General features: G+C 34.2%; 109 protein-coding genes, 2 tRNA genes, 2 pseudogenes and 1 other annotated feature (1 of these 114 cut by a window edge). Of the genes and pseudogenes, 83 read left to right on the top strand and 30 right to left on the bottom strand.

Annotated features, from left to right (window positions below; genetic code table 11):
- Window positions 1-456, bottom strand: the 5' portion of a protein-coding gene (gene def, locus HFD15_RS10675; protein WP_003130816.1) for a peptide deformylase. The gene continues 180 nt to the left of window position 1, outside the view; only the first 456 of its 636 coding nucleotides appear in the window; its start codon is at window positions 454-456; its stop codon lies off the left edge, out of view.
- Between the two features lie 147 nt (window positions 457-603).
- Here def and HFD15_RS10670 point away from each other — a divergent pair, with 147 nt between their 5' ends.
- The 4 genes from HFD15_RS10670 to HFD15_RS10655 all read left to right on the top strand — a co-directional run bounded on the left by HFD15_RS10670 (window position 604) and on the right by HFD15_RS10655 (window position 5,292).
- Window positions 604-1,065 carry an RNA pyrophosphohydrolase gene (locus HFD15_RS10670; protein ID WP_308858979.1) on the top strand — a complete coding sequence of 154 codons (462 nt, stop codon included), beginning with the start codon at window positions 604-606 and terminating at the stop codon, window positions 1,063-1,065.
- A gap of 10 nt (window positions 1,066-1,075) precedes the next feature.
- A complete protein-coding gene (gene uvrB, locus HFD15_RS10665; protein ID WP_023189444.1) occupies window positions 1,076-3,154 on the top strand; it encodes an excinuclease ABC subunit UvrB in 2,079 nt (692 codons plus the stop codon).
- Window positions 3,155-3,349: 195 nt separating this feature from the next.
- Entirely contained in the window at window positions 3,350-4,159 is an 810-nt protein-coding gene (locus HFD15_RS10660; protein ID WP_010905441.1) for an ABC transporter substrate-binding protein, read from the top strand.
- Window positions 4,160-4,173: 14 nt separating this feature from the next.
- Window positions 4,174-5,292, top strand: coding sequence for a M20 family metallopeptidase (locus HFD15_RS10655; RefSeq protein WP_167593610.1), 1,119 nt, complete (start codon window positions 4,174-4,176; stop codon window positions 5,290-5,292).
- A gap of 67 nt (window positions 5,293-5,359) precedes the next feature.
- Here HFD15_RS10655 and fabZ read toward each other — a convergent pair whose 3' ends face one another.
- Complete coding sequence (fabZ, locus tag HFD15_RS10650) at window positions 5,360-5,815, bottom strand: 3-hydroxyacyl-ACP dehydratase FabZ (protein ID WP_003130498.1); 456 nt, start codon at window positions 5,813-5,815, stop codon at window positions 5,360-5,362.
- Between the two features lie 275 nt (window positions 5,816-6,090).
- On the opposite strand from fabZ, the gene fabI reads away from it, so the two are divergent.
- Window positions 6,091-6,843 (top strand): enoyl-ACP reductase FabI, encoded by a 753-nt coding sequence (gene fabI, locus HFD15_RS10645; protein ID WP_012897290.1) that lies wholly within the window; start codon window positions 6,091-6,093, stop codon window positions 6,841-6,843.
- Between the two features lie 371 nt (window positions 6,844-7,214).
- Here fabI and yidC read toward each other — a convergent pair whose 3' ends face one another.
- The 6 genes from yidC to HFD15_RS10615 all read right to left on the bottom strand — a co-directional run bounded on the left by yidC (window position 7,215) and on the right by HFD15_RS10615 (window position 11,369).
- Entirely contained in the window at window positions 7,215-8,177 is a 963-nt protein-coding gene (gene yidC / locus HFD15_RS10640) for a membrane protein insertase YidC (protein ID WP_003130506.1), read from the bottom strand.
- A gap of 174 nt (window positions 8,178-8,351) precedes the next feature.
- Entirely contained in the window at window positions 8,352-9,110 is a 759-nt protein-coding gene (locus tag HFD15_RS10635; RefSeq protein WP_003130508.1) for an HAD-IIB family hydrolase, read from the bottom strand.
- A 96-nt stretch (window positions 9,111-9,206) separates the two neighbouring features.
- Complete coding sequence (locus HFD15_RS10630; protein WP_003130510.1) at window positions 9,207-9,797, bottom strand: ECF transporter S component; 591 nt, start codon at window positions 9,795-9,797, stop codon at window positions 9,207-9,209.
- A gap of 16 nt (window positions 9,798-9,813) precedes the next feature.
- Complete coding sequence (gene coaC, locus HFD15_RS10625) at window positions 9,814-10,350, bottom strand: phosphopantothenoylcysteine decarboxylase (protein WP_167593611.1); 537 nt, start codon at window positions 10,348-10,350, stop codon at window positions 9,814-9,816.
- Complete coding sequence (locus HFD15_RS10620; RefSeq protein ID WP_039114717.1) at window positions 10,343-11,038, bottom strand: phosphopantothenate--cysteine ligase; 696 nt, start codon at window positions 11,036-11,038, stop codon at window positions 10,343-10,345. Before HFD15_RS10620 ends, coaC begins: the two co-directional genes overlap by 8 nt.
- Before the next feature lie 145 nt (window positions 11,039-11,183).
- Window positions 11,184-11,369, bottom strand: a complete 186-nt coding sequence (locus HFD15_RS10615) for a 2-hydroxymuconate tautomerase (protein WP_003130513.1) — start codon at window positions 11,367-11,369, stop codon at window positions 11,184-11,186.
- 197 nt (window positions 11,370-11,566) lie between these two features.
- Between HFD15_RS10615 and HFD15_RS10610 the strand changes: the two genes are divergently transcribed.
- The 11 genes from HFD15_RS10610 (at window position 11,567) to HFD15_RS10560 (ending at window position 21,505) form a co-directional block, all read left to right on the top strand.
- Window positions 11,567-13,894, top strand: a complete 2,328-nt coding sequence (locus tag HFD15_RS10610; protein WP_167593612.1) for a cation-translocating P-type ATPase — start codon at window positions 11,567-11,569, stop codon at window positions 13,892-13,894.
- Window positions 13,895-13,906: 12 nt separating this feature from the next.
- The gene (locus HFD15_RS10605; protein ID WP_012897295.1) at window positions 13,907-14,350 is read left to right on the top strand and encodes a GNAT family N-acetyltransferase; all 444 of its coding nucleotides are present in this window, start codon (window positions 13,907-13,909) and stop codon (window positions 14,348-14,350) included.
- A 106-nt stretch (window positions 14,351-14,456) separates the two neighbouring features.
- Complete coding sequence (locus HFD15_RS10600) at window positions 14,457-15,482, top strand: YdcF family protein (RefSeq protein WP_058208340.1); 1,026 nt, start codon at window positions 14,457-14,459, stop codon at window positions 15,480-15,482.
- A 149-nt stretch (window positions 15,483-15,631) separates the two neighbouring features.
- Complete coding sequence (locus HFD15_RS10595) at window positions 15,632-16,225, top strand: lipoprotein BA_5634 family protein (protein ID WP_010905446.1); 594 nt, start codon at window positions 15,632-15,634, stop codon at window positions 16,223-16,225.
- 197 nt (window positions 16,226-16,422) lie between these two features.
- Window positions 16,423-16,905, top strand: a complete 483-nt coding sequence (locus tag HFD15_RS10590; RefSeq protein ID WP_167593613.1) for a TspO/MBR family protein — start codon at window positions 16,423-16,425, stop codon at window positions 16,903-16,905.
- A gap of 118 nt (window positions 16,906-17,023) precedes the next feature.
- Window positions 17,024-17,425: a DUF2177 family protein gene (locus tag HFD15_RS10585; protein ID WP_003130519.1), complete on the top strand. Its 402-nt coding sequence runs from the start codon at window positions 17,024-17,026 to the stop codon at window positions 17,423-17,425.
- A 3-nt stretch (window positions 17,426-17,428) separates the two neighbouring features.
- Window positions 17,429-19,225 carry a DAK2 domain-containing protein gene (locus HFD15_RS10580; protein ID WP_058208338.1) on the top strand — a complete coding sequence of 599 codons (1,797 nt, stop codon included), beginning with the start codon at window positions 17,429-17,431 and terminating at the stop codon, window positions 19,223-19,225.
- Window positions 19,222-19,995, top strand: a complete 774-nt coding sequence (locus HFD15_RS10575; RefSeq protein WP_058208337.1) for a DUF1295 domain-containing protein — start codon at window positions 19,222-19,224, stop codon at window positions 19,993-19,995. Before HFD15_RS10580 ends, HFD15_RS10575 begins: the two co-directional genes overlap by 4 nt.
- A 146-nt stretch (window positions 19,996-20,141) precedes the next feature.
- A complete protein-coding gene (locus tag HFD15_RS10570; protein ID WP_010905449.1) occupies window positions 20,142-20,504 on the top strand; it encodes a YxeA family protein in 363 nt (120 codons plus the stop codon).
- A gap of 119 nt (window positions 20,505-20,623) precedes the next feature.
- Window positions 20,624-20,992, top strand: coding sequence for a glyoxalase/bleomycin resistance/dioxygenase family protein (locus HFD15_RS10565; protein ID WP_021723158.1), 369 nt, complete (start codon window positions 20,624-20,626; stop codon window positions 20,990-20,992).
- A gap of 228 nt (window positions 20,993-21,220) precedes the next feature.
- Window positions 21,221-21,505 (top strand): putative quinol monooxygenase, encoded by a 285-nt coding sequence (locus HFD15_RS10560; protein ID WP_003130528.1) that lies wholly within the window; start codon window positions 21,221-21,223, stop codon window positions 21,503-21,505.
- Between the two features lie 550 nt (window positions 21,506-22,055).
- Here HFD15_RS10560 and HFD15_RS10555 read toward each other — a convergent pair.
- Complete coding sequence (locus tag HFD15_RS10555) at window positions 22,056-22,976, bottom strand: Rgg/GadR/MutR family transcriptional regulator (protein WP_058208336.1); 921 nt, start codon at window positions 22,974-22,976, stop codon at window positions 22,056-22,058.
- Window positions 22,977-23,342: 366 nt separating this feature from the next.
- Between HFD15_RS10555 and lysS the strand changes: the two genes are divergently transcribed.
- Entirely contained in the window at window positions 23,343-24,839 is a 1,497-nt protein-coding gene (gene lysS / locus HFD15_RS10550; protein ID WP_023189521.1) for a lysine--tRNA ligase, read from the top strand.
- A 474-nt stretch (window positions 24,840-25,313) separates the two neighbouring features.
- On the opposite strand, the gene HFD15_RS10545 is transcribed toward lysS, so the two are convergent.
- From HFD15_RS10545 to HFD15_RS10530, 4 genes are all read right to left on the bottom strand, one after another.
- Window positions 25,314-26,012, bottom strand: coding sequence for a TIGR00266 family protein (locus HFD15_RS10545; protein ID WP_025017231.1), 699 nt, complete (start codon window positions 26,010-26,012; stop codon window positions 25,314-25,316).
- A gap of 156 nt (window positions 26,013-26,168) precedes the next feature.
- Entirely contained in the window at window positions 26,169-26,549 is a 381-nt protein-coding gene (locus HFD15_RS10540) for a hypothetical protein (RefSeq protein ID WP_012897301.1), read from the bottom strand.
- Window positions 26,509-27,975, bottom strand: a complete 1,467-nt coding sequence (locus HFD15_RS10535) for a Y-family DNA polymerase (protein WP_058208586.1) — start codon at window positions 27,973-27,975, stop codon at window positions 26,509-26,511. The genes HFD15_RS10540 and HFD15_RS10535 overlap by 41 nt, the downstream gene beginning before the upstream one ends.
- Window positions 27,976-28,435: 460 nt before the next feature.
- Window positions 28,436-28,969 (bottom strand): GNAT family N-acetyltransferase, encoded by a 534-nt coding sequence (locus HFD15_RS10530; protein ID WP_058208585.1) that lies wholly within the window; start codon window positions 28,967-28,969, stop codon window positions 28,436-28,438.
- A gap of 300 nt (window positions 28,970-29,269) precedes the next feature.
- On the opposite strand from HFD15_RS10530, the gene HFD15_RS10525 reads away from it, so the two are divergent.
- Window positions 29,270-29,779 carry a hypothetical protein gene (locus HFD15_RS10525; RefSeq protein ID WP_167593614.1) on the top strand — a complete coding sequence of 170 codons (510 nt, stop codon included), beginning with the start codon at window positions 29,270-29,272 and terminating at the stop codon, window positions 29,777-29,779.
- Between the two features lie 52 nt (window positions 29,780-29,831).
- Here HFD15_RS10525 and HFD15_RS10520 read toward each other — a convergent pair whose 3' ends face one another.
- On the bottom strand, window positions 29,832-30,263 hold the full coding sequence (locus HFD15_RS10520; RefSeq protein WP_058203189.1) for a MarR family winged helix-turn-helix transcriptional regulator: 432 nt from the start codon (window positions 30,261-30,263) through the stop codon (window positions 29,832-29,834).
- A 100-nt stretch (window positions 30,264-30,363) separates the two neighbouring features.
- On the opposite strand from HFD15_RS10520, the gene HFD15_RS10515 reads away from it, so the two are divergent.
- The 14 genes from HFD15_RS10515 (at window position 30,364) to serB (ending at window position 42,473) form a co-directional block, all read left to right on the top strand.
- Window positions 30,364-30,777 (top strand): Ohr family peroxiredoxin, encoded by a 414-nt coding sequence (locus HFD15_RS10515; protein ID WP_012897305.1) that lies wholly within the window; start codon window positions 30,364-30,366, stop codon window positions 30,775-30,777.
- Window positions 30,778-31,304: 527 nt separating this feature from the next.
- Entirely contained in the window at window positions 31,305-31,874 is a 570-nt protein-coding gene (locus HFD15_RS10510; RefSeq protein ID WP_012897306.1) for a thymidine kinase, read from the top strand.
- 55 nt (window positions 31,875-31,929) lie between these two features.
- Entirely contained in the window at window positions 31,930-32,373 is a 444-nt protein-coding gene (locus HFD15_RS10505; RefSeq protein ID WP_025016869.1) for a hypothetical protein, read from the top strand.
- Between the two features lie 17 nt (window positions 32,374-32,390).
- Window positions 32,391-33,464: a peptide chain release factor 1 gene (gene prfA / locus HFD15_RS10500; RefSeq protein ID WP_003129495.1), complete on the top strand. Its 1,074-nt coding sequence runs from the start codon at window positions 32,391-32,393 to the stop codon at window positions 33,462-33,464.
- Window positions 33,464-33,991, top strand: a complete 528-nt coding sequence (locus HFD15_RS10495) for a hypothetical protein (protein ID WP_021723146.1) — start codon at window positions 33,464-33,466, stop codon at window positions 33,989-33,991. Before prfA ends, HFD15_RS10495 begins: the two co-directional genes overlap by 1 nt.
- Before the next feature lie 62 nt (window positions 33,992-34,053).
- The gene (gene nfsA, locus HFD15_RS10490) at window positions 34,054-34,809 is read left to right on the top strand and encodes an oxygen-insensitive NADPH nitroreductase (protein WP_081042674.1); all 756 of its coding nucleotides are present in this window, start codon (window positions 34,054-34,056) and stop codon (window positions 34,807-34,809) included.
- A gap of 105 nt (window positions 34,810-34,914) precedes the next feature.
- A complete protein-coding gene (gene prmC, locus HFD15_RS10485) occupies window positions 34,915-35,727 on the top strand; it encodes a peptide chain release factor N(5)-glutamine methyltransferase (RefSeq protein WP_167593623.1) in 813 nt (270 codons plus the stop codon).
- Between the two features lie 33 nt (window positions 35,728-35,760).
- Window positions 35,761-36,225, top strand: a complete 465-nt coding sequence (locus tag HFD15_RS10480) for a GNAT family N-acetyltransferase (protein ID WP_012897311.1) — start codon at window positions 35,761-35,763, stop codon at window positions 36,223-36,225.
- Window positions 36,226-36,557: 332 nt separating this feature from the next.
- A complete protein-coding gene (locus tag HFD15_RS14375) occupies window positions 36,558-37,142 on the top strand; it encodes an L-threonylcarbamoyladenylate synthase (RefSeq protein WP_026138870.1) in 585 nt (194 codons plus the stop codon).
- A 229-nt stretch (window positions 37,143-37,371) separates the two neighbouring features.
- Window positions 37,372-38,619, top strand: coding sequence for a serine hydroxymethyltransferase (gene glyA, locus HFD15_RS10470; RefSeq protein ID WP_021723141.1), 1,248 nt, complete (start codon window positions 37,372-37,374; stop codon window positions 38,617-38,619).
- Window positions 38,620-38,779: 160 nt separating this feature from the next.
- Complete coding sequence (locus HFD15_RS10465; protein WP_023163835.1) at window positions 38,780-39,382, top strand: lysozyme family protein; 603 nt, start codon at window positions 38,780-38,782, stop codon at window positions 39,380-39,382.
- Window positions 39,383-39,508: 126 nt separating this feature from the next.
- The gene (gene serC, locus HFD15_RS10460; RefSeq protein ID WP_058208583.1) at window positions 39,509-40,606 is read left to right on the top strand and encodes a 3-phosphoserine/phosphohydroxythreonine transaminase; all 1,098 of its coding nucleotides are present in this window, start codon (window positions 39,509-39,511) and stop codon (window positions 40,604-40,606) included.
- The gene (locus HFD15_RS10455; protein ID WP_039114743.1) at window positions 40,603-41,799 is read left to right on the top strand and encodes a phosphoglycerate dehydrogenase; all 1,197 of its coding nucleotides are present in this window, start codon (window positions 40,603-40,605) and stop codon (window positions 41,797-41,799) included. The genes serC and HFD15_RS10455 overlap by 4 nt, the downstream gene beginning before the upstream one ends.
- A gap of 23 nt (window positions 41,800-41,822) precedes the next feature.
- Entirely contained in the window at window positions 41,823-42,473 is a 651-nt protein-coding gene (gene serB / locus HFD15_RS10450) for a phosphoserine phosphatase SerB (protein WP_058208582.1), read from the top strand.
- Between the two features lie 118 nt (window positions 42,474-42,591).
- Here the strand turns inward: serB and HFD15_RS10445 are convergent, their stop codons facing one another.
- Entirely contained in the window at window positions 42,592-42,885 is a 294-nt protein-coding gene (locus HFD15_RS10445; protein WP_003129511.1) for an acylphosphatase, read from the bottom strand.
- A gap of 322 nt (window positions 42,886-43,207) precedes the next feature.
- Between HFD15_RS10445 and HFD15_RS10440 the strand changes: the two genes are divergently transcribed.
- Together HFD15_RS10440 and HFD15_RS10435 are read left to right on the top strand one after the other, a co-directional pair.
- The gene (locus HFD15_RS10440; RefSeq protein WP_058208581.1) at window positions 43,208-43,966 is read left to right on the top strand and encodes an RNA methyltransferase; all 759 of its coding nucleotides are present in this window, start codon (window positions 43,208-43,210) and stop codon (window positions 43,964-43,966) included.
- A gap of 92 nt (window positions 43,967-44,058) precedes the next feature.
- Window positions 44,059-44,397: pseudogene (locus HFD15_RS10435) on the top strand (inorganic diphosphatase).
- On the opposite strand, the gene HFD15_RS14370 reads toward HFD15_RS10435, so the two are convergent.
- The 3 genes from HFD15_RS14370 to HFD15_RS10425 all read right to left on the bottom strand — a co-directional run bounded on the left by HFD15_RS14370 (window position 44,390) and on the right by HFD15_RS10425 (window position 46,680).
- Complete coding sequence (locus HFD15_RS14370; RefSeq protein WP_167593608.1) at window positions 44,390-44,527, bottom strand: hypothetical protein; 138 nt, start codon at window positions 44,525-44,527, stop codon at window positions 44,390-44,392. The pseudogene HFD15_RS10435 and the gene HFD15_RS14370 sit on opposite strands and share 8 nt — an antisense overlap.
- Window positions 44,528-44,582: 55 nt before the next feature.
- Window positions 44,583-45,026, bottom strand: coding sequence for a flavodoxin (locus HFD15_RS10430; protein WP_167593615.1), 444 nt, complete (start codon window positions 45,024-45,026; stop codon window positions 44,583-44,585).
- Between the two features lie 148 nt (window positions 45,027-45,174).
- Window positions 45,175-46,680, bottom strand: coding sequence for an MDR family MFS transporter (locus HFD15_RS10425; protein ID WP_058208580.1), 1,506 nt, complete (start codon window positions 46,678-46,680; stop codon window positions 45,175-45,177).
- Window positions 46,681-46,893: 213 nt separating this feature from the next.
- On the opposite strand from HFD15_RS10425, the gene HFD15_RS10420 reads away from it, so the two are divergent.
- The 3 genes from HFD15_RS10420 to HFD15_RS10410 all read left to right on the top strand — a co-directional run bounded on the left by HFD15_RS10420 (window position 46,894) and on the right by HFD15_RS10410 (window position 49,583).
- Window positions 46,894-47,520, top strand: coding sequence for a TetR/AcrR family transcriptional regulator (locus HFD15_RS10420; protein ID WP_058208579.1), 627 nt, complete (start codon window positions 46,894-46,896; stop codon window positions 47,518-47,520).
- A gap of 283 nt (window positions 47,521-47,803) precedes the next feature.
- The gene (locus tag HFD15_RS10415; protein ID WP_003129519.1) at window positions 47,804-48,658 is read left to right on the top strand and encodes a methionyl aminopeptidase; all 855 of its coding nucleotides are present in this window, start codon (window positions 47,804-47,806) and stop codon (window positions 48,656-48,658) included.
- Between the two features lie 31 nt (window positions 48,659-48,689).
- Window positions 48,690-49,583: a YihY/virulence factor BrkB family protein gene (locus tag HFD15_RS10410; protein WP_010905463.1), complete on the top strand. Its 894-nt coding sequence runs from the start codon at window positions 48,690-48,692 to the stop codon at window positions 49,581-49,583.
- A 94-nt stretch (window positions 49,584-49,677) separates the two neighbouring features.
- On the opposite strand, the gene HFD15_RS10405 is transcribed toward HFD15_RS10410, so the two are convergent.
- The gene (locus HFD15_RS10405) at window positions 49,678-50,124 is read right to left on the bottom strand and encodes a GtrA family protein (RefSeq protein WP_003129522.1); all 447 of its coding nucleotides are present in this window, start codon (window positions 50,122-50,124) and stop codon (window positions 49,678-49,680) included.
- 137 nt (window positions 50,125-50,261) lie between these two features.
- On the opposite strand from HFD15_RS10405, the gene HFD15_RS14365 reads away from it, so the two are divergent.
- From HFD15_RS14365 to HFD15_RS10355, 11 genes are all read left to right on the top strand, one after another.
- Complete coding sequence (locus tag HFD15_RS14365; RefSeq protein WP_235586262.1) at window positions 50,262-50,654, top strand: hypothetical protein; 393 nt, start codon at window positions 50,262-50,264, stop codon at window positions 50,652-50,654.
- 87 nt (window positions 50,655-50,741) lie between these two features.
- Window positions 50,742-50,993, top strand: coding sequence for a hypothetical protein (locus HFD15_RS14360; protein ID WP_235586261.1), 252 nt, complete (start codon window positions 50,742-50,744; stop codon window positions 50,991-50,993).
- A gap of 31 nt (window positions 50,994-51,024) precedes the next feature.
- Entirely contained in the window at window positions 51,025-51,300 is a 276-nt protein-coding gene (locus HFD15_RS10395) for a DUF1294 domain-containing protein (RefSeq protein ID WP_058208577.1), read from the top strand.
- A 105-nt stretch (window positions 51,301-51,405) separates the two neighbouring features.
- Window positions 51,406-51,582 (top strand): DUF3272 family protein, encoded by a 177-nt coding sequence (locus tag HFD15_RS10390; RefSeq protein ID WP_023189594.1) that lies wholly within the window; start codon window positions 51,406-51,408, stop codon window positions 51,580-51,582.
- Between the two features lie 103 nt (window positions 51,583-51,685).
- Window positions 51,686-52,615: an HPr(Ser) kinase/phosphatase gene (gene hprK / locus HFD15_RS10385; RefSeq protein WP_167593616.1), complete on the top strand. Its 930-nt coding sequence runs from the start codon at window positions 51,686-51,688 to the stop codon at window positions 52,613-52,615.
- 63 nt (window positions 52,616-52,678) lie between these two features.
- On the top strand, window positions 52,679-53,464 hold the full coding sequence (lgt, locus tag HFD15_RS10380) for a prolipoprotein diacylglyceryl transferase (protein ID WP_167593617.1): 786 nt from the start codon (window positions 52,679-52,681) through the stop codon (window positions 53,462-53,464).
- Between the two features lie 166 nt (window positions 53,465-53,630).
- Window positions 53,631-54,050 carry a DUF948 domain-containing protein gene (locus HFD15_RS10375; protein ID WP_003129531.1) on the top strand — a complete coding sequence of 140 codons (420 nt, stop codon included), beginning with the start codon at window positions 53,631-53,633 and terminating at the stop codon, window positions 54,048-54,050.
- A gap of 29 nt (window positions 54,051-54,079) precedes the next feature.
- Window positions 54,080-54,643, top strand: coding sequence for a YtxH domain-containing protein (locus HFD15_RS10370; RefSeq protein WP_015425946.1), 564 nt, complete (start codon window positions 54,080-54,082; stop codon window positions 54,641-54,643).
- A 132-nt stretch (window positions 54,644-54,775) separates the two neighbouring features.
- Window positions 54,776-56,194 (top strand): NADP-dependent phosphogluconate dehydrogenase, encoded by a 1,419-nt coding sequence (gene gndA, locus HFD15_RS10365; RefSeq protein WP_058208576.1) that lies wholly within the window; start codon window positions 54,776-54,778, stop codon window positions 56,192-56,194.
- A 180-nt stretch (window positions 56,195-56,374) separates the two neighbouring features.
- Window positions 56,375-58,387 carry a potassium transporter Kup gene (locus HFD15_RS10360; RefSeq protein WP_010905466.1) on the top strand — a complete coding sequence of 671 codons (2,013 nt, stop codon included), beginning with the start codon at window positions 56,375-56,377 and terminating at the stop codon, window positions 58,385-58,387.
- Between the two features lie 224 nt (window positions 58,388-58,611).
- The gene (locus tag HFD15_RS10355; protein WP_003129537.1) at window positions 58,612-60,627 is read left to right on the top strand and encodes a potassium transporter Kup; all 2,016 of its coding nucleotides are present in this window, start codon (window positions 58,612-58,614) and stop codon (window positions 60,625-60,627) included.
- Between the two features lie 65 nt (window positions 60,628-60,692).
- Here the strand turns inward: HFD15_RS10355 and HFD15_RS10350 are convergent, their stop codons facing one another.
- The gene (locus HFD15_RS10350) at window positions 60,693-60,863 is read right to left on the bottom strand and encodes a DUF3042 family protein (protein ID WP_011675764.1); all 171 of its coding nucleotides are present in this window, start codon (window positions 60,861-60,863) and stop codon (window positions 60,693-60,695) included.
- A 195-nt stretch (window positions 60,864-61,058) separates the two neighbouring features.
- On the opposite strand from HFD15_RS10350, the gene HFD15_RS10345 reads away from it, so the two are divergent.
- The 18 genes from HFD15_RS10345 to eno all read left to right on the top strand — a co-directional run bounded on the left by HFD15_RS10345 (window position 61,059) and on the right by eno (window position 78,555).
- Window positions 61,059-61,724, top strand: a complete 666-nt coding sequence (locus HFD15_RS10345) for a YitT family protein (protein ID WP_003129540.1) — start codon at window positions 61,059-61,061, stop codon at window positions 61,722-61,724.
- A gap of 138 nt (window positions 61,725-61,862) precedes the next feature.
- On the top strand, window positions 61,863-62,747 hold the full coding sequence (miaA, locus tag HFD15_RS10340) for a tRNA (adenosine(37)-N6)-dimethylallyltransferase MiaA (protein ID WP_025016860.1): 885 nt from the start codon (window positions 61,863-61,865) through the stop codon (window positions 62,745-62,747).
- An 82-nt stretch (window positions 62,748-62,829) separates the two neighbouring features.
- Window positions 62,830-63,498 carry a hypothetical protein gene (locus tag HFD15_RS10335; RefSeq protein WP_023189600.1) on the top strand — a complete coding sequence of 223 codons (669 nt, stop codon included), beginning with the start codon at window positions 62,830-62,832 and terminating at the stop codon, window positions 63,496-63,498.
- A gap of 169 nt (window positions 63,499-63,667) precedes the next feature.
- Window positions 63,668-64,564 carry an SPFH domain-containing protein gene (locus HFD15_RS10330; protein ID WP_003129543.1) on the top strand — a complete coding sequence of 299 codons (897 nt, stop codon included), beginning with the start codon at window positions 63,668-63,670 and terminating at the stop codon, window positions 64,562-64,564.
- Window positions 64,565-64,662: 98 nt separating this feature from the next.
- A tRNA-Arg gene (locus HFD15_RS10325) sits at window positions 64,663-64,734 on the top strand.
- A gap of 204 nt (window positions 64,735-64,938) precedes the next feature.
- On the top strand, window positions 64,939-65,199 hold the full coding sequence (locus tag HFD15_RS10320) for a SemiSWEET family transporter (protein WP_023189601.1): 261 nt from the start codon (window positions 64,939-64,941) through the stop codon (window positions 65,197-65,199).
- 156 nt (window positions 65,200-65,355) lie between these two features.
- Window positions 65,356-65,428: transfer RNA gene (locus HFD15_RS10315), tRNA-Lys, on the top strand.
- A 127-nt stretch (window positions 65,429-65,555) separates the two neighbouring features.
- Window positions 65,556-66,479: a ribonuclease Z gene (rnz, locus tag HFD15_RS10310; RefSeq protein ID WP_003129545.1), complete on the top strand. Its 924-nt coding sequence runs from the start codon at window positions 65,556-65,558 to the stop codon at window positions 66,477-66,479.
- Window positions 66,472-67,173 carry an SDR family oxidoreductase gene (locus tag HFD15_RS10305; RefSeq protein WP_015425952.1) on the top strand — a complete coding sequence of 234 codons (702 nt, stop codon included), beginning with the start codon at window positions 66,472-66,474 and terminating at the stop codon, window positions 67,171-67,173. Before rnz ends, HFD15_RS10305 begins: the two co-directional genes overlap by 8 nt.
- Before the next feature lie 165 nt (window positions 67,174-67,338).
- A complete protein-coding gene (gene recJ / locus HFD15_RS10300) occupies window positions 67,339-69,567 on the top strand; it encodes a single-stranded-DNA-specific exonuclease RecJ (protein ID WP_058208573.1) in 2,229 nt (742 codons plus the stop codon).
- Window positions 69,568-69,689: 122 nt separating this feature from the next.
- Window positions 69,690-70,202: an adenine phosphoribosyltransferase gene (locus tag HFD15_RS10295; protein WP_012897343.1), complete on the top strand. Its 513-nt coding sequence runs from the start codon at window positions 69,690-69,692 to the stop codon at window positions 70,200-70,202.
- 216 nt (window positions 70,203-70,418) lie between these two features.
- Complete coding sequence (gene rpoE / locus HFD15_RS10290) at window positions 70,419-70,982, top strand: DNA-directed RNA polymerase subunit delta (RefSeq protein ID WP_012897344.1); 564 nt, start codon at window positions 70,419-70,421, stop codon at window positions 70,980-70,982.
- A 135-nt stretch (window positions 70,983-71,117) separates the two neighbouring features.
- Window positions 71,118-72,770 carry an endolytic transglycosylase MltG gene (gene mltG / locus HFD15_RS10285; RefSeq protein WP_058208572.1) on the top strand — a complete coding sequence of 551 codons (1,653 nt, stop codon included), beginning with the start codon at window positions 71,118-71,120 and terminating at the stop codon, window positions 72,768-72,770.
- A gap of 59 nt (window positions 72,771-72,829) precedes the next feature.
- A complete protein-coding gene (gene greA / locus HFD15_RS10280) occupies window positions 72,830-73,303 on the top strand; it encodes a transcription elongation factor GreA (protein ID WP_033899645.1) in 474 nt (157 codons plus the stop codon).
- 176 nt (window positions 73,304-73,479) lie between these two features.
- Window positions 73,480-73,935, top strand: coding sequence for a CtsR family transcriptional regulator (locus HFD15_RS10275; RefSeq protein ID WP_010905471.1), 456 nt, complete (start codon window positions 73,480-73,482; stop codon window positions 73,933-73,935).
- Window positions 73,925-76,375 (top strand): ATP-dependent Clp protease ATP-binding subunit, encoded by a 2,451-nt coding sequence (locus tag HFD15_RS10270; protein WP_167593618.1) that lies wholly within the window; start codon window positions 73,925-73,927, stop codon window positions 76,373-76,375. The genes HFD15_RS10275 and HFD15_RS10270 overlap by 11 nt, the downstream gene beginning before the upstream one ends.
- A gap of 133 nt (window positions 76,376-76,508) precedes the next feature.
- Window positions 76,509-77,066, top strand: a complete 558-nt coding sequence (hpf, locus tag HFD15_RS10265) for a ribosome hibernation-promoting factor, HPF/YfiA family (protein ID WP_003129564.1) — start codon at window positions 76,509-76,511, stop codon at window positions 77,064-77,066.
- 187 nt (window positions 77,067-77,253) lie between these two features.
- Complete coding sequence (gene eno / locus HFD15_RS10260) at window positions 77,254-78,555, top strand: surface-displayed alpha-enolase (protein WP_010905473.1); 1,302 nt, start codon at window positions 77,254-77,256, stop codon at window positions 78,553-78,555.
- Between the two features lie 114 nt (window positions 78,556-78,669).
- On the opposite strand, the gene HFD15_RS10255 is transcribed toward eno, so the two are convergent.
- From HFD15_RS10255 to HFD15_RS10240, 4 genes are all read right to left on the bottom strand, one after another.
- Window positions 78,670-79,341 carry an ABC transporter ATP-binding protein gene (locus HFD15_RS10255; protein WP_017864216.1) on the bottom strand — a complete coding sequence of 224 codons (672 nt, stop codon included), beginning with the start codon at window positions 79,339-79,341 and terminating at the stop codon, window positions 78,670-78,672.
- Between the two features lie 2 nt (window positions 79,342-79,343).
- Entirely contained in the window at window positions 79,344-80,417 is a 1,074-nt protein-coding gene (locus HFD15_RS10250) for an ABC transporter permease (RefSeq protein ID WP_003129569.1), read from the bottom strand.
- Between the two features lie 11 nt (window positions 80,418-80,428).
- Complete coding sequence (locus HFD15_RS10245) at window positions 80,429-80,998, bottom strand: TetR/AcrR family transcriptional regulator (RefSeq protein WP_012897348.1); 570 nt, start codon at window positions 80,996-80,998, stop codon at window positions 80,429-80,431.
- 185 nt (window positions 80,999-81,183) lie between these two features.
- Window positions 81,184-82,707: a class I adenylate-forming enzyme family protein gene (locus HFD15_RS10240; protein ID WP_023188928.1), complete on the bottom strand. Its 1,524-nt coding sequence runs from the start codon at window positions 82,705-82,707 to the stop codon at window positions 81,184-81,186.
- A 191-nt stretch (window positions 82,708-82,898) separates the two neighbouring features.
- Here HFD15_RS10240 and HFD15_RS10235 point away from each other — a divergent pair, with 191 nt between their 5' ends.
- From HFD15_RS10235 to icd, 10 genes are all read left to right on the top strand, one after another.
- Window positions 82,899-83,816 carry a magnesium transporter CorA family protein gene (locus HFD15_RS10235; protein ID WP_003129577.1) on the top strand — a complete coding sequence of 306 codons (918 nt, stop codon included), beginning with the start codon at window positions 82,899-82,901 and terminating at the stop codon, window positions 83,814-83,816.
- 260 nt (window positions 83,817-84,076) lie between these two features.
- Window positions 84,077-86,440 carry a formate C-acetyltransferase gene (gene pflB / locus HFD15_RS10230; RefSeq protein WP_039114795.1) on the top strand — a complete coding sequence of 788 codons (2,364 nt, stop codon included), beginning with the start codon at window positions 84,077-84,079 and terminating at the stop codon, window positions 86,438-86,440.
- A 131-nt stretch (window positions 86,441-86,571) separates the two neighbouring features.
- Complete coding sequence (gene coaE / locus HFD15_RS10225) at window positions 86,572-87,231, top strand: dephospho-CoA kinase (RefSeq protein ID WP_058208569.1); 660 nt, start codon at window positions 86,572-86,574, stop codon at window positions 87,229-87,231.
- A 2-nt stretch (window positions 87,232-87,233) separates the two neighbouring features.
- Window positions 87,234-88,451 carry a multidrug efflux MFS transporter gene (locus HFD15_RS10220; RefSeq protein WP_012897350.1) on the top strand — a complete coding sequence of 406 codons (1,218 nt, stop codon included), beginning with the start codon at window positions 87,234-87,236 and terminating at the stop codon, window positions 88,449-88,451.
- Window positions 88,448-88,594: a 50S ribosomal protein L33 gene (rpmG, locus tag HFD15_RS10215; protein WP_003129585.1), complete on the top strand. Its 147-nt coding sequence runs from the start codon at window positions 88,448-88,450 to the stop codon at window positions 88,592-88,594. Before HFD15_RS10220 ends, rpmG begins: the two co-directional genes overlap by 4 nt.
- Before the next feature lie 340 nt (window positions 88,595-88,934).
- Window positions 88,935-90,197, top strand: a complete 1,263-nt coding sequence (locus HFD15_RS10210; RefSeq protein ID WP_012897351.1) for an FtsW/RodA/SpoVE family cell cycle protein — start codon at window positions 88,935-88,937, stop codon at window positions 90,195-90,197.
- A 105-nt stretch (window positions 90,198-90,302) separates the two neighbouring features.
- Window positions 90,303-93,716: a pyruvate carboxylase gene (locus tag HFD15_RS10205; protein WP_058208568.1), complete on the top strand. Its 3,414-nt coding sequence runs from the start codon at window positions 90,303-90,305 to the stop codon at window positions 93,714-93,716.
- A 123-nt stretch (window positions 93,717-93,839) separates the two neighbouring features.
- Window positions 93,840-95,165, top strand: coding sequence for a citrate/2-methylcitrate synthase (locus HFD15_RS10200; RefSeq protein ID WP_058208567.1), 1,326 nt, complete (start codon window positions 93,840-93,842; stop codon window positions 95,163-95,165).
- Window positions 95,162-97,708, top strand: coding sequence for an aconitate hydratase AcnA (gene acnA, locus HFD15_RS10195; protein ID WP_167593619.1), 2,547 nt, complete (start codon window positions 95,162-95,164; stop codon window positions 97,706-97,708). The genes HFD15_RS10200 and acnA overlap by 4 nt, the downstream gene beginning before the upstream one ends.
- A 20-nt stretch (window positions 97,709-97,728) precedes the next feature.
- Window positions 97,729-98,967: an NADP-dependent isocitrate dehydrogenase gene (gene icd, locus HFD15_RS10190; protein ID WP_058208565.1), complete on the top strand. Its 1,239-nt coding sequence runs from the start codon at window positions 97,729-97,731 to the stop codon at window positions 98,965-98,967.
- Between the two features lie 65 nt (window positions 98,968-99,032).
- Here icd and HFD15_RS10185 read toward each other — a convergent pair whose 3' ends face one another.
- Complete coding sequence (locus tag HFD15_RS10185) at window positions 99,033-99,632, bottom strand: ATP-dependent Clp protease proteolytic subunit (RefSeq protein ID WP_003129593.1); 600 nt, start codon at window positions 99,630-99,632, stop codon at window positions 99,033-99,035.
- A 196-nt stretch (window positions 99,633-99,828) separates the two neighbouring features.
- Here HFD15_RS10185 and HFD15_RS10180 point away from each other — a divergent pair, with 196 nt between their 5' ends.
- Together HFD15_RS10180 and spx are read left to right on the top strand one after the other, a co-directional pair.
- Window positions 99,829-100,359: a hypothetical protein gene (locus HFD15_RS10180; RefSeq protein WP_003129594.1), complete on the top strand. Its 531-nt coding sequence runs from the start codon at window positions 99,829-99,831 to the stop codon at window positions 100,357-100,359.
- 159 nt (window positions 100,360-100,518) lie between these two features.
- Window positions 100,519-100,917, top strand: coding sequence for a transcriptional regulator Spx (gene spx, locus HFD15_RS10175; protein ID WP_003129597.1), 399 nt, complete (start codon window positions 100,519-100,521; stop codon window positions 100,915-100,917).
- 382 nt (window positions 100,918-101,299) lie between these two features.
- Here the strand turns inward: spx and HFD15_RS10170 are convergent, their stop codons facing one another.
- Window positions 101,300-102,463, bottom strand: a complete 1,164-nt coding sequence (locus HFD15_RS10170) for an ABC transporter permease (protein ID WP_017864224.1) — start codon at window positions 102,461-102,463, stop codon at window positions 101,300-101,302.
- A gap of 249 nt (window positions 102,464-102,712) precedes the next feature.
- Window positions 102,713-102,756, top strand: a sequence feature (sodium ion sensor (DUF1646 type); this cis-regulatory element may regulate processes involved in with the transportation of sodium ions).
- A gap of 51 nt (window positions 102,757-102,807) precedes the next feature.
- Between HFD15_RS10170 and HFD15_RS10165 the strand changes: the two genes are divergently transcribed.
- The 5 genes from HFD15_RS10165 (at window position 102,808) to HFD15_RS10145 (ending at window position 110,954) form a co-directional block, all read left to right on the top strand.
- Entirely contained in the window at window positions 102,808-105,564 is a 2,757-nt protein-coding gene (locus HFD15_RS10165) for a cation-transporting P-type ATPase (protein WP_058208564.1), read from the top strand.
- A 486-nt stretch (window positions 105,565-106,050) separates the two neighbouring features.
- Complete coding sequence (locus HFD15_RS10160) at window positions 106,051-107,082, top strand: acyltransferase (RefSeq protein WP_058208563.1); 1,032 nt, start codon at window positions 106,051-106,053, stop codon at window positions 107,080-107,082.
- Between the two features lie 4 nt (window positions 107,083-107,086).
- Entirely contained in the window at window positions 107,087-108,307 is a 1,221-nt protein-coding gene (locus tag HFD15_RS10155) for a glycosyltransferase (RefSeq protein WP_058208562.1), read from the top strand.
- A 272-nt stretch (window positions 108,308-108,579) separates the two neighbouring features.
- Complete coding sequence (locus HFD15_RS10150; protein WP_167593620.1) at window positions 108,580-109,473, top strand: polysaccharide deacetylase family protein; 894 nt, start codon at window positions 108,580-108,582, stop codon at window positions 109,471-109,473.
- A 26-nt stretch (window positions 109,474-109,499) separates the two neighbouring features.
- Window positions 109,500-110,954: an LPXTG cell wall anchor domain-containing protein gene (locus tag HFD15_RS10145; RefSeq protein WP_167593621.1), complete on the top strand. Its 1,455-nt coding sequence runs from the start codon at window positions 109,500-109,502 to the stop codon at window positions 110,952-110,954.
- Window positions 110,955-111,043: 89 nt separating this feature from the next.
- Here the strand turns inward: HFD15_RS10145 and brnQ are convergent, their stop codons facing one another.
- The 4 genes and pseudogenes from brnQ to HFD15_RS10125 all read right to left on the bottom strand — a co-directional run bounded on the left by brnQ (window position 111,044) and on the right by HFD15_RS10125 (window position 114,936).
- Window positions 111,044-112,402, bottom strand: coding sequence for a branched-chain amino acid transport system II carrier protein (gene brnQ / locus HFD15_RS10140; RefSeq protein ID WP_058221040.1), 1,359 nt, complete (start codon window positions 112,400-112,402; stop codon window positions 111,044-111,046).
- A gap of 236 nt (window positions 112,403-112,638) precedes the next feature.
- Window positions 112,639-112,911, bottom strand: coding sequence for a GNAT family N-acetyltransferase (locus tag HFD15_RS10135; protein WP_021214922.1), 273 nt, complete (start codon window positions 112,909-112,911; stop codon window positions 112,639-112,641).
- Window positions 112,911-113,182 (bottom strand): annotated as a pseudogene (locus HFD15_RS10130) ((4Fe-4S)-binding protein). The gene HFD15_RS10135 and the pseudogene HFD15_RS10130 overlap by 1 nt, the downstream one beginning before the upstream one ends.
- 606 nt (window positions 113,183-113,788) lie before the next feature.
- Window positions 113,789-114,936, bottom strand: a protein-coding gene (locus tag HFD15_RS10125; protein ID WP_167595244.1) for an IS3 family transposase whose coding sequence is annotated in 2 segments (ribosomal slippage) — window positions 113,789-114,684 and window positions 114,684-114,936 — 1,149 coding nt in all. Because the reading frame shifts where the segments join, the coding sequence is not laid out codon by codon here.
- Between the last annotated feature and the right edge of the window lie 407 nt (window positions 114,937-115,343).

The following is a 115,343-nucleotide window of genomic DNA, read 5'->3' as shown; positions in this document are numbered from 1 at the left end:
ATGGCGAACGACGTAACCTGGAACTTCACGGTCAACAGAAAGACAACCTTCGCCACCTTCAACAGCCGCATCTTGAACAGAGTGACTAACCACTTTTGCATTATACATGATTTCGCGCATTTTGTAAGCTTCTTTAGGTGGAATTTCATTTCCATCTTCATCAACTTCAGGTTCATTTGGAATCAAAACGGCGATGACTTTTTTGAGCAAGCCAAGTTGGTTTGCTGCAAGTCCAACTCCACCACGGAGTCCCATTTTTTCAGCCATGACAGGATCTTGAGAATTATGTAAGAATTGCAACATTTTTTCTCCTAAGATAATGTCTTCATCTGACAATGGCAAGGTTACATCATTTGCCACTTCACGTAAAGTTGGATAACCTTCACGAATAATATCGTCCATGCTAATCATGTGACTTGCTTTGATTAAATTTGCTTGAATTTCATCACGATTCATTATTAATAAAACTTCCTTATCTTTTTTTGAATATAGATTAATTATAGCATATTTTTAGCGATGAAAATGGTAAAATTGTATTAGAAGATTAATAATAAGACAAATTTTACATCTATAGAATTCAGTAAACCTAATACTAAAAAGAGGATAAAAATGAAAGAATACAGACAAAATGTTGCAGCCATTATTCTCAATAAAGAAAACAAAATTTGGCTAGGTAAACGAGCAGACGGGATGAGCTGGGGCTTCCCACAAGGTGGAATTGAAGCTGGTGAAAAACCAGAGACAGCCATTATTCGAGAACTCTCAGAAGAAATTGGCACAAAAGATTTTGAAATCATTGGACAATATCCAGGAACTTTAAAATATGATTTTCCTAAAGAGATGAAATTTCCAACTTGGACTTATGCTGGCCAAGAACAACATTATTTTCTTGTCCGATTGCATGAAGAAGCAAAAATTAATCTTGAAAGCCATCCTGAAGAAATTGAATTTTCAACTTATCAATTTTTAGGACTTTCTGAAATTCGTAAAATGGATTTTGGCTTTAAAAATGATGTTTATCATCAAGCATTAGATTATTTTTCAAAGATAATAGAAAAGAATTAAAGGAAAAAGAATGGCTATAGAAAGAATAACAGATAATAAATTTGAACTTGTTTCAAAATATGAGCCAGCCGGTGACCAAGGTGAGGCGATTGCTGAGTTAGTAGATAATATTGAGAATGGGGAAAAAGCTCAAATTTTACGTGGAGCAACAGGAACAGGGAAAACTTACACCATGAGTCAAGTGATTGCACGGACAGGTAAACCTACTCTTGTTATGGCTCATAATAAAACACTGGCTGGTCAATTATACAGTGAATTTAAAGAGTTTTTTCCAAATAATGCAGTCGAGTATTTCGTATCCTACTATGATTATTATCAACCCGAAGCCTATGTTCCAAGTTCTGACACCTATATTGAAAAAGACAGTTCGGTCAATGATGAAATTGATAAATTGCGTCATAGTGCGACCTCAAGCTTATTGGAACGTAATGATGTGATTGTTGTGGCCTCAGTTTCTTGTATTTATGGTTTGGGTTCACCCAAAGAGTATCAAGATTCGGTGGTTTCATTGCGCCCAGGTCAAGAAATTTCTCGTGACCAACTTTTAAATGATTTGGTAGGAATTCAATTTGAGCGAAATGATATTGACTTTCAACGGGGCTGTTTCCGAGTTCGTGGGGATGTTGTAGAAGTTTTTCCAGCCTCTCGTGATGAACATGCCTTTCGTGTTGAATTTTTCGGTGATGAAATTGACCGTATCCGTGAAATTGAAGTTTTGACCGGACAAGTTTTAGGTGAAGTAGACCATTTGGCAATTTTTCCAGCGACACATTTCATGACAAATGATGACCGTATGGAAGAATCAATTGCCAAGATAGAAGCAGAATTAGAAGAACAACTAAAAGTTTTCCGCTCAGAAGGAAAACTTCTTGAGGCTCAACGTTTAGAACAAAGAACCAACTACGATATCGAAATGCTCCGTGAAATGGGTTATTGTAATGGTGTTGAAAACTATTCACGTCATATGGATGGGCGCGAGGAAGGCGAACCTCCGTATACTTTGCTTGATTTCTTTCCTGATGATTTCATGATTATGATTGATGAATCACACATGACAATGGGGCAAGTAAAAGGAATGTATAACGGTGACAGAGCCCGTAAAGAAATGCTTTGTAATTATGGATTCCGCCTGCCTTCAGCCCTCGATAACCGTCCTTTAAAAAGAGAAGAATTTGAAAGTCATGTGCATCAAATTGTTTATGTTTCAGCAACCCCTGGGGATTATGAGATGGAGCAGACCGATACCATTGTTGAACAAATTATTCGTCCAACAGGTCTATTAGATCCTGTCGTAGAAGTTCGACCAATGATGGGACAAATCGATGATTTAGTTGGTGAAATTCATAAACGAGCTGAGAAAAACGAACGAGTATTCGTCACGACTTTGACTAAAAAGATGTCAGAAGATTTAACTGCCTATTTCAAGGAAATGGGGATAAAAGTTAAATATATGCACTCGGATATCAAAACATTAGAACGAACCGAAATTATTCGGGATTTGCGTTTAGGAGTCTTTGATGTTCTGGTGGGAATAAATCTGCTTCGCGAAGGGATAGATGTGCCAGAAGTTTCTTTAGTCGCGATTTTGGATGCTGATAAAGAAGGATTTTTACGTAATGAGCGTGGCTTGATTCAGACCATTGGTCGTGCAGCACGTAATAGTGAAGGCCATGTTATTCTTTATTCTGATATGGCTAAAGCCCTTGATGAAAATGATCCTGCGGATAAAGAAATCTTAGATAGTGGTTATTATACAGAATACGAGGGTCAAAAGTATAAAATAACGCGTTCAATGAAACATGCGATGGATGAAACAGCCCGTCGGCGTGAAATTCAAATGGCTTATAATGAAGAACATGGAATCACACCTCAAACGATCAAAAAAGAAATTCGTGATTTGATTGCCATTACTAAGAAAACTGATTCTGGTGAGATTGAAGAAGTTGATGCAAGTGCGATGACTAAGAAAGAACGTAAAGCATTAGTCAAAAAACTTGAAAAAGAAATGCAACAAGCGGCTAGCGCCCTCGACTTTGAAGGAGCTGCTCAGTTACGTGATATGGTATTAGAATTACGTGCAATGGATTGATTAATAATTAATAAAAATTCACTCATTGAGTGAATTTTTATTTTGAATCAAGTATAAAAGTACAGTTTTTATCTAAAAATCTTTGTTTATTAAATAATTATAATATAAATATGCAAAAATTCTTGACAAAATAATTTTAAAATGTATAATTATACTTATTCTATTTATAAAAGAGGTTTAAGGATGAACAAGAAGATGAAAAAATTAGCATTGGGAATGGTCGGTTTGGCCGCAGTAGCAACATTAGCAGCTTGTGGAAATGGAAAATCGGCTACTAATCAAGTGGATAAAGTAAAAAAAGCTGGCGTATTGAAAGTTGCTTTATCTCCAGATTATCCACCCTTTGAATTCCAAATTATTAAAGATGGTAAGAATACAGTCGTGGGTTCTGATGTTGATTTGGCCAATGCTATTGGTAAAAAACTAGGGGTTAAAGTGAAAATTGAAAGCATGGACTTTAACAATGTTTTAGCTAGTTTAAATACAGGAAAAGCAGATATTGCGATTTCGGGCATTTCAAAAGAACCTAGTCGTGAAAAATCTGTCAATTTCTCAGATGTATATTATACAGCAAGTAATTATTTAGTTGTAAAAAAATCTGATTTAAGTAAATATCGTTCAGTAGATGATTTCAAAGGTAAAAAAGTAGCGGCACAAAAAGGGTCAACTCAAGAAGGAATTGTAACCAGTCAATTCAAAGGAGCAACAGAGATTGCCTTGCCACAAATTGGCGATGAAATCAATGAAGTCAAAGGAGGACAAGTACAAGGAGCCGTGATTGAAAACCTTATTGCTAAGAGTTATGTCGCAGCTAATTCAGATTTAGCGATTGCTAATGTGGATGTAAAAACGCCAAAAGATAGTTATGGTTCAGCGGTTGCACTTCCTAAAGGTTCAGATGAATTAACAAAGGTTGTCAATTCTGTCATTAAAGAAGAATTGAAGAACGGACAAATTAATAAAGATATTCAAAAGAACTACACGCTTTCTGAAAATAATAAATAGTTTGGTGGAAATTTATGGAAAAAGCTGTAGACTTATTAAAAAGTTTGGTTAATATTCCGTCAAGTTCAGGAAATGAAGAAGAGATTTTAATATTTCTTGAAAAATGGTTTATTGAGAAGCAATTTGATTTTGTTATTCGCAAAGAAACTTTTGTCGCCGGACAAATTAAAGCAAAAGGTAAAAAAGAACAAAAAAAAGAAGCCATTATCTTAACTGGGCATGTTGATACTGTCGTTTCAGGTCATTTAGCTGACTGGAAATTTTCGCCTACCGATGCAAGAGTAGAAGAGGGAAAACTCTTTGGACTTGGTGCGAGTGATATGAAAGGTGGCGATGTTGGAAACTTACTTGCTGCTGCAAGTTTTATTGGTAAAGATTTAAGTCAAGATATTTGGGTCGTGGGGACGGCTAACGAAGAACTTGATGGTAAGGGTTCAGAAGATTTTGCTCGTTATTTTAGTGAAAATTGGAGCTATGACTCAGCTTGTTGCATTATTGCAGAACCAACTGATTTAGAGAAGATTTATATTGGGCAACGTGGAAATCATTTTATGAAGCTACATTTTTCTGGGAAGGCTGGTCATGCTTCGGTACAAGAACATTTTCAGCAAAGCGCTTTAGGGGCGGTTACTTATTTTCTAGAAAATATTGAGCAAATCGTTGAAGACTTGAAAATTTACAAAAATAGTCAGCTTGGTCTGCCAACTTTTGTAGTGACATCAATTCTCTCTGGGGATGAAAATTCTCCTAATAAAACAGCCGACTTCGCTGAACTTGTGGTTGACTGTCGTTTAACTCCTGAATTGGAAGAGGTATTTGAGCAAGTCATGAGTGAGTTAGCTGTGCAGTATCATTTTACTTATGAAGATATTGTGACACCTGTTTTATCAACTTTGACCGATAATCAAGCTCCATTCATTCAGTTACTGACAGACTTATCTGGCGCGAAAACAACGGCGGCTTCGGGTTCTAATGATCAAGGATTTTTTGAAAATGTTGGGATTAGAACGGTTATTTTTGGACCAGGACAGCATGAACAATGCCACATTGCAAATGAATCTATTATTCTTGAAAAGTTGGAAGAACATATTGAAATTTTACAATCCTTTATTAAAAAAATGCAGGAGAGTTAAGATATTTACTGACAAATCCTGTATATAATAAAAAAATTTACTGACAAAGACTGTCAGTAAATTTTTTTTAGTTTGTTTGTTCAGCTGCTTCATCAACGATGAAAGTGAACTGACAAGTGGTTACTTTTTTACCATCAACATAAGCTGCGGCATCAGCAGTTCCTACTTTTCCACGGAATTTTGTAATTTCAAATTCAAGTTTCATTACATCACCAGGAGTGACTTTTTGACGGAATTTTGCTTTATCAATTCCACCAATATAAGCCATTTTTCCTTGAAATTCTTCTTTTTTGAGAATCAAAATTGAACCAGCTTGAGCGAGTGATTCAAGAATCAAAACACCAGGGAAAGTTGGATTACCAGGGAAATGTCCATTAAAAACTTCTTCGTTAATCGTTACATTTTTCGTTGCAACAATTTTATTTTCAGAAATTTCATCAACGTAGTCAATAAACATGATAGGATAGCGGTTCGGAATAACTTCCATCACTTCTGTAGCAGTCATAGCGTATTTTTTAGTCATTTTTTATTCCTTTTCTTATTAAAAATTAATGAAAAGCCCGAGTAATCAGGGAAAAAGAGCCATCACTCTAACTTGACAGTTCAACATTTTTAAGTTAAAATTTTATGTATCAAGTATTTTGATATACAAAACCTTTTACAATTAATATTATCAATTTCTTGTGAGAGTGTCAACTTTTTTATATGACTTGTAAAGGTAAAGTGATTAAATTTATTTTTTTTTATTTGCTAGTCGCTTAAACCTGATTATTTTAAAGAAAAGGACTTATTTTATTTATGTTTTTAGAAGGTAAAAAAATTGTTATCATGGGTGTTGCTAACAATAAATCTATTGCTTGGGGCTGTGCTAAAGCAATGAAAGATCAAGGTGCAACATTAATTTATACTTACCAAAATGAACGAATGGAAAAACAATTAGCTAAATTGGCTGAACCAGAAGATTTGCTCATTGAATGTGATGTAACTTCTGATGAATCTATTCGCCGTGCTTTTGGTACAATTGAGGCACGTGTCGGTAAAATTGACGGACTTGTTCATGCCATTGCTTACTCTAAAAAAGAAGAGCTTGGTGGGAATGTTACAGATATCTCTCGCGATGGTTATGCCCTTGCTCAAGATATTTCAGCTTACAGCTTGCTTGCTGTTGCTAAAGCAGCAAAACCATTGCTTAAAAAAGGTTCTGGTATCGTAACTTTGACTTACATGGGTTCAGTTCGTGCCATTCCTAACTACAATGTTATGGGAATTGCTAAAGCAGCTCTTGAATCTACAGTTCGTTATCTTGCTGCTGAAATGGCACATGTAGGTGTTCATGTGAACGGAATTTCTGCAGGAGCAATTAAAACACTTGCGGTTTCTGGAGTTTCAGGTTACAAAGATTTGATTAAAGAATCTGACAGCCGTACAGCTGATGGTGTTGGTGTAACAATTGATGAAGTGGGTCAAACTGCCGCTTTCCTTGTTAGCCCACTTGCCTCAGGTGTCATTGGTGATATCGTTTATGTTGATAAAGGTGTTCATTTAACATAAGACAAATATAAAAAAACACTGACAGAATTTCTGTCAGTGTTTTTTTATATATTTTACTAGCCAAGAATCATGAAGTTCCTGATGAATTACTGTTGTTGAGTCTGTCAGTAAATTTTTTATTTGTATTTTCTGATGAGGAATCATGAAAAGGGCAAGTGGTTTGGTGAGAAAAATTTGATGGTAGCAGTTTTTTATCCGTAATCAATAGAATGTCCACATGATTCTTATAGAAGGTCATCAAGTTCTTAAAAGTTACTGACAGAACTCTCATTTTAATCTGAACAAGAAATTATAGATTCAATAAATAAAAAAATCACTGACAGAAATTCTATCAGTGACTTTTTATTTTTTTAATATCTTGTCAGTAAAAATTACTTACGATTTTGTTTACCAGCATTTCGTCCGCCAGATTTACGTTCCTTTTCATTGCGCTCACTTGTGATTTCTTTGAAATTTTCTTGAACAGAAGTAGGTGTAACATCTTTGAGACCTTCATTATTGATTTTTGGAGGATTTTTTGTAAATTCTTCATCAATACGACGGCGCATTCTTGGTTTCATGATGAAGGTAATGATGATTTGTTGGATAACAATAACAAAACCACCAACTGCCCAATAAAGTGCTACTCCAGCAGGTGACATGAATGAGAAGACAACAATCATTGCCGGACTCATAATCAACATTGCCATTCCTGATTTCTTTTGTTCAGGGGTCATTGACAAAGTTGAAATCCAGGTTTGGATGAAGTAAAGCACCCCAGAGATAATAACCAAGACCACACTTGGATGTCCTAAAGGAATCCCATAAAATGTTGAACTTGAAATTCCCGTTGTATAGGCTGCAGCATTATAAAGAGCGATAAAGAAAGGCCATTGAATCAACATTGGTAAGCAACCAATTGATGAAAGCATGTTAATTCCATTATCTTTTTGGGCTGCCATCAATGCTTGTTGAGCTGCCATTTTTTCTTCAGGAGTTTGTGCTTTTTTGAGTCGTTCTTGCAAAGGAGCAAATACAGGAGCAAGATAAGCCATTTTTTCTTGCATATAAGTTGATTTGTAGGCTTGATTCAAACCTAAAGGCAAGATGAGAAAACGGATAATCAGAGTAACAAAAATAATTCCCCAACCATAACCCATGTGCAAGTTATTAGCGAATAAGTCAACAAAAGCAGACATTGGACGAACCAAAAAATTATAGGTAATTCCATGAGTAGCTGCTTCGGTTGGAACGCGGACTCCATCAACAACGTGTGTTTGAACACAGCCAGATAGGAATAACAATCCGGCTGTCATTAAACCAGTCAATGTTAATTTCTTTTTCAAATTTTTCAATATAAGTTCACCTTCTATAAATTAAACATACTCATCTATTTTACCTAAAATTCAGATGAATTTCAATAGGACTAAAGGATGAAAAGCCATTCTGTAGTTTAAAATCTTCAATAATATTTTCTGTCAGCAAAAGAAAAAAGCTGTCAGTAGTGACAGCTTTTTATCAGTGGAAAATTAAGCTTCTTCCATCGCAATAATTGCTTTTAGAATAGCTGCAGTTTCTTTCCAGTCACGAACAGTGATTGTTTCAATTCCCATTTGAACAACAGGGTAATCATTTCCGCCAGGTTGAGTCATGTCACCAAAGTAAAGAATTTCTTCTTTAGTAACATTAAGTTCTTCCATCAAATGATTCATCCCAAATTCTTTATTTTGACCTGGAACAAAACCGTTAATAGTTGTTGTTCCAGCAACTTCAAATTCAAATTCTGGAGCATATTGGCTAGCCAATTTAGCAATTTCATTACGTTTTGTCATGTCTGGGTCCCAAGCTTGTTTAGCTTCAACACCAGCTTTTTGACCGATTGCTGAGTAAGCAATCATCGATTCACGATTTTCATTAATTTCATCGCCAGGGGCAAGAACAGATTCATCCCAATGACCAAGCTCTTTAGCAGCTTTTTCAAGTGCACCCATGATTGCGTTAGCTTGTTCATCAGTCAAAGCGTAATTGAAGACCTGTTTCCATTCGCCATCTTTGTGAGCATAATATTGAGTCCCTTGGGCAACAAACAAATGGAAATTATCCAGATTTGCAGATTCAGGCAAATTATTAATAATTTGAATCAAAAATTGATCATATTTTTGACCAGAAATTGGTGCAATGATATATTTTTGAGACAAAGTAGCCAACAATTCAGCCATCTCAGGGAAAATCGGCATTTTTGGTTCATTGAGTGTGTTGTCAATGTCGAAACTTAATATTTTTTTCATAAGTTTTCTCCTATTTTTTTCTTATCAACGCTTACATTATAACATTTTTTTAATAAAAAAAACAATCTAATAAAAATAGATTGTTTTTTTTTTCAATTATGAATTGCCTCTTGCTTTACTTAAAGCAGGGACAATTGCCATTGTTAAAATCACAGCGATGATCACTTCTGCAATAGAATTTCCTGTGATAATTGAAGCAAGCAAAGCTCCGAAGGTTTGTTTGGTTACATCATGAAAGAAGAGGAAGATGAAACTTAAAACCAAAAGTGTATTAGTTGCTGTTCCAACAAAAGCGGCTAAACCAGCTCCAAAACGATTTTGTGCCAAACGATAAACGAGGGCAGGAAGAATTCCGACTAGAACACGCGGAACGATGGCAATAACTAATGCCCAGATAGAACCATGATTTGTTCCAGGAACAGGCTGTAAGGGACTAAACATAAAGCTAGAAGGTAGGGTTACGATTGTTGAATTAATAACACTAATCAATCCCATCACTAGACCCAGAAATGCTCCTTTACGAACTCCAAGAACAATTGAACCAATGATTACTGGAATATGGAGCAAAGTTGGAACGATTGGTAAAGGCCAAACGCTATAGATAATTTGACTCAAAAGTTGGACAACGACCATAATTGCAATAAAAATGGACAAGATTGCCACATCAGACGCTTTTGATTTTTTCATAAATACCTCATTTATTTTATAAAGAATTTTTTAAATCCGATAGAATATCAGGTAAGTCGGCGAGTGCTCCCTCACCAAAATCTCCACAAGCGAGCAAAGATTTTTTCGGTTGAATCATATTATAATCTATTTTCTTAAGAATCTCAATGTTTTTTTGCGTCAAAGGATATTGATACATTTTAGTATTCATTGCAGGGGCAAAATATTTTGGTACAGAAGGTTCAAGAGCAAGGGCTACAGAAGTGACAATATCATCAGCTCGGCCTTGCGCCAAACGGCTAATTGTATCAGCAGTTGCAGGTGCAACAAGGAAAAGCTCAGTATTTTTAGCTAAATCAATATGATTAACCAATTCAGGACGTTCTTCGTCCATAATATCCAAGTGAACCTTATTTTTGGACAAAACTTGTAGAGTTAAAGGAGTGATGAACTGAGTAGCGCTTTTTGTCATTAAAACTGTCACATCATGTCCCTCTTTTGTCAGTAAAGAAGTTAAATCTGCTGCTTTGTAAGCTGCAATTGAACCTGTTACCGCAAGTGTAATTTTAGTCATTTTTTAATTCCTCCGAGGTTTTTAAAAGTCTGTCAGCAATTTCAGCCTTTGTTTTTAAAGTAATTTCATGATTTTTACTGACCAAAAATGCTTGATGGTTATTTCCATGAATATTTTCTAAATCATTCGCTAAAATAAAATCAGCATGATTTGTCAGTAATTTTTCTCTGGCCACAGAAAGAAGCTCAGATTTTTCTACACCAACCAATAATTTAAAACCAAAAAGTAAAACATTTGGATTCCATTCTTTAATATAAGAAATAATTTTTGGCGTTTTTTCTAGGAGCATGATTTGATAATCAGATTTTGAAGAAATTTTCCCAACTTTTTCAGGACGAAAATTTAAAAGCTCCTCTTTAGAAAACTTGTCAGTAAAATTTTCAAGACCTGTCATATAAATAGGACGATAATCACTGACAGCCATACTATGGATAACAACATCCATGTCAGGGACTAAGTTTTTCATCTGTTCATAAAGGTCATGAGTTCCTTCAATCGGAATATAGGTCAGTCTGTCAGTAAATTCAGGAAGTTTAGCCTGAAGTCCAGCTAATAAATAGACTTCATGACCAGCATTTAAAAAATTTTCAGCAGTCACTTTTCCGAGACTTCCTGTTGCAAAATTACTGATGCCACGAACGTTGTCAATAGGTTCCGTTGTTCCACCAGAAGTAATCAAAACTTTCATTTTTCACCAGTTTCTTTTAGAGTTGCTTTCATTTTATCCTAATAAAAATATTTTTTCAAGAGAAGTTTATTTACTAAAAATTTACTGACAGCTTAAATAAAAAAGCCATCAATTACTGACAGCTTTGATTGGCTCAAATGAAAACTTATTTCTTCTTTTTCATTTCTCCGCCTTGATAGAGCATTCCTTCTGGAAGGTCATTAAAGATGACATGAATTGCTGAAGTAGGTGCTCCAGCATGTTTAGAAATTGATTCAGTAATTTCTTTAGCAATTATAGCTTTTTGCTCAACTGTACGACCTTCAAAAAGTTCAACATGGACATATGGCATAATAAATTCTCTTTTCTATATGATTATGAGCATATTTTATCATATTTAAATAGAAAAAAGTTTAACGAATCAAAAATAACATTTTTACCGTTTGCAGGACTTCTCAGAACTATGTTAAGATAGAACAAAGTATTCTTAAAAATACTATATAATTGAAATCAAAAATTGAAATTGAGAAGAAATAGAGAGTAAAAAATATGTCTTTAAAAGGATTAACAAGTTTTGAGGTTGAAGAACGGATTCGCCAAGGGAAGATAAATAAAAATATAGATGAGACGGATCGTCCTGTTTGGGAAATTGTAAAACGAAATACTTTTACATTTTTCAACTTAATATTTGCAGTCATTGCGATTCTAATCAGTTTAGTTCAAGCATGGAATCAGCTTATTTTCCTTCCAATAATTGTTATTAATACAATTGTCGGAATTTATCAAGAAATCAAAGCCAAACGATATTTGGACCAAATGACTCTCCTGCACGCTCCGCAATCCACAGTGATAAGGAATGGTCAACAAGAAAAAATTGCTTCAGATGATTTAGTTGAAGAAGATATTATTATTCTTAAAACAGGAAATCAAATTGTCGCTGACGCTCGCATTGTCGAAGGAAGTATTTTTGTCAATGAATCACTTTTGACAGGTGAAGCTGACGAAATTGAAAAAAATGTTGATAACAAACTTCTGTCAGGAAGTTTTGTTGTGTCAGGAGAAGCCAAAGTCATTTTGGAAAAAGTCGGAAAAGATTCCTACATTTCCAAATTAACAGAACAAGCCAAATTAGTTGACCATGGTGAAGACTCTGAGATGTTACGTGCCCTCAATAAATTATTAAAGTGGGTCAGCTTTATTATTCTTCCGATAGCAGTCATTTTATTTACCCAAAATTACTTTGTCAATCATAATACACTTCAAACCAGTGTTGTAGCAATGGTGGCAGCGGTTATTGGAATGATTCCAGAGGGGTTGTATCTTTTAACAACCATTGCCTTAACCCTCAGTAGTGTAAAATTGGCTCGTAATCAAGTGCTATTGCACAATATGAAAAGTATTGAGTCCTTAGCGCGTGTAGACGTTCTATGTGTTGATAAAACAGGAACAATCACAGAACCCAGAATGTCAGTTGAGCAAGTATTTGTTAGCCCAAGTAGTAACATAAGCGAAGCGAAATTTATGTCTCTTTTATCTGACTACATCTCAGCAAATACTGATGACAATGATACCATGAAGGCAATTCGAGAGTTTATGCTTGCAAAAGGTGACCTTCAAAATCAAATGACCGGCGTTAAAAAAATTATTCCATTTTCATCAAAAGTAAAATATAGTGCTGTTTGTTTTGAAAATGAAAGTTATCTTTTAGGAGCACCAGAAATTGTTTTAGGGAAAACTTATGAAAAAGTTAGCTCTGAAATCAATCATCTCTTAGAAGAAGGCTTTCGTGTTCTAGTTTTAGCGGGAACAAAAGAAAAAATTTATGACCAACTTAATTTGGGGGCTTACGCACTTGGCTACGTTGTGTTAGCCAATCCCATCAGAGAAAATGCTAAATCGACCTTTAACTACTTTGCAGAGCAAGGAGTCAATATCAAAGTTATTTCAGGTGATAACCCTCAAACCGTGTCGGCAGTTGCAAAAAGAGCAGGAATTACTGGAGCTGAACGTTTCATTGATGCAAATTTATTGAAAACGAAAGAAGATTTAGACCAAGCGGTTGAATCATATACTGTTTTTGGACGTGTGACACCTGACCAAAAACGCCGTCTCGTTCAAGCCCTCAAACGTAAAGATCATACTGTCGCAATGACCGGAGATGGTGTTAATGATATTTTAGCCATGAAAAGTGCTGATTATAGCATTGCCATGGCTTCCGGAAGTGATGCCGCGACCCAAGTTGCACAAGTTGTCTTATTAGATTCAGATTTTGGGCATATGACACAAGTAGTCACAGAAGGACGTCGAGTCGTCAATAACGTCCAACGTTCAGCCATTCTTTTCCTTGTAAAAAATCTCTTTTCAATCATCTTGGCAATTATCTCAGCAATCTTTGTCTTCACCTATCCCTTACAAGCTTCACAACTTTCACTTATCAGTTTATTCACCATTGGGATTCCGGGATTCTTACTCTCTTTAGAAGAAAATGACAAACGAATTGAAAAAGATTTTATTAAAAATGTTATCTTAAAAGCATTACCAGCCAGCTTGACTGAAATTACGGCCGTTTTAGGAGTCGTTATTGCTGGAGCTGCCTTCAAATTGACGGCATCAGAAATTTCAACTTCAGCAGTTATCTTACTAGCTGTTGTTGGATTTATGATTTTAACTAAAATCAGTGCACCACTCAACCGTTTTAAAATGGGAATTATCATTTTTAATATTGTTGGGATAATTATCTCAGGTTTCATGTTCAATTCCCTCTTCTCTATCAGCAAAATTTCTTTGGATAGTTTTGTTCTGGTTGCCTTACTCTCACTATTTTCAGAATCACTATTTAGAAATTTTGATTCACTATTAAAAAAGTTTTTCAAATAAGAAAGGATTAAAATGAAAGAAATAAATAAAGATATGAGAAATAAAGAACTCATAGAAGAATTGATAAGTTTATGGGAAAATTCAGTTAAAGAAACACATTCTTTTCTGTCAGTTAAAGAAATTGAAGATATAAAACAATATGTCCCACAAGCTCTTAAAGCTATCGAACATTTAATTGTGGAATTTGACGATAATGAAAAACCAATTGCTTTTATGGGAATTGTTGGTGAGAAACTTGAAATGTTGTTTATTAGCCCTAATCACATGAAAAAAGGACTCGGTAGAAAGTTGCTTGAAGAAGCAATAAAAAACTATTCGGTAAATGAACTTGTAGTGAATGAGCAAAATCCGCAAGCCAAAGGATTTTATGAGCATTTAGGCTTTAAAGTTTATAAAAGAAATCCAATTGACGAACAAGGAAATCAATATCCAATTCTTTTTATGCATTTGGGTTAATAATCAAAAATCTCACATTTGAACAGTGGGATTTTTTTAATACACGTGAAGAGATTAGGATAGAAGGCTATGTTATAATAGAATAGATTAAACCCAAGGAGTTTGAATGGCTTTTTTAATAATTTCCCTGATTATCATGCTAATTGGCCTGCTAAGATTAAAAATCAATAAACGAAGTATAATAGGAGGAATTTTTCTAGCCTCAGGCTTGATATTGAGCCTAGCCTCTCTGTTTTTTGAATTATTAAACCTTATTTATCTTTATCTTCCGTCCGGTGATTTTGCAACCTTGATCATTGCTTATGGAATCCTTCCCTTAATATTTTTATTGGTTTGTGGATATTTCATTTTTAACTCAAAAACAATGAGAACTAAAGAAGGTAAAAGTGCCACTGCAAAATTATCTGCTCTATTTGGCTTAAATTTGCTTATTGCCTTTCCAGCACTCTTTATGTTATTCACATTTTCAACAAAAACAATACCACAAATAATCTGGTACATTCTTCTTTATATTTTACTTATTGATATAATTCTCTGTTTTTTGTTTGCAGCCTATATTTTATATTCATGGATGAGCCAAATGATTCCTTTACAAAAAAAGATAGATTATATTATCATTTTGGGTTCAGGTGTTAGAAGTGAAGAAGTTCCACCCTTGTTGAAGAGTCGATTGGACAAAGGAATTGAATATTACCAGAAAAATCCTACAGCCAAATTTGTTGTTAGTGGCGGACAGGGAGCGGATGAGCCTGTATCAGAAGCCTTCGCCATGCGAAAATACCTTCAATCACAAAACATTCCTAATCATCAAATTCTTTTTGAAGATAAATCCACCACTACTTATGAGAACATGTTATTTTCTAAAAGGATAATTAATGAGGATTGGTCAGATAAAGAAATGCCCCCTTCAATCATTTTTTCAACCAATAATTATCATGTTCTCAGAGGAAGTTTATATGCGCAAAGAGTAAAATTAAAAGCCCAAGGAGTAGGGGCACCCACAGCACTTTATTTCTTACCTACGGCCTTAATTCGTGAATATATCGCATTACTTCTACATAGAAAAATTATTCTTTTTAGTGTATTGGGAGGTGTCTTACTATTCATCATTATTTCCCTTCTTCCTATTTAAAAAAGTTAGCAAACCTCAAGAAAGAATCTCTTTCTTGAGGTTTTTAGTACTCATTTTTTCATTACAAAAATGTAAGAAGGAGGCATCGGACTTGATGTTAGAATGAAAGAGTAGCTAAATTGTAAAAAGAAAAAAAGGAAAGATATAGAATGAAGAAAATACTAATAGCGCTAATTATCATAGTACCAATTGCCATTACCGGATTTCTCGGTTATGACTTTTTCAAAAAAAATTTTGCTCATGTTCACGGTATAATCATGTATAGTGATAATAAGGATGAAGCAGATACTATATTAGAGAATAATAAAAAATATATTGATAAAAGTTTAACTGTAGAAGGTAAATACAGTTCAAAATCAGATGTCTTAGTCTTGAATACTCAAGCTGCTAATAAATTAATAAATGAAAAAGTTTTTAATAACGTAACCAAAAAAGGAGACAAGTTTAAATTTAAGACAGTAGAAAACTTATCAGCCGAGCCAGCTTTGTGGACAGGAAAGGAAGATAAAACAATAACTGATGATAAAGGACAGTCAGTGAAACCTAAAAGTACAAAATATATTGTTCTAGGAGAATACAGTGCTACTTCTAAGCTATTGATTCTTAATGATGAAGATTATCAAAAATTTGATGCAAAAGCTAAATTTGTAAGTGTAATAAAAGAAAAACGAGATGCTGATAAAGTCCTTAAAAGCTACATTACGAGTGGTTCAATTCCCTCACAGATATTCCCTTACAAATAATAAAAACTACTAAAAATAACTCTTATAAAATGTTACTGGAAATTTTTCCAGTGACATTTTTATTTTTTAACAAATTAAAGATGATTATACTAAGTTATAAAGTTATCAAGCGAATAAGACAGCTTGACTCACTATTTATGTAATAATATAAGTATAGTAATCAAAAGAACTCATGTATATTAAAAGGGAGAGAAATTATGACTAGTAAAAAACTAAAAGCATTGGGACAACTAATATTATTTATTGTAGGAATTGAACTAATTGGTGGCCTATCTGGCCTCTTGGCGGGGGATATTAAGGGGATTTATAATAATCTTAAACTCCCACCCCTAGCTCCACCAGACTATCTTTTTGGGATTGTTTGGCCTGTATTATATGCTTTTATCGCCATTTCCGCCTATTTGATTTTTTATAAGCTGAAAACTCAAAGAAGTGAGGGACAAAATGCTTTATTCTATTTTGGAATACAACTTATCTTAAACTTTATTTGGAGTATTATTTTTTTCAAAGGCTATTTTTGGTTAGAAGTTATTATTATTCTCTTACTAGATTTTATTGTTTATCTCTGCATCATTAAATTTTCAAAAATTAATAAGTGGTCTGCATTCCTTCTAATTCCTTATTTTATTTGGATTATTTTCGCAACATATTTGAGTATATCAGTTGCTATCTTGAACTAAATAATTTGAGGAGAATCTGATGGTTTGGGCAATAAATAGTGATTATATAATATAAAAATTTTGATATTCATGAGTATATACATCTGTAAAACTGAAAGTTATTGATTGGAGAAAAATAATGAATTTTATTAAACCCTTTATTATAAGTGGAGTAATTTTTTTAATTTTAGATATTTGCTGGCTCTTTTTTGCAAATAAAAAAATCTATCAGCCAAATATTGGTAACTTGATGGGAGATTTTAAAGTTATTCCGGCCATTATCTTCTATATTATTTATCTAGGAGCACTAACATTTTTTGTATTAATGCCCGGACTTGAAAAAAATAGTATAACTTATGTCTTACTGAGTGGTGCTCTACTAGGATTAGTATGTTATTCTACATACGATTTAACAAATTTGGCATCAATTAAAGACTGGTCACTAATGGTAACAATAATTGATATTATTTGGGGGACTTTTGTAAGCTCTTTGAGTGCAAGTCTTTCATTTCTTGTGATTACAAAGTTTATGGAAGGATAAAGAATGGAAAAGGTAAAATCTGAAGACCGTCTACTAGAAAGTATCATAGCAGGAGCGCAAAAGGTTATTAACGGAAAGGATGAACTAAACAAAATAAATGTATTTCCAGTTGCCGATGGGGATACAGGTAGTAATTTAGCATCTTTAATGCAAACCATTATTGATAATTTATCTAATAATAATTATTCAACGAACCTTTTATTTGATGAAGTAGCTTCGGCAGCACTCATTGGGGCTCGGGGAAATTCTGGAATTATTTTTGCCCAGTACTTAAATGCCGTTTCAGATTATTATAGTGTATATGAAACTAACTTAGAGATACTTGTTTTAGCTTTCAACAGAGCAGTAAAGAGCGCCTATGATTCTTTGATTGAGCCCAAAGAAGGAACGATTTTATCAGTTATGAAAAGATGGGCAGAAGTATTACTGATTACTTTTAAAGAAAGTACATCTTTTGAAAAAGCCTTGCTAGAAGCAAAAGGAGAAGCTTGGAAAGCTCTTAAGGAAACACAATTTCAGATGTCAATTTTAAAAAAGAATAAACTCGTTGACTCTGGAGCGAAGGGTTTTTACTACTTTATATCTGGTTTTACTGACGCTTACTGTGGAGAAAAAGTAAGTAAGATACAAGAAGGACTTATCCCCAGCATAAAAGAATTAAATACAGAAGATATTAAAGAACACTTTATATCTGAAGCACCTAAAAATAGGTATTGTTCAGAATTTATTATCAAAGAACCCCTAAAACAAGAAAAGGACTTAAAAGAATCACTAAGGAAATGGGGAGATTCTTTAGTTATTGCTGGAAATAAAAAACAAATAAAGATTCATATCCATACTAACCATCCGGAAAATATATTAGCACTGTTAGAAAAAACAGGAACAATTATCTATCAAAAAGTTGATGATATGCAATTACAATATGAAATATCACAAAATAGAAAATCATCCATTGCTATTGTCACAGATTCTGTTGCCGATCTATCTGCTGATTTTATACTTGAAAATCAAATTTTTGTTTTACCTTTGAATGTTTCAGTAGGTGAGCAAGCCTTTTTAGATAAACTTACAATCAATCCTCAAATTTTTTCAGAAAAGTATAATAAGAATTTAAAAATGACAACTTCTCAACCAAGCATTCAATCTGTTGATTCACTTTTCTCCTTTTTAGAAGGAAAATATGAACATATCATCGTGATTTCAGTTTCTTCAAAACTAAGTGGCACTTATCAACTTCTCAACCAAAGAATTACAGCAAAGAAATCCTTAGAAAACCGAGTACATCTTATAGATTCCAAATTAAATTCAGTGGCTCAAGGACTACTAGTTAAACAAGTTGCCAAATTGATTAGTGAAGAGTGTTCTATTGAATCAGTACTTAATGAAACAGAAAAAATAACTGACCGGATATTTATTTATGTGGCAGTAGAAGATTTATCGCCAATGATAAATTCGGGAAGAATTCCAAAAATTTTGGGAGAAACCGCACAAAAACTTTCAATGCATCCAATTATTAGTCTTGATAAAAGAGGAAACGGAAAGCTGATTGGTGCTTCTTTTAGTCAAAATAAGAGTATGGATAAAATTTTGAAAAAAATTAACCTATTGTCAAAAGAAGGACAAATCGAAGAATTAGCTTTGACACATGTTTTATCCGAAGAATCAGCTTTAAAGATAAATGAACTATTGAAAGAAAAAACTACTAAAAACTGTGAAATTATAGACAGTTCAGCAGCAATTGGAATTTCTGCAGGGATTGGAAGTTTAGCAATTGCCGGACTATTAAAGGAGGTCAAATGAATTATATAGCCGTTTTGGTAACTTTATTACTTTATTTCATCTGTTGGTTTCTTATTGCGACATCTAAGAAGAATTACGGATTGATAGATATTGCTTGGGGCGGAGGATTTGTTCTTACAGCTGTGGTCTCTTATTTATTTTCTCCGAGAATTACGATTCAAAATAGCCTAATCTTAGTATTAGTCATATTATGGGGAGTACGTTTAGCAATTCATTTAGGAAGACGAAATTGGAATAAACTCGAGGATTATCGCTATACAAATATGCGTAAAAGGTGGGGCAATAATTTTCCAAAATTGAAAGCTTTTCTAACGGTATTTATGGTGCAATATCTTTTGTTAATCATTATTTCACTCCCAATTATTCAAGTCAATTCAAATGTTAATTCTCAATTTTATTGGTGGCAAATTTTAGGTATAATAATTTGGATATTTGGCTTTATCTTTGAAGTTTTTGGAGATCGTCAGTTAGAAGTCTTTAAAAAACTACCCCAAAATAAAGGAAAACTATTGACTAGTGGCCTGTGGTCACTAACACGACATCCTAATTATTTTGGCGAGTCAATGTGTTGGTGGGGAATATTCTTAATCTCTTTGACGACTTTATCAACGCTTTGGTTGGTTATTAGTCCACTATTGATTACTAGTCTCCTTTTATTTGTATCTGGTGTACCAATTCTTGAAAAAAAATATAAGAATCGTGAAGATTTTAAAGAATATGCAAAAACTACCCCGAAGTTTGTTCCTTTTATTGGTAAAAAGGGCTTGTAGACTAAGTTCTCAATCATAAAGGCCCATAATTTTAGTAATTTCCTTTTTATTCTTATATAAAACAACATTCGTATGCTTTCAAAATTGTAAGCTTATTAATCCAGCTCCTTGATATAATAAGGGTATAAAATAAAGGAGAATATATTGTGAAGAAAGTATTAGTAGGATTGTTAGCTATTATGGTTATGATAATCGCTTCTGGATATACATATTATAAAATGAATTATGGTGGGGAAAGTTACTATGTTCAAATATTAGTTAATGGTGAGCGGGAAGAGACGACTGCTGATGATCATACACCAATGGTAATTTATCACTACAAACTTGATTCTTTCAATTCAAAAGGAGATAAAAAGTTAGTAAAGTTTATGGCTAGTCATAATTTAAGAAACCAAGCCTATTTAGAACTGACTTATAACAAGCATAAAGGTGTAACAAACTGGAATGAGGTCCAAGAGAAAGAAATACCAAAACCTGCATTAAAAGAGCTACAAAGCTTAGAAAACTAATTTCTATTTTCCTTATCTAGATAAAGAATTTGTAAGCTAGGGAGCTAAAAGAAGTTAGTGGATAGATTAAATATTTTAGCGATATAATGATAGTGTTAAAGGAAAAAAGGAAAATAAATATGGCTTTTAATATCTGTGTAAATCTTTATGTAAAAGAAGTAGAAAAAGAAGTAGATTTTTTCAGGTCAATCGGTTTTTTAGAAATTGAAAGACATAAGATGGAAAACTCAGATTCAGTTGTAATTGCACCGCTATCAGATGGCAATGCTTTTTTACAAATTTGGGATATCGAGTTTATAAAAAAAGTCTCACCCGAAGTTGCGAATGATAAACCTTCATTACTATTCACAGTAGATAATATAGAAGAGATGAATGAAAAATTAAAGAAAATTACTCCTACAACAAGCGACTTGATGGATGCTAACGGGAAAAAAGCATTTAATTTCCAAAGCCCTTCGGGTAACTATTATGCTTTTATGGAAATTTAATCATATCTAATTTTACAATAGTACTTAAAAACTGTCATTAAAGGCAGTTCTTTTTATTTAAATGAGAAAATAAAGAAATCATATAAATTTTTATTCTGTGTAATCTAAAATATTTGCAAAAACAAGTAAAATATTTTATTATATGACTTATCAATCATTGACTCGTCAAGTATTTATTTTTCCAAAAATTGAAAAATAAATATTAATAAATAAAAAGGAATAAAAATTATGATTATTGTAAATGCTAAATTTTATATTAAAGAAGATAAAAAATCTCAATTCTTAAAAGAGATAGAAGGTCTGATTTCAGCTTCCAAAAAGGATGAAGGATGTCTGGAATACTCTCTTTATGAATCTACGGATAATCAGCTAGAATTTGTGATGATAGAAAATTGGGAATCACAGGAAGCTATCGAAAAACATAACACTAATCCCCTTTTGCTAGCATTCGCTAAGAACTTGAGCACTTATAGTTCAAAAAAACCAGTTCTACAAATTGCGGAAACAAAGTAAAAAATAATTAACAATATAAAAAGATAGAGCAAGAAAAATATTGCTCTATCTTTTTATATTATAGGGAAAGAAATTAGTGAAGAATCTTATAGGGTTTAGAAGGTAAAACGGGGAAAGGAAAAGTAATGGCACAATTATATTTTAGCTATTGAAATATTAATGGATTCCTTTATAACAATGTATCATAGAAACTAAAATAAAATTTAGTGGGCGAAATTTAAAATACATAAAACAACAAGATACCATTGAAAAATGAGGATTGTCCCATCCCTACAGTTACATAAAGGCTTAACTTATTCAAAATCTCACGTTTCAAATCTAAAGCAATAAGATTTATTTGTTCATATTAGTTTGAATACTAGGATATAAGAGGTTAAGAAGTTCTGTGATGGTCAAAAAAGGTTCACCAATAGATGTATAATTGGTCAGAATATCCGTAACTTCAATTTTATAATCCAAATATAGCTCATTTTATGTATAACTATTTGACGTTAGTCTACTCATTTTGGAAACTTTGGAATAGAGCTAACTACTTTGATGATAAAGTTTGTTAATTGTTCTTTGAGTTCTGATTTTTTATCCTGATTATTTCTTCGGCTATCCAATTTGAAGTATTAAAGCATTTACAGAATTCTAAGGCTTTTCGACAATCATTCATTACAGCAAGTGCACCTTCGTCGCCTATCTTATAATTATAGCGTGCAGTATTATAGACTAAAGTAAATTTTTCAAACATATAGTTATCGTTAATTTTAATGTTTTCAAGATATTTTATAAATTTTCTAGCTGGAGTGTATAACCCTGCATCTACAAAAATATTAATTATATTAAGAACAGTTTGAATTATAGCTTGCTTTACATAGGGAATGTTGATGGAATTTTGTGAAGGATTGATCATTCGATCGGATAGTTCTATAAGATGAATAAAATCTAAAAATTGTGCACATTGTCCCAAAATTGCTATATCATATTGTCCCCATTCTTTAAGATTATAAAGGTAGTTTTCTAAAAAAGTTATTTCACTTTTTGTAAGGAAATAAGATGAATCAACAAAAGAGAGAATAGATTTTGCACGAATATAATCAAGTCTGTATTTTTTGGTGGTTGAGATAGTTGAACTTATTTCTAATTTTTTATGCAATTCTTCAGTAATCATACGTAATTTTGATACGTTTTTCTCAGCAAAAGCATCTGCCATCTCTATGTTAAAAAGTAATAAATCTTTTTTTTGAAAATATTGATTTAAAGAATTTTGAAATTCAAACATATTTACATTTATATTTTGTAGAATATTAAGGAAATGATTTGTAGATATGACAGTTTTCCCATTCTCAAAATTTGAAAGATGTGTAACTGAAATCTCGTTACCAGCTGCTTCTAGTTGGGAAAAACCTTTTGATATTCGAAATTCTTTGAAAATAATTCCAATTGCAAGCTCTTCTTCAGAATATTTTTTTGTTTTTTTATCCATTTTTTAGACCTCTATTTTATATAGTTTATATTCTAAACATACTAAATAATTACAAAAAGTATCTTTAATTATAGCTTAATTTGATTTTTTAGCTAACTTTACACTTTATTTATACTTCAAATAATCACATATAAACATTTAACACCTTATATTAATACTATTATAAAATATAATAAGCGCTAATTCCAGTTCCAAAAAAATCAAAGTTTTAGATTCCTATATTTTATACTTAATTAGAGAATTATGAGGAGCTTTGCAACAGGATCTGAAAAGTGGTATTATTATAAAAAATTTTTTGAGTATGTTAGATCTAAAAAAGTACTATATAAAGAAAAAACATAAAGCAAGGAGCAAAGGAGATTTATAATGACAGTAAGCATCGAGTTGAATGACCAAATGAAAGTTAGGCGTGAAAAGATGGAAGAGTTGCGTGAAAAGGGGATTAGTCCTTTTGGGAAAAAGTTTATACGCACGACAGATTCAGGAGAGTTACATCAAAATTTCGACGCAGACAGTAAAGAAGATTTGGAAGCAAAAGCTTTAACAGCAATGATTGCTGGGCGTATGATGACCAAGCGTGGCAAAGGTAAAGTTGGCTTTGCCAACCTTCAAGACCGAGAGGGGCAAATCCAGATTTACGTGCGTAAAGATATTGTGGGTGAGGAAAATTACGATATTTTTAAAAAATCGGATTTGGGAGACATTCTAGGTGTTGAAGGCGACGTTATGAAAACTGACACTGGTGAAGTCACTGTTAAAGCTACTCGTTTAACGCATCTATCAAAAGCTTTGCGCCCACTTCCTGAAAAATGGCACGGCCTCACTGATACAGAAACTCGTTATCGTAAACGCTACTTAGATTTGATTTCTAATCATGAAAGTTTAGAACGCTTTAGGATGAGAAGCAATATTATCAGCTCAGTGAGAAAGTATTTGGATGATAGAGGATACCTCGAAGTAGAAACTCCAGTTTTGGAAAATCAAGCTGGCGGCGCTTCAGCAAAACCATTTACTACTCATCATAATGCTTTAGATATAGATATGACACTTCGAATTGCTACGGAGTTGCATTTGAAGAGGTTAATTGTTGGTGGAATGGAAAAAGTATATGAAATAGGAAGAGACTTTCGTAATGAGGGGATGGATAATACTCATAATCCTGAATTTACCATGTTAGAATGTTATGAAGCTTATTCTGATCTTAGAGATATTATGAATTTAACAGAAGGTATTTTTAAAAGTGCAGCATTATCCGTTGCTTCAAGTACAGTAGTTGAGGTAGAGTTATCAGGAAAGAAAACCTCAATAGATTTATCTAAGAATTTTAAAAGATTACATATGGTTGATGCAATAAAAGAAAAAATAGGGATCGATTTTAGAAAACAGATGACCTTTGAAGAGGCAGTAAATATTGCTGTTAATCATGGTATTGAGGTACAAAGACATTTTACAATTGGGCATATCATTAATGAATTCTTTGAAAAATTTGTTGAGGAAACTTTGATTCAACCCACGTTTATTTTTGGCCACCCAAAAGAAATAACACCTCTTGCTAAAATGAGTAAAGAAGATCCAAGGTTTACTGAGAGATTCGAATTGTTTATCGGTGGGCATGAATATGCTAATGCATATTCTGAATTGAATGATCCGATAGATCAGTTAGAAAGATTTAAAAATCAAGCAAGAGATAAAGAATTAGGTGATGAAGAAGCGACTGGTATAGATTATGATTATGTAGAGGCTTTAGAGTATGGAATGCCCCCTACTGGAGGATTAGGGATTGGGATTGACCGACTTGTTATGCTCTTAACTAATACAACAACTATTAGAGATGTGCTCCTATTTCCCACTATGAAGCCATAAAATGGTTCTATTTCGAAGTTTAAAACAGAGTAAGTTAGTCCGAAATTTGACTATGCTTTTATACCCAATTGAACTTAGATTTCCGTCGATATTTAAAAGTCCAAGAGGTTCCAAAGCTTTGGCTTTTCGGTCTCTACGAAAATCACAGTATTATTAGAAATACAAGCTTAAGATAATCAAGTGCCAGAAATTTTGTTTTTATTTATATTTTAGTTTATATAATGATATTTCAGTTCGTGGCATTTCAATAAATAAAAAGATTTGAATGTATTAGAATAACTAAAGAATGTTCAAAACCAATTTAAGATATAGAATTATTACTGAATGTTAGCGTAGCAATATACGATAGAAACTAAAATAAAATTTAGTGTGAAAATAGTGTGCAAAATTTAAAATACATAAAACAACAAGATATTATTGAAAAATAAGGAAATTTATAAAATAAAAAGCCACTAAAGTTTAGTGACTTTTTATTTATCCTTTACTTGGTATGAATGGAATGATTGACTGTGCGAGGGCTTCAACATTTCTACTTTGAATCAGGATTTTTCCCTTACCTCGAAATTTATTAACTAACCCTTCTCCTGTCTTAAAACCAAATGTTCCGGAAGCAACTTCAATTGAATAACTCAAAGATTCAGTCCATGCTAAAACATGTTGATTATCAACTACAAAATCTTCTGTTCCATCAAGAGCTATTTCTACAATATCCCCGTAACCGCTGATTAACATCTTTCCGCTGCCCTGTGTTTTCATCACAAAAAGACCACCAGTTCCTCCAAATAATGCTCCATCTAATTTTTGACGTTCCATTATGTAATGGACACCACCCTCACTAACGAGGAATGCCCCTGTGTTAAGATTCCACTGTTCTTGACCGACAAGAATTTCCTTGATTGAACCAAGGCTAGCAGGAGCAAGCGAAATTTTACCATTTGCACCTATTGCGCTTGCCTTAGTAATAAAGAAACTTTCTCCACTTGTAATTGAACGACCAAGAGCTTTTAAAGCACCTCCAAGTCCTCCTTTTCCATTGCTGTTCATTTTTCCTTCAAGTTTAACAGCAGCGTTATGATAGACCATCGCTCCAGACTCAATTTGAATCTCTTCATTATTGTCAAGACTAATCTCCACTAGTGGTGCCATTGATGTTGAACTTAGTTGATATTCCATAAATCTTCTCCTTTTGAACTTATTCTTTAAACAATTATATCATGAGATGTCATCTGAATAAATATTAAAAATTATTCTTATTTATGAAATTATTGTATTCAAAGAAGCTATAGTAATAAAAAAGCATGTTTGGACATAACATGCTTTTTTCATTAATTATGAAATATTTATAATTTTTTCGATAGATATGAGGTGAATTTTATCTGTGGATTTTATTCTAACTTGATTATTGATAAATTCTGATACAAAACCAAAAACTTCAGTTATTTTATCCTTAGATTGATATTTAATTTTGACTTGTACTTGATTAGTAAATGACTGGTTGAGAAGATGAAGTATAATGTGATGTGATAAAGGTTGTAAGATTTTATCACTATTTTGCTCTTTAACAAATGCATTTTGGGCCTCGGTCAACTCTCCGGTCGCAAATGATCCCCATTTCATCATTCCTCTATCCTGATATGCTCGAATGACTTCATAGGAACTATAAGAACGGTCAACTGACATCTTTATCCTCCTTATTTTGACTTGCTGCATGACCTCCAATAAGTTTATTTCGATAAATCACACGTGAACCTTCGGATAAACTACTTGCTTTTTGAATGGATAGAAAATCGAATTTTTCTCTGATTTCGTCAATGGCTTTTTGAAGGGATTCCTGCTTTTCGTTGGATTGATTTTCTTCAACAGTTTCAAATAAAGAAAGTTGTTTGACCGAATTATCAGAGAGTTGATTGCCACTTATTCCTATTTGCCTTACTGCTCCACCTTGATATTTTTCACGAAATAAACGAATTGCGAGGTCTTGCAGTTCCTTTGTATTTTGTGTTGCTTCAATATTGCGTGAAATTTTAATAGAAGAGTGTTCAGAGCTTGCTGCAGCACCCACATAAAGTGAAAGATTACTTGCCATTCTTCCTCCCTTTCTTAGCCTTATCGCTAAGTTTTCAGCCATTTCTTTAATCACAAGTTCTATTTCTTTTTGTTTATGGTAGTCACGAGGTAGAATTTGAGAATTGCTGAAGCTAGAAGATTTAGGAATATATTTTTCCCTTACATTACTTTCATCAATTCCATTTGCATGGAAAAAATGTTGGAGTCCAATTGTGCCTAATTTTTGTTTAAGGAGAAGAGGGTCAGCATTTGCAAGCTCTTTAATAGAACTGATTCCTAACTTGTTCAAACGTTTCTCAGTTCGTTTTCCAATTCCCCAGAAGTCAGTCATCTTAGGAAGAGTCCAGAGTTTACTAGGCACATCTTCATACCGTATTAATGCTCTCATATTCTGATTATGTTTGGCATAGTTATCCATGGCAAGTTTTGCAAGTAGAGGATTATCACCCATCCCTACAGTTACATAAAGCCCTAACTTATCCAAAATCTCACGTTGTAAATCTAAAGCAATCAGATTCATTTGCTCATATCGGTTTCTAATATCAGGATAGAAGAAGTTAAGAGATTCTGTGATATCTAAAAATGATTCATCAATTGAGTAAGAGTGAATTTCTTCAATTGATGTGTAATTGGTTAGAATTTCAGTAACTTTGATTTTATAATCTACATAGAGCTGCATTTGAGGCGGAACAAGCCATGTTCGTTTTGCCCAAGATTCGATGAAAGCGACATACTGCAAAGTTGGTTCAGCCCGTTGTCCGTAAATATCCGTATGTGTTCGATACCATTGTGGGAAATTGAATTTTCTTGTTTCAATAATAAAGGGTAAATCACTGGCACGACTTATGTTTTTCATTCCAAAGACTTTTTTAAAAGTAGGACTAGAGGCAAGCGTTAAACCTTTAGTGTTATCTGCACGACTCATGACGCAAAGAGAAGTTGTCAAAGGGTTAAGATTTCGTTGAACGCACTCAATAGAAGCGTAATTTGATTTGACATCTTCAAAAAGGATAGCTCTGCGAGGTTCAAGTGAGTAGTCAAAAAAGTTATTTAATTTATGTTTATCCATTTCTCCCCTTCAGTAACATATTTAATACAAAAAATCCGTTTATCTGATATTATACTCTAAAAAAAACCATTAATCAATAAATAATATCAGAAAAAATAGTAAAAAGGTGTTGAGGAAAATACCTCAGTTTATTCCTTCCCACCAAAAAAAGAGTTTATTTTCTGCTACAGTTAGATTTAGAGAAGGGCAAAGATGTTGTGTATTTGATTCATTATTTAAAAATATTTAAGAATAATTGATGTAAGTTTTAGGAAAAATTACAATTTTTAAGAAAAATATTTAATCAGTTCAAATATGCAAATATTACTAGTCCTCTTAGTAGCAATGAATTAAAGAAATCATAATAACATTTAATGGGTAGAATTTAAAATAAATTAAAAAATATTGTTAAAAAAGAAAATTTATAAAATAAAAAACCACTAAAAAAAATAGTGGTTTTTACTTATTTTTATATTTTTAATTATTTAAGACAAAATTCATAAAATACGCAATCGTCCCATCCTTTGTTATCAAAGCTCTTGAGATTGGTTCTCCCGCGAAATACAAATTGATGTTTTTCATAAAGTTTCTGTGCAGGTGTATTTTTAAAATTAGTATCTAATCTGATAGTTACCATACTATTGCTTTTGCCAAATTCTTTTATAAAGTTGATCATGGTACTTGCGATTCCTTGATTTAATTTTTTAGGATCTATAATTAAAGTATGGATTACCAATATTTGATTAGGATCAAGCTCTGGAGTGCTCCAGGTAATATTTTCATACTCTTTATCTGATTGATTATTTAGAATCACAGTCCCTGAAACAATATCATTTGAATCATAACAAACAAAGAGCTGAGATAAGTCAATTGCTTTTAGAGCTGTATCAATTGAGGGATAAATATTTTTTATCCAACTCGTTTGTTTTTCATCAATCAATGGTAAAGAATTATCATAGAATTTAGCAACTGCGGGTTTATCTTGCTCTGTAGCAAGGCGTACAAAGTATTTCATCTTATATTCTCCTATTTTGAGGTTGGAAAATTATAGCATAAAAAAGCATGAATGTAGACCTTTTCTTTGGTTTTTATATGGGATTTTCGTATATGTTATCAAAGTGGTATAATGCATGTTTTATATGTTATGCATTTCGTGTTGTTCTTAAGTATTGTTTAACAAACATTTAAGGGGTATAGTTTTTTTATATAACTAAAAAAGTCAGTTTTTTTCATAATTGGTATTGTTTTGATGTAATGTATATGGTACAATGCTCTTTGTGTGTGTAATTTGAAAAAAATAAAGGAAAAAATAAAAATGAAAATGAAAAAAATTATCATAGCAGCCACCACTTTTGCAATAGTTTTTAGTACGTGTATTGGTATTAAATCATTAGCGGATAATTATTGGACTGGACATGGAGAAATTCAGACAATTAACAACAATATTGATACACTATCAAATCGGGTTAAAAGTAAAAATCAAGTAATTTCTGATTTAAATCAGACCATAGCAAACTTAAAAAGTTCAGTTGATTCACAAAGTTCACAAGTCAATTCTTTGCAAACTCAATTAACGCAAGCTAATGTTGACAAACAAAATGAAATTAATGCAAAGATAAATGAAATCAATACAAAAATTGCAGAAGGAAATCAAAAAGTAGCTGATAAACAAAAAGAGGTTGATACAGCAAACCAAACAATTTCTCAATTAAACCAACAACTTAATGATTTAAGGCAAAAGTCTGGACAGGACAATGATCAAGCATTGCGAGAAGTTCAAGATACTCGAGCAAAATCTGATCAGGCTGTAAAAGATGCACAATAAATAAAAAAACCTGACTTAGGTCAGGTTTTTTTATATAAATAAGCATAAATATTTAAATTTCTGTTTTCAAACTTTTATTTAAAGTAAGTAATTGCGAGAGAAGTAAGTCATAATTAATATTCTCGTTGCAAGAAACTAAACTGTCACCAATTTCAAGAGAGATAGAAGGTAATTCCTTTTTAACTTGTGCTCCCTTATCTGTGAGAAATAACTCAACACTTCTTTCATCTTTATCAGAACGTTTTCTTATAATGTATCCTTTTGCTTCCAATCTTTTTAGCAGAGGGCTTAATGTACCAGAATCTAAAGAGAGTTCATCGCCTAATTTATTTATTGTCATCTTGTTTTCAATTGCTAACATAGCGATAAAACCAGTATAAGTAAGCGAATATCTATTTAAATAAGAATTATATTTTTTTATGATTTCCTTTGAAGCAATGTATAATTGAAAACATAATTCCTTGCTAAGAATATTGTCTGTCATATTTTCTCCTATCATTTCATTATATCTGAATCTATATATTTGTCAAACATAATTGTATTTAGTACAATTATATTGTAAACAATTTAAAAAGGAGATTTCAATGAAAAAAATATTTTCTACAAAAATGATAAATACTGGCGGTCGAAATGGCGAAGTCCATTCTCCAGATAAAAGTTTTAATTTAGATATTGTTGCACCAGGCAGAAAGGTTGAAGGAGCAACAAATCCAGAGCAATTATTTGCTGCAGGATATAGCGCTTGTTTTAATAGTGCTTTAGACTATATTAAGAAATCAAAAAATATAGAGGGTGAATCAACTATTGAAGTTACAGTTTCTCTCTATAATTTAAGTCAAAATGAAATTCCAGATGTAGTATTAGGAGTTGATATTACAGGACATATCGAAGGAGTGGGTACTGAAGAAACAGAAGAACTCTTGAAACTAACACATAAAACTTGCCCATATTCTCGCGCTACTCAAGGTAATATTGAAGTAACGATAAAGGCTATCTAAAAGATTATTCTAAAATCAGTTTTCCAAAATTAAACTTTTTACTAAGTTTAGGGAGCGCAAAACTCTTATTATTTTTTGTTTTGATAATATATTGAAAATAAAAGATAACGATAGTTAATGCAGAATTTAAAATACAAAAATCAGCGAGGATCTTATTAAAAATTTAAAAAGTAAAAAAGTCAATAAAAAAAATATTGGTTTTTTTATTTTAAAAAATTCCAGAATAGGTGTTTTCATCTCGAGTGCAATAAAAAATAAGAAAATAGATAAAAGGATCTTATTACTAAGAAATTATAAAGATATAAATTAAATGAAGTAACATTTCCAACCTTTGATGGATTAATAAAACAGAGAGAAGGGTTAAAATATAAATGAAATATGATATAATTTAAGTTGTGTTTTAATTTGACCTCGTAGAGTAAAAATTAGAGAAATCGAGAAAGTTTATGAAGTAATCTTTAGGGATTTTGAAGTACAGAACTTTTGATATCAATGGTTTAGAAGCTAAAAAAATAAAAGGAAAAGTAATGGCGCAATTATATTTCAAATATGGGACGATGAATTCAGGGAAATCAATTGAGATTTTGAAAGTGGCTCATAATTATGAGGAACAGGGTAAGCCTGTTTTATTAATGACTTCTAGTCTAGATACACGCGCAGGGGTTGGGACAGTTGCTAGTCGAATCGGGATGAAAGCTGAAGCTGTCGCAATTGATGAGGAAATGTCTGTTTTTGATTATGTGAACAGCCTGTCTGCTAAACCTTTTTGTGTACTGATTGATGAGGCACAATTTTTAAATAAAAAACATGTCTATGATTTTGCGCGTGTTGTGGATGAACTAAATGTTCCAGTCATGGCTTTCGGTTTGAAAAATGATTTTCGTAATGAGCTTTTTGAAGGCTCAAAATATTTGCTTTTGCTTGCGGACAAAATTGAAGAAATTAAAACGATTTGTTGGTATTGTAGTAAAAAGGCAACAATGGTGATTCGGACAATTGATGGAAAACCAGTTTATGAAGGTGAACAGTTGCAAATTGGTGGAAACGAAACCTATATTCCTGTTTGTCGTAAACATTATTTTAAGCCAGAAATTTAAAAAATAAGATTAGAATTTTACACGAACAGACTTTATATCAAGAGGGAGGAACTCGATGTTTTATCATTTTAAAGGAACGATTACTGGTGAGGATTATCAAAGAATTCTTGGTCAAATGACCAAGCGGATGATGCTTGTTTTTTCAGGAATTATGCTTATTTTTTTGGTTATTAATTTATTTATGAGTAAGGGGCAATGGCTTTGGCCGGTTGTTTCTGCTTTGCTTGTTCTTGTTTTAGGAAATCTTTTTTTACATTGGCAATTGAAAAGTCGTTTTTTGAAAAATTTTAAGCCACAAGAACTTGATATGTATGTGACAGAGGAACAAATTAAAGCTCAAATGAATGTACGTAATGTTGAAATTTTTTCAGATCGTGTGCACTTTTTTCAAGGTAGAAATCAAGTGATGATTTTTAAAAAAGACATGCTGCAAGATGTGACACAATGGGATTCGTTTGTCAATATGGCCAAAAATTTACCATTACAAACTAAAAAATAATTAAAGGAAATAGAGAAATGTTTGATCAGTTAGAATCAATAGTTGGAAGATATGAAGAATTGGGTGAGTTATTGTCTGACCCTGAGGTGGTTTCGGATACAAAGCGTTTTATGGAATTATCGCGTGAAGAAGCAGATTTACGTGATAAAGTAGCGACTTATAATGAATACAAAAAAGTTCTTGAAACAATTTCTGATAGTGAAGAAATGCTTGGCGAAGGTGGACTTGATGATGACATGAAAGAAATGCTCAAAGAAGAACTTTCATCAGCAAAATCACAAAAAGAGCTTTTGGAAGAAGAAATCAAAATCTTGCTTTTACCAAAAGACCCAAATGATGGAAAAAATATTATTTTAGAAATTCGTGGAGCTGCTGGTGGTGATGAAGCTGCACTTTTTGCTGGTGATTTGTTGAATATGTACCAACATTTTTCTGAATCACAAGGTTGGAAGTTTGAAATTATGGAAGCAAACATCACCGGAATTGGTGGGTATAAAGAGGTTTCAGCTTTAATTTCTGGTCCATCTGTTTATTCAAAATTGAAATATGAATCTGGTGCTCACCGAGTACAACGTGTTCCTGTAACCGAAACACAAGGGCGAGTCCATACATCAACGGCTACTGTTCTTGTTATGCCTGAGGTTGAAGAATTTGAGATGACAATCGACCAAAAAGATTTACGTGTGGATATTTACCATGCCTCTGGTGCTGGTGGACAGAATGTCAATAAGGTTGCTACTGCGGTACGTATGGTCCATTTACCAACTGGGATTAAAGTGGAAATGCAAGAAGAACGGACGCAACAAAAAAATCGGGATAAAGCTATTAAATTGTTGAATACAAAAGTCTTTGATTACTATCAACAAATTGAATTGGATAAGCAAAATGCAGAACGTAAATCAACTGTCGGAACTGGGGATCGTTCTGAGCGGATTAGAACTTACAATTTCCCACAAAACCGTGTGACTGATCACCGGATTGGCTTGACTTTACAAAAGTTGGATAGTATTTTATCTGGGAAAATGGATGAAGTGATTGATGCTTTGATTGTCTATGACCAAACTAAAAAATTAGAAGAATTAAATAAATAATGGATTTTGAATTTGAAGATTTTGTTATTCGAGAAGTGGGACATGAAAATAGGAAAATGCAAACTTCGAAAAAGGTGAATAATGTTTCAACAGATGTGACTATTTTTAAGGTCAAAGGCTTTGATTTATCTTTTGATTTACTTTATTGTAGGGGGGGAAATGGAGATGTTTGGGTAGTTGCTGAAAAGATAGAGTCTCTTTCTAAACATTTGCACCGAGCGCAAAGAACTCGGATGTCAATTGAAAATTATAAAGAAAAGCAATATTGTCGACTTTGGCAAGAAGTAAAAAAAGATGAAGACTGGAGTCGGACCAAGAAAAGTTTACCTTTGTCTGAATTGGGAAAATATAGTAAAAATCCTTTACGTCAATCTTTCTCAGAACTTGGAGCAAAACTTGGAACTTTAGAAGAGTTGGTTTCCGAAACAAATCAAAATCGAAAGCAGTATGCTTTGCTTTTTCCAGCTCAAGAAGTAAAAATCCCTTTATGTGCTTATCTTTTAACTCGAATTTCACCTCTTATTTAGTAGAGAATCTTGTAAAATAATGATTATTTATAAAAATTATTAGTAGTGAGGAACTTATTTTGATGAATGATGAAACAATCATGAATCCAATGATTGAAAAAATGTTGCTCCACGCATCAGTTCGTGATTTTAAAGCAGAGCCTTTGTCAGCTGATGTCAAGGAGTTGTTGCTAAAAGCTGCACAGTCTGGAGCTTCATCTAATTTTCTACAAGCTTATTCAATCATTGAGATAGCGGATAATGATTTACGTCGTGAACTGGCTAAGATATCAGGTTCAGATGATTATGTGAATCAAACAGGTGTTTTTTATATATTTGTGGCTGACTGGTATCGACAAGCTCAGATTTTACAAACGGAAAATAAGGATGTGAAGGCTCTCCAGAATATGGAAGCATTGACGGTTGCCATTGTTGATACTACAATTGCTGCACAGAATATGGCGATAGCTGCAGAATCTATGGGGCTTGGAATCTGTTATATTGGTGGGATTCGTAATGATATTGCTAAAGTGGCAGAGTTACTGGATTTACCAGAATTGACTGTTCCACTTTTTGGTCTTACAATTGGGATGCCAAAAACACGAAATGAAGTTAAACCACGTTTACCAAGAACAAATATTTTGTCAGTTAATGCTTATAATCGTGTGGCAGTGAGTGATTTACAGGCTTATAATGAACAAACTTCAGCTTACTATGCCAATCGGAGTCATCATCAAAAGTCTACTGATTGGACGCAGGAAATGAGCAATTTTCTGACAAATCCACGGCGTGAGGATGTTGCCAAATTTTTGAAAAAGCAAGGATTTACATTAAACTGAAAAGTTGATTAAGCCTGATTTTATTGGGCTTTTTTGCTATACTTGGAAGAGTAATTTAAAAAAATATTAGAAAAATAATTAATATTGGAAAGTAGAAAAAGAAAAATGCTTTGGATTGAAGCTGTGCGAACTTTGTCAGCAGATTTAGAAGACCCTTTTGAGTTGGAATTTGTCTGGCGAAATTTACATGAACTTAATAAATTATCTTGGTTGAATTTAATGCGAGAAAAAATTACTGACCAAGAATTAAAATTACTGACAGAAGTGTCAAAACGTCTTCATCAAAATGAGCCTCCACAATATATAGTGGGTTGGGCAGAATTCCGTGATTTGAAATTGAAGGTCGATGAGCGTGTTTTAATTCCTCGTCCTGAAACTGAAGAATTAGTGGAAATGATTTTGGCTGAAAATGAGAATGATTCCCTCAAAATTTTAGATATTGGAACGGGGTCAGGAGCGATTGCCATTTCTCTTGCTCATGCGCGTGAAAATTGGTCAGTAAAAGCTTCTGATATTTCTAAAGAGGCACTAACTTTAGCAGCTGAAAATGCTGAAATAAATCAGGCTAATTTGGAATTCATTCAATCAGATGTACTAGATAAAATTACTGACAGCTTTGATATTATCGTTTCTAATCCGCCATATATTGCTTTTGATGAAACTTACGAAATGGATAATTCTGTCATTAAATATGAACCTGATTTAGCGCTTTTTGCGAAAAATCAGGGATTAGAAATTTATCAAAAAATTGCTGACCAAGCGGTCAATCATCTGACTGATAATGGAAAAATTTATTTGGAAATCGGCTATAAGCAAGGGCAAGCTGTGCAAGCTATTTTTCAAGAAAAATTTACTGACAAGCTTGTTAGTATTCATCAGGATATATTTGGAAAAGATCGAATGATTAGTGTCAAATGATAAAAGCTACTGTTGCTATATTTAAGGAGAAAAATGAATTCTTTAATTTTTGAACAAGTATTTCAGCAAAAAGAAGATTTTTTACCAATATTATTATTAGCTGATGATGGACCACATTTAGAAAATTATCTGGAAAATGGTGATTTGTTTACTCTGTCATTAAAAAATGGCAAGACCGTTGCCTGTGCTGTAGTCATAAAAAAACAAAAAAATACTTTTGAAATTGAGAATTTCGCGGTAGAAACTAGTTTTCAAGGACAAGGATTCGGTCAGCAAATGATGAAACAACTCATCACATATTTGAAAGAAAATTTAGCAGCTGATGAGCTAATTCTTGGAACAGATGATGTTTCAAACAATGTAGCTTTCTATGAAAAATGCGGCTTCACAATTACTCATAAAATTTCCAATTATTTTCTTGATAATTATGATCATCCTATTTTTGAAGGAAAAGTTCAGTTAAAAGATAAAATATATTTAAGAAAGAAGTTAAAATGAAAGTTGAAAATGATTTACGAACAATGTCCTCTTTTTTGCAAGTGCAATTAAAAGATATCAAAACTTTGGTTGAGTCAAACAAGATAGACCAAGCTAAAGAAAATTTGAAGTTTGTGCAAGGGGGACTCAATAATTTTGCTAACGAACTTGAAAAAGTCGAAGGTGGATTTTATGGTATTATTGGTTTTCTCTTTCGTCGTCCCTACAAAGTACCCGATGATTTGAAAAATATCAGAGAAAATCTTTTTATTGAAGCAAAAACATTACAAAAAGAACTAGACAAGCAGTCAGAAAAAGAGAATAATAATAAAAACCGCTTATCAGCTAGAGCTATCAAAGCACTAAAATCTGGTCAGTTAGCTATTTTACCAACAGAAACAGTTTACGGTCTCTTTGCAGATGCGATGAATGAAGAAGCAGTCCAAAAACTCTATTCAGTCAAAGGACGTCCAACAGAAAAAGCTTTAAATATGAATATTTCAAGCTTTGAAGATATTTTAAAATATTCAATCAATCAACCAGTTTATCTTCAAAAAATTGTGGAAGCCTTTCTTCCTGGCCCTTTAACTATTATTTTAGAGGCATCTAAAGATGTTCCTGAATGGATTCATATTGGAAAAAGTACTGTTGGTTTTAGAATGCCAAATATTGCAGTAACTCAAAAAATTATCAAAGAAGTCGGTGTTTTGGTCGGACCTTCTGCCAATTTAAGTGGTTCTAAAAGTCCAAGTTTCTTTGCCGATTTAAGTCCTGAAATTTTAGAAAATGCCGCAGTCGCTGTTCAAGATGATAGCATCTATGGACTAGATACAACAATCATCGATTTGACGCAAGAAAAACCAAAATTACTGCGTCAAGGGGCTGTTACTAAAGAAGAATTACTTAAAAAAGTTCCTGAACTTGGTCAAATTGAATAAAATAAGCTGAAAAAAGTAATCTAAAAATTTCCGAACATTCTTTGGCAATGATGAGATTTACAAGCCAACTTATTTCAAAAAAGAGCTTTTAGCCGATATAATAGTTTTAGAGTTGAAAGTTTGCTTGCGAAAGTAAACTAAAATTAACTGATTAAGTTTATAGCGCCAATGACTATAAAATTCTACTTATATTTTTTAAAATATCCCAAAAGACATACAAGGAGAACCAATGATTTTTGATAAAGAAGATTTTGAAAGTTTTGACCCAGAATTGTGGGCAGCCATTCATGCTGAGGAAATTCGTCAGCAACAAAATATTGAATTAATTGCTTCAGAAAATATTGTTTCAAAAGCAGTTATGGCAGCACAAGGTTCTGTTTTGACAAATAAATATGCCGAAGGTTATCCTGGGAAACGTTACTATGGTGGAACAGAAGCAGTTGATGTCGTAGAAAATTTGGCTATTGAACGAGCAAAAGAACTTTTCGGTGCAAAATTTGCCAATGTTCAACCTCATTCAGGTTCTCAAGCCAATGCGGCAGCTTATATGGCATTAATTCAACCTGGAGACACAGTCTTAGGAATGGATTTAAATGCTGGCGGTCACTTGACTCATGGGGCTTCAGTCAATTTTTCAGGAAAAACTTATCATTTTGTTCCTTATGGAGTTAATTCTGAAACTGAGCTTTTAGATTATGATGAAATTTTAAAAATTGCTAAAGAAGTTCAACCTAAACTGATTGTTGCTGGCGCTTCTGCCTATTCACGCCTTATTGATTTTGCTAAGTTCCGTGAAATCGCTGATAGTGTTGGAGCAAAATTAATGGTTGATATGGCTCATATTGCTGGATTGGTAGCGACTGGTGCGCATCCTAATCCACTTCCTTATGCTGATGTCGTTACAACAACAACTCATAAGACACTCCGTGGACCACGTGGTGGAATGATTTTAACTAACGATGAAGCTTTGGCCAAGAAAATTAACTCTGCAATCTTCCCTGGAACTCAAGGTGGGCCTTTAGAACATGTCATTGCAGCAAAAGCAGTAGCTTTTAAAGAAGCACTTGACCCAGAATTCACAACCTATATTGAACAAGTCATTAAAAATACGCAAGCAATGGCTGAGGAATTTGCTAAAGTGGAAGGCTTACGATTGATAGCTGGTGGTTCAGATAATCATTTGCTTAATCTTAAAGTTTTAGACTTAGGAATTAATGGGAAAGAAGCTCAAGATTTATTGGATAGTGTTCACATCACACTCAATAAAGAAGCAATTCCTGATGAAACATTATCACCATTTAAAACTTCAGGGGTGCGAATTGGAGCAGCAGCGATTACTTCAAGAGGATTTAAAGAAGTTGAAGCGAAAAAAGTTGCACAATTGGTTTCAGAAGCTTTGGTTAATCACGATAATCAAGAAAAACTTGCGGAAGTTAGGAAAGCAGCTTTAGAACTGACTCGTCAATTTCCCTTATAATATCAAAAAATTAGACAAAGAAAATTTGTCTAATTTTTTAATGTTAAGCTAAATTTAAAAGAGAAGTGTTATAATAGAACTTATATAAAAAATGACTGCAAAAAAATAATGATATGTGCTAGTAAAGAATAAGAGCAGTCAGAAAATTTAGGTAAGTGAAATGTTTAAAAAATTAATTGGATTAATAGTACTGATACTTCTTGTATTCAGTGGTTTTTATGTTTACCGTATGCATGAAAATGTGAAACACGTAATGTCTTATGAGGCAGAGGTCGAAAAAAGCCTTAAAGCACAAGGCTTGAGTGGTGATACAAAGTTGGCTTTGGCAATTATTTATACAGAAACTAAAGGAAAACAAGTTGATATTATGCAATCAAGTGAAAGCTTGAATGGCACAACAAATACTTTCTCAACAGAACAAGAAAGTATTAAACAAGGTATTTCTAATTTGTCAAAAGTTTTAGAATATGCTTCACAAAAAAAGGTTGACGCTTGGGCAGGAGTTCAGGCTTATAACTATGGGAAGGCCTATGTTGATTACATAGCTGCTCATGGTGGAAAGAACACTATCGCTCTTTCTAAGGATTATTCTCGTGATGTCGTTGCGCCAAGTTTAGGAAATACAACGGGTGAAACTTATTATCATTTGACTCTGGATTCATTGATTTATAATAAAGGAAAACTCTACTCTAATGGTGGGAATATTTTCTATGCCAAAGAGGTTGAATGGAACATGCTCTTACTTGATTTATTAAATTGGTAAATTACTGTTAAGACAGAAAAACACAGTTGACTGTGCTTTTTTGTCGAACAGTATTTTTTTATATTTGAATTATCAGAAAATTATACTATAATAGTGATTAATAAATAATTTGAGGAAGTGAAATCGATGATTTATAATTTTGGCGCAGGACCCAGTGTACTTCCAAAGGAAGTCTTGAAGAAGGTTCAAGAAGAACTGTTAGACTTTGAAAAAAGTGGCATGTCAGTGATGGAAATTTCGCATCGCTCCATGGCTTTCCAAAAAGTAATTGATGAGGCTGAGAACGATTTGCGTGATTTGATGTCGATTCCTCAAAACTATAAAATTTTGTTTTTACAAGGGGGAGCTTCCAGTCAATTTTCAATGGTTCCAATGAATTTGGCAATTGGCAAAAAGGCTTATTACAATATTTCGGGCGCCTTTGGTGAAAAGGCTTATGATGAAGCGGTGAAATTGAGTCATTTCCTTGATTTGATACCGATTAGTTTGGGCTCAACTAAAAAAGATAATTATAATCATCTATTGAAAATTGATAAATCTAAAATTGATGAAAAAAATGGGGCCTATCTCCATTTGACAACGAATAATACGATTGAAGGAACAAGTATTTTTCCTGAAAATTTGCCTGAGTTTGCAACCCTTCCTTTGGTTGCTGATATGAGTTCAAATATTTTGGCGGTTGATTATGATGTGAGTAAATTTGGCTTAATTTACGCTGGAGCTCAGAAAAATTTAGGTATTGCTGGTTTAACCATTGTCATTATTCGTGAAGACTTACTAAATGAAGCTGAAAGCCTCTCATCAATGATGGATTATAAGATTTTGGTTGAAAATGGGTCGATGTACAATACCCCACCGACTTTTGCTATTTATGTGGCCGGGCTGGTTTTCAAATGGGTAAAAGCGCAAGGTGGCGTAAAAAAACTCGAAGAAATGAATCAGAGAAAAGCTCAATTGTTGTATGATTTAATTGACCAATCTGACTTTTATCAGAACCCAATCAAAAATAAAGATGAGCGGTCGATTTGCAATGTTGTTTTTACAAGTCCAAGTCAAGAATTGGATGAGCTATTCACCCAAAAAGCTGAAGAAAAAGGTTTCAAATCACTCAAAGGTCATCGTTCCGTGGGAGGAATGAGAGCAAGTATTTACAACGCTTTTCCTTTAGAGGGGGTTGTTGAATTAGTGAAATTTATGAAAGAATTTGAAGAGGGATATAAATGACTTATCATATCAAAACAATTGGAAATAATATCGACCAAATTGCATTAGATGAAATTGGCGAAGGCTTTCTTGTTAATCAAGTGTCAGAAGCTGAATCTGACGCATTTATTTGTCGGGCTCAGCCTTTCCACGATTATGAATTTTCCAAAGCGCTTTTGGCGATTGGACGTGCTGGTGCTGGTTTTAATAATATTCCGATAGAAAAGTGTGCCAGTAAAGGGATTGTAGTCTTTAATGCGCCTGGTGGGAATGCCAATGCGGTTAAAGAATTAGTTTTGTCAATGATGATTTTTGGAACGCGTAATTTAAAACCAGCAAACAAATGGTTGACTGGTCAAAAAGGTGATGATAATACCATTGATGGGGCGGTTGAACATGGGAAAAAGGCGTTTTCTGGTTCTGAAATTTCAGGAAAAACTTTAGGGGTAATTGGCCTTGGGAATATTGGTTCAAAAGTTGCCAATGATGCACAGCGTTTAGGAATGAAAGTTATTGGTTATGACCCTTATCTTTCAATTGAGCACGCTTGGAACTTGTCACATCATGTTAAAAGAGTGAATGATTTGGCTGAGATTTTTGAGAAGGCAGATTATATCACGGTTCATACGCCAGCGACGGATGAAACGACGAAAATGCTCAATTGGAAAAATTTATCTAAGTGTAAAAAGGGAGTGATTTTGCTCAATTATGCACGAGATGAGATTACGGATAAAGAAGCAGTGCTTAAAGCGATTGATGAGGGAATTGTCCGCTTTTTTGGAACGGATTTTGGTTCTGAAAAATTTTATCATCATCCACAAGTTTTTTTAACTCCTCATTTAGGTGGTTCAACGGCGGAAGCCAGTTTAAATTGCACAAGAATGGCTCTGGATTCTGTTCAAACTTATTTGAAAACTGGCGAAATTATTAATTCAGTCAATTTTCCACGTGTTTTGCAAGAGTTGAATACGCCTTATCGTGTGACCTTAATCAATAAAAATGTGCCTAATGTTGTGGCTCAAATTTCACTTGCGGTGGCAGCAGAAAATATTAATATTGCTAATATTGTTAATCGTGGTCAAGGAGATTATGCCTATACTTTACTTGATTTGGATGAAAAAGATGAAGGAAAGTTGGCGGCTTTAGTTTCACGTTTTGAGGCTGCTGATAATATTATTCGTGTTCGCTTAATTGAAAATCAGAGTATAGTTTAAAAAACGAATGGAAAAGGAAGAAAATGGCTGCAAAAGGATTACTTGTGATGGATGTGGATAGCACATTGATTGAAGAAGAGGTCATTGATCTCTTAGGGGGAAAAGCGGGTATGGGTGATAAGATTTCAGAAATTACGGCTGCCGCCATGTCTGGCGAAATTGATTTTAAGGAATCTTTGAGAGAAAGGGTGGCTTTGCTTTCTGGTTTGCCCACAACTATTTTTGACGATGTTTACAAAGAAATTCATTTAACTAAGGGTGCAACGGGATTAATTGAAACTTTGCATGCGAAAGGCTGGAAAGTTGGCCTTGTTTCTGGTGGTTTTCATGAAATAGTGGATAAAATCGCGAGAGATTTAAAAATAGATTATGTTTTTGCTAATCGTTTGTCTGTGGAAAATGGCCATTTGACTGGAAAAACTCATGGGACGGTTGTGGATAAAGATTTCAAAGTTGATAGGCTCAAACAATGGGCAAATGAAAATAAGTTGAATTTATCTGAGGTTGTTGCTGTAGGTGATGGCGCAAATGATATTCCAATGCTAAATACAGCTGGTATTGGGATTGCCTTTTGTGCAAAACCTGCGGTCAAAGCTGCTGTTTCCTATCATATTGATAAGCGAAATTTACTGACCGTTTTGGAATTTGTGGATAAACTTGCTGATAAAGAATAAAATGTAAATGTAAAAAATTACTGACGGAATTTCCGTCAGTAATTTTTCTTATTTGCCGCTTCAATGCTCGTCTTGGTCGCATTGAACTGACAAGATTTTTGTCAGTATTTTTTAATTTCTAATATTTGATATTGAAGTCTGTGAAATCAGGAAAATTTGCAGGGCTTGATTTGACATCAGTGACTTTAGCAAAGGGTGAAAGACGTCCTTTACTTGATTTTTCCCCACGAACAATGGCAGTGAATTCTTCTAATTTTTTTTCATCCTCTGTTTGCGCGAGAATTTCAACTGTACCGTCATCATTATTCCAAACACGCCCTAAAATGCCCAGTTCACGCGCACTTATGATAACAAAATAACGAAATCCGACACCCTGAACGCGCCCAGAAACAATCATTTTTACTTTGAACATCTTAAGACCTCCTAGCTTTATGTTGTTGAAATGATAATAATTAAAACGTTTTCTTTTATTATAACATAAGCACCAGCAAGATTGACAAAAATCTGATAAAAGTTTCACTGCTTATGCTTTACTGTCCAAACCAAAGGGATCTATGTTTTTCATAAGTCACAATCACTCAGTGGGAAATTATCCTTTTTAGATGAACAACTAGCATATCTGTAAGCCAGTAAAGTGGCAACAGCTATCTTACACTTCATTTGATTATCAATGCAATGGGATACTGGCAATGTAAAACTTTGTTTCGCCTTACTGGCTATGATATAATTAGAGAATGGAAATCATCAGTTCAAAAGATAATAAAAAAATTAAAGAAGCAAGAAAATTGCTGACAAAAAAATACCGCAAAAATTCATATCTCATCGAAGGCTTTCATTTGTTGGAGGAAGCGCTGAAAGCTGGTCGTTCAATAAAGCAAATTTTTATTGAAGAAAATAAACTGACTAAACTGACAGAAATGATTGGGTCCGAAAAATCACTGACAGACTTATCTGTAAATCTGGTCAGTAAAGAAGTGTTGAAATCTTTAGCTGACAGCGAAAGTCCACAAGGACTGATTGCTGAAGTGACAAAAATTGAAGAAGTCATTGATTTTTCAGCAGCAAAATTTTTACTTTTAGAAAACGTACAAGACCCAGGAAATGTAGGGACAATGATTAGAACAGCTGATGCGGCTGGCTTTTCGGCTGTTATATTGCTTGGCGAAACCGCAGATATTTACAGTCCAAAGGTCATGCGGTCTATGCAAGGCTCAAATTTTCATTTACCTCTTGTACGAATGGCTAAAGAAGATTGTTTTGCTCAACTTAAAAAAGCCGGCATTTCAATATTGACGACCACGCTGTCAGCAAATTCTGTGTCTTATAAAATAATCAATGAACCACACTTCGCATTGATTATGGGAAATGAAGGAGCCGGAGTTTCTGACGAAGCCATTAAAGCTGCTGACAAACTCGTTCATATTGACATGCCAGGACAAGCAGAATCTTTAAATGTGGCTGTAGCAGCTGGAATTTTGATGTTTTCATTATAAAATTACTGACAGAAACTCCTAGCATATTTGTAAGCGCTCAAGCGCTAACGACTATCCTATGACAGAATTTTTCTCGGTGCTGTCAGTAAAAAATGGAGGTGGATATGAAGATTTACACTGCAAAAATGGACCGCCCAATGGGTTATGTTCATCATGGAACAACTTATCCAATAAATTACGGATACATTGAAGGAATAATTGCAGGAGACGGCGAAGAACAGGATGTTTATATTTTGTCAAATTTGCCCGAAAATTAAAAAGTCCTTCAGACATTCACTGGAAAACTTATTGCTATTGTCCACAGAAAAGATGATGTTGAGGACAAATGGGTACTGACCAGTCCAACTGAAAATTTCACAAAATCAGAAATTGAAAAAGCAGTTCATTTTCAAGAGCAATATTTTGACAGTGAAATTGAAATGGTCAAATAAATAAAAAAATACTGATAGACATCAAAAAAGTTACTGACGGAAATTCCATCAGTTCAATGCGACCAACGTGAGCATGGAATCGGTGGATAAGAAAAGCTACTGACGAGATTTTCGTCAATAGCTTTTTCATTCCCATTTTCTTTTTATTTTTGTCAGTAGATTTTACGGATTTAATCTTAACTCAATCAGTTAAAGTGAGCCGCCAAAGTTTCCGCAAAGGCTTCGAGATGAGCTTCGTCTTCATCTTCAGGAGACAAGTCAATACGAACAAGTTCAGCTCCTTTTGTTGCGCCAGTTTTTTCAAATTGCGCTTCAAACATATCGACACAGATACAGAAGTCATCATAGAAAGTATCACCTGACCCGAAACAACCGTAAATTTTACCAGATAAATCAACCTCAGCTAATTCTTCATAAAAATCGACAATTTCGTCAGGTAATTCACCGTCACCGTAAGTGTAAGTTCCAACGATACAAAGATCAGCATCAGCCATCTCATCGGCATCAACAGAAGAACATTCGTCAAGTTCTACTTCAAAACCTAATTCTTCAAGTTTATCAGCGACAATATCGGCACAAGCTTCAGTATTTCCTGTCATACTTGCATATACAATTTTTGCTAATGGCATTTTTTCACTCTCCTATAAGATGCAAGGAGCCATACAATTTAGCGCTCCAAGCTCAGTTAATTGATTAAAGTTCATCTATCTATTATTGAGATAATTCAATTCAATTATATCAAAAAACAAGTGAAATCAAAGCTAAAAACTACGAATTTTATTTGTTGACCTTCTTTTGTGAAAGGAACATGGCTGGAATAGCAATCACAATTAAAACAATCGAAGAGACAAGAAAGCCAAGTTGATAACCATTAAGCGTGACTGCTTTTTCAACAGAAGTTTTTGCTCTTGCAATGACAGTCGGTGTTAAATTGGTGTGCATCGCCGCTAATTGATGTAGTTTAGTTGTCATCTGTCCAGCAATTTCAGACGTCACAACCGCCGTCACAACTGCCGAGATGACGGCTGAACCAAAAGATGAACCAACGTTTTGAATGATTCTTTGTCCTACTGATGCACCAGGAATATCTTGTTTGTCTAAACCAATGAAAATATCAGTCATCATTGGCATTTGCAAACCACCAATTCCCATTCCACGAACAAATAAAACCAATCCCAACCAAATCAAATTTGTATTTTCGTGAACAAAAATGAAAGGAATTGTTCCAAGAAGGGAAATAGCCAGGGAAACAAGTACTACAGGACGAGCTCCCATACGGTCAATCATCTTCCCAATCAATGGTCGTGTCACCATCATACCAATCCCTTGGGGAATCAACATTAGACCTGCTTCAACGGCTGTAAAGCCTTTTGTATTTTGAAAGAAAAGTGGCAGTAAAAGCATAGGTCCATTAGAAGCAATTCCAGCTAAAAAGATTCCAATATTCGCTGCAGTGAAGTTTTTAGATTTGAAAAATCTGAGCGGAAGAACAGTATTATTTTTGCGAATGCGATTATAAATTCCGTAAATAACAAACAAGGCTAAGCCAATGATGACAAAAGTAATCATTTGACTATTGAAAAAATTTTTAGCATTAGTTGAACCCTTCATCATTCCGTAAATTAATCCCACAGAACCGCCAGCCAAAAGGAGTGTTCCAAACCAATCTAGTTTAGCTTTAGGGTTGAAAGGTTTGAAAGAACTTAGATAAAAATGATTAAGGAGGACTGCAATAATTACTACCGGAATATTAACATAGAAAATCCAGTGCCAATTTGCTCCAGATACAATTGCACCACCAAGTACTGGCCCGATAATTGGTCCAAGAATAATAGGAGTTGAGACAACAGCCATCAATTGACCAAGTTTATCTGGAGGCGTAATTTGCATTAGCAGGGTTGTCATCAGTAAAGTGATAAAACCAGCTGAAAATCCTTGAACAGCTCGGAAAATGATAAAACTATCAATATTCCAAGCAATTCCAGATAAAAAGCTAAAAAGTCCAAAACTAAGGAGTGACCACTGCATTACTTTTTTTCCATCAATGTGATTGACAACATAACCACAGACAGGGACGGCTACAGCAAGTGCAAGAACGTAGCCTGTAATTGCCCACTGAATCATGTCCAGTGAAGTATGTAAGTCACTTTGAAGTTTGTTGATTGCGATATTGACCATGGTTGAATCAAGCATTGGAGCAATAGCACCAACGACTAAAATCCAAGCATTTCGCGTCAATTCTTTTGGCAATTTTTCTTTTTCATTCTTTTTTGATTTTGCCATGTTAATCCTTTCTTTCGTCTGAGCGAAAACTAAGTTATTAAAACTTAGGAATTATAATTTAAAAATAACATACATTTTGTATCTTAAGCACAAAATTATTATAAACCTAAGAATAAGTTTTGTCAACAATAAGATTCTTTTTGTATCTAATTTGATTTTTTGGTATTAGATAAAGATGATGTTATAATAGAATTAAGAAACACGAGGTCTCTTATGTTTGAAGAAAAAGAAAAAAAATCACCTAATCATTCTCGAAGAAGAGGGGATGAACTTAAGAAAGCAATTTATAAAGCTGTAGTTCATATTTTAGAAAATGAAGGCTATGAAAAAGTAACCTTTCAAAATGTTGCAAAAGAAGCCAAAACCACTCGAAGTGTACTTTATCGTTATTGGGATGATGTTTTTGACTTAATTTTTGAAGCTGTCCGTTTCAATATTTCACAAAATCCTGAGTGGCGAGGAAATGTGATAGACCAAGAAATTAACAGTGGGAGCTTGCGGCAAGATTTAATTGAACTTTTAACCTTTATGAGAGAAAATTTTAAACTCTATCCCAAAGGATTTCTGGCCTTCGTTTCATTTATGCAGTCGCAAGGAAAAAATGTTCTTGAATCGACCGTTGGCAATGTCCTTCCAAGTAATCTGATTATTATGGAACGCTTGCTTGCAAGGGCTCAGGAAAGAGGGGAAGCGCGTGAAAAAATTGGGCAAACAGCTAAGCTTTTACCTTTCCAGATGACCCGTTATCATATGCTCCTTGAAGGTCAATCCATGAATGATAAGCAAATTAATGAATTGGTAGATGAAGTTTTACTGCCAATTTATATAAAAAACACCTAGTTATAGGGAAATTTATGGTAAAATAAAGTGTATTTATACTAAATAGACTGTTTTGGATTACAAAAAAATCTGTTCAGTTGAATTAGCATTCAAAGTAATTTTGAAAAGGCTCATGATTGTCGAAGAAAATTCATATAGATAAAGTCATAAATACTATCTTATAAGGATTCAGTAACCCCAGTAAATGAAAATTTATTTTTCGATGAAGTATGAGTCACTTCAAAACATTAATTTAAATAAAAAGAACTGAGTTTTTCTCAGAACTTTAGAAGGAAAGAATAAATTGATTACATTAAAATCGCAACGTGAAATCGAGCAAATGGAACGTAGTAGCAAAATTTTGGCAGATATCCACATTGGGCTTCGTGAGTTGATTAAACCAGGGATTGACATGTGGGAAATTGAAGAATATGTCCGCAAAGTTTGTAAAGAAAAAAATGTTTTACCTTTACAAATCGGAGTGGATGAAGGAAATTATAATCCATTCCCTTATGCTACTTGCTGCTGTTTGAATGATGAAGTGGCTCACGCATTTCCACGTCATCAAATTCTTAAAGATGGTGATTTGATTAAGGTTGACATGGTTCTCGGGTTGGTTGAAGATGGTTCTGTTGATGTTTCAAAACTTAATTTTGACGATGCTGAATCAATGGTTAAATATCAAGAAGAATTCCGCGGTGGCGTTGCTGACTCTTGCTGGGCTTATGCTGTAGGCCAAGTTTCTGACGAAGTAAAAAACTTGATGGATGTGACCCGCGAATGTCTCTATCTTGGAATTGAACAAGCCAAAGTAGGCAACCGCATTGGTGATATTGGGGCAGCTATTCAAGAATACGCTGAAAGTCGTGGCTATGGTGTCGTTCGTGACCTTGTAGGACATGGCGTTGGACCAACAATGCATGAAGAACCAATGGTGCCCCACTACGGACGTGCTGGACGTGGACTTCGTTTACGCGAAGGAATGGTCTTAACCATTGAACCAATGATTAACACTGGGGGTTGGGAAATTGACCATGATGGTGAACGTGGTTACGTTACACTTGACGGAAGTTTATCATGTCAATACGAACACCAGTTTGTTATCACTAAAGATGGTCCTGTGATTTTGACTTCTCAAGGCGAAGAACGGACTTATTAATAAGTAAAAGGAAAAACAGATGAGAGGAAAGATGAAAAAAGTTATACAAAAAATTGCTGAGCTAACGACAACTTTTATGACTTTTTTCAAAAGTTCAGAAATGAGTCTGTCTTCAATTGCTGTTGCTTATTACCTTTTACTTGCAATCTTTCCTCTAGGATTGATTGTTGGAAATATTTTACCCTTCTTACATATCAATACAACAGCTTTATTGAGCTTTTTGTCTGAGCAACTCCCAAGTGATGTTTACAAAGGAATTGAACCAGTCATTAATAATCTCTTAAATCAAAGAAATACAGGCTTACTTTCACTCTCTGTTTTAGCAGGATTTTGGACCTTTTCAAGGGCCTTATCTGCTCTACAAATGTCAATGAATAAAGCTTATGAAGTCTTTAATCATCGAGATTTTATTGTCAGTCGAATTATCGGTTTAGCTGCCGGATTTGCGATTTTACTCTTTCTTTACTTTTCAATTGTTCTCTCTACTTTTGGACAATTAATTCTTGAACAAGTTCATCGCTTATTTCCTTTTGATGATCATCTCTACCGAACTTTACACAATATGACTTTACCAGCGATTGCTGTAGCGACCTTTTTATCTTTGATGATGCTTTATTTTATCCTACCAAATGTTAAAATAAGAAAATTGAGATACACCATGCCTGGAACAATATTTTCAACCTTTGTTCTTGTTTTTCTAACCAACTGGATTGCAAAATATGTTAGCTTTGCTCTTCAGCGATTAGATGACTTGAAATTGATTGGGTCATTGGTTGTCTTTGCACTGATGATTTGGTTTATTTTCATCGCCCGCGTTTTGATTATTGGCGCCATATTAAATGCTGTTTATCAAAAAACAAAAGTTGGTAAGATTGAAACACGACGTGGTGAAATTGTTGAATTCATCAAGGAAATTAGAAAATAAAAAATACTAATAAAAATGAAAAAAAATACTGACAGAAAATCTGTCAGTATTTTTTTTCATCTTGTCAGTAATTTTCTATCAGTAAAAAATTAGTTTATTCTGTTAAATTTTTATCTTTTTTGAAGACAAAGAATTTTGAATAAAGATAGTTAATAACAATAATTAAAACTTGAACGACGAGGTTAAGAGCAGCAACCATATTATTTTTAGAAAGTCCAAAAAGATTCATCAAAATATCAGGATGTTGATCAATGAACCACCAGTTAATAAAGATGGATAGGAGTAAAAGAACAATTCGTCCTGAAGTAAAATTGATGAAATCACGTAATAAGTTTGATGATTCATGTTTGAAAACAAAAAGTTTATTGGTAAAAAATGCAAAAATAATACTTGAAGCTTGAGCGGCAGTTTCTGAACCCCAGCCAGAATGCCAAGCTTGCCAAGTTAACCATTTGACAAAGGCATAAACTGCTGTTGCTAGGACTCCAAAAATGAGATATCTAACAGTTTCAGACTTAAAAAGATTCATGAGTTTTTTCATGAGGTAATTATATCACACTCTTTTAATAGACTCCACTAAAAGTAGCAATTTAACAGATGTTTCAAATAAAAAGGGAAATAGGGTATAATAACAAAATATATATAATAAAATCAGTGACAAAGAAAAGGAAATAATTTTTGAATCAAATGATGAAGAAAGTGGTTATTTTATTGCTCATCAGTGGCTTAGTTTTAGTCACACCTCATGCTTTTGCAACAGCAGGAGGATTTCGAGGGGGAGGAAATAGAAGTACAAGAACTGGCGGTAATTTTGGAGGTGGAAATACTAACAGCCATTATAGTAATACTGGTTCTAATAGCTATACTTCTAATTCGAGTACATCTAGAATGGGGAGCAGGTATAATAGAGGAAGGATTTGGAAATGGCTGATTGTGCTTGCCGGTCTCGGATTTTATTTTATAAGAAATAGAGTTAAACTTCCCTTTAAAAAAAGAGGTTATTTTCAAGAAAAGACATTAAATGATTCAGCTTTGTCAGCAGAAATAGAAGCAATTTTTCTAAAAGTTTAAGATGCTTGGGATAAACATGACTTACGAGCTTTGTCCGAATCTTATGGTGATAATTTATATGAAAAACATGAAAAAATTCTCCAAAAGATGAGTGACAAAGGTCAAATTAATCACACGCGTAGTGTGGTTTTGGATGGAATCACGCGTTATAAAGAAGTAAAAGATAATCAATTTGAAGTTGACCTCTATTTTGTAGCTATTGACTACCTTGTTTCTGTTAATTCTGGTCAAACTATTGCGGGAAATACTCAGGAAAGACGGGCGTTTAAACAACGTTGGACTTTTAGTGGTCAAAAAGGGGCTCTTCGAGTTGAGAAAATGAAAGAATTTAAAATCTAATGATATTTAGTATAGATGTGAAGGGAGAAAAATGATTCTTTATTTATTAGTTTTATTAGCAGTTTGGAATCTTATTGTTTTTGTTTTTTATGTGGTGGATAAGTACAAGGCCCAATATCATCTGTGGAGAATTCCTGAAAAATTTTTACTTGCACAAGCACTTTTAGGTGGAGGGATTGGAGCAATTTTGGCTGGGCATCTCTGTCATCATAAAACTAGAAAATGGTATTTCAATCTCTCATGGTACGTGGGACTATTGGTTGATGCTGGACTTATCTTTTTAATTATCAAATTCTTTGCTAAATAAATCATCAAATTGAAAATCTTTTTAGAAAATAAAAAGCTTTTTTTATTAAGTATTATTCAACACAATCCATTGACATTTCTGGCTTAAAAATGTCATAATAGAGGCATGCCTAAACAACGATTTTATTCTTTTATGATTGGAACGGTACTTGAAGCTTGGATTTTCAGCTGGTCCTTCCTATCTGCTTCGTGGTTTTTAGCCACGTTTTTCGGCTTTCTTTTATTACGCCGAATCTTCCTTGCTTATCGCTTGGATAAATTTATACGTGATATGAAAATGTGATTTTTATCACAATTTTTATTATAAAAGTACTGACAAAGTTTTATGACGAAAAAATATTCTCTGTCAGTTGTTCTTATTTATGAAATAATAGGGGAGACTTACAATGGCGGTTTCAGTTCAAGATTTACTTGACAAAATTCATTTTCATGTGATTTACTCAACAGAAACAGCATTACAAAAAGAAATTACAACTTCAGAAATTATGCGCCCAGGTTTAGAAATGGCTGGGTATTTTGATTATTTCACACCCGAACGAATTCAACTTTTTGGGATGAAAGAATGGTCATACATGATGACTGTAGTTGGAGATAATCGCTATGACCTCTTGAAAAAAGTCATGGCTAAAGAAACACCGGTTGTTATTGTTGCACGTAATTTAGAAATTCCTAGTGAAATGGTGGCAGCAGCTAAAAAGTCTGACATTGTTTTACTTCAATCGCGTGAAGCAACCAGCCGATTGAACTCAGTATTGACCTCATTTCTTGATGAACGTTTAGCTGAAAGAACGACTGTTCATGGTGTTTTGATGGATATTTTTGGGGTCGGCGTTCTTATTCAAGGGGCTAGTGGGATTGGTAAATCAGAAACTGGTCTTGAGTTAGTCAAACGTGGCCACCGATTAGTTGCTGATGACCGTGTAGATGTTTTTCAACGGGATGCATTCACACTTTCTGGGGAACCCGCAGAAATTTTGCGCAATATGATTGAAATTCGTGGCGTTGGGATTATTGACGTGATGAGTCTTTTTGGTGCTGGTGCTGTTAAAGATTCAACGGATATTGATATGGCTATATATTTAGAATACTACGATAAGGAAAAATCTTTTGACCGTTTGGGAAATGCACCGACTATTGTTGAATTTTCTGATGTTGAAGTCCCACAAACCCGCATTCCTGTAAAAACTGGGCGGAATGTGTCAGTAATTGTTGAAGCTGCGGTTATGAATTTTAGAGCTAAGCAAATGGGCTTCGATGCCACAAAAACTTTTGAAGACCGTCTCACTGATTTAATCAGTCATAATAAAGAATCATAAGATAAAACTTAGAAATTACTGACCGAAAATTCTGTCAGTAAATTTAGAAAACTGATAAAAAATATGAATAATCTATTTCCCTTTTTAGCTTTAAATAAGATTGCACTCCAATTAGGGCCGCTAGCCATTCACTGGTATGCTATTTTTATTGTGGGCGGTGCCGCATTAGCCGTTTGGCTCGCATGTAAAGAAGCCCCAAAGCGTAATATAAAAACCGATGATATTATTGATTTTGTTCTCTTTGCCTTTCCTTTAGGAATTGTTGGAGCGAGACTTTATTATGTCATTTTCCAATGGTCTTACTATAGTCAACATCCTTCACAAATCATTGCCATGTGGGATGGTGGCGGAGCCATCTATGGAAGCTTAATCGCTGGAGCAATTGTCCTCTTTGTCTTTAGCTACTATCGAATGATTCATCCGCTAGATTTGCTTGATATTACTATCCCGGGTGTTTTTCTTGCTCAGGCAATGGGACGTTGGGGGAATTTTGTCAATCAAGAAGCCTATGGAAAAATTGTTTCAAATTTAGACTGGCTACCTGCTTTCATTAGAAATCAAATGTTTATTGATGGTCATTATCGAATGCCTACCTTCCTTTTTGAAAGTATTGGTACACTAAGCGGTTTTATTCTGGTCATGGTCTTTAGGCATCGAATTAAAGGATTAAAACGTGGGGATATTTTTAGTTTCTACCTCGTCTGGTATGGAGCCGTTCGTTTTATTGTTGAGGGAATGCGAACAGATAGCCTAATGTTAGGACCTACTCGTGTGTCACAATGGCTTTCAGTTTTATTAGTAATTGTAGGACTTGTTCTCTTTATTTATCGCAGAATGAAAAAAAATTAAGAAGTCTATCCTGAAGGATAGACTTCTTGTCATAAAAAAATGTAAGTTATATTAGAAAATAGCGAAACAATTTGTTATAATGAAGTCAAATAGAATCGCTTTCATCAAAATGAAAGAAGATTGAAAAAATGGGTGCTGATTTATACCCGAATAAAGAGGAGGAAACGTGGGAAATATTGCATTATTGATTATCGCGATAGCATTTGCTGTATTGGTGGTCTTCTTAGTTATTGTATTACATAAAGTTTCTAAGGTTGTTGAAGAAGCCAACCGTACGGTTAAATTAGTTTCTAGCGATGTAGATGTCTTACTTCATCAAGCTGATGGCATAATGACTAAAGCCAATACCTTGCTTGATGATGTTAATGGGAAAGTCGCCACGATTGACCCTTTGTTTACAGCGGTTGCTGACTTGTCTGAAAGTGTTTCAGACATCAATGCTTCAAGTCGTAAACTTGTGACACGTCTTAATAGAGGTTCAACAAAACGAAAAACAACCTCAGCTTCAGCAGTAGTTTTGGCAAAAACAGCCAAAAAATTCTTTGTTAAAAAAGATAAAACTGAAGCGGGTGTAAAAGTAAATTAAACTTGCTTACGAAAGAAAGGACTTAACCGATGTCAAAAAAAACAGGATTTCTAGTTGGTGCTTTAGTTGGTGCCGCAGCTGCTCTATTTTTAGCTCCTAAAAAAGGAAGCGAACTCCGCGAAGGGGCTGGAAAAATTTATGATGATTTAAAAGAAAACCCTCAAGAAACATTGACTGGAATGAGAGATACTGCTCTTGATTTCTCAGCTGAAAAATTTAATGAGATCAAAGAAAAATTTGATTCAGGTGAAATTTCAGCTGACAAGGCCAAAGAATTTTTGCTTTCAAAACGTGATTTAATTATGGAAAAAGTTGACTCAGGTGAACTGTCTAAAGATTCAGTTGTTGATTTCTTCAATGATACTAAAGATGCTGTCGTTGAAAAAATTAATTCAATGAAAGACAGTGGAGAAGAACTCTTTGATGAAAATGAATCAGACATCTCAGAAGAAGCCGCAGAAGTTGTGGCTAAGTTCAGTGATGCCAAAGATGAAGTGAAAGAAGATATTGATACTGAGTCTCTTGCTGAAGAAGCGAAAAAAATTGCTGACAAAGCCAAAGAATTAACAAATTTTCCTGACGAAAAAGAATAAAATTTAAAATCTGTCTTTAAGGCAGATTTTTTTGTCATGTAAAATATTTACATACTTAACTATGGTAATTGGAAATAAATTGCGTTATACTATATATTATAGAATATAAAGAAATACTCTGGAGGATTTCAAATGGCACAAGCAAACTTTGGTGTTGTCGGAATGGCTGTAATGGGGAAAAACCTTGCACTCAACGTAGAGTCACGTGGTTATACCGTTGCAATTTACAACCGTACGACTTCAAAAACTGAAGAAGTTTATAAAGAACATCAAGATAAGAATCTTGTTCTCACTAAAACACTTGAAGAATTTGTTGGAAGTCTTGAAAAACCACGTCGTATCATGCTCATGGTTCAAGCAGGAGCAGCGACAGATGCGACAATTAAATCACTTTTACCACTCTTGGATAAAGGCGATATCTTGATTGATGGTGGAAATACTCATTTCCCAGACACAATGCGTCGTAATGCTGAACTTGCAGACTCAGGTATTAACTTCATCGGTACAGGAGTTTCTGGTGGTGAAAAAGGTGCGCTTTTAGGCCCATCAATGATGCCTGGTGGTCAAAAAGAAGCCTACGATTTGGTTGCACCAATTTTTGAACAAATCGCAGCTAAAGCTCCTCAAGATGGTAAACCATGTGTGGCTTACATGGGAGCAAACGGTGCTGGACATTACGTTAAAATGGTTCACAACGGAATTGAGTACGGCGATATGCAATTGATTGCTGAATCTTATGATTTGTTGAAACGGGTTCTTGGTCTTAGCAATGCAGAAATTCAAGCCATTTTTGAAGAATGGAATGAAGGCGAACTTGATAGCTACCTCATTGAAATCACTAAAGAAGTATTGAAACGTAAAGATGATAAAGGCGAAGGCTACATCGTTGATAAAATTCTTGATAAAGCAGGAAACAAAGGAACTGGTAAATGGACTTCAGAGTCTGCCCTTGACCTTGGTGTACCACTTCCATTGATTACAGAATCAGTATTTGCTCGTTACATTTCAACTTATAAAGATGAACGTGTTAAAGCAAGCAAAGTTTTATCTGGCCCAGCGGTTAATTTCTCAGGCGATAAAAAAGAAGTCATTGAAAAAATCCGCAAAGCGCTATATTTCTCAAAAATTATGAGTTATGCTCAAGGATTTGCTCAACTTCGTAAAGCTTCTGAAGAATTTGATTGGGACTTGCCTTACGGTACAATTGCACAAATTTGGCGTGCTGGATGTATCATCCGTGCAGAATTCCTCCAAAATATTACTGATGCTTTCGACAAAGATAGCGAACTTGAAAACCTCTTGCTTGATGACTACTTTGTAGACATCACAAAACGTTATCAAGAAGCTGTTCGTGATGTAGTTTCACTTGCTGTTCAAGCAGGAATTCCAATTCCAACATTCACATCAGCAATTAGCTACTACGATAGCTATCGTTCTGAAAATCTTCCAGCTAACTTGATTCAAGCCCAACGTGATTACTTCGGTGCTCACACTTATGAACGTACAGACAAAGCTGGAATCTTCCACTACGACTGGTACACAGAAGATTAAGTTGAAAAATAATTAATTAAAAGCTAGAATTTTCTAGCTTTTTTTCTTATAAATTTTGCAGTATTCTTTAGACCATTTTTTAACAAAAAATCAAGAAATTGTTATATGATTTAGGTAATCAAATGTGAATTATTTACTTTGATAAATTTTATGGAACTAGAGAAAGTTGAGGAAATTAGAATGGGTTATGAATCTAATCGCTCATTTAATAAAGCAACAGGTGCCGGTTTCATCATCGCAATGGGAATTGTTTATGGCGACATCGGAACGAGCCCTCTTTACACAATGGAATCAATTGTCCAAGGCCAAGGGGGGCTTGAGCGAATCTCAGAAACGTCAATTATTGGGGCACTTTCGCTCATTATCTGGACGCTGACATTAATTACAACAGTCAAATATGTGTGGATTGCTTTAAAAGCGGATAATAATCATGAAGGCGGAATTTTTTCATTATTTACTCTCGTTCGCAAGTATGCAAAATGGTTAATTATTCCGGCAATGATTGGTGGTGCTGCTTTGCTTTCTGACGGAGCCTTAACACCTGCCGTAACGGTTACGTCAGCAATAGAAGGCTTGAGGTCAATTCCAGCTTTTCATGAAGCTTTTGGTCAGCAGCAATTACCGATTGTTATTATTACTTTGGCGATTTTAGCGGTCTTATTTTTAATTCAACGATTTGGAACTTCAATCGTTGGTAAAGTGTTTGGACCAGTCATGTTTATTTGGTTTAGTTTTCTTGGAATTACGGGTTTGATTAATCTCTTTGGTGATTTTTCTGTTCTTCAAGCAATTAATCCTTATTGGGCAATTCATTTACTTTTAAGCCCAGAAAATAAAGCTGGAATTTTTGTTTTAGGTTCAGTCTTTCTGGCAACGACGGGCGCAGAAGCTCTTTATTCCGATTTAGGACACGTTGGTCGGGGAAATATTCATGTCAGTTGGCCTTTTGTTAAAGTTTGTATCATCCTATCCTATTGTGGGCAAGGGGCTTGGCTTTTACAAAATCGCGGAAAATCATTAGGAGATATCAATCCATTTTTTGCTGTCCTTCCTCAAAATTTAATCATTTTTTCAGTAATTTTAGCAACCTTGGCGGCAATTATTGCCTCACAGGCATTGATTTCTGGTTCATTTACTCTTGTGTCAGAAGCTATTCGTCTTAAACTCCTTCCTCGATTAAGAATTTTTTATCCAGGAGAAACTTTCGGACAATTATATATTCCAGCCGTAAATTTGGGACTCTGGTTGGCAGCGAGTTTTATTGTTGTCTATTTCCAAAGTTCTGCTCACATGGAAGCGGCTTATGGTTTAGCAATCACAGTAACCATGCTTATGACAACAACATTGTTAACTGTCTATTTAAGTCACTATCAAAAAGTTAAAAAAGTATTGGTTGGCCTATTTTTCACCGTTTTTATCTTTATTGAAGGCTTGTTTTTTGCAGCTTCCGCTGTAAAATTTATGCATGGCGGTTATGTCGTTGTGATTATTGCTGCCATGATTCTATTTGTTATGGCAATCTGGCATAAATCTGATCAGCTTTTTTATAAATATCTTAATTCTTCAAATCTTAATGATTATAAAGAACAAATGGATAAACTCCGCAAAGATGAAACTTACGACCTTTATCATACGAATGTCGTTTATTTAACGGCTAAAATGGATAAAGAATGGATTGACCGTTCAATCTTGTATTCTATTTTGGATAAGCGTCCTAAAAAAGCTAAAGTTTACTGGTTTGTGAAGGTTAATGTTACAGATGAGCCTTATACTTCTGAATACGAAGTGGATATGCTAGGAACTGATTTTATTGTCTGTGTTAATCTATATCTCGGTTTTCATATGCGTCAAGAAATTCCTCGGTATTTACGGACGATTGTGACCAACTTGATGGAGTCAGGACGATTACCACAACAAAATCAAACTTATAGTATTACACCAGGACGAAAAGTTGGAGATTTCCGTTTTATTATTTTAGAAGAAAAACTAATTAATGCAAGACAAATGCCTGGCTTTGAACGATTTGTTCTTCAAACAAAAGAGCAAATTAAAAAAATTACAGCTTCGCCAGCACGTTGGTTTGGTCTTCACTTTTCAGAAGTGACGGTTGAAACTGTTCCTTTGGTTCTCTCGGATGTTAAAAATTTGGAAATTCACGAACGAATTTCAGAAGAAAATCAAGGAGAATCATAATAAAATAAAAGCAATCAAAAGATAGCTTACTGTTGCTATCATCGCTTTTGTGATGATTACTGTATTATATATAAAACTGTGAGAAATAAATAAATATAATTTCCCGCAGTTTTTTTTGAATAAACAGGGGATAATCTGCTATAATAAAGCTATTAAAAAACGAGCTACGCTTCGTTTTATTTTATTTGACTATTTTCGTTGAAGAAAGTTGAGGAGTTACAAAAGTGGGTCAAGTACACTTACATAATCGGTCGTTTAATAAAGCGACATCTGCAGGGTTCCTGATTGCATTAGGGATTGTTTACGGTGATATCGGAACAAGTCCACTTTATGCCATGCAGGCCATTGTTCGAGGACAGGGAGGATTAGCAAATCTTTCTGAAAGCTTTATTTTGGGGGCTGTTTCTCTTGTAATTTGGACTTTAACATTGATTACAACTGTTAAATATGTTCTGATTGCTTTGAAAGCAGATAACCATCATGAGGGGGGAATCTTTTCACTCTTTACCCTTGTGAGACGGATGAGAAAATGGCTGATTATTCCAGCAATGATTGGTGGGGCGACATTATTAGCGGATGGAGCATTGACTCCTGCGGTGACGGTCACGTCAGCCATCGAGGGTTTAAGAGGAGTAACACATGTTTACTCAAATCAGACGGCAGTCATGGTAACAACTTTGATAATCCTTGCCTTTCTCTTTTTGATTCAGAGGTTTGGAGCAAGTTTGGTTGGTCGTTTATTTGGACCAATTATGTTTATCTGGTTTGGCTTTTTGGGTGTAAGTGGATTGATTAATTCTTTTCTTGACTTATCAATTTTAAAAGCAATTAATCCATATTATGCGATTCACTTATTGTTTAGTCCAGAAAATAAAGCTGGTTTCTTTATCTTGGGTTCTATTTTCTTGGTAACGACAGGGGCAGAGGCACTTTATTCTGACTTAGGACACGTTGGGCGTGGAAATATTTATGTCAGCTGGCCATTTGTTAAGATTTGTATTATCTTATCTTACTGTGGACAAGGAGCTTGGCTTTTAGCTCACCGTGGTGAACACATTGAAAAACTTAATCCTTTCTTTGCTGTTTTACCTGATAATATGGTTATTTATGTCGTTATCTTATCAACATTGGCGGCGATTATCGCCTCTCAAGCACTGATTTCGGGTTCATTTACTTTGGTGTCTGAAGCGATTCGTTTGAAACTTTTGCCATTGTTCAAAATTTATTATCCAGGGCAAACTTTGGGACAACTTTATATCCCAGCAGTTAACTTTGCTCTTTGGGTAACGACTTCATTCTTTGTTTTGTATTTTAAAACTTCAGAACATATGGAAGCCGCTTATAGCTTGGCCATTACCATCACTATGTTGATGACAACAACACTTTTGACTTATTTCTTAATTCAAAAAGGAACGCCAAAAATTGCCATTGCAATTATTTCTATCGGTCTCTTTTGTATTGAAGGCTCATTCTTTGCTGCTTCTCTTGTCCAATTTATCAACGGAGCATATATTGTGGTTCTGATTGCCTTGGCAATTATCTTCGTGATGTTCATCTGGAACAAGTCACACAAGATTGTCATGAAATATATCAAATCATTGAATATTAATGAGTATAAAAATCAACTTAATGCTTTGCGTCATGATGAATCTTATGATTTATATCAAACAAATGTGGTTTATTTAACAAGCAAAATGGACCATGAATGGATTGACCGTTCAATCTTATATTCAATCTTGGATAAACGACCAAAACGTGCAGAATGTTATTGGTTTGTAAATGTAAAAGTTACTGACGAGCCTTATACTTCTGAGTATAAAGTAGACATGATGGATACTGACTTTATTGTTCGTGTGAATCTCTATCTTGGATTCCGTATGCGTCAAGAAGTTCCGCGTTATTTAAGAACAATTGTGACGGATTTGATGGAATCAGGACGTTTGCCACGTCAGCATCAACATTACAGTATCACTCCAGGACGTAAAGTTGGAGATTTCCGCTTTGTCGTTGTTGAAGAAAAGCTAATGAATGCACGTCAAATGCCAGGTTTCGAGCGTTTTGTTCTTCAAACTAAAGCACAAATCAAGAGAATTACGGCTTCCCCAATTCGTTGGTTTGGTCTTCAATTCTCGGAAGTAACTGTTGAAACAGTTCCCTTGGTTCTTTCAGATGTACGTAATTTGGAAATTCATGAACGATTGGAACAGGTGGATGAAGCAGAAGCTTCAGCAACTCATTAAATAATATAAAAAAACTTACTGACAAAATTTCTGTCAGTAAGTTTTTATTTCTGTCAGTAAAATTTTTAACGAGCAAGTCGTTTTCTAGCGGCTTCTTTTCGTTTTTGAGCGATAAATTCGGCCTTGTCAGCAGAAGGAAGATAACCTTTTTTCTTGGCAATTAACAGGGCTGTACCTGCAACAAGAATTTCGACAGATTTTCCAATGAGATAGCCTTGGATAAATTTATTTTTCATTTAGTGGACTCCTTTATATTTTATTTAAAAATTGCTCTACCTTCATTATAAATCAAAAAATGTGAAAACGCTAACGAAGCACATTTTAAAAAGAAAGACTCTTTAATAATTAACTGGTTAAGGTTAAGATTAGGTGCATGTGATATATTAGTAGCAGTTGTAATAAATAAATGATAAAGAAAGAAGGTAAGAAATATGACAATTATAGGTGTAAAAATTGACAAAAAGTTTATGAGGGACTTACTCATACTTATTTTAGGTGTCGGACTTTATGTACTCTCAGTTCAGTTATTCGTCATCCCTAATCGTCTAGCAAGTAATGGTGTCGCTGGTTTTTCTGTACTTATGGATTTTGTTTTTGGCATCAACCCAGCCTTGACTTTCTTTTTGGTAAATGTACCACTTTTCATTTTCGGAGGACGTTCGCTTCCGCGGAGAATTTTACTACTGAGCATTCCTGGAGCGCTTGCCATGAGTGGTTGGTTAATGATTTATGAAGCATTAGGAGTTACTGGTTTCCAATTCTCACATGTTATTTTTGCAGGAATTTTCGATGGACTTCTTTCAGGATTCGGGGCAGGATTAGTTATTATTTCTGAAGGAACATTTGGAGGATCAATCTTATTGAGCCGAATTTTGGAGGAGCAATGGAACTTTAAAATTGACAAGGTTTTGTTTATGGTCGATGTGGTCGTTTTAAGTGTTTCCTTATTAACATTCTTGTCACTTCCTAACTTTGCGGTCACACTACTTTCATGCTATATCTTTAGTAAAATGACTCTGATAGTGGGACGTGAGGATTATCGAAAATCGTTAATGAATCGTGGAAAAAGAATTTATCAAAAAGTTTTTGCTGCATAAAAACTTTAAGAATAATAGAATAAAAATTACTGATAGAAATTGAGCTGTCAGTAATTTTTTCTTGTCAGTGCTTGAATTTACAGGCTATTTCTGAAATAATAGAGAATGAAAATGGTGAGAGTGAGTCATAAAAAATAAATGAAAAATAATAAAGTTTTAGTGGTTGTCGGGCCTACAGCTGTGGGGAAAACAGCACTTGGCATTGATTTAGCAATCAAATTTAATGGTGAAATTATTTCTGGTGATTCTCAGCAAGTTTATCAAGGATTAGACATTGGAACCGCTAAGGTGACTATGGCTGAACAAGCTCAAGTTCCTCATCATTTGATTGATGTACGTAAATGGACAGAAAATTTTTCGGTTCATGATTTTGTCATTGAAGCTAATCAATTAATTAAAGAAATTCTTGACCAAGGAAAAGTGCCAATTATCGTCGGAGGAACTGGCTTATATATTCAATCTCTTATCGAAGGTTATCATCTTGGCGGACAGGAAAATCATGAGGAGATGATGAAACTTCGTGAAGAATTATCTCTTTTATCTGATGAGGAATTGTTTGCAAAAGTGATTAAAATAAATCCAGAAGTTCCTGAGTTAAATCGTAGACGGGCGATTCGTTTTTTGGAGCTGCAAGCTTTCGGCTCTCAAGATGAAAATTTGGGTTCTGATTATGATTTTTTGCTTATAGGATTAAATGCTGACAGAAAAGTGCTTTATGATCGAATTAATCAACGGGTTGATCAAATGATGCGTGAGGGCTTATTAGATGAAGCTAGAACTTTGTATGAGCAAGCACCAGAAGTTCAAGCGGCAAAAGGGATTGGTTATAAAGAATTTTTCCCTTATTTTTCAGGGGACATTAGTTTGGAAGAAGCTGTTGAGTTGGTCAAAAGAAATTCAAGACGCTATGCCAAGCGACAATTGACTTGGTTTAAAAATCGAATGTCTGTCGAATTTGAAGATGTTTTTTCAAAAAATTATCCTGACCCAGTTTTTGATAAAGTCAGTCAGTTTTTGAACTGACGCATTTCCTTAAAAATGTTATAATGAAAAAGATTGAAAAAAGGACTTTATAAGTAAATTTTATTAAAAATGGAGAGAAAAAATGACTGATAAAAAATGGATTGATTTGGGAATGAAATATGGTGGCTTCATGGCTCAAGACCATATCTTTTTAGAAAATAGATTAGCTGCCTTGACCAATGTAAAAGATAAAAGACTTTTGGTGACTCCACCAGCATCAGTTTTAAATGCTTATTTTGCTGAACTTTATCAAAAACGCTCACCGAAAGATGCAACAGATTATTTCTTTGAACTTTCTAAAGCTTTTGATATTTTTGAAGAAAATCCAGATTTTCAACTTGAAGGAAAAAATGGTTATGAAAATTTCAGATTTATTCGACTCAATCTTTCTGGAAAATCATTTGGTTTTTCATATAAAAATGACGCAGAAGAAGCAATTATTTTCAGTGAATTTCCGGTAAAAGTGACAGCCGAATTGATGTTTGAAATTGCACAGATTTTCCCGCATTATCTATTAGTGGAAGAAGACGGAAAATTGACAATGAAACCTGCTCAATTTCAAAGTGAATTTGAGAAAGTGAAAGACCTAACAGCACTAACAGAACAAGCAGAAAATGGGGAATATATTCGCTTAGCCGGCTATAATATTGAAGATTTATTAGAACAAGCCGAAGAAATTGGCTTCTTAAGTCCTTTATGCTTTGGGCGTGACGGACGTAAACACTTTATCTATATTACAAAAGGTTTTTAATCGTTAGTTAATAAACTATCAAAAAAATTGCATTTATCTTTGATAAGTGATAGACTATGTGAAAACGGTTACTGGCGATGCTGTCAGTAATTAATAAGACTGAATTTTTCATAATTACTGACAGAAAAGTTTGTCAGTAACTTTTGGTCAAATATAAGGAGGAACTTTTATGATTTTTATTCCACTCGTTGTTTTAGCAATTATCCTGCTCATTTTAATCTTTAGTTTGAGTACAATTGTATTTGTTGTTAAACAACAAACTGTTGCAATTGTTGAACGTTTTGGGAAGTATCAATTTACTGCAAACCCTGGTTTTCATTTGAAACTTCCTTGGGGAATTGATCGGATTGCTGCTCGAGTTCAATTGCGCTTATTACAAACAGAGATGACAGTTGAAACTAAAACTGCGGATAATGTTTTTGTTACGATGAATATTGCAACGCAATATCGAGTAAACGAACAATCCATCAAAGATGCATACTATAAGTTAATGAATCCAGGTGAACAAATTAAGGCTTATATTGAAGATGCCCTTCGTTCAGCAGTACCAAAATTGACTTTGGATGATGTTTTTGAGAAAAAAGATGAAATCGCTCTTGAAGTTCAAAAAACAGTTGCTGAAGAAATGCAAACTTACGGTTATATTATCGTAAAAACATTGATTACTAAAGTAGAACCTGATGCTGAAGTTAAGCAATCTATGAATGAAATCAATGCGGCACAACGTAAACAAGATGCCAGCCAAATGTTGGCAAATGCTAATAAAATTCAAGTTGTAACTGCCGCTGAAGCAGAAGCTGAAAAAGACCGTCTGCATGGGGTAGGGATTGCTGAACAACGTAAGGCTATTGTTGACGGTTTGGCTCAACAAATTACCGAAATCAAAAAGCTTGGTGTGGCGCTTGATGAAGAACAAATTATGGCGATTTTGTTAACTAACCAATATTTAGATACCTTGAATCAATTTGCTGCAGGTGGAAATTCAACCATTTTCCTTCCAAGCGGAGCTGAAGGAGCAGAAAGTTTAAGGACTCAGATTTTATCAGCCATTAAAGCAGGTAAATAAAGTAAAAATGGAAAGCTATCGATGGATAGCTTTTTTTATTATAGCAAGCTTCTTCTTGCAATTTTTTTTGAAATTAGGTAGAATAAAGTGATTGTAGCGCGTCCGTAGTGTAATGGATATCACGTAAGATTCCGGTTCTTGAGATGGGGGTTCGATTCCCTCCGGACGCATTTAATTAAGTAAATAAACCGCTCGGTTGAGCGGCTTTTATTGTTTTTGTGCTAAACATGTGCCAATGACTGCGTTTTATAGAATCCTAAATATGTTATAATAAGATATTGACTCGAAGGTAAAATGACTAGGTTTTAAATTTAAAAAATAGTTAGAATGAAACCGAGAGTTTTTTGATATTATCATTTTACAGGAGGGCTTTTATGAATCAAGAGAAATTTATTAAGTATTTAAGTTGGGTAGCGACTGGGATGTCGGTAATGATGTATGTGTCATATCTTCCGCAAATTGCTAACAATCTTAGTGGAATCAAAGGAAATCCTATTCAGCCCCTTGTTGCTGCAATTAATTGTACACTTTGGGTCACTTATGGAATTGGCAAAAAGCCTAGAGATTTAGCTTTGGCAACGGCAAACTTTCCAGGTATAATTTTTGGATTGGTCACATTTTTTACTGCCCTTTGATGATGAAAAAAATGATTAATTGGACATGTGTGTGGCCATTATCAGAGATAAATAAATAATAAATTTTAAAAAAATAAAAAAATTACAGCTGAGACTAGAAATTTCAGAAAGTCTGTGTTATAATATATTTCGTCGTGAAAATGACGCTTTAAGCATGACTCGTTAGCTCAGTTGGTAGAGCATTTGACTTTTAATCAAAGGGTCGCTGGTTCGAGCCCAGCACGGGTCACTAATTTATTGAAGAAAAGATTGTGGGGAAGTTTCACAATCTTTTCTTGTTTTAGAAAATAATTCTCATTTTTGAGAAAATAAAGTTTTAATTTGCCTTAAGGTGAGTTGAAACTGATGGAGGTTCAATGGAAATCCAATTTTTAGGGACTGGGGCTGGTCAGCCTTCTAAATCAAGAAACACTCAGGCAATTGCCTTGAAAATGCTTGATGAGCGTAATGAAATTTGGCTTTTTGACTGTGGTGAAGCAACGCAACATCAAATTTTAAATACGACAATTAAGCCACGAAAAATTACTAAGATTTTTATTACACATTTACATGGGGATCATATTTTTGGCTTGCCTGGTTTTTTGTCTAGTAGGAGTTTTCAAAGTTCAGATGAACAAACTGATTTGGAGCTTTATGGCCCTGTGGGAATTAAAGATTTTGTTTTGACCGCTCTTAGAATCTCGGGTTCACGCTTAGCTTATCGTATCAATTTTCATGAAATTGATTCGGCTGGAAAAATCTTTGAAGATGATAGTTTTGAAGTCCATACAGATTTGCTTGACCATACTATTTTCTGCTTGGGTTATCGCGTCGTAGAAAAAAATCGAATAGGTGAACTCGATGCCAATGCTTTAAAAGAAGCTGGGCTTCCTTTCGGACCCCTTTTTGGTAAAATAAAAAAAGGTGAGATTGTTCAGTACGAAGGAAAAACTTTCGATCCTAAAGATTATATCGGAGCGGATAAAGCTGGTAAAATAGTCACGATTTTAGGCGATACAAGAAAATCGAATGTTGCAGTACGCTTAGCTTATGGAGCAGACTTATTGGTTCATGAGGCAACTTATGAAGCAAATGAAAGTAAAATGGCAAAAGCACATGGTCATTCAACGACTAAACAAGCAGCAGACGTCGCCAAAGAAGCCGGAGTTAATCGATTGTTATTGACTCATATTAGTGCACGCTATGTTGGACCTTTGGTTGGACAATTGGTGCGTGAGGCACAAACTGTTCATTCCAACACTTTTGTGGTTAAGGATTTTTACGAGGAAAAAATTGGTTAGAAATATTGTAATTACAGGTGCAACTGGTGATATTGCTAAAGAAATTGTCAAATCTTTATCTAAAGAAAATGACCATTTAATTTTGGTTTCACGTAGCCGTAAGGCTCTGATTGAACGCTATGGTCAGCTTGAAAATGTTACATTACTGACCAATGATGAACTTTTGACTAATGAACAATCTTTTGTTGTGGATATTTTGATTAATAATGCTGGTTTTGGTATTTTTAAAGAATTCACTGAACTTACTGATGGGGAAATTACAGAACAGTTTGTCATTAATACGTTAATGCCAATCCAGTTGACCAGATTATTAGAACCGAAAGTTCAATTGATTAATATTGCTTCAATTGCTGGAAAGTTACCAACAGGTAAATCATCAATTTATGCTGCCTCTAAGGCGGCTTTGATTACATTTTCAGATGCTTTGCGTATGGAAAATCCACAATTAATTGTGACAACTGTGAATACTGGACCTGTAAAAACCAAATTTCACAAAGATAATGGAGATTATCTGGAAAAGGTGGGGAAAAATGCAATTTCAGCATCTAAAGTTGCTGACAAAGTTGTGAATAACTTGGGAAAAAGGAAAAGAGAAATCAATTTACCTTGGACTTTATCCACAGCGGCCAAATTGCGAGCTATTTTTCCTTCGCTTTTTGATTTTATCTCTGCCAAATTTTTTAATTTCAAATAGAATTTTTTACTGATAGAAGCTTAATGCTATTTCTGTCAGTAAATTATAGAAAAGTTTAGGATTTTATTAAATAAAAGAAAAATAATCTCTAAACTTAGCCATTTTTTTCGAGTAATTTATGCTAAAATAATTGAATTGAGCATAGAAAAGATAAAGAGAATTAAAATGATAAAAGCAAAATATGATTGGAAAGTGGCTGATACAGCCATTTCCGAAGATTTTCTAAAGATAGCGAAAAAACATAAATTAGATGAATTGACAAGTCGCGTGCTTTATCAAAGAGGAATTCATGCAGAAGCTGAAATTGAGCAATTTTTAAAGCCAAGTTTAGAAAATTTACATGATCCTTTTCTACTTCATGATATGGAAAAAGCAACAGGGCGTATTTTATCAGCAATTGAGCAAGGTGAAAATATCTTAATTTATGGTGACTATGATGCTGACGGAATGACTGCATCATCAGTCATGAAATCCGCTCTGGATGAATTAGGAGCTGAGGCTCAAGTTTATTTACCCAATCGTTTTACTGACGGTTACGGGCCAAATCTTGACGTTTATCAGTACTATATTAAGAATGAAAATATCAATCTTATTATTACTGTAGATAATGGGGTTGCTGGCTTGGAGGCAATTACCTGGGCACAGGAAAATGGAGTGGATGTAATTGTTACCGACCATCACTCAATTCCTGACCAACTTCCCCCTGCTTATGCCATTGTCCACCCCGAACATCCTGACAGTCAATATCCTTTCAAATATTTGGCAGGAGTTGGTGTCGCCTTCAAAGTTGCCTGTGCTCTTTTAGAATATGCACCCAGTGAAATGCTTGATTTAGTTGCAATTGGTACAATTGCTGACATGGTCAGTTTGACTGATGAAAACCGAATTTTAGTGGCTCATGGTCTAAAAGTTTTGGCCCAAACAGAGCGTGCCGGCCTACAAGAATTAATGAAGTATGCTGGGGTTGATTTTGATAAAATCACTGAGGAAACGGTTGGTTTTCAAATTGCTCCTCGTTTAAACGCTTTGGGACGTCTCGATGACCCAAACCCAGCCATTGAATTGCTGACAGGTTGGGATGAAGATGAAGCGCATGAAATTGCCAAAATGATTGACCAAAAAAATTCAGAGCGAAAAGAAATTGTGGAAAAAATTCACAATGAAGCTCTGAGTATGCTGACAGATGAACCTGTTCAGATTTTATATCATAAGGACTGGCATAAAGGTGTCTTAGGAATTGTTGCGGGTCGCTTGTTAGAAGCCATACATAAGCCAGTAATCATGCTGGCCCAAGAAGATGGGATTTTGCGTGGGTCTGCTCGGTCAATCGAAAATTTTGATATTTTCAAGGCATTAAATGCCCATCGTGAACTTTTTATTGCTTTTGGTGGTCATAAACAAGCCGCAGGAATGACTTTAAGTCTGGAAAACGTAGAAGCAGTTAAAAAGGCGATGATTGATTATATCGTGGACAATCATTTAGATATGTCTAAAAAAAGTCCCTTAGAAATTGCTGACCGTTGCCACTTAGACGATATTTCGCTCTCAACAATCACTAATTTAGCAAAATTGGCTCCCTTTGGCATGGATAATCCTAAGCCTCGATTTTTAATCGAAGATTATAAGGTGATTCAAAGCCGAAGTATGGGGAAAGACAATGCTCATCTTAAATTAAAAATTCAGGAAGAAAAGCAACAAATTGATGCCGTTTATTTCCAACATGGTTCAGAAGAATTGGAATTCGAACAGGCACAAACAAAATTAGTCGCAACACTTTCAAGTAATAGTTGGAATGGAAATACGAGTCTTCAATTAATGATTGAAGATGCTGATTCAGTTGGTGTCGAACTTCTTGATATAAGAAGTAAACAAATTCCTATCCCAAAAGAGGCCAATATTTTTTCTCAAAATCAGCTAAAACATGGTATAATGGAAGATGTGCTTGTCATCGAAGAGACACCTGGAGATTTAACAGGTTTGTCAGTATTAAAAGAAGCTGTCAGTAAAGCAGCGTCGGATGATTTTAAAATGATTTATTTTAAAAATAAAATCACTGATAGCTATTATTTAACAGGAAGTGGAACACGAGAAGAATTTGCAAGACTTTATAAAGCAATTTATCAATTTCCAGAATTTGATATTCGCTATAAATTAAAATCACTTGCGGATTATTTGAAAATCCCTCATCTCTTGCTTGTCAAGATGATAAAAATCTTTGAGGAACTTGAATTTGTCAGCATTGACAATGGCTTAATGACCGTTAATAAGACGGCCGATAAACGCGAAATTTCTGAGAGTACAATTTATCAAGAACTAGAAAAAATTGTAAAAATGCAAGAACTTTTTGCTTTAGCACCCGTCAAAGAAATTTATCAAAATTTATTAGAAAAATAATTTCGTTTTTATAAAAAGTTACTGACGAAATCAGCTATACTCATAATAATAAAGCTGTCAGTAAAAATAACGAACTTATGTTAGAAAAAAGGAGCACTGACAATTCTGTCAGTAACAAAAACATGGAATTAAAAGACTATATTGCAACAATTGAAAACTATCCTAAAGAAGGCGTAGTTTTTCGCGACATCAGCCCTTTGATGGCAGACGGAAATGCCTATAACTATGCTGCTACCGAAATTGTTCAGTATGCAAGAGATAAAGAAATAGATATGGTTGTAGGTCCAGAAGCACGTGGTTTCATCATTGGATGTCCAGTTGCTTTTGCACTTGGTGTAGGATTTGCCCCAGTTCGTAAGCCTGGTAAATTACCTCGTGAAGTCATTGAAGCAACTTACGAAAAAGAATACGGAACAGACACACTCACAATGCATTCAGATAGCATCAAACCAGGACAACGTGTCTTGATTGTTGATGATTTGCTTGCAACTGGTGGAACAATTGCTGCTACAATTGAACTTGTTGAAAAAATGGGTGGAATTGTTGTCGGATGTGCGTTCCTTATCGAACTTGATGAACTTAAAGGTCGCGAAAAAATCGGAGATTACGATTATAAAGTTCTAATGCACTATTAATTTCTTTACTGTCGGTAGCCAATAAATGTTATTAGTATTCTTTTGATAAAAACAAGAGAGTATAGTTAAGCTAAAAGCAAGTAAACAGAGGTTTTTTGGCGTAAAATATTGACAGCAAGCTAATTTTGATATACACTATAAAAAGAAAATCCACATAGCGTTCGTTTTTTAGGAAATGAGCCTATATTTTATATTAGGAAAAGAGAGAGTAAAAACTTGAAAATTACAGCCTTAGAAGGACAAAAAATCTCAGAACTTTCAATGATTGAAGTTGCTCATGCTTTATTGGAGCAAAATGGCAAAGAAATGCAATTCTCTGAAATCATCAGAGCGATTCAAGATTATTTGGAAAAATCAGATGATGAAATTAAAGCTAGTATTTCTCGTTTTTATACAGAAATCAATACAGACGGAAGTTTCATTCCATTAGGAAATAATATCTGGGCACTTCGTTCATGGTACGCCATTGATGAGATTGACGAAGAAGTTATCGCTCTTGATGAAATTGAAGACGAAGAAGAAGAAAAACCAGCTAAAAAACGTAAAAAAGTCAATGCTTTTGGTATCGAAGACGAAATCGATCCAGAAGATGAAGAAGGCGCAAAAGAAACAACTGAAGAAGACATGTCATACGATACTCAAGCAGAAGACGAAGATAAAGATGACGTCGCTGCTTATGACGCAGAACTTGCGGAAGTTGAACTTGATAATGTAGATGAAGAAGTTGACATCGATGTAGAAGACGATGAAGATGATTCAGACGATACTGATGAAGACTAAAACACATAAAAGTGAGGCATCAGCCTCACTTTTATGAATATTCTCTTTTTATTTGTAAAAAATTAAAAGAACGGTTACAATTAGGAAAAGTAAAATTTTATTATTGAGCGAAAGCTAATCATAAGGAGAAAAAATTTGGTGGACAAAGAAACAACTGAATTTTCTCGAGGAAGTTTTAAAGAAAAAATACTTCGCCAACTTGAAGAAAATGCAGCGAAACAAGCAGAAACTAAGTTCCCAGACCCTGAAGATTTCGAACGTCCCAGCAGGAGTGACTCAGAAGAACCTGAGCGAAAAATCGAACCAAGGAAAGTTGATCTTGAGCCTTTCAAACTTCCCGTCTTTGATTTTCCAGCAGCGGATGAAAACGAAGAAGAACCTTTTGTAGAAAATGAAAACCTTTCAGAAGAAGGCGATTCATTGCGTCAAAATTTAGATGGAGTGGTTTCTGAGGAAATTCAAAACCAAGATATTCCTCCTCAATTTTCAAGAAGTGAATCAAAAGTTCAAGATGAAAAGGTTGAACAAGAACAATTTTCAGAAAAAAAAGAATCAGAAAAAATGGTTAAACATCAACCTTCAAGAAGAACCAACAGTTCTTCTAAAAAAACTTCTTCTAGCAAGAAAAATAAGAATAAGAACAAAAATAAGAAAAAGAAAAAAGTAACAGCAGGAAAAATCATTGCTGTGATTGTTGTTCTTTTAGTTTTAGTTGTTGGAGGAACTGGTTGGTATGGCTATAACTTTGTAAAATCTGGCATTCAACCTTTGGATTCTAAGAATGCAACAGCTAAGTCAATCAATATTCCTGCTGGTTCAAGTAGTAAGCAAATTGGTGAAATTTTGCAAAGACAATCCATTATTAAAAATGGAATGGTTTTTCAGTATTATACAAAATTTAAAAATTATTCAGAGTTTAAAAGCGGTTACTATAATCTTGCACCAAACATGAGCTTATCTACAATTGCTAGTAAACTTGAAGAAGGCGGAACAGAAAAACCTGTTGCTCCAACTTTAGGTAAAATTTTAGTTCCTGAAGGCTATACGCTAACACAAATTGCTAAAGCTGTGACAGTTAATAGTGGAAGCAATGAAAAGAATGCAAAAACGCCATTTTCTGAAGCAGACTTCATGAAAACCGTTCAAGACCCAACCTTTATCGCTAAAATGGTTAAGGCTTATCCTAAACTGTTCGCAAGCTTGCCAACAAAAGATTCAGGAATCAAATATCAGTTAGAAGGTTACTTGTTCCCAGCGACTTATGATTACACAAAATCATCGACAGTTGAATCAGTCATTGAAAATATGATTCAAGCAGCCAATACTCAGCTCACTCCTTACTATGATACAATTGCTCAAAAGAATTTGACTGTCAATGAAGTTTTGAGTTTAGCAGCTTTGGTTGAAAAAGAAGCCAACAATGATGATGATCGACGAAATGTTGCTGGAACCTTCTATAATCGTATGAATGCTGGAATGACTTTGGGTTCTAATCTGTCAATTCTTTATGCCGAAGGTAAACTTGGTGAAAAAACAAGTCTTTCAGAGGATGCTAATATTGACACCAACCTAGATTCGCCATATAATTTGTATGCAAATACTGGATTTGGCCCTGGTCCTGTTGATAGTCCAAGTTTATCATCTATTAAAGCAGTACTTGATCCTGCTCAAAATGACTACTTATACTTTGTTGCTGACGTAACAACAGGGAAAGTTTATTTTGCTAAAAACTTAGATGAACAAAATGCAAATGTTCAAAAATATGTGAATGATAAGATAAGTAGCTAAGCTATCATTAATTTAGATTTGATTAAAAGAGAAAAAAGTTTATAAAAAAGGAAAGAAATATAATGGAAAAAACATTCCCAATGACCCAAGAAGGGCTTGATAAATTAAAATTAGAACTTGAAAATTTAAAACTTGTGAAACGTCCAGAAGTCATTGACCGTATCAAAGTTGCTCGTAGCTATGGTGACCTTTCAGAAAACTCAGAGTACGAAGCAGCTAAAGATGAACAAGCCTTTATCGAAGGACGTATTTCAACTGTTGAAACAATGATTCGTTATGCTGAAATTGTTGATAACGCAAAAATTGCTAAAGACGAAGTAGCACTTGGTAAAAACGTAACTTTTGTTGAAGTTGGCGAAACTGACGAAGAATCTTATCAAATTGTTGGTACTGCTGAAGCTGACCCATTTTCAGGAAAAATTTCTAATGAATCACCAATTGCTCGAGTTTTGATTGGTAAAAAAATTGGAGACATCGTAAATGTACCACTTCCAGTTGGCGAAATGACAGTTAAAATTGTAAAAGTTGACTAATTATTTTAGAATATAATAAGTAAAAAAGCCGTTAGTAACGGTTTTTTTACTTTTCAACGCTTAAGTCTGTCAGTAAGTTAAAATTGCTATTTTTGGTAAAAATAATATTTTTCAGGTATAATAGTCAGTAATAGTCAAAGATTATTTAGAAAATGGATGAAAGAAAGGATGGAGCGATGGCAGGTCAAAAAAATACATCAGATATTATCGAAGCTTATCTGAGAAAGCTTTTAGAAGAAGCACAAGTCATTGAAATTAAACGAGCGGACTTAGCCAATCAATTTGATGTCGTGCCGAGTCAGATTAATTATGTGATAAAAACACGATTTACGGCCTCAAAAGGCTTTGATGTGGAATCAAAACGTGGTGGCGGTGGATACATCAAAATTGTGAAGTATCAATATTCTGCTCGTCATGAATTCTTAACGGCTCTTTACCAGAAAGTTCCAGCTAATCTCTCAAGTAAAGCTGCCCATGATATCGTTCAACTTCTCTTTGATGAGAAAGTACTGACAGAACGTGAGGGAAATCTACTTTTGTTAGTCATTACTGACGGAGCCATTAGTCCCTTTACTCGTGGTATAATGATGAAAAGTATAATAAACAGATTGGACCGTGACGATGAAATTTGAAAATATAAAATATACACCAACGCTTGACCGAATTTTAGAAAAAGCGGAAGAGTATGCTCACCAATATCAATATGGCACCATTGAAAGTGCTCATTTACTGGCTGCAATGGCAACGACCTCAGGTTCAATTGCATACAGCCTCCTTGCTGGAATGAATGTTGATTCTTCTGACTTACTGATTGATTTAGAGGATTTATCAAGTCATGTTAAGGTCAAACGTTCAACTTTACGTTTTTCACCTCGTGCAGAAGAAGTGATGACTGCGGCAAGTTTTTTAGCAATTCATAATAACTCAGAAGCCGTTGGAACAGAACACTTGCTTTATGCCCTACTTCAAGTAGAAGATGGATTTGGTCTTCAACTTCTGAAATTACAAAAAATCAATATTGTATCTTTGCGAAAAGAGCTTGAGAAAAGAACTGGACTCAAAGTTCCAGAAAGTAAAAAAGCTGTGACTCCAATGTCAAAACGTAAGATGGCAAAGGGAGTTGCAGAAAATTCAACGACGCCAACGTTAGACTCTGTATCCTCAGATTTAACCGAAGAAGCTCGCTTGGGTAAACTTGACCCAATGATTGGACGAGAAGCTGAAATTGACCGTTTGATTCATATTCTCAGCCGCAGAACAAAAAATAATCCTGTCTTAGTTGGAGAGCCCGGTGTTGGGAAATCAGCAATTATTGAAGGTTTGGCTCAAAGAATTGTCAATGGTCAAGTTCCAATTGGTTTGATGAATAGTCGAATTATGGCCTTGAATATGGCGACTGTTGTTGCTGGGACAAAATTTAGAGGTGAATTTGAGGATCGTTTGACAGCTATTGTTGAAGAAGTTAGCAGTGATCCAGATGTCATTATTTTCATTGATGAATTACACACAATCATCGGTGCTGGTGGCGGTATAGATTCTGTCAATGATGCCGCAAATATTTTGAAACCAGCGCTTGCTCGTGGTGATTTTCAAATGGTCGGAGCAACAACCTATCATGAATATCAAAAATATATTGAAAAAGATGAAGCTTTAGAACGCCGTTTGGCGAGAATAAATGTTGATGAGCCAAGTCCAGATGAAGCGATTGCTATTTTGCAAGGCTTACGTGAAAAATTTGAAGACTATCATCAAGTGAAATTTACTGACCAAGCCATTAAAAGTGCTGTAATGCTCAGTGTTCGTTATATGACTAGCCGAAAATTGCCTGACAAAGCCATTGATTTACTTGATGAAGCTGCAGCAGCAGTGAAAATTTCTGTCAAAAATCAACAAACAAAACGTCTTGATTTAGAAAAAGAATTAGCGGAAGCTCAAGAAGAATTATCAGAAGCTGTCATTAAACTTGATATCAAAGCGTCTCGTACAAAAGAAAAAGCAGTTGAAAAAATTGCTGACAAGATTTATAAATTCTCAGTAAAAGAAGATAAACGTCAAGAAGTTACTGACCAAGCTGTTGTTGCTGTTGCCTCAACACTGACAGGTGTTCCAATCACACAAATGACTAAGTCTGAAAGTGATCGTTTAATCAATCTTGAAAAAGAATTACACAAACGAGTTATTGGACAAGAAGAAGCTATTTCTGCCGTTTCAAGAGCCATTCGTCGGGCACGTTCCGGTGTTGCTGACAGCCGTCGTCCAATGGGTTCTTTCATGTTCCTTGGACCAACAGGGGTCGGTAAAACCGAACTTGCTAAAGCACTGGCTGACAGTGTGTTTGGTAGTGAAGATAATATGATTCGTGTTGACATGAGTGAATTCATGGAAAAACATTCGACTTCACGCTTGATTGGAGCTCCTCCAGGGTATGTAGGTTATGATGAGGGTGGTCAATTGACAGAACGCGTTCGTAATAAACCTTATTCTGTTGTTCTTTTAGATGAAGTCGAAAAAGCTCATCCTGACGTTTTCAACATCATGTTGCAAATTCTAGATGATGGCTTTGTGACTGATACTAAAGGTCGTAAAGTTGATTTCAGAAATACAATTATTATCATGACTTCAAACTTGGGAGCGACTGCTCTTCGTGATGATAAGACAGTTGGTTTTGGCGCTAAAAATATCACAGCTGATTATTCAGCCATGAAATCAAGAATATTAGAAGAGCTTAAACGTCATTATCGTCCTGAGTTTCTTAATCGAATTGATGAAAATATTGTTTTCCACTCATTGGAAAGTCAAGAGATTGAACAAATTGTTAAAATTATGAGTAAATCTTTGATTAAACGTCTGGCAGAACAAGATATTCATGTTAAACTCACACCGTCAGCGGTGAAATTAATTGCTGAGGTAGGTTTTGACCCAGAATATGGTGCACGTCCGCTCCGCAAGGCTCTTCAAAAAGAAGTTGAAGACCTTTTAAGTGAACAATTGCTCTCTGGTGAAATCAAAGCAGGTAATCATGTTTCAATTGGGGCATCTAATAAAAAAATTAAAATCGCTCAAATTGTTTGAGATGAAAGCTGTTTCATGTTATAATTAAATTAGAAATAAAGGAAAGGACAGTTCGAAAAGATTCAGAAGTCCTGAAAATTCCAAAAGTTTAAGGGCTTCATTGAAACAAAAGAACTGTTGAAGAGGTACTCTTATGATCAAATTTAATATCCGTGGCGAAAACGTCGAAGTGACTGATGCAATCCGCGCTTATGTTGAAGATAAAATCGGAAAACTTGATAAATATTTCAACGATGGTCATGAAGTAACAGCCTATGTTAATCTTAAAGTTTACAGCGAAAAACGAGCTAAAGTTGAAGTAACTCTTCCAGCTAAAAATGTCACTTTACGTGCAGAAGATACTTCACAAGATATGTATTCTTCCATTGATTTTGTAGAAGAAAAACTCGAACGTCAAATTCGTAAATATAAGACACGTATGAACCGTAAACCACGCAATGCTGTCCCAACAGGACAAGCTTTTGGCGATGAGTTTGCACCATTAGAAAAAGCCGATGAAGTTGCTGAGGATCACGTAGATATTGTACGTACTAAACATGTTGCTTTAAAACCAATGGATGCCGAAGAAGCAGTGCTTCAGATGGATATGTTGGGACATGATTTCTACGTCTTTACAGATGCTGATAGTAACGGAACCCATGTCGTTTACCGTCGTACAGATGGTCGTTATGGTTTAATTGAAACAGAATAAAAAAATAAGGATAGATTTTTCTATCCTTTTTTATTAATGTTCAGATAACAAAACTTCAAAATGTAAGCGCAAAACCTTTTGAAGTTTAGCTTTGCGAAGATTTTCACTTGAAAAATCTTTCAAAAAATAGTAAAATCAAAGATGTATTAAGAGTGCAGACGCACTTAAAAATAATAAGGAGACTAAAATGTCAATTATTACTGATATTTATGCTCGCGAAGTCCTTGACTCACGCGGTAACCCAACACTTGAAGTTGAAGTTTACACTGAAGACGGTGCATTCGGTCGCGGTATGGTACCTTCAGGTGCTTCTACTGGTGAACATGAAGCGGTTGAACTTCGTGATGGCGACAAATCTCGCTACAACGGACTTGGTACTCAAAAAGCTGTTGACAACGTAAACAACATCATCGCTGAAGCTATCATCGGTTATGAAGTTACTGACCAACAAGCTATTGACCGTGCAATGATCGCTCTTGACGGTACTGAAAACAAAGGTAAATTGGGAGCTAACGCTATCCTTGGTGTTTCTATCGCTGCTGCTCGTGCTGCTGCTGATGAACTTGGTGTTCCACTTTACAACTACCTTGGCGGATTCAACGCTAAAGTATTGCCAACTCCAATGATGAACATCATCAATGGTGGTTCTCACTCAGACGCTCCAATCGCTTTCCAAGAATTCATGATCGTACCAGTTGGTGCACCTACATTCAAAGAAGCGCTTCGTTGGGGTGCTGAAATCTTCCACGCTCTTAAGAAAATTCTTAAAGCTCGTGGACTTGAAACAGCTGTCGGTGACGAAGGTGGATTCGCTCCTAAATTCGACGGAACTGAAGACGGTGTAGAAACTATCCTTAAAGCAATCGAAGCAGCTGGTTACAAAGCTGGTGAAGATGGCGTTATGATCGGTTTCGACTGTGCATCATCAGAATTCTACGAAAACGGTGTTTACGACTACACTAAATTCGAAGGTGAAGGCGGTAAAAAACTTTCAGCTTCTGAACAAGTTGACTACCTTGAAGAACTCGTTTCTAAATACCCAATCATCACTATTGAAGATGGTATGGACGAAAACGACTGGGATGGATGGAAAATCCTTACTGAACGTCTTGGTAAAAAAGTTCAACTCGTTGGTGACGATTTCTTCGTTACAAACACTAAATACCTTGAACGTGGTATCCGTGAAAATGCTTCAAACGCTATCTTGATCAAAGTTAACCAAATCGGTACTTTGACAGAAACTTTCGAAGCTATTGAAATGGCTAAAGAAGCTGGTTTCACAGCAATCGTTTCTCACCGTTCTGGTGAAACTGAAGATTCAACAATCTCAGATATCGCTGTTGCAACTAACGCTGGTCAAATCAAAACTGGTTCACTTTCACGTACAGACCGTATGGCTAAATACAACCAATTGCTTCGTATCGAAGACCAATTGGCTGAAGTGGCTCAATACAAAGGTCTTAAAGCATTCTACAACCTTAAAAAATAAGGTTTACCAACGAATGATTTAGAAATAATCCTTCTCTTTATTTAGAGAAGGATTATTTTTTATAAAAAATATTCTATGAAAAAACTACTAGTAAGCTAGTAGTTTTTATTTTATTTAGATTTTTGATAAGAGTCCATCTTCAATCTTATAAACACTGTCACTATTTTTAATCATTCTTTGGTCATGAGTGACCATGATTGTTGCTTTATTCTTCAAATGAGCTTCTTGTCTTAATAATTCAACAACCTGATAAGCATGCTCAGTGTCTAAACTTGCTGTTGGTTCATCGGCCAAAATTAAATTTGGTTCATTAAAGAGAGCACGAGCAATAGCTGCCCTTTGTCTTTCACCACCAGAAAGATCGCTAGGATGTTTATCTTTTAAGTCTAAAATATCAAGTGATTTAAGAAGTTCAATCCCTTTTTTAGAAGTTAGTTTTTCGTGATTGATTTTATCAATAAGGAGAAATTGTTCTTCAATAGTCAAATAAGGAATCAAATTAGAACTTTGGAGGATGAAACCTATTTCTTTAAATCTAAGTTTAGAACGTTTTTTTTCTGACAATGGTGTAAAATCTAAGCCATTGATTGAAATGTTCCCAGAAGTTGGACTTTGTAAACCACCTGCAATTGTGAGAAATGTACTTTTGCCTGAACCGGAGGGACCAATAATTGAAACAAATTCTCCTTGATTGACTGCTAAATCGATTCCTTTGAGTGCCTGAATCTCATTATGACCACTACCAAAAGATTTTTTTACATTTTCCATTTTAAGAATTGTTTTCATTTTTAACCTCCAATTGCTTTCGTTGGGTCAATTTTACGGATAGTAATGATTGAAAAAAGTGACCCAATAATTGATACGATGATGAGAATTAAAGCATAGAGCAACCAGTTTGTAAGACTAATTTCAAATGGCATTGCATCGGGTAAGATAAAGCTAGTTCCATAACTTGCTATAAAAGCAACGAAGACGCCAACTAAACTAATGATAAAGCTTTGACCAAGTAAAGAGTTCATTATTATGCGATTTGAAATTCCTTGGGCTTTCATTATGCCAAAAATCGGAACTTTTTGAAGAGTTATAACATACATAAAGACTCCAATAATCAACAGTACAATCAGAAATAAGAAGTAAATCATTGCGCTGAGTGTCATATTTTGAGCAGAATAACCTGGAATATCGTTAATTAAATCAGAAATAGAGAGGACTTTATATTGATTTGAAATAGAAGAATCAATCTTAACTTTCCCAGATTTTACAACGACAGCATTAACAGAAGAAGTTGAAGTGCTTTTTTCACCAAACTTTATCTGATTCAAAGCGGAAAATGAGGTATAGATAACAGGCGATGCAGAATAAGAAGAGGATTTTGAAATTCCGACAATTTTTATTTTAATATTATTATTTCCCACGGAAACTTCTTGACCGATTTTATATCCTTGATTTGCCAGCTTTTTTGAGATAATCATTTCTAAATGATTGTCAGTAAATTTTTTTCCCTCAAGAACTTCTGGCATGATTTTAGACTTATCAGGCAGGGCAATAATAGCAATATTGTCTCGCTCGCTCTTTGATTTGCGCATAGAAGTAGAAAACAATGATAATTCTGAACCATTTTCTATATGAATATTACTTAAATCATCAGAAGTAATTTGTGAAGCAGAAATAATATTATTTGAACTTGTTGATAAAACGACTTTTTCGGCCTTCCAATCAAGGACAGCTTGTTTAAATTGACTGGCAAGTCCTACAGACAGTCCGGACAGTATAAAGACTACATAAGCGATTAAAAAAATAATAGCTCCGATTAAGGTGTAACGAGCTTTATTATAACGTATTTCTCTTAGTGCTAAAAACATAAAATCTCCTTTTAGTTTTTTCTGTCAGTAATATAATTAAGTAAACCTTCGGTGACTAATTTGATTTCTTTATCATAATTTTCAATAAAAGTTTTCTCAGTCCAATTTTCACTGAATAATCTATAAACGAGATTATGAACAACTGATTTTAATACTTGTGAAATTGGATTATCATTTTCACTAGCTGGGACGGTTGCTGAACTTTGGGGTTTCCAATCTCTTTCAAGTTCATAAGTCCAATCTAAAAAGCGATATTTATAAAGTTGGTATTGGGGAGAATCAATTAAATTTTCAAGAAGGAGATATTTGTATTTATCTAGAGCCTCTTCAATGGAATTATCTTTTAATAAATTAAAAAATAAATCATGGATTTCAAGGGTTTCTTGCGAGAGGACATAGAAATAAGCATCTTTTAAATCTTCAAAATACTGATAAAAACTCCCTCTCGGAATATCAAGAGCTTTTACGATGTGCATAATTTTTGCCTCGTGAAAAGAATGAGTCTGAAATTCATTTAAACAGGCATCATATACGCGATTGCGTTTTTCGTCAGATAGACTGAAATAGGTTGATTTAGGCATTTTTTCTCCAATTCATTAAATTTATGACACTGTGTCATTTATTAAATTCTAACAAATTAATTGATTAACATCAATTAATTAATTTTTTTAAGCAAAAAAACTACTGACAGTTTTGTCAGTAGTTTTAATAATAAATTTGCTGATGTATAAGTGGCTGACAGTTCTGTCAGTAAAATTAGGAACACTTATTTAGCTAATTCTCTTTCAAGAGCTAATCGTTGAACTTTCATTGTTGCTGTACGAGGAATTTCATCGTAAGCCATAAGAATAGGTTCATTTAAAAATGGCAAATCAACAATTGAAGCCCACCAAGCTGACCAATCCATTTCCGCATTTTCAGCTAGAGCCAAAATAGGTTGTGGTTTACCAGATTTATCACGAATAATCACAACTTCATCTAAGAAGTCGTGTTGGTCTAACAGAAGATCTTCAATTGCCAAATTAGATTCAATTTTATCAATTAAATCAACTTGTCTGTCATGTAAAAAGAGAATTCCGTCTTCATTCATGAGACCCCAATCGCCAGTATCCCACCAGTCACCATAGACTTCTTTATTAAAACGTTCTTCTTCTTTATAGTAAGTCAAAGCTCTTCCTTTTGAGAGGAAGTGGATTCTTCCAGGCGTACCTGCAGGACATTCATTTCCATCTTCATCGGCAATACGTGCTTTAGATAATCCAGGCATACCAATCCCCATTTCACGGGCATTAGTGTCTGCTAAAGTTGATAAACGGTGCTTTTTCCAAATCATTGGGCCACATTCAGACTGTCCATAAATTTGTAGGAAAACTGGCTCTTTTTGTTTAGAGGCAGAAAGAAAAGTGTGCATTGTTTCTTTATTAATTGCATCAAAAGTTGAGTGAAGGTAACGAATTGAAGCAAAAATCTCAGGTTCTTGCTTTGCAAGATTCGCTAGACGAACAAAATCGTTTGGATGTGTTTCAAAAGCATAAGGCTGATGTTTAGCAAAAAGATTGACAAGATTATCTTTTGATAAATCATTGAGGGGCATAAGGCCAAACCCAAAGGTCATTGCTGATGAAACCCCTATATTGAAACGAGAATGAACAGGAGAAATATGGAAAGCTAAAATTTCTTCCTTATCAGGCATCCAATCCATTACAGTTCTTTGAAGCACCCAACGCCAACCCATTGAATTAGCAGAGTGAGCGATTAATTTTGGTACACCAGTTGTTCCAGAAGTATGAGTGAGATAAGCAATCTCATCACTGGCCAATTGCTGACTGTCAGCAATTTGAGTAGGTTTTTCCAAAGCAAATTTACTGACAGAAAGTTTTTTTGAATCTTCAAGATTCTTCATTTCATTTACAGTTTTGTCAGTAACTTGGTCATAAATGAGCCAAGGATTGCCTAAACGTCCAGCTAAAATATCCATTGTTTCGGCAGGAAGATGATAAGAAATCATTGCTGGAACAGCGCCTAGATAAGAAACAGCAACAGCTAAAAGATAGGTATCAAAAGCACTTGATTTAAAAATAATGACTTTATCCGATTTTTTGATTCCCAACTCAGATAAGAGACTTGCCTTATCAACAATTGCTTGATGAGTCTTTTGGTAAGTCGTTTCAAGAGCTAGTTCAGGGAAAGCTCCAACAGCCTCATCAAAGATAATTGGGCTATCAGGAAACTGTTCAGCTGATTTTTTAAAGTTTAGATACAAATTTAGGGGTTCGTGTTTGAATTTCAAAAAAAATCTCCTCAAGTTAATAAGTTTATTATATCACAAAGTATTCTTTAGACCAATAGTTAATGTAAATGTTTTCTTAAGTCGTAGAGAATAAAATACTCGGAAAAAAAGTCTAAAATCTGCTACAATTAAAGGGACACTAAGAGGATTCCAATCCTCTTTTATCAGGAAAAGAAGGGATAGATAGGAAAATGATTAAAAATTATGAACTATCCAACGAAAAAAAATTAATTTCAACCTCTGAAATGAAGAATTTCACCTATGTTCTCAATCCAACACGTGAAGAAATTGGGAATATTTCTGAATACTATGACTTCCCTTTTGACTATTTATCAGGAATTTTGGATGATTATGAAAATGCCCGTTTTGAAACAGATGATAATGATAATAATCTGATTCTCTTACAATATCCTGCACTTTCTAATTATGGAGAAGTTGCGACTTTTCCATATTCTTTGGTTTGGACTAAAAATGAATCGGTTATTTTAGCACTTAATCATGAGATTGATAATGGCTTAATTTTCGAGCGTGAATATGATTATAAACGCTACAAACATCAAGTTATTTTTCAAGTGATGTATCAAATGACACACACTTTCCATGATTATTTGAGAGATTTCCGAACAAGACGTCGCAGACTTGAACAGGGAATCAAAAATTCAACAAAGAACGACCAAATTGTTGATTTGATTGCCATTCAAGCAAGTTTAATTTATTTTGAAGATGCCTTGCACAATAATATGCAAGTACTTCAGGATTTTATTGATTACTTGAGAGAAGATGATGAAGACGGTTTTGCTGAAAAGATTTATGATATTTTTGTCGAAACAGACCAAGCTTATACAGAAACCAAGATTCAGCTCAAGTTACTAGAAAATCTCCGAGATTTGTTCTCAAACATTGTCTCTAATAACTTGAACATTGTCATGAAAATCATGACATCAGCTACTTTCGTTCTAGGGATTCCAGCAGTAATTGTTGGTTTTTACGGAATGAATGTTCCAATTCCTGGTCAAAATTTTAATTGGATGGTTTGGCTTATTTTAGTTCTAGGAATTTTATTATGTGTTTGGGTCACTTGGTGGTTACATAAAAAAGATATGTTATAAAATGGAGAAAAATCTCCATTTTTTTGCTCTTTGTGAAAAAATTAATTAGTGATTGCAGATTATGAAGTTAGCAATGTTTGTTAAAACTATTTTGTGAATTATTTATGAAAACGTTTTAAAAAAGTATAACAGATATTAAAATAATTGGAACTGTATTAGTAAAGAATCTGTAATTTCTCTTGAATTCTGTTTGCTATTCTCAAACTGTATGATATAATGAAGTTGTAATTTGAAACAGAAAGAACAAAGGAGATTTCAAAATGAAAACCGAAGTTACGGAAAATATCTTTGAACAAGCTTGGGATGGTTTTAAAGGAACCAACTGGCGTGATAAAGCAAGCGTTACTCGCTTTGTACAAGAAAACTACAAACCATATGATGGTGATGAAAGCTTTCTTGCTGGGCCAACAGAACGTACACTTAAAGTAAAGAAAATTATTGAAGATACAAAAGCTCACTATGAAGAAGTTGGTTTTCCCTTCGATACTGACCGCGTAACCTCTATTGATAAAATCCCTGCCGGATATATCGATGCTAATGATAAAGAACTTGAACTCATCTATGGGATGCAAAATAGCGAACTTTTCCGCTTAAACTTCATGCCAAAAGGTGGACTTCGTGTTGCTGAAAAGATTTTGACAGAACACGGTCTCTCAGTTGACCCAGGCTTGCATGATGTTTTGTCACAAACAATGACTTCTGTAAATGATGGAATCTTCCGTGCTTATACTTCAGCAATTCGTAAAGCACGTCATGCTCATACTGTAACAGGTTTGCCAGATGCCTACTCTCGTGGACGTATCATTGGTGTCTATGCACGTCTTGCCCTTTACGGTGCTGATTACCTTATGAAGGAAAAAGCAAAAGAATGGGATGCAATCACTGAAATTAACGAAGAAAACATTCGTCTTAAAGAAGAAATTAATATGCAATACCAAGCTTTGCAAGAAGTTGTAAACTTTGGTGCTTTATATGGTCTTGATGTTTCACGTCCAGCTATGAACGTAAAAGAAGCAATCCAATGGGTTAACATCGCTTATATGGCAGTATGTCGTGTCATTAATGGAGCTGCAACTTCACTTGGACGTGTTCCAATCGTTCTTGATATCTTTGCAGAACGTGACCTTGCTCGTGGAACATTTACTGAACAAGAAATTCAAGAATTTGTTGATGATTTCGTTTTGAAACTCCGTACAATGAAATTTGCTCGTGCAGCTGCTTATGATGAACTTTATTCTGGTGACCCAACATTCATCACAACATCTATGGCTGGTATGGGTAATGACGGACGTCACCGTGTCACTAAAATGGACTACCGTTTCTTGAACACACTTGATACAATCGGAAATGCTCCAGAACCAAACTTGACAGTCCTTTGGGATTCTAAACTTCCTTACTCATTCAAACGTTATTCAATGTCTATGAGCCACAAGCATTCTTCTATTCAATATGAAGGTGTTGAAACAATGGCTAAAGATGGATATGGCGAAATGTCATGTATCTCTTGTTGTGTCTCACCACTTGATCCAGAAAATGAAGAAGGACGTCATAACCTCCAATACTTTGGTGCGCGTGTAAACGTCTTGAAAGCAATGTTGACTGGTTTGAACGGTGGTTATGATGACGTTCATAAAGATTATAAAGTATTCGACATCGAACCTGTTCGTGACGAAATTCTTGACTATGATACAGTTATGGAAAACTTTGACAAATCTCTCGACTGGTTGACTGATACTTATGTTGATGCAATGAATATCATTCATTACATGACTGATAAATATAACTATGAAGCAGTTCAAATGGCCTTCTTGCCTACTAAAGTTCGTGCTAACATGGGATTTGGTATCTGTGGATTCGCAAATACAGTTGATTCACTTTCAGCAATTAAATATGCTAAAGTTAAAACATTGCGTGATGAAAATGGCTATATCTACGATTACGAAGTAGAAGGTGATTTCCCTCGTTATGGTGAAGATGATGATCGTGCTGATGATATTGCTAAACTTGTCATGAAAATGTACCATGAAAAATTAGCTTCACACAAACTTTACAAAAATGCTGAAGCTACTGTTTCACTTTTGACAATTACATCTAACGTTGCTTACTCTAAACAAACTGGTAATTCTCCAGTGCATAAAGGTGTATTCCTCAATGAAGATGGTACAGTAAACAAATCTAAACTTGAATTCTTCTCACCAGGTGCTAACCCATCTAATAAAGCTAAGGGTGGTTGGTTGCAAAACCTTCGCTCATTGGCTAAATTGGAATTCAAAGATGCAAATGATGGTATTTCATTGACTACTCAAGTTTCACCTCGTGCACTTGGTAAAACTCGTGATGAACAAGTGGATAACTTGGTTCAAATTCTTGATGGATACTTCACACCAGGTGCTTTGATTAATGGTACTGAATTTGCAGGTCAACACGTTAACTTGAACGTAATGGACCTTAAAGATGTTTACGATAAAATCATGCGTGGTGAAGATGTTATCGTTCGTATCTCTGGTTACTGTGTCAATACTAAATACCTCACACCAGAACAAAAACAAGAATTAACTGAACGTGTCTTCCATGAAGTTCTTTCAAACGATGATGAAGAAGTAATGCATACTTCAAACATCTAATTCTTAAAATTTAATGAATATTCGGTCTGTCAGTTTTACTGACAGACTTTTTTTACGAAAAAATTAATCATAATAGTTAAAAACTATTGTTTTTAGTTTAAGAAAGTTAAATTTTATGCTAAAATAGATGAATGAAAATGGTAATTGGATTGACAGGCGGAATTGCGAGTGGGAAATCAACGGTGGTTGATTTTTTGATTTCTGAGGGTTATCAAGTGATTGATGCTGACAAAGTTGTCCGTCAATTACAAGAACCTGGCGGAAAACTTTACAAGGCAATAGTAGAAACTTATGGTTTAGATTTTATTGCTGACAATGGACAGTTAAATCGTGAAAAATTAGGAGCTTTAGTTTTTTCTGATCCAAAAGAGCGCGAGAAATTATCAAACTTACAAGATGAAATTATTCGTACAGAATTATATGATAGACGTGATGACTTATTAAAAAAAATGACTGACAAGTCTGTCAGTAAAAATTTTGATTCAAAGAGTCAAGGAAAAAATCTGTCAGTAAATAAGCCAATATTTATGGATATTCCGTTATTAATCGAATACAATTATACCGGATTTGATGAAATATGGTTGGTCAGCTTACCTGAAAAAATACAATTAGAAAGACTGATGGCAAGAAATAAGTTTACGGAAGAAGAAGCTAAAAAACGAATTTCCTCACAAATGCTATTGTCAGAAAAACAAAAAGTCGCTGATGTTATTCTGGATAATTCTGGAACGATTGAAGCACTAAAAAAACAAATCCAGCGAGAACTAGCTAGGATAGAAGAACAGAAATAGAGGTGAATCGCACGAAAACAGTTAATTGGAAAAGGAATTTATTTATAACATGGATTGGCTGCTTTTTTGTAGGTTCATCATTTTCACTCGTCATGCCCTTTCTCCCCTTGTATATTCAAGGACTGGGCGTAAGCGGTGGGAATGTTGAACTTTACTCAGGGTTAGCTTTTTCTTTGCCAGCCTTAGCTTCAGGGTTAGTTGCCCCCATTTGGGGACGTCTAGCTGATGAGCATGGGCGTAAAGTGATGATGGTACGTGCCAGTATCGTCATGACCCTAACAATGGGAGGAATAGCTTTTGTCCCTAATGTTTGGTGGTTACTTGGATTACGTTTGCTAATGGGATTTTTCTCAGGCTATATCCCTAACTCAACAGCAATGATTGCTTCACAAGCTCCAAAAGATAAATCAGGCTATGCCCTTGGAACATTAGCAACAGCAATGGTTTCTGGAACACTGATTGGTCCTTCACTTGGTGGGTTATTAGCTGAGTGGTTTGGCATGGCAAATGTCTTTTTGATTGTCGGCGCTCTATTAGCCCTAGCAACTTTACTGACCATTTTCTTTGTTCATGAAAACTTTGAACCAATTGCTAAAGGTGAAATGTTATCTAGTAAAGAAATTATTAATAAAGTCAGTAACAAACAAATTCTTTTTGGATTATTAGTGACAACATTTATTATTCAAATCACCTCGCAATCTATTGAACCATTTGTGACCTTGTATATCAAAACCCTGACGACAAGCACTAACAATTTGATGTTCATTTCAGGCTTAATTGTGTCAGCAGTTGGATTGTCGGCAATGTTATCATCAAGTTTTCTAGGACGTTTAGGAGATAAATACGGTTCACATCGTTTGATTTTGATTGGACTAGTTTTTACATTTATTATTTATTTACCAATGGCCTTTGTGCAAAGCCCACTCCAACTTGGGATATTACGCTTCCTTCTTGGTTTTGGAACTGGTGCTTTGATGCCGTCAGTAAATTCGCTACTTTCAAAAATTACTCCCAAAGAAGGTGTCAGCAGAATTTTTGCTTACGCACAAATGTGTTCTAATTTAGGAATGGTAACCGGTCCATTAGTCGGATCAGCAATTGCAGGTTATATCAGTTATCGAGCAGCAATTGTAGGGACAAGTCTTTTTGTCATTGTTAATATTATTTGGTCCTTTATTAATTTCCGAAAATATCTGCGGAAACGGAGTATTATGGAATGAGAGTAAAAATCACATTAATTTGTAGTTCTTGTGGGAATAAAAATTATATTAGTAGTAAAAATAAAGCAACCCATCCGGAAAAAGTTGAAACAATGAAGTTTTGCCCCAAAGAACGAATTGTTACACTTCATCGTGAAGGTTAGACAGCAAGAATTATCTTGCTTTTTTTTTATTTATAATAAGTTTTTACTATGTACACTTATTAAGAATTGTGATAATATTATATAATAAAGTAAACAATATTTCATTAGAGGTGTTTTATGCAAAAAAAGACATTATTTTTTCATTATAATAGCAGTTGATAGAGACAGATAAAAAATTTTAATCATAATTTTGTGGACTATTTATAAAAGAAAAAATTCAGTTTAAAAAATATATTCGGAAATACCTTATCTTTGGTTGGTAGAAACTTATAAGCACTTTGAAAATCTTTATAAATTATTCAACTCATGCTATAATAATATGAATGAGGAAAAAAAGATAATGAATTTAAATAAGAATAATTTTTTAAACTACTCTATATTGATTCCATACCTAATTCTTGCAGGAATTGGTATTGTGATGGTTTTTTCAACCACGGTTCCTGATCAGTTACAAAAAGGATTAAATCCTTATAAATTAGTAATTAACCAAACAGCATTCGTATTATTGAGTCTCATTATGATTGCAGTGATTTACCGTCTGAAACTTAGAGCCCTTAAGAATAGAAAAATGATAGGAACAATAATGGTTATTTTGATTCTGTCATTAATATTTTGTAGAATAATGCCTTCCAGTTTTGCTCTGACAGCACCCGTAAATGGAGCCAGAGGTTGGATTCATATTCCAGGAATCGGAACTGTGCAGCCAGCAGAATTTGCCAAAGTTTTTATTATCTGGTATTTAGCCTCAGTTTTTTCAACAAAACAAGAAGAAATTGAAAAACGTGATATAAATGAGATTTTTAAAGGAAAGACGCTCTTTCAGAAACTGTTTGGTGGTTGGCGATTACCCGTAGTTGCCATTTTATTGGTTGACCTTATCATGCCTGACCTAGGTAATACTTTGATTATTGCTGCAGTTGCTTTGATAATGATTGGAGCCAGCGGTATATCTTGGCGTTGGTATTCCGGCTATTCAAAATTAATTCTATCTTTGATGGCCATTTTCTTAGGATTTCTTTTCATTGTAGGTGGAAATATCATTCCAAGTTTCTTACCCATCGCTTATATCAATAAACGATTTGAAGCTTTTGTTAATCCTTTTACAGACTTAGCCAATTCTGGACACCAGTTAGCTAATTCATACTATGCTATAGTTAATGGTGGTTGGACAGGGCGTGGTTTAGGAAATTCGATTCAAAAAAATGGTTTCTTACCAGAAGCTCAAACTGACTTTATCTTTCCAATTGTCGTGGAAGAATTAGGAATCATTGGCGGAATTATTATTCTAGCTATTCTCTTTTTCTTGATAAGCAGAATGTTAATTGTTGGAATTCGTGCTAAAAGTGCCTTTAACTCACTCATTATGATTGGGGTATCTGGTTTATTGTTAGTTCAAGTCTTTGTCAATGTGGGTGGAGCAATCGGAATTATTCCAGAAACAGGAGTAACCTTCCCTTTCCTATCACAAGGAGGGTCGTCCTTCCTTGTCTTATCGTTGGGAATTGCATTTGCATTAAATATTTCAGCTGATGAGAAACGAAGAGAAGTTTCTGAGCTCTCAAATCATTATAGTAGCAGTGTCCCAACTTATGAAAACGATTGACAATTGTCAGTCGTTTAAAAGTGTATAAAAGATTTTTATAATATATGAAAGAGTGAAAGGTAATGACCAATTACCTTTCCAAGCAAGCCTCATTAAGGAGTCAAAATGAAAAAACTACTCGTCGCCAATCGTGGAGAAATCGCCGTTCGTGTCTTTCGTGCCTGTAATGAACTCGGACTTTCTACTGTAGCCGTCTATGCAAGAGAAGATGAATATTCTGTTCATCGCTTTAAAGCAGATGAATCTTATCTAATCGGTCAAGGAAAAAAACCAATTGATGCCTATTTGGATATTGATGATATCATTCGTGTTGCCCTTGAATCAGGAGCAGATGCTATTCACCCAGGTTATGGCCTCTTATCTGAAAATCTCGAATTTGCTACCAAAGTTCGCGCAGCAGGTTTAGTTTTTGTGGGTCCTGAACTTCATCATTTGGATATTTTCGGTGATAAAATTAAAGCTAAAGCAGCTGCCGACGAAGCGAAAGTTCCAGGAATTCCCGGAACAAATGGAGCAGTAGATATCGACGGCGCTTTAGAATTTGCTAAAACTTACGGTTATCCAGTTATGATTAAGGCCGCTTTAGGCGGTGGTGGTCGCGGAATGCGAGTTGCGCGTAATGATGCTGAAATGCATGATGGTTATGCTAGAGCAAAATCAGAAGCAATTGGAGCTTTTGGTTCTGGCGAAATCTATGTTGAAAAATATATTGAAAATCCAAAACATATTGAAGTCCAAATTCTTGGAGATAATCATGGAAATATTATTCACCTCCATGAGCGTGACTGTTCAGTACAACGACGTAATCAAAAAGTCATTGAAATTGCGCCAGCCGTGGGACTTTCACTGGACTTCCGTAACGAAATATGTGAAGCAGCAGTCAAACTTTGTAAAAATGTTGGCTATGTTAATGCTGGTACAGTTGAGTTTCTTGTTAAAGATGATAAATTTTATTTCATTGAAGTAAATCCACGTGTTCAAGTTGAACATACAATTACGGAACTTATCACAGGTGTAGATATTGTCCAAGCTCAAATTTTGATTGCTCAAGGTAAAGACTTACATAGAGAAATTGGACTTCCAGCACAGTCTGAAATTCCACTTTTGGGTTCAGCAATTCAATGTCGAATCACAACAGAAGATCCACAAAATGGATTCTTGCCAGACACAGGTAAAATTGATACCTACCGTTCACCAGGTGGTTTTGGTGTACGTTTAGATGTCGGAAATGCCTATGCTGGATATGAAGTAACTCCATATTTTGATTCACTTTTAGTAAAAGTTTGTACTTTTGCCAATGAATTTAGTGACAGCGTAAGAAAAATGGACCGCGTTCTCCATGAATTCCGTATTCGTGGTGTCAAAACAAATATTCCTTTCTTGATTAATGTTATTGCTAATGAAAACTTCACAAATGGTCAAGCAACAACAACCTTTATTGATAATACACCAAGTCTGTTCAACTTCCCACACTTACGTGACCGTGGAACAAAGACGCTGCATTATTTATCAATGATTACAGTCAATGGCTTCCCAGGGATTGAAAATACTGAAAAACGTCATTTGGAAGAACCACGTCAACCCCTTCTTAATCTTGAAAAGAAAAAGACAGCCAAAAATATCTTAGATGAACAAGGTGCTGATGCTGTTGTTGATTATGTTAAAAATACAAAAGAAGTATTATTAACAGATACAACTTTACGTGATGCTCACCAATCCTTGCTTGCTACTCGCTTACGTTTACAAGATATGAAAGGAATTGCCCAAGCGATTGACCAAGGGCTACCAGAACTTTTCTCAGCTGAGATGTGGGGTGGTGCAACCTTTGATGTGGCTTACCGTTTCTTGAATGAATCACCGTGGTATCGTCTACGTAAACTACGTAAACTCATGCCAAATACCATGTTCCAAATGCTCTTCCGTGGTTCAAATGCAGTTGGTTACCAAAACTATCCAGATAATGTGATTGAAGAATTTATCCGAGTAGCGGCGCATGAAGGTATCGATGTTTTCCGTATCTTTGATAGTCTTAACTGGTTACCCCAAATGGAAAAATCCATTCAAGCCGTTCGAGATAATGGGAAAATTGCAGAAGCAACAATTTGTTATACGGGAGATATCCTAGACCCAAGCCGACCAAAATATAATATTCAATACTATAAAGACTTAGCAAAAGAATTAGAAGCAACAGGTGCTCATATCTTGGCAGTTAAAGATATGGCAGGTTTATTGAAACCTCAAGCTGCTTATCGTTTGATTTCAGAATTAAAAGATACCGTTGATTTGCCAATTCATTTGCATACACACGATACTTCAGGAAATGGAATTATTACATATTCTGGTGCAACTCAAGCAGGTGTAGACATTATTGACGTAGCAACAGCGAGTCTTGCTGGCGGAACATCTCAACCATCAATGCAATCTATTTACTATGCACTTGAACATGGTCCTCGCCATGCCTCAATTAATGTAAAAAATGCTGAACAAATTGACCATTATTGGGAAGATGTTCGTAAATATTATGCACCATTTGAAGCGGGTATTACAAGTCCTCAGACAGAAGTTTACATGCATGAAATGCCTGGTGGTCAATACACTAACCTAAAATCTCAGGCAGCAGCAGTTGGTCTTGGACATCGTTTTGATGAAATCAAACAAATGTATCATAAAGTTAACATGATGTTTGGAGATATTATTAAAGTAACTCCTTCTTCAAAAGTAGTTGGAGATATGGCTCTCTTTATGATTCAAAATGATTTAACAGAAGAAGATGTTTATGCGCGTGGTAACGAACTTAATTTCCCAGAATCTGTAGTATCATTCTTCCGTGGAGATTTAGGACAACCAGTGGGTGGCTTCCCAGAAGAATTACAAAAAATTATCGTGAAAGATAAAGCCGTAATTACTGACCGTCCAGGCTTACACGCAGAAAAAGTTGATTTTGAAACTGTTAAAGCAGACCTAGAACAAAAAATTGGCTATGAACCAGGAGATCACGAAGTTATCTCATATATCATGTATCCACAAGTTTTCCTTGATTATCAAAAAATGCAAAGAGAATTTGGAGCAGTTACGCTACTTGACACTCCTACTTTCTTACATGGAATGCGTCTCAATGAAAAAATTGAAGTACAAATTGAAAAAGGTAAAACACTCAGCATTCGTTTAGATGAAATAGGAGAACCTGACCTAGCTGGAAATCGTGTTCTCTTCTTTAACCTAAATGGTCAACGTCGAGAAGTCGTAATTAATGACCAATCTGTACAAACTCAAGTTGTGGCTAAACGCAAAGCCGAAACAGGAAATCCAAACCAAATTGGAGCTACTATGCCAGGTTCTGTTCTTGAAATTTTAGTTAAAGCTGGTGACAAAGTTCAAAAAGGTCAAGCCTTGATGGTTACTGAAGCCATGAAAATGGAAACAACTATTGAAGCACCATTTGATGGCGAGATTGTTGACCTTCATGTGGTTAAAGGTGAGGCAATTCAAACTCAAGACTTGTTAATCGAAATTAATTAATATAAATTAAACCTACCTTTTGGGTAGGTTTTTTATTTTTCTTCAAAAAAATATTTAAATTTTCAGAAAATATATAATTTTCGGAATAAAAAGTGTATAATAATGAAATAGATGGAGGCGTTTATGAATTTATTAAGTAAAGAAGAAAAAATGATTAAAAATTCACAAATTCCTAGTGAATTTTACAAAAAGTATAATGTTAAAAAAGGTTTAAGAGACATTAATGGGAAAGGAGTTTTAGCGGGTTTAACCAATATTTCGGCGATACATTCTTTTGATAAAGAAGGAAACCAAATTCCCGGTATTTTAGAGTATAGAGCTTATAATATTAAAGATATTATTAATGATTTAAGAAAAGAAAATCGTTTTGGTTTTGAAGAGATGACTTATCTATTGTTATTTGGAGAACTTCCCACGGCAAATGAACTTCAGGGATTTCAAAACCTTTTAGCCAGTAGGAGAACTCTACCAGAATTTTTTGTCCGTGAAACTATTTTAACCAACCCTTCAAGTGACGTGATGAATTCGATGAGCCGTTGTATACTAGCTCTTGCTAGTTACGATGAGAAAGTTTCAGATATCTCGATTGAAAATGTTTTAGAACAATCTTTGGGACTTATTGCTGATTTTCCACTTCTTGCGATTTACAGTTACCAATCTTATGTTCATTATTTTAAAAAAGAAAGTCTTTATATCCATTATCCTGATCCAAAAATGACGACCGCTGAGAATATTTTACGAATGCTTCGCCCAGACTGCCATTACACAGAGGTAGAGGCTAAAGTATTAGATATTGCCTTGATTCTTCATATGGAACATGGTGGAGGTAACAATTCGACTTTTACGACTCATGTGGTCACCTCAAGTGGAACAGATACTTATGCTACAATTGCTGCTGCCCTTTCCAGTTTAAAAGGGCCTAAACACGGTGGGGCTAATATTAAGGCAGCAAAAATGTTAGAAAATATAAAAGAAAATATTTCTAATTATGAAGATGATGCTGAAATAGAAAAGTATCTCCATAAAATCTTAAATAAAGAAGTTTTTGATAAGCAAGGATTAATTTATGGTATTGGTCATGCCATTTATAGTGTAAGCGACCCACGGTTTGAGGTTTTTAAATCCTATGTCGAGACTTTAGTAAAAGAAAAAGGATTGGAAGAGGAATTCAAGTTATATGAAAAAGTTGCAAGGCTAGCTCCTAAAGTAATATCGGAAAATCGGAAAATATATAAAACGATTTGTCCAAATGTTGATTTCTACTCTGGCTTTGTCTATAGAATATTAGAAATTCCACAAGAATTATTTACTCCATTATTTGCGATTGCTAGAATTGTAGGTTGGTTAGCACATCGTATAGAAGAACTAATTAATATGAATAAGATTATCCGTCCAGCCTATGAAAGTGTCTTAGAATCAAAAAATTATATAAAGTTGGGGGAAAGATGAAAAAAATAAGTATTTCTAATAAAATATACCATTATTATGATATCTCAGAAACTGAAAGAATTGAAGACTTTCCATATAGTTTACGAGTTCTTTTAGAAAGTTTGCTTAGACAGAAAAATGATGAGAATATTAATCAGGCTCATATTCAATCCGTTAAAGACTATTTAAAAGGGGAAGTTGGTCAAGAAACAGTTTTCTTACCAAGCCGTGTTGTTCTTCAAGATTTCACAGGAGTTCCAGCTATTGTTGACCTTGCGGCAATGAGAGACGCAATGGTTGAATTAGGAAAGAATCCTGAACTAATTAACCCAGAAATTCCAGTGGATTTAGTAATTGATCATTCTGTTCAAGTAGATTTTCAAGGAAATGAAGAGGCTTTTCTGTTAAATTCAAAAAAAGAATTTGAACGTAATCGTGAACGTTACGAATTTTTAAAATGGGCAGAGCAATCTTTTGATAATTTTAGAGTAGTCCCTCCAGCAACAGGTATTATTCATCAAGTTAATATTGAATATTTAAGTGAAGTAATTACCGAAAAAAATGGGGTTTTATATCCAGATAGTGTTTTTGGTACAGATAGTCATACAACAATGATTAATGCCCTTGGTGTTCTTGGTTGGGGAGTAGGAGGAATTGAAGCAGAAGCAGTGATGCTAGGAGAGCCTAGCTCATTGCCTGTTCCAGAAGTAGTAGGAGTTAGATTAATAGGTAATTTAGGAGCATTTGCTACTGCAACAGATTTAGCTTTGACAATGACACAAATTTTACGAGATGAAAAAGTGGTAGGAAAATTCGTTGAATTTTTTGGAGAAGGACTAAAAAATTTAAGTTTAGCAGATAGAGCAACAATTTCAAATATGGCTCCTGAGTATGGTGCCACCTGTGGATATTTTCCGATTGATAATGAAACTTTGAAATATCTTCGGGCGACAAATCGTTCTGAGGAAGTGGTTGCGCGAGTAGAAACCTATGCAAAGGCAAATAAGTTATTTTATGACGAAAAACGTGAACCATACTATAATAAGACGATTAATGTTGATTTAAGTGAAGTAGCAACACGATTATCAGGTCCCTCTCGTCCCCAAGATATGCTTGAATTGTCTGAGCTAGCAAATAACTTTGAAGACTTTGCTAAAAAACAAAAACCTCTGGAAGAAGAGGATGGAAAAATTGCAATTGCCGCTATTACAAGTTGTACCAATACGAGTAATCCACATGTTATGATGATGGCGGGATTACTTGCAAAAAATGCAGTAGAACAAGGCCTTACGGTTCCTAGCTGGGTTAAAACTTCATTAGCTCCTGGTTCAAAAGTTGTTACATCTTATTTAGAGAAAGCGGGTCTCCTTCCTTATCTTGAAACGTTGGGATTTTATGTAGTAGGATATGGCTGTACAACCTGTATAGGTAACTCAGGGCCACTTTTAAGTGAAATGGAAACAGAGATTAGAAATAAAGAACTGATTGCAACGAGTGTTTTGAGTGGCAATCGAAATTTTGAAGGTCGAATTCATCCATTAGTGAAGGCGAACTATCTAGCAAGTCCTCCATTAGTAGTTGCGTATGCTTTAGCGGGTTCTGTTCGTAAAAATCTAACAACTGTTGCTCTGGGGACTAATCTAGAAGGTGAAAAGGTATATTTGAAAGATATTCTGCCAACTTCTGATGAAGTGAATGATTTAGTGCAAAAATACGTAACAAGTGATTTATATGCTGAAAGTTATGCTAAGATATTTGATGAAAATACAGTCTGGAATAATATCAAAACAAAGAAAAGTGAAGTTTATGACTGGAAATCTGAATCTACCTATATTTCTAATCCACCATATTTTGAAAACTTAACTATGATAAATAAACCGATAGCTTCACTTTCAAATTTACATGTTTTAGCAAAATTTGGTGATTCTATCACAACTGACCATATTAGTCCAGCAGGGAATATTCCTTTAAAATCCCCAGCTGGGGATTATCTAAGTTCTCGAGGTCTTGCTTATAAGGATTTTAATAGTTTTGGGTCAAGACGAGGAAATGATAAAGTAATGACAAGAGGAACATTTGCTAATATTCGTATCAAAAATCAGCTTGTTGCTCCTCTTGAGGGAGGCTATTCTCTATTCAATAATGAAACATTACCTATTTATGAGGTAGCTAAAAAATATAAAGAACAAGGACAAGGATTAATTGTTCTTGCTGGTAAGGATTATGGAATGGGTTCCAGTCGAGACTGGGCGGCCAAGGGAACAAAATTACTTGGAGTCAAGGCTGTAATTGCTGAGAGTTTTGAACGTATTCATCGAAGTAATCTCGTCATGATGGGTGTTCTTCCCCTACAGTTTCTAGATAATGAAAATGCCGAAACTTTAGGATTAAGTGGTTATGAAAGTTTTTCTATAGAGCTACCAGAAAATCCCAAAATTCATGAAAAAATTACTGTAAGTACTGCCGAAAAAAACTTTGAGGTTCTTTTACGCTTTGATTCTCAGGCGGATTTAGATTACTATGCTAATGACGGTATAATGCCTTATGTGATTCGGAAAAAATAAAAAAATAGGTGAAAATTATTATGAAAATTGAGATGAAAAATGGAAAATTAGTTGTGCCAGATTATCCAGCAATTGGTTATATTAGAGGAGATGGTGTTGGCGAAGATATTTTTCCTCAGGCGCAAAAAGTTTTTGATGCTGCGGTTCTAAAAATTTATGGTCAAAAAAAGAAAATAGAATGGCAAAAATTATTGGCAGGAGGAGAAGCATTTGAGACTTGTGGAGAATATCTGCCCAAAGAAACTCTCGCTCATATTAATGAAAATTTAATTGCGATAAAGGGACCACTAATGACCCCGGTCGGTGAAAGCTTTCGTTCAATTAATGTTAATTTAAGACAAAAAATGGATTTATATGCTTGCGTAAGACCAGTTGAATATTTTAAAGGGATAAAATCCCCAGTTAAGGCGCCAGAAAAAGTTGACATGACAATTTTTCGAGAAAATACAGAAGATATTTATGCAGGTATTGAATTTGCTAGTGAAACAAATGAGTCTCACAACTTATTAAAATTTTTAGAAAAAGAATTGAATGTCCATTCTATTCGCTTTCCAAAAACTTCAGCACTAGGAATAAAACCTGTTAGTCCTGAAGGAAGTAAACGACTGGTTAATGCGGCTTTTGAGTACGCTCTGAAAATGAACAAAAAAAGAGTGACCTTTGTTCATAAGGGAAATATTATGAAATTTACTGAAGGAGGATTTAGAAATTGGGCCTATGAGGTTGCTAGGGAATATCCAACTTTTACAAAACTAGAATACGATGAAATCAAAAATGAAAGAGGAAGTTTACAAGCTGAAAATGAGAAAAAAGCAGCATTAAAATCAGGAAAAATTTATGTAGATGATGTAATTGCTGACAACTTCCTCCAACAGATTATTTTAAATCCTGAAAATTTTGAAGTAATTGCCACTCTTAATTTAAATGGTGATTATATTTCAGATGCACTTGCCGCACAGGTTGGAGGAATTGGAATTGCACCAGGTGCGAATATTAATTATAAAAGCGGTCATGCTATTTTTGAAGCAACTCATGGAACAGCTCCAGATATCGCTGGAAAAAATATAGCAAATCCTTCTAGTCTAATTTTATCTGGAGTGATGATGTTTGAGTATTTAGGCTGGCAAGAGGTAGCTGAATTAATCAAAATTGCTCTTTCATTTTCATTCAGGAATGGAAATTTGACAGCTGATTTAGGTGGAAAACTTTCAACTTCAAAATTTTCCGACGTTTTAATTGATTTTATAAAAACATATTAAAAAAATAGATTGATAATCAGAAAAATAAAAAAGCCCTGAAATCAGGGCCTTTAAGATTTACATCATTATTTTAAGGAATTATTTTCCATAATTTCATCGATGAAACCATATTCCAAAGTTTCTTTGGCATCCATCCAATGGTCGCGTTCAGCATCTTTGTGAATTTGTTCAAGTGAGCGATTAGAATTATCAGCAAGGATTTGTTCCAAACGTTTACGAGTTTTCAAAAGTTGCTCAGCAACAATAGCCATATCAGTTTGTTGAGTGCCTTGACCTGTACCACCCATTGGTTGGTGAATAAGATATTCAGCATTTGGCAACATGAATCGTTTGCCTTTTGTTCCGCTTGAAGCAATGATTGTTCCCATAGAAGCAGCCATTCCCATAACGATAGTTTGAACGTCTGATTTGATAAAATTCATTGTATCAACAATGGCAAGACCAGCAGATACAGAACCACCAGGCGTATTTACGTAGAGATAAATATCTTTAGTGTTATCTTGTGCGTCCAAGAAAAGAAGTTGAGCAATGATAGAATTTGCCATTCCATCTTCAACAGGTCCTGTCAGCATGATAATGCGGTCTTTTAAAAGTCGTGAATAAATATCATAAGCACGTTCGCCACGGCTTGATTGTTCAATAACGGTAGGTACTAAATAACCCATAGATTGAATCTCCTTTATAAATAAGATATGAATTTAATTTTAGATAAAATTGAATTCATTTGTTTATTTTTCTATATTATAACTCATTGGTCAAAAAAGGTCAAAGAATATTGTCTTTTTTTATGACTTTTCCTAAAACTTGATAAAAAAAGAGTTTAAACTTTCTTAACGCTTTCAAATTTGTTATAATTATGACATGAATACAGAACTTATTATTGCAATGATTTTTGGTCTGATTATTGGCGCGTGGCTAATGGTTGCAGGCATCTACATTTACAAAATTTATGATGAAAATCGTTATAAGAAACGATTAACAATTGAAAAATTACTTCGTGAAATTGAAGTTCGTAACACACTTAATCAAAAAGTGATTGAAATTCTTAATCGCCCAATTACTGGGAGTGATAAAGAATTAATTAATCCTCAAAGTGATGTAAAAGTTCCTTTTTACGATTATAATTTTTTGAAGAACTACACTTCAATGTATAATTTATACATTCCAACTTATTTTTTGAATACATTTTTCAAAAAGCTCTCTCACCATTTGGCTGTATTTGATGACGAGCAGGACTTGAAAAATGGGGGATACATTTTCAAAGAGTCTCGTACAATTTTCGAGAATTTTTCTGTCGAAATTACTGATGATATTGAGGCAAAAAAACGAGAGTTACAAAAGGCTAAAAATGTTTATCCATCAATGTTGAAAAAACAACATTATAATATCTAATGCAGTGAAAAAAACTACTGATTTCAGTGGTTTTTTTATTGAAAAAATTTGTGAAAAAATTTTGAAAAGGTCTTTTTTTAAGTCTATAAATATGGTATAATTGTACAATCATTGATGTTTAATACTATTAGATAAATAAATATACACGAAGGAGAGACGATGATCACAATCTATACAGCACCCTCTTGTACGAGCTGTAAAAAAGCTAAAACTTGGCTTTCATATCACCACATCCCATTTAACGAAAGAAATCTCATCGCGGATCCTTTATCAACAACAGAGATTAGTCAAATTCTACAAAAATGTGACGATGGTGTTGAAGGGTTAATTTCAAGTAGAAATCGCTTTGTGAAGACTTTGGGTGTTGATTTTGAAGATATTTCACTTTCACAAGCAATTAAAATTATTTCTGAAAATCCACAAATCATGCGTCGTCCAATTATTATGGATGAAAAACGTCTTCATGTTGGATATAATGAAGAAGAAATTCGCGCTTTTTTACCTCGTACAGTTCGTGTTTTAGAAAATGGTGGCGCTCGTTTGCGTTCAGCAATTTAATTCATAATTAAAATATTCATTTATTGGAATTTTTATAGACGCATTTGCGTCTTTTTTTGTTGAAAAAAAAACCACTGCCAGAAAGGAACAATGGTTTTTTGTTGAGTGCATAGTAATTATTATTGGATAATAAAAGAAAATGAATTAAAAAAATATTTTATGGTTATTGTTATCCTTCAAATTCAATATCATCAAGTGTTGTGGCTGAAATAAAAATTGTGGGTAAGTATGGATCAACTGCAGAAACTGCAGCAAGTGAAAGGAGCAGTAAGCTTTTAAATTCCATGATGAACCTCCAACCAAAATGTATTTGTGAAAATATTATAACACAATTTTCTGAAAATTCAACCTTTTTGTTTTTCTTATCTGATGCTTGAGGTAATTACTTTTGAAGGAGCTTTACTTGCCATTCGTTTCCTTCTTGAATAATTCCCCTGAGTGAATTGATAAACATAACGAGCCAGGTAAAAGCTATAGCAAAAGCAATAATTTCAAAGACCGTTAATGAGAGATAGTGAATTCCCATAAAGGCAACGGCAGACAAAATTAATGCTATCAAAGCAGTCCAAGATAATGCTAAAAATTCTTTAGAAATGGTGGGAACTAACCATTTAAGAAAGATAATCATAATAAGAACAACCGCAACCAGACCAAATGCAGAATTATTATGTATAGGCATTGTCCATGATTGGGCTGGAAAAATTCCGACGAAAGCGATCAAAAATGCTATGAGAATATAAAAAATACGAATTATTTTAAATTTATAATTGTAAAGGCTACTCTTAGAAAACTCGGCAAAGAGAAAATCAGTTATGGTAAGAAGAATAAGAGCAGAAAATATTAAGGTAATATTGAACTGCCAGTGCTGTGTGGCTTCACCAGTTCCTAAGAAGCTGAAGTTATGTTGCCACCAATCTTTTTGATTGTTTGTTGCCATTGAAACAAGAATACCCCCTATGAAAGTGGTAAAGAGGAGCAAAATAAGATTAGGTAAAGTGATGGAAAGAGCTGCTGAAATAAGAAAATAAAAGATGATTCCAACAAATACTAAGACAAGAAACCCTGCAGTAAAGGGGTCAAAAGTTACTCCGCTAAATGTTTTGCCAATTATGTACCAAAAAATGATTTGAACAGCGAAAGAAATACTTGTATAGGCTACCGATAGCGTTAAAGTTTCTCTAAAAATTTTAAATTTAGATTTGGATAAGTCACAACTTTTGCGAAGATAAGTCCATATGAAACCAAAAAAACCAAAAAGAGTTGATAGAATTATGCTCAAACTTGCAACAGAGAGGTGGCGGCTCCCCGTAAATGCGATTTGTGGATGATTGGTACTTAAAAAGATAAGCAATGCAATTATTCCAGATGCTAAACTAGGTACTATAAAATAGTGTAAAGCTAAATTTTGTTTATTGGTATGATTAATTTTCGGATTTTCTAATAATATCTGTTGATTTTCTAAACGGATTGATAGTTGGTCATTTTCTGCATAATCACTTAATTTATTATAAAGTTCTTCAGGGATTTCTAAGTAATTTTTAGTCATGATATTCTTTCTAGCTTTAAAATAATGGATAAATTCATTTTTATAATACATAATATGAATTCATACATTCTAATAATATTTTACCATTTAACTTATTAAAGGGGCTACTAGAACTTATTTGTTTTGAGAATGGAAGGTATGATTTGAGTTTTAATATAAGTATATATTGTGTTGTAGTCAAAACAATATAAAATGGATTGACTTACGATATGGATAATGTTAAAATATAATTAATTAAATAAACGACTAGGTTGGGCGCAAGCTTCAAGACATATCTCCAAGGGTGAGGAGATTGTTTTGAGGTTTGCGCTCTTTTTTGTCGTTTTTTACTAGAAAGGGATGATATGAAATTTTATCAAAAATCCAAAGAAGAATTATTACATAGTTATGATGTTAAGATAGATAGGGGACTTTCGAGTACTCAGGTTACTGATAATCGAGAAAGATATGGTGAAAATAAACTTCCAGAAGAAAAGGAAGAAAGCTATTTAAAAGTATTTTTTAAAAGTTTTAAAGAACCAATAATCATTGTTTTATTAGGGGCAGTCGCTCTATCATTTTTTAGTTCATTTTATTCATTCCAAATAGTTGGAGATAAAAAACATGGTTTAGAATCTTTATATGAAGCGATTGCTATAGCTATTTTGATTATTATAAATGCATTTTTAGGTTTTTGGCAAGAAATCAGTGCTCGTAAAAATCTAAATTCACTAAAAGAAATGAACAATCGTTTTGCATCTGTACTAAGAGATGGAGCCTTAGAAAAAATGTCATCAAATGAGCTAGTTGTTGGTGATATCGTAAAAGTTACAGTAGGTGATTTTGTGGAGGCCGATATAAGATGGTTAGAGCTTGATGAACTTCAATTAATTGAGTCTCATTTAACGGGTGAAGCTGATGCTATAATAAAAAATATAGAGGTCATTAATGAAAACGTCGAAATTGGTGATCAAACGAATATGGGATTTTCTGGCTCTATCGTTTCAAATGGACAGGGAATTGGAATAGTCGTAGCCACGGGAGAAAACACAGAACTTGGGAAAATTTCTCAGTTGATGAAAGATGAGGGAATAAAATCATCTCCATTACAAGAAACCGTAAAAAAACTTACTAAAACACTGATGAAAATATCCGCTGGGATTGTTTTATTAACTTTTGTATTTGGATTAATCAGTTCTGGAGAATTTTCAATTAACTCAATTACTTCAGTATTTTCAACCTCAATCGCTCTCGCAGTTGCCTCTATTCCAGATGCTTTACCAGTTGTTCTCTCAATAGTATTGACAATCGGTGCAGTCAAAATGTCAAAAAATAAAGGTCTGATTAAAACACTAAGTAGTGTGGAGACTTTAGGGAGTACTTCTTACATCTGTTCTGATAAAACAGGTACATTGACCCAAAATGAGATGACCGTTACAAAATTTTATGCTAATGGTCACCTGTATAATGTGGATGGTCTGGGATATCGTTCCATTGGTGAAATTCACTTGGTAGCAAAAGGTGAAAAAAATGTAAATTTTGCTCAATTTATGAAAAATATCGTTTTGTGTAATGATTCAAGTGTCAAAGAAGTTGAGGGGCAAGTAAAAACTTTTGGTAATCCTACAGAAGTTGCTCTTACCGTTCTTGGTAGTAAAGCCGGCTATAGCAAGAATAAGCTATTAAAAAACAACAAAATTATAAGAACTCTTCCTTTTAGTAGCAGTAGAAAAATGATGAGCGTCATTGTTCAAAATGATGAAGGATTCTACGTTTATACCAAAGGAGCACCAGATGTTTTAATGGAAAAAGCTTCGGGGATTTTGATTGGAGATATAGTTGACCAATCTGAGCAGTCAAAAGATAACTTTATTAAAGTGGTAGATGATTATGCGGATGAAGCACTAAGAACCTTGGCTGTGGCATACAAAAAAGTTGATGAAGAAGAGGCATTATACGGAACTACGGAAGACGTAGAAAAAGATTTTATATTAACGGGAGTTGCAGGAATAATTGATCCTCCACGAGAAGAAGTGAAAGAATCAATCAGACAACTTCATGATGCAAATATTAATGTGGTTATGATTACGGGGGATCATGAAAAAACAGCTCGTGCGATTGCCTATGATTTGGGGATTGTAAAGGAAAAAAATGCAACAGTTTTAAAGGGAATTGACCTTGAAGAAATGTCAGATCAGGAGCTTTATGCAGAAGTAAAAAATGTTAATGTTTATGCAAGAGTGACACCAGAGCATAAGCAACGTATTGTTAAACAGCTCCAAAATCATCAACAAGTTGTTGCTATGACCGGAGACGGAGTAAATGATGCTCCAGCTTTAAGAGCTGCTGATATTGGAGTGGCGATGGGAATTACTGGTACAGAAGTAACTAAAGATTCTGCAGATCTCATTTTATTAGATGATAAATTTACAACGATAGAAAAATCAGTTTATAGCGGTCGTACTATCTATGCTAATATAAAAAACTTTATGAGACACGAACTGACAACAAATGTTGCTGAAGTTTTGGCTCTTGTATTAGGTTTAGTTTTATTTAGAAGTAGTGTTGGAAATGTAGCAGCAATGACTCCGACATTGACTGCTTTAATGGTTCTTTGGGTTAATATGGTGAGTGATGCGATTCCATCTTTTTCTTTGGGTTATGATGTTGCGGAAACAGATTTGATGAAAGAAAAACCACGGAACCCTAATGAATCTATTCTTGCTAACCACACGTGGTCTAGGGTTTTGATTAGGGGAACAGTTATGGGAGCGATGGTTTATCTTGGATTTCTCCTGGCTGCTCAAAATGGATTGAACGCTAGTGAAGCACAAACAGTTGCTTTTCTGACTTTAGTTTATGGACAATTATGGCATGTATTTGATGCAAGAAGTTCAAGAACATTGTTTAGACGTAATCCTTTTGGGAATATTAGACTTGTTGGAGCAGTGTTATTTGCAGGAGTTTCTTCATTTTTAGTAACAATCATTCCGTTTTTCAATAGTGTGATGGGAACTGCTCAGTTAACATTACCTGTATATCTACTTGTGATTTTTATTCCTGCTCTACCTACATTAATATTGTCAGGAATAAAAGAAGTTTTTAAAATAAAAATATGGTAAATCAATGCAAAAAAATACTTACTTGAGTAAGTACTTTTTTTGTATGTTACTAATTACAAGCTGATATTTGTTTTTGATTTCTAAATTTGCAATTTAGAGTATTACTTAATATGTTTAAAATCATCGTAAGCGCTAGTTTATAAAGGATATATCGCTTTTTTTATTGATTGATATTTTACTTTATAGGGTTTAATAATAACTAAAAATGAATAATATGATGATATCAAGTAATTTTTGTAAGCTATATATTACAATATTTCTTTTTGTTATGTTATACTGTGATAAATTGGTGGATTGCAATCAAAAATTAATGATTTTCGATAGTTATAAATCCATACTAAATTAAAGTTAGGAGAATAACATGGTTTCGAGACAACTTAGTGATGTAAAGGAAAAACAATTGTAAATTTTGAATTGAGCGGTTTATAACCCAAATTAGAGAAAGGATTTATAGGAGCAAAATTTTTCTGCTATAAATATAAAAAAATGAAACGTAATTCATCAATAGATTTAATGAAAAGTTGTGCAATATTCTTTGTCATTTCGGTCCATTTTTTATTAAATTCGGGCTTTTATGATATGACAATTCATTCCACTTTAGGAATTTTTTGGGTTGGGATAAGAACGATTTTAATTACTTGTGTGCCCTTGTTTTTAGTGGCAACTGGATTTTTAATGAATCGAAAAGAATTAAGTGCTCAATATGTTCTGGGAATAGTTCCTGTCATCATTTCATATATAGGCATATCTTTATTAGTATGGGGAGTTCTATCTCTTGTCGGAAGAGGAAGCGACTTCTCCACAGCCATAAATGGAATTTTTGATTATTCAACCGATTCTTACTCTTGGTATGTTGAAATGTATTTAGGACTTTATCTTTTTATCCCTTTATTAAATATTATCTGGAATTATAAAAAAGAAATAAAAAATTATCATTTATATATTGTCTTTATCGCAAGTTTGCTAACATTCTTACCCTCTTTATTAAATAGTTTTGGAAAAGTTATTCCAGACTATTGGCAAATTTGTTATCCCGTTAGTTATTATTTTATTGGAGCTTACCTTTATACTTATCAAAATGAAATAAAGAAAATTTCAATAGGAAAACTTGTTACAGCATTCTTAAGTGCACTTACGATTTTTACTTTGACGGACACTTTTGCAAGTTGGAATCAAGAATTTCAGTGGCTAGACCACAATGATTATTTTGGTTATCAAACAGCCACAATGACAGTATTAGTTATAGCAATCTTGTGGAGAATTCCCATTCCAAAATGGAGCGTTAGGTTGCTAAAGGCTCTATCTACCGCTACTTTAACTATCTATCTTATATCCGATTTAACGGATCAGTTTGTCTATGGATTTTTTAAGCATGAAATTCCAAACTTAAGTCAACGAGTGATAGCAGGACCGATTATTATTCCAGTAGCCTTTACTAGTGCGGCATTACTAGGAATTTTTGTGGGAAAAGTTTTAAATTTCCCTTTTAAGAGAAAAAAAGAAAGAAAGGAAAATTAAAACTATGATAATCTCAACAATGGTAGATGTTTATGTTGTTTATTATCCGATTATCTTGTCCTTCATTTGGGCAAGTGGTGCTTTTTTATCTCGGTGGAAAGAAAGAGATAAGAAAGCAATTGGTGAAACAAAAGAATTTGAAAAAATTAGTATTGTTATTTCTGCGTACAATGAAGAAGAAACGATTGAGGAAGTTTTATTATCACTACGTAATCTAAATTACCCTTCCCTAGAGATCTTTATTGTTGATGATAAGAGTAGTGACCGCACTTTGGAGAAACTTTATGAAGTAAAAAAATCTTTCGACGATTGGGAAACATTAACTATTCTTGAGCAAAAGGAAAATAAGGGAAAAGCCACGGCTTTAAATGTTGCTTTGCAACAAGTTAACAGCAAGTATATGCTTGTTATTGATGCGGATTCATATCTTTCTAAAGATGCTCTATCTTATTTATTGGCCGAATTAACTTCTAGTTCAGATATTGGGGCTGTGACTGGACGACCTATTGTTAGAAACAGAACAACTCTATTGGGGAAATTACAAACCTTAGAGTATTTAAGTGTGATTGATGCGATTAAGAGAGCACAAAGTCTTTTTCTAGGTGCAATAATGACCGTATCAGGTGTGATTGTTATGTATCGTGTAGAGGCTTTGAAAGAAATTGGGGGCTTTAATACCGAAGTGATGACGGAAGACATTGATGTCACTTGGCGACTTCATCGTAATCAATGGAAAGTCAAATATGTCCCTAAAGCCTTAAGCTATATTCTCGTTCCTGAAAATTTAAAATCTCTTTTAAAGCAACGGAGAAGATGGGCAGTTGGTGGAGTAGAAGTATTAATTTCAAATTTATCATGGGTTTTTAAAAGAGGAGAATTTAAACATCGGTTTCTTTTGATTGAAATGATTTGTAGTCATATTTGGAGTTGGTTTTTCTTAATAGAATCTTATCAGTATTTTCTCCAAATGCTGTTAAATCAAGAATTCAAAGTATCGGGTCAAATTATCGTGATTTTTGTTCTTATTTCATTTTTTGTATTCTTTTTAGGACTTAATAATGATAAAGGGGAGAGTCGCTTATCCTTGACTGATAAATTAATATTTCCAGCTTATCTTGTTGCTTATTGGTTTCTAAATTTGATTAGTGCTCTTTCTGCTGAACTTGTTGTTTTAACTAATCGGACAAATAAAGGAAAATGGGAAAGTCCTGATAGAGGGGTGTAATAATGGAATTAGTAATACGTAAAAAAATGAAAAAACGACATTTTTTGGAATTCTTGGCTGTTTCACTATGTTGGCTGTTTATATTAATTGTTTTCGTTCTTTTATTAATCTCTTTGCTGGGGATATATAGTGATGGAATTATCTCTGTTTTTGTAATCATTGGGTTTCCAATCATAAATTGGGAAGATATAATTTATGATTTGTTTTGTCTTCTTTCAATATTAACGATTCCTAGTCTTTATATTTTAACGAAGGAGGCTTAGATTTATAATATGAAATTTAGTAAAAAGAATATTTTTTTGATATTGATGTTTGGTCTTATTGCTATCTTGGTGTTTATGTCCACACGTGAAACAAAAAAATATGTACAAGATGGAAAAAAGGAGCAGCCAGATTTTGCTTATGAGAGTTTGCTTAAAGACAATGATGGAATTATTGTTCTTTGTTATCACCGTGTGTTAAAAGATACGGTGGTTACAAATTTCGCTTATTCAATTTCGCATAATTCTCAACTCCATGAATATAATGTATTCTTGCAAGATTTTGAACAGCAAATGACATTTTTAAAGAAAAATCATATTAAAGTTTTGACTAGTTCAGAACTGATAGAGAAGCTTAATAAAAAAGAGGTGATTGGCAAAGCAGTAGTGATTACTTTTGATGACATTGATAAGTCTTTGCCAGAGAACGCTTATCCAATAATGAAAAAATTAGACTTACCCTTTACGCAATTCATTATCACGGGAAAAGTTGGACAAACCATTGATGGTTCACAAATGTCGACTTGGAAAGAAATAAAGAAAATGAATGAAAATCCTTTGATTACTTCAGGGCTGCATACGAATGACTTACATTATCAAGAAAACTTTGAACCGATTTTATCTACTAATATTTCAAAAAAAGTAGTGCAAAAAGATTACCAAAAAAGTCAGAAAGCATTTGGTGAGAAGTTAGATCAAAAAGGAAAAGTTTTTGCTTATCCCTATGGAGCACAAAATAAAGACTTAGAAGATTATATGCTACAAGATGGAATTCAAGGAATATTCACACTATCTCCAGGTGTAGTGAATAATGAAACACTATATAGTAATATTCCTAGGTTGATTGTTACGAAGGATAATTGGAAAACTATCAAACATTGGCTCTTAAGTGAAGGGACACAATAATAAGAGAAAATAAGAAGGAGATATTCATGAAGGCGAAGAATAAGTCATTTAAATTATTAATGGTTCTGAGTTTATTGATGTGCTTGGTTGGAATTAATTTATTTAAAACTTCAAATGTATTTGCTGCTGACTATGGAAATAAATTTATAACGGGACATGAACTGACTGATGATTTGGGAAATACGAAAACAGATTTTGGTATTTATGATGATGTTCAGGCTCATTGGGATTTTGATATTCCAGTGGGAAGCGTTTCTCAGGGGGATACAATGAGTGTCAATGTTCCTGATTTATTAACTTTATCAAAAGATATTACTTTTGAAATAAAAGATGAAGCTGGAAATATTATCGGAATGGCGGTTGCTAATCATCTTACGGGGGTGGTAACTGTTACTTTTTCAAAACTTGTTGAAAATGCAACTTCAGATATTAAAGGTTCATTTTCCGTTTGGGTTAATTGGGATGAACAAAAAGTAGAGGAAGACACAAAGGTAGTAGTTGATTGGAAAGATGGAGGAACAACAGAGGTTAGCATTGGTCCGGCAACAGGACCGGATAAAGATGAGGTACTTTATAAATGGGGATGGGTTGACGAGAATGATTCAACCTTAATTCATTGGCAGGTTCGGATCAATTATGCTAAAGAAAATATCCAGAAAGCTATTTATACTGATATTATTGGCGGGAATCAGAATTTAGTTTCTGGTTCGATTTCGGTAGCTAATGTGACTTATAGTAGCAATGGAGAGAATTATAATGTTGATAGCTATTATCCTCAAGCTAGTATTTTAGAAAATGGCGTGAACGGATTTACCGTGAATTTAGGTGATATTTCAAATACGATTATTGTCGATTATTCAACGAAGGCAACGGATGGAGGGCTTTCTCAACAGTATGAAAATAGAGGAGAATTGACGGGAGAAAATATTGAAAAACAGGTAGTGGAAGTTCACACTCCTAACAATGGTGAAAATGGAAATGCAAGTATGAAACTTTCTATTTCTGGAGAGAAAACTTGGATTGATGAAAATAATGCACGTGGTTTAAGACCAAGTTTTATTAGTATTGAGTTATATCGGAATGGAGAGAAAGTTGATTCACGAGATGTGACGGCTAAAGAAAATTGGAAATATTCGTTTACCGATTTGGATAAGTACGATGAAAGTGGGAAACTTTACGATTATGATGTAAAAGAGGTGCCTGTTAGTAATTACACGAGTCAACAGGAGGGGTATAATTTTATAAATACAATCATCCCTGTTAAAGAAGAAACTCCTGAAAAACCCGACCAATCAATTACTACTCCTAGTTCATCCTCACAAGTAATGTCGGTTTCGTCTTCTTCAATGGAATCAGAACCTTCTGAAGAGTTGCCTAAAACGGGGGATAGCCCAAGGGATTTTTTCAAAGTGTTGGGAATACTTCTATTGATTTCTGGGGGTCTTGGAATGATTTATATTAGGAGAAAATCAAAAATTTAATTATCTGAGATGATGTAAAAGAAAAGGAGTTATCAATTATTTGAAACTCCTTTTTATATATTGTAGGCTCTCAACTTTTATGAAAGTGTTTAAGACTTTTTATTTTTATATACAGTAATCGCAATTTGACATAAACATCCGATGATAAAGCCTAAAACCGCTGGAAGAATCCAACCCATTCCTAGGGAGAAAAAGGGTAGAAAGTCTTTAGCAAAATTAATTATTACTGATATGAAAGTAATTGTGTGAAGACTGGCTGGAAGAGCATTGAGTCCGTCGATAATAGCCGCTAAAAGTGTAAAAGCAGTTGTTATCTGATAAACGAGTCTAGAATATTTAAAAAGTGGGCTTAATAAAGCTAATAAAATAAGGATAATGGCTAAGGGATATAAAAACATGAGGACTGGAACCGAAAGTTCTATAATTTTTGTCAAACCAATATTTGCAAAGATGCAAGGAAGAATACTTACGATGAGGAGATAAAAACGATATTCTTTTTTAGGAAATAATTCGACAAAGGTTTCAGAAAAGGCAGACATTAAGCCAACGGCTGTTTTTAAGCAAGCGATGATGACAATGAGTGCTAAGATAATCATGCCGAAATTTCCTAAGTAGTGGTTGGAAATTTGAGCGAGAGCAATTCCACCATTTTCACTAATAGCAAATTGCCCAAGACTCATAGCACCTAGGTAAGAAAGGCAGGTGTAAATGATAGCCATTAGTCCTACACTGATGAGGCCAGCTTTTATGGTTTCTTTAGCAATAATTTTAGGATTTTTTACGCCACGTTGGCGAATAGTTGTGATGATAATGATTCCAAAAGCTAAGGCGGCCAAGGCATCAAGAGTATTGTAACCTTGTGTGAAACCTGTCAAAATAGGAGATGCTTGATAGGTTTTACCAATTTCTGCTTGGCTAACTTTTCCTAATGGATGAGTGAAAGCAATGACCAAAATAATACCTAACAAAACCAAAAAGAGGGGATTTAAAAATTTTCCGATATAATCTAAGAGTTTTGTTGGCTTTCTAGACAGAAACCAGGCGGTTCCAAAGAAAAGGATACTAAAAAGAGCCAATAGTGGAGCTTGGAGTTCATGACTTAAAAAAGGTGAAATTCCAATTTCAAAAGAAGTGGTTGCTAAGCGAGGAAGAGCAAAAAAGGGGCCAATAACGAGATAAAGTAAAATTGTAAAAATATAAGCATAAATACGATTGACTCGGGAAGCTAACTCAAAAACCCCGTTACTTTGAGAAATTCCCAGGGCGATAATTCCTAAAAAAGGAAAGCCGACTGCCGTAATTAAAAAACCAAAATTTGCTTGTGAAATAGCGGCTCCGGCTTCTTGACCCATATGTATTGGAAAAATTAAATTTCCTGCACCAAAGAAAAGTCCGAATAACATTGACCCTATAAAGAGGTAATCTTTACCAGCTAATTTTTCCTCCATAAATACTCCTTATAATTGATTTGTTTGATAGATAAAATAATGAATTATTATAGCAAAAAAATTGTGAATTTACAACACAATTTTATAGAAAACATGACGATTGATTTTATTAAGCCTTTTAAATTACCAAGTAAATTCAGAGTTAAAGTAAAGTTTGAAGAAAATTTTTTCTCTTGCTTAATTTAGAATACATAAAAAGGACCCCGCTAAAAGGTCTTTTATATTTAAAAATTAGCTTATTTCAAAACATCAGTTAATTCTTCTTTGTGTTCTCTGAAATATTTGACGGCATAAGGGCAAGTGGCTCCTAATTTTAATTGTTCGCGTCTTGCTTTTTGGATTCCGGCAAGAACTAATTTTTCGGCTAGGCCTTGACCGCGATAGTCAAGTGAAACGCCAGTATGAGTGATTATTATTGAATTATTCATAGGCATATAGGCCATTTCGCCAATGACTTCTCCTTTATCTGACAGAAGTTCAAATAGATTTTCTCTTTCAATAATGTTCATTAGTTTTTCTCCTTCGCCAAATATTTTAGTGCTCCGGAAGGGCATCTATTGATTACTGATTGATTGGAAGCGACATCGCCATTATCGGGGATAATCCAAGGCTTACGGCCAACTTCAAATACAAAGGATTTCCTCTAACACATTCACCTGCATGCTCACAAATTGCTACATTGTAATAAATATCCATGTTTTCACCACGATACTTACGATAATCATTTTTCAATAGTTGTTCTTCATTCGCAGCTTCGCCAAATAATTTTGAATTATCCATTTTCTTCCTCCTGTTTACGGTTGTATTTTTTTATATGACATTTGTCAAGCTGCTTTATCAGAATGATATCTATAGAAAGCATTGAAAAATAATATAGGGGTCTAGGAAGAGATGAAAGAGATATACAGATATGTTATAATATAAATGCTTATTGACTTTTTTGTCTTGGAAAAAAATGAAAATATGTTTTAGGGTTGATTAAATAAAAGTAAAATTAATTAATCAATGACAGATTAATAAAAAAGAGAAAAAACTCTAGTAATAAATTGGAAAATTTTTTGCTTAAAAAATTACGGAGAAGGAATTTCAAATAAGATAATGGAAATTTTTGATACACATATAAAGTGCGTTTTAACCTAGTTTTAAAAGATTTACTGTTAATAAAAATAAAATGAACCAAAGAACTAACCAAAGCAAAACTATACAGCATTTACTTTATCCAAAACCTACTGTAAAATTTATAGTAGGTTTTGTAGTTTAAAATATTAAAGTAAATTTACAAATAACTCTTAAGTGAGATAGTCTAAATAAATGAATTGATGTGCACCCCAAAAGTTAGACTTTTTTGGAAAGTCAACGAAAAACTAGACACGGAGTTAAGAGAATTTAAGAATTATATTTTTCAAAGTCTTTTGGAGACTTGTAATCAAGACCTGAATGCATCCTTTTTGTATTGTAATAGGTCTCAATGTATTTAAATATTTCTTGAGTAGCCTCAGCTCTTGTCTCAAAATGAGCATCATTAATAAGCTCCCTCTTTAGCGTCTTATAAAAAGACTCCATCATTGCATTGTCATAGGGATTTCCTTTACGACTCATGCTAGATTGAGCACCGACTTGACGAAGAGTAGATTGATAACGAGAGCTTGTATATTGACTCCCTTGATCAGTATGGACAATCAAGCCAGGCTGAGGATGTTCTTTCCCACAAGCTTGTAAGAAGCAATCCCTCACCAGTTTATCTTGCATCCGTGAAGACATTGACCAGCCTACAATCTTACGTGAAAAAACGTCGATATTCACGGCTAAGTATAAGGTGCCTTCTTTGGTAGGGATATAGGTCATGTCTCCCAGCCATACTTTATTAGGAGCTGTTGCTTTAAAGATCTGATTAATTAAATTGGGTCTTGAAAGCGAAGCTCCTTTTCTGTTGTAATGTTTATATTTATATCGGATTCCCTTGGCATAAAGTCCCATCAAGTGCATCAGTTTCCCAACACGTTTCGTGTTGGTCATAATACCAGTATTATGAAGTACCTTGGTAATTCTAACCGCACCATAGCGTCCCTTATGCTCATGAAAGACAGCTTTTATCTTCTCTGAGAGAATTTCTCTCTCCACTTGTTGTTTTGAAGGACGACGATGCATGTATTCATAGAAACCTGAGCGAGAAACCTTAAGAACTTTTACTGCATGCTTAATTTTTATCTTCCCATGATGTTTCAAGAGAAATTCAAAACGTTTTACCTGCTTCGCTTCAAGAAGACCCGGAACTTTTTTAGAAGTTCAAGTTCCTCCTGAAGATAACGATTTTCTTTCTCTAACAATTTAATCTTATGTTGAGCATCAGCTAGGGCTGTCCCATTGCCTGGAAAAGCACTTTCTCCATATTCTTCAACTTCTTGAACCCAGCGATAAAGACTATTGGCATGAACCTCAAGCTCTTGGCTGACTTCTTTAACAGAGTAACCCTCTTCAAGAATGAGTTTTACTGCAGAATTTTTAAATTGTTTATCGAATTTTCTTCTTGCCATAATAAACCTTTCCACGATTTCTCTTAACTTTGTGTCTAGTTTATTATAACCTTTCCATTATGCTTGGATTTTTTATTGTTTAATTCCCTTTTTTGTATACAAGCTCGTATTCTTAACAAATAATTGGCATATCGGGTTTAAAAATACTATGTGTTTTAAAGAATCTCTCATGAGTTTGACGCCAATAACTTAGATTAAAATCACCGTCACCTTATTTTTAGGCACGTTCGGCAGTAACCTTATCAAAGGTATCTCAGTCATTAAGTTTCATGATAGTATTTACTATTTTGATGGTTTTTGTTATTATCCAATCGTTAAAATGACAAAAACAAATAGATAAATAGATAAATAGATAAATAGATAAATAGATAAATAGATAAATAGATAAATAGATAAATAGATAAATA

The organism is Lactococcus sp. EKM203L, from assembly GCF_011800585.1.
In the GTDB taxonomy this organism is placed as follows: domain Bacteria; phylum Bacillota; class Bacilli; order Lactobacillales; family Streptococcaceae; genus Lactococcus; species Lactococcus lactis.
The sequence above is the reverse complement of the archived record's forward strand: the minus strand, read 5'-3'. Positions and strand labels throughout refer to the sequence as shown.

What these genes read in the sequence shown, in the direction of transcription:
- uvrB (WP_023189444.1), top strand. Translation starts at nt 1,076, where the DNA reads ATGGCTATAGAAAGAATAACAGATAATAAATTTGAACTTGTTTCAAAA.
- HFD15_RS10440 (WP_058208581.1), top strand. Translation starts at nt 43,208, where the DNA reads ATGGAAATCATCAGTTCAAAAGATAATAAAAAAATTAAAGAAGCAAGA.
- HFD15_RS10540 (WP_012897301.1), bottom strand. Translation starts at nt 26,549, where the DNA reads ATGCAGCAAGTCAAAATAAGGAGGATAAAGATGTCAGTTGACCGTTCT.
- HFD15_RS10145 (WP_167593621.1), top strand. Translation starts at nt 109,500, where the DNA reads ATGAAGGCGAAGAATAAGTCATTTAAATTATTAATGGTTCTGAGTTTA.
- recJ (WP_058208573.1), top strand. Translation starts at nt 67,339, where the DNA reads ATGATAAAAGCAAAATATGATTGGAAAGTGGCTGATACAGCCATTTCC.
- HFD15_RS10545 (WP_025017231.1), bottom strand. Translation starts at nt 26,012, where the DNA reads ATGGAATATCAACTAAGTTCAACATCAATGGCACCACTAGTGGAGATT.
- HFD15_RS10425 (WP_058208580.1), bottom strand. Translation starts at nt 46,680, where the DNA reads ATGGCAAAATCAAAAAAGAATGAAAAAGAAAAATTGCCAAAAGAATTG.
- HFD15_RS10575 (WP_058208337.1), top strand. Translation starts at nt 19,222, where the DNA reads ATGAATTATATAGCCGTTTTGGTAACTTTATTACTTTATTTCATCTGT.
- HFD15_RS14370 (WP_167593608.1), bottom strand. Translation starts at nt 44,527, where the DNA reads ATGAAAAAGCTATTGACGAAAATCTCGTCAGTAGCTTTTCTTATCCAC.
- HFD15_RS10555 (WP_058208336.1), bottom strand. Translation starts at nt 22,976, where the DNA reads ATGGATAAAAAAACAAAAAAATATTCTGAAGAAGAGCTTGCAATTGGA.
- HFD15_RS10455 (WP_039114743.1), top strand. Translation starts at nt 40,603, where the DNA reads ATGACTTATCATATCAAAACAATTGGAAATAATATCGACCAAATTGCA.
- HFD15_RS10520 (WP_058203189.1), bottom strand. Translation starts at nt 30,263, where the DNA reads ATGACAGACAATATTCTTAGCAAGGAATTATGTTTTCAATTATACATT.
- HFD15_RS10515 (WP_012897305.1), top strand. Translation starts at nt 30,364, where the DNA reads ATGAAAAAAATATTTTCTACAAAAATGATAAATACTGGCGGTCGAAAT.
- lgt (WP_167593617.1), top strand. Translation starts at nt 52,679, where the DNA reads ATGAATAATCTATTTCCCTTTTTAGCTTTAAATAAGATTGCACTCCAA.
- coaE (WP_058208569.1), top strand. Translation starts at nt 86,572, where the DNA reads ATGAAAATGGTAATTGGATTGACAGGCGGAATTGCGAGTGGGAAATCA.
- HFD15_RS10155 (WP_058208562.1), top strand. Translation starts at nt 107,087, where the DNA reads ATGATAATCTCAACAATGGTAGATGTTTATGTTGTTTATTATCCGATT.
- HFD15_RS10270 (WP_167593618.1), top strand. Translation starts at nt 73,925, where the DNA reads ATGAAATTTGAAAATATAAAATATACACCAACGCTTGACCGAATTTTA.
- HFD15_RS10585 (WP_003130519.1), top strand. Translation starts at nt 17,024, where the DNA reads ATGAATTTTATTAAACCCTTTATTATAAGTGGAGTAATTTTTTTAATT.
- rpmG (WP_003129585.1), top strand. Translation starts at nt 88,448, where the DNA reads ATGAGAGTAAAAATCACATTAATTTGTAGTTCTTGTGGGAATAAAAAT.
- HFD15_RS10660 (WP_010905441.1), top strand. Translation starts at nt 3,350, where the DNA reads ATGAAAAAATTAGCATTGGGAATGGTCGGTTTGGCCGCAGTAGCAACA.
- HFD15_RS10445 (WP_003129511.1), bottom strand. Translation starts at nt 42,885, where the DNA reads ATGTTCAAAGTAAAAATGATTGTTTCTGGGCGCGTTCAGGGTGTCGGA.
- HFD15_RS10170 (WP_017864224.1), bottom strand. Translation starts at nt 102,463, where the DNA reads ATGACTAAAAATTACTTAGAAATCCCTGAAGAACTTTATAATAAATTA.
- fabI (WP_012897290.1), top strand. Translation starts at nt 6,091, where the DNA reads ATGTTTTTAGAAGGTAAAAAAATTGTTATCATGGGTGTTGCTAACAAT.
- HFD15_RS10395 (WP_058208577.1), top strand. Translation starts at nt 51,025, where the DNA reads ATGATTCTTTATTTATTAGTTTTATTAGCAGTTTGGAATCTTATTGTT.
- HFD15_RS10390 (WP_023189594.1), top strand. Translation starts at nt 51,406, where the DNA reads ATGCCTAAACAACGATTTTATTCTTTTATGATTGGAACGGTACTTGAA.
- HFD15_RS10610 (WP_167593612.1), top strand. Translation starts at nt 11,567, where the DNA reads ATGTCTTTAAAAGGATTAACAAGTTTTGAGGTTGAAGAACGGATTCGC.
- HFD15_RS10465 (WP_023163835.1), top strand. Translation starts at nt 38,780, where the DNA reads ATGTTTAAAAAATTAATTGGATTAATAGTACTGATACTTCTTGTATTC.
- eno (WP_010905473.1), top strand. Translation starts at nt 77,254, where the DNA reads ATGTCAATTATTACTGATATTTATGCTCGCGAAGTCCTTGACTCACGC.
- lysS (WP_023189521.1), top strand. Translation starts at nt 23,343, where the DNA reads ATGACAGTAAGCATCGAGTTGAATGACCAAATGAAAGTTAGGCGTGAA.
- HFD15_RS10620 (WP_039114717.1), bottom strand. Translation starts at nt 11,038, where the DNA reads ATGAAAGTTTTGATTACTTCTGGTGGAACAACGGAACCTATTGACAAC.
- HFD15_RS10165 (WP_058208564.1), top strand. Translation starts at nt 102,808, where the DNA reads ATGAAATTTTATCAAAAATCCAAAGAAGAATTATTACATAGTTATGAT.
- HFD15_RS10565 (WP_021723158.1), top strand. Translation starts at nt 20,624, where the DNA reads ATGGCTTTTAATATCTGTGTAAATCTTTATGTAAAAGAAGTAGAAAAA.
- fabZ (WP_003130498.1), bottom strand. Translation starts at nt 5,815, where the DNA reads ATGACTAAAAAATACGCTATGACTGCTACAGAAGTGATGGAAGTTATT.
- HFD15_RS10370 (WP_015425946.1), top strand. Translation starts at nt 54,080, where the DNA reads ATGTCAAAAAAAACAGGATTTCTAGTTGGTGCTTTAGTTGGTGCCGCA.
- HFD15_RS10180 (WP_003129594.1), top strand. Translation starts at nt 99,829, where the DNA reads ATGAATACAGAACTTATTATTGCAATGATTTTTGGTCTGATTATTGGC.
- HFD15_RS10480 (WP_012897311.1), top strand. Translation starts at nt 35,761, where the DNA reads ATGAATTCTTTAATTTTTGAACAAGTATTTCAGCAAAAAGAAGATTTT.
- gndA (WP_058208576.1), top strand. Translation starts at nt 54,776, where the DNA reads ATGGCACAAGCAAACTTTGGTGTTGTCGGAATGGCTGTAATGGGGAAA.
- HFD15_RS14360 (WP_235586261.1), top strand. Translation starts at nt 50,742, where the DNA reads ATGAGTGACAAAGGTCAAATTAATCACACGCGTAGTGTGGTTTTGGAT.
- HFD15_RS10605 (WP_012897295.1), top strand. Translation starts at nt 13,907, where the DNA reads ATGAAAGAAATAAATAAAGATATGAGAAATAAAGAACTCATAGAAGAA.
- HFD15_RS10505 (WP_025016869.1), top strand. Translation starts at nt 31,930, where the DNA reads ATGTTTTATCATTTTAAAGGAACGATTACTGGTGAGGATTATCAAAGA.
- HFD15_RS10160 (WP_058208563.1), top strand. Translation starts at nt 106,051, where the DNA reads ATGAAACGTAATTCATCAATAGATTTAATGAAAAGTTGTGCAATATTC.
- HFD15_RS10535 (WP_058208586.1), bottom strand. Translation starts at nt 27,975, where the DNA reads ATGGATAAACATAAATTAAATAACTTTTTTGACTACTCACTTGAACCT.
- HFD15_RS10655 (WP_167593610.1), top strand. Translation starts at nt 4,174, where the DNA reads ATGGAAAAAGCTGTAGACTTATTAAAAAGTTTGGTTAATATTCCGTCA.
- HFD15_RS10600 (WP_058208340.1), top strand. Translation starts at nt 14,457, where the DNA reads ATGGCTTTTTTAATAATTTCCCTGATTATCATGCTAATTGGCCTGCTA.
- HFD15_RS10530 (WP_058208585.1), bottom strand. Translation starts at nt 28,969, where the DNA reads ATGAAATACTTTGTACGCCTTGCTACAGAGCAAGATAAACCCGCAGTT.
- HFD15_RS10335 (WP_023189600.1), top strand. Translation starts at nt 62,830, where the DNA reads ATGACTGATAAAAAATGGATTGATTTGGGAATGAAATATGGTGGCTTC.
- miaA (WP_025016860.1), top strand. Translation starts at nt 61,863, where the DNA reads ATGAAAAATAATAAAGTTTTAGTGGTTGTCGGGCCTACAGCTGTGGGG.
- HFD15_RS10205 (WP_058208568.1), top strand. Translation starts at nt 90,303, where the DNA reads ATGAAAAAACTACTCGTCGCCAATCGTGGAGAAATCGCCGTTCGTGTC.
- HFD15_RS10630 (WP_003130510.1), bottom strand. Translation starts at nt 9,797, where the DNA reads ATGAAAAAATCAAAAGCGTCTGATGTGGCAATCTTGTCCATTTTTATT.
- icd (WP_058208565.1), top strand. Translation starts at nt 97,729, where the DNA reads ATGAAAATTGAGATGAAAAATGGAAAATTAGTTGTGCCAGATTATCCA.
- HFD15_RS10615 (WP_003130513.1), bottom strand. Translation starts at nt 11,369, where the DNA reads ATGCCATATGTCCATGTTGAACTTTTTGAAGGTCGTACAGTTGAGCAA.
- HFD15_RS10405 (WP_003129522.1), bottom strand. Translation starts at nt 50,124, where the DNA reads ATGAAAAAACTCATGAATCTTTTTAAGTCTGAAACTGTTAGATATCTC.
- serC (WP_058208583.1), top strand. Translation starts at nt 39,509, where the DNA reads ATGATTTATAATTTTGGCGCAGGACCCAGTGTACTTCCAAAGGAAGTC.
- nfsA (WP_081042674.1), top strand. Translation starts at nt 34,054, where the DNA reads ATGAATGATGAAACAATCATGAATCCAATGATTGAAAAAATGTTGCTC.
- HFD15_RS10430 (WP_167593615.1), bottom strand. Translation starts at nt 45,026, where the DNA reads ATGCCATTAGCAAAAATTGTATATGCAAGTATGACAGGAAATACTGAA.
- glyA (WP_021723141.1), top strand. Translation starts at nt 37,372, where the DNA reads ATGATTTTTGATAAAGAAGATTTTGAAAGTTTTGACCCAGAATTGTGG.
- HFD15_RS10350 (WP_011675764.1), bottom strand. Translation starts at nt 60,863, where the DNA reads ATGAAAAATAAATTTATCCAAGGCTATCTCATTGGAAAATCTGTCGAA.
- spx (WP_003129597.1), top strand. Translation starts at nt 100,519, where the DNA reads ATGATCACAATCTATACAGCACCCTCTTGTACGAGCTGTAAAAAAGCT.
- brnQ (WP_058221040.1), bottom strand. Translation starts at nt 112,402, where the DNA reads ATGGAGGAAAAATTAGCTGGTAAAGATTACCTCTTTATAGGGTCAATG.
- HFD15_RS10410 (WP_010905463.1), top strand. Translation starts at nt 48,690, where the DNA reads ATGAAAAAAGTTATACAAAAAATTGCTGAGCTAACGACAACTTTTATG.
- HFD15_RS10635 (WP_003130508.1), bottom strand. Translation starts at nt 9,110, where the DNA reads ATGAAAAAAATATTAAGTTTCGACATTGACAACACACTCAATGAACCA.
- HFD15_RS10320 (WP_023189601.1), top strand. Translation starts at nt 64,939, where the DNA reads ATGAATCAAGAGAAATTTATTAAGTATTTAAGTTGGGTAGCGACTGGG.
- HFD15_RS10255 (WP_017864216.1), bottom strand. Translation starts at nt 79,341, where the DNA reads ATGAAAACAATTCTTAAAATGGAAAATGTAAAAAAATCTTTTGGTAGT.
- HFD15_RS10420 (WP_058208579.1), top strand. Translation starts at nt 46,894, where the DNA reads ATGTTTGAAGAAAAAGAAAAAAAATCACCTAATCATTCTCGAAGAAGA.
- HFD15_RS10525 (WP_167593614.1), top strand. Translation starts at nt 29,270, where the DNA reads ATGAAAATGAAAAAAATTATCATAGCAGCCACCACTTTTGCAATAGTT.
- HFD15_RS10510 (WP_012897306.1), top strand. Translation starts at nt 31,305, where the DNA reads ATGGCGCAATTATATTTCAAATATGGGACGATGAATTCAGGGAAATCA.
- pflB (WP_039114795.1), top strand. Translation starts at nt 84,077, where the DNA reads ATGAAAACCGAAGTTACGGAAAATATCTTTGAACAAGCTTGGGATGGT.
- HFD15_RS10200 (WP_058208567.1), top strand. Translation starts at nt 93,840, where the DNA reads ATGAATTTATTAAGTAAAGAAGAAAAAATGATTAAAAATTCACAAATT.
- HFD15_RS10235 (WP_003129577.1), top strand. Translation starts at nt 82,899, where the DNA reads ATGATTAAAAATTATGAACTATCCAACGAAAAAAAATTAATTTCAACC.
- HFD15_RS10360 (WP_010905466.1), top strand. Translation starts at nt 56,375, where the DNA reads ATGGGTTATGAATCTAATCGCTCATTTAATAAAGCAACAGGTGCCGGT.
- HFD15_RS10580 (WP_058208338.1), top strand. Translation starts at nt 17,429, where the DNA reads ATGGAAAAGGTAAAATCTGAAGACCGTCTACTAGAAAGTATCATAGCA.
- HFD15_RS10275 (WP_010905471.1), top strand. Translation starts at nt 73,480, where the DNA reads ATGGCAGGTCAAAAAAATACATCAGATATTATCGAAGCTTATCTGAGA.
- HFD15_RS10210 (WP_012897351.1), top strand. Translation starts at nt 88,935, where the DNA reads ATGAATTTAAATAAGAATAATTTTTTAAACTACTCTATATTGATTCCA.
- hpf (WP_003129564.1), top strand. Translation starts at nt 76,509, where the DNA reads ATGATCAAATTTAATATCCGTGGCGAAAACGTCGAAGTGACTGATGCA.
- serB (WP_058208582.1), top strand. Translation starts at nt 41,823, where the DNA reads ATGGCTGCAAAAGGATTACTTGTGATGGATGTGGATAGCACATTGATT.
- HFD15_RS10150 (WP_167593620.1), top strand. Translation starts at nt 108,580, where the DNA reads ATGAAATTTAGTAAAAAGAATATTTTTTTGATATTGATGTTTGGTCTT.
- HFD15_RS10495 (WP_021723146.1), top strand. Translation starts at nt 33,464, where the DNA reads ATGGATTTTGAATTTGAAGATTTTGTTATTCGAGAAGTGGGACATGAA.
- HFD15_RS10595 (WP_010905446.1), top strand. Translation starts at nt 15,632, where the DNA reads ATGAAGAAAATACTAATAGCGCTAATTATCATAGTACCAATTGCCATT.
- prfA (WP_003129495.1), top strand. Translation starts at nt 32,391, where the DNA reads ATGTTTGATCAGTTAGAATCAATAGTTGGAAGATATGAAGAATTGGGT.
- coaC (WP_167593611.1), bottom strand. Translation starts at nt 10,350, where the DNA reads ATGACTAAAATTACACTTGCGGTAACAGGTTCAATTGCAGCTTACAAA.
- HFD15_RS10590 (WP_167593613.1), top strand. Translation starts at nt 16,423, where the DNA reads ATGACTAGTAAAAAACTAAAAGCATTGGGACAACTAATATTATTTATT.
- HFD15_RS10345 (WP_003129540.1), top strand. Translation starts at nt 61,059, where the DNA reads ATGACAATTATAGGTGTAAAAATTGACAAAAAGTTTATGAGGGACTTA.
- prmC (WP_167593623.1), top strand. Translation starts at nt 34,915, where the DNA reads ATGCTTTGGATTGAAGCTGTGCGAACTTTGTCAGCAGATTTAGAAGAC.
- rnz (WP_003129545.1), top strand. Translation starts at nt 65,556, where the DNA reads ATGGAAATCCAATTTTTAGGGACTGGGGCTGGTCAGCCTTCTAAATCA.
- HFD15_RS10295 (WP_012897343.1), top strand. Translation starts at nt 69,690, where the DNA reads ATGGAATTAAAAGACTATATTGCAACAATTGAAAACTATCCTAAAGAA.
- acnA (WP_167593619.1), top strand. Translation starts at nt 95,162, where the DNA reads ATGAAAAAAATAAGTATTTCTAATAAAATATACCATTATTATGATATC.
- HFD15_RS10330 (WP_003129543.1), top strand. Translation starts at nt 63,668, where the DNA reads ATGATTTTTATTCCACTCGTTGTTTTAGCAATTATCCTGCTCATTTTA.
- HFD15_RS10185 (WP_003129593.1), bottom strand. Translation starts at nt 99,632, where the DNA reads ATGGGTTATTTAGTACCTACCGTTATTGAACAATCAAGCCGTGGCGAA.
- HFD15_RS10250 (WP_003129569.1), bottom strand. Translation starts at nt 80,417, where the DNA reads ATGTTTTTAGCACTAAGAGAAATACGTTATAATAAAGCTCGTTACACC.
- HFD15_RS10560 (WP_003130528.1), top strand. Translation starts at nt 21,221, where the DNA reads ATGATTATTGTAAATGCTAAATTTTATATTAAAGAAGATAAAAAATCT.
- hprK (WP_167593616.1), top strand. Translation starts at nt 51,686, where the DNA reads ATGGCGGTTTCAGTTCAAGATTTACTTGACAAAATTCATTTTCATGTG.
- HFD15_RS10245 (WP_012897348.1), bottom strand. Translation starts at nt 80,998, where the DNA reads ATGCCTAAATCAACCTATTTCAGTCTATCTGACGAAAAACGCAATCGC.
- HFD15_RS10135 (WP_021214922.1), bottom strand. Translation starts at nt 112,911, where the DNA reads ATGAACATTATTGAAAGAGAAAATCTATTTGAACTTCTGTCAGATAAA.